This is a genomic window from Caminibacter pacificus, from assembly GCF_003752135.1.
Lineage (GTDB): Bacteria > Campylobacterota > Campylobacteria > Campylobacterales > Nautiliaceae > Caminibacter > Caminibacter pacificus.
Map to the genome: position 1 here is coordinate 1 of NZ_RJVK01000005.1, position 109,221 is coordinate 109,221.

The window sequence follows — 109,221 nt, forward strand, 5'->3', positions numbered from 1 at the left end:
GCAACTTATATCTAAGTTATCAATCATCTCAAACGCTCTCCCGCGTTTTGGGACTGAAAGTATATAATATTCCTACCCTCTTGTCAAGAGTTTTTTCCTCTTTTTTAGGAAATTTTATGAAATTTTTTTAAAAATTAATATTAAACGCCGAAATCTGGGAGTTTTTCTTTGAAGAAAATTTTTTATTTTTCTATGCCTTTTTTTATAGGAACAAATTCACAGGCTTCAAATTCTTCTTTTTTCCCATTTTTATAAAAGCGAGTAATTATTTGAACGCCACCTTTTTCTACAGGGGCAAGTATAAATCCGTTATCTTTTAATTGTGAAAACAAATCTTTTTCAATATTATCTATATAAGCTGATAATAAAATCCTATCATAAGGAGCATATTCTCTCCAACCTCTTCTTCCGTCATCACATTTTACATTAATATTATATAAACCTAACCTCTTAAATCTCTCTTTTGCAATTTCTACAAGTTTACAGATTCTATCTATTGTAAAAACTCTTCTAACTATTTTACTTAAAATAGCCGCTTGATATCCGCTACCGCATCCTATTTCCAAAACATTATCAACACCTTCAAGTTCTAAATACTTTGTCATTTTAGCAACTGTTAGAGGTGAACTTATCGTAGAATCATCGGCTAATGGAAGTGCTGATATTTCATATGCTTTTCTTTCAAATCCGGGTGGAACGAAGAATTTTCTATCGATTTCCAAAAAGGCTTTATATTCTTTAGGTCCCAAATCGACATAATCGGCTAATTTTTCCACTAATAATTGATTCATTGTATTCCTATATTCAGCTTTTTTCTTATTTTTTTGTTTTTATTAAAATCGACCTCAACCAAAACACTCTCAACACTCACCTCAACTCCATCACCCCAAGCGTCAAAAGAACATCCCCATGAAAATTCATTGGCACTATTTACAGCTATTACTTGAGACTGCGTAGATAGAGCCAATGCATTATTCAGTGTTTTAAAATGAGGCATTCTCTCTTTTCCCCACCTCGCCGGTACCAAAATCATATCAACACCTCTGAACTTTTCCCAATATTCTATAAATCTTAATTCAAAACAAATAAGACTTGCTATTTTTAACCCTCTCCATTCAAAAATTTCCGGCTTTTCTCCTATTTCAAAATATTCTTTTTCATTTCCGAAAAGATTATATTTCGCTCTTTTATATTTAAGCCCGTTATCGAATAAACAAAAATAGTTTTTATTATTATTTATTAATGTAAGCGCAAAAGCTTTTTTTAGTGAAGAAAGCTCTTGTATCGCTGTTTTTGCAAAACGATTAACATTATCCCAATTTTCATAATCAAATCCGGTTAAACAAACTTCCGGAAAAAGTAAAAAATCAGCGGGTGAATTTTTAATTATATTTATCACCCGCTTTAGATTGTATTCGTAATCTTTTGAAGTTTTAAAGTTTACAAGTTCTATTTTTTTCATTATTCCCCATAAACTCTTTTATAAATTTTATCTACGTTTCTCGTATAATATTCATAATCGAATAAATTTCTAATTTCCTCTTCGCTCATTACTTTGTTTAAATCTTCATCTTTTAGTAAATTTTCAAGGAATAAGCTCTCACCTTTTTCGTTAATCGGCGCTTTTCCTTTTTGTAATTCTTCCCAAACTTTCATTGCGTTTCTTTGAACGATTTTATATGCGTCTTCCCTACTGATTCCTCTTTTCGGAAGCTCAAGAAGCACTCTTTGAGAAAACACAAGTCCGCCTGTTAAATTTAAGTTTTTCATCATATTTTCTGGATAAACCACAAGATTTGAAATAATATTGTTCAATCTATGAAGCATAAAATCAGTTGTAATAAACGCATCCGGAAGCCAAAATCTCTCTACAGAGCTATGAGAAATATCTCTTTCATGCCAAAGAGCCACATTTTCCATTGCAGGATTTACATATGCTCTTATAACTCTTGCAAGTCCGGTGATATTTTCGCTAAGAACTGGGTTTCTTTTATGTGGCATAGCTGACGAACCTTTTTGACCTTTTGAGAAATACTCTTCCGCTTCATAAACTTCGGTTCTTTGAAAATGTCTTATGTTTACTGCGATTTTTTCAACCGTTGAAGCAAGCAATCCAAGTGCCGAAGCAAGTCTTGCGTATCTGTCTCTTTGGATAACTTGATTTGAAATAGGTGCGGGTTTAAGTCCTAAAAATTCGCAAGTTAATTCTTCAAGTTCAATCGGAGCGTGAGCGAAGTTACCCATAGCGCCGCTAACTTTTCCGACACTTATTACCTCGAGAGTTTCTTCAAGGTTTTTAAGATGTCTTTTCATTTCGTCATACCAGATTGACAAAACAAGCCCGAAAGTGATAGGCTCTCCGTGAATTCCGTGACTTCTTCCAACCATTAAAGTATATTTATGCTCCATAGCTCTTTTTTTAATCGATTCCATTACTATTTTAACGTCATCAATAATTATTTTTAAAGAGTCTCTCATTTGAAGAGCTACTGCCGTATCGATAGTATCGCTTGAAGTCATTCCGTAATGAACCCATCTGCTCTCTTCACCAAGACTCTCGGCTACACTTGTTAAAAATGCAATAACGTCGTGTTTTGTTTCTCTTTCTATTTCATCAATTCTTTTTATATCGAATTTAGCGTTTTTAATAATTTTTTCAGCATCTTCATCAGGAATAAGTCCTAATTTATTCCAAGCTTTCACAGCAGCTTTTTCCACTTCAAGCCATGCATTGAATTTAGCTTCTTGAGTCCAAAGGTTTTTCATCTCTTCACGTGCGTATCTTTCAACCATTATATACCCTTTTTATTGAAATTGTATCAAATCTTTACTTAAAGATGTTTTTAACTCTTTTGTGATATAATTGTCATAAAAAAGGCCGAGCATGCTTGATATAGGCTCAACTGAGTTTTTGTTTATTATTATTATCGCAATTATTGTTCTTGGTCCGGATAAGCTACCCGAAGCTCTAAAAACTACAGGTAAATTTATCGGAAAAGTAAAAAGAATGTGGAGAGACGCAACTGCGGATATCAGAAGAGAAATCGAACTTGAAGAGATGAAAGAAGAGATGAAAAAATATAAAGAAGAGCTCACAAAACTCCAACAAAAAATAGAACAAGACACAAGAGACATTAATAAAAACCTCACAAGTTTAGACGAACTCACCGCAATGGGAAACAGCAGAAATTTTAAAGATATGGTTAAATAAGGGTTTTTCTTGGGATTTGTTGAAAAAGAGTTTGAGATAAAAGATGAAAAAGTTCTTGATTTTTTAGTAAAAAAAGTCGGATTTAACCTAAGAGAAGCAAAAAGAGCTATTGATAGAGGAAGAGTTAGTGTTAATGGTAAAAGAGTTACTCAAAAATCACAAAAAGCGACCGGCAAACTTAAATGCATTATGTTCGAACCCAACGGCTACGGACTAAAACCTATTTTTGAAACTACTCATTTCGCTATTTTCGATAAACCCTCAGGTGTAGCAATACATCCCAAAAAACTTGCGAATACTAAAAGTTTACTTGACGATGTAAGGGCTTTATGGGGAAATGACGCAAATCTCGTCCATAGACTCGATAAAGAGACAAGCGGTCTTGTGATGGCCAGCAAAAATAAATTTGCCGAAAGTATTTTAAAAAGAGCATTTCAAGATAAGGATATCAAAAAAAGTTATTTGGCACTTGTAAAAGGTCGTTTGGATAAAGAGATGACGATAAAAAAACCGATTGCCGTTAATAAAGACGAAAACATAAAAGTAAAAGTAATTATTCACCCGGAAGGAAAAGAGTCGGTTACTATTGTAAAACCTATAAAAATTTTTGATAACTATACACTTGTAGAATGTGACCTGCTCACAGGAAGACAACACCAAATAAGAGTCCATTTATTCAGTATAGGTCATCCGATTGTAGGAGACCCTCTTTATGGAGTGGATAACGATTTTGCCGACAGATACTTAAACAAACTCGTAACCGAAAAAGAAAGAATTGCAAAAACGGGAGCAAATAGGCTAATGCTACACTCTTATAAGCTCGAGTTTGAATTTATGAATAATAAATATATCATCAAAAGCGACAGCTTTTTTGAGGTATTAAAAAATTTTATTAACTGAAAATTTAAGCGAAATTTAAGATTATTTTAATATAATTTCAACTGATTTCCCCTCCTTAAAAGTTTTTACCTCCTTAGTTCGGGCTTTTAAAGCCCTTGCTAATTTAACTCATCAAAGTGACTGACCCCTGTTATTCAATAATAGTTTTATTTATTTCTTATTTCTAATTTTATTTTTTTATTTTTGATTTGGTAATTTATGAGGATTTTTTGAGTTTTAGTGGCTCCGGCGGCAGGACTCGAACCTGCGACCCGACGGTTAACAGCCGTCTGCTCTACCGACTGAGCTACGCCGGATTGTGGATTGAAATTATAACAAATTTATGAAATTTTTCAACCGTTTTTTTCCAATTTTTTAAGATACCAATATATCGCTGGAAATCCGGCCAATATTTCGATAAAAATCGTAAGTATTCTACTAAAAATCGACCCTTTAAATATAACTGCTATCAATCCTATTATAGGAGTAACGATTATAAGAGCTCTCCATAAAATACTCCAATAAATTTTAAGATATTGCTTAATTCCTTGTACTTTAAATCCATGCAGATTAAAAAAATACCCTATCGCCCAAATACTGAAAAAAATAGTAATTATAAAAATCGAAATAAATATCTCTTTCATATAAAACCAAAAATTCGTATAAGTCATAATATCACTAAAAACGATAAATCCGGCAAAAATAACCAAAAACATAAAAATTGCAATATCAAGCCATAATAAAAACGCTTTTTTCATCATTTTAATTCCTTTCGCAATATTTTACTATCTAAAAATTAATTTTTTATTTACAATAAGAAAATTGATGAAGGAAAAAAGATGCTAAAAATCCAAAACGACATCTTTTTAATAACGAGCAAGTATCAAAACACCCAATTTAAACCCCATTTTCACGATACTTATTCATTCGCTTTAATAACTGACGGAGAATGCGTTGTTAATTTTAAAAACAAGACAATACATTATAAAAAAAACGATTTTAGAATAATAAATCCGTATGAAATTCATTATGTAAAAGGCGGTATTTGGGGCTATAAAAGCGTTGTCTTTGAAAAAAGCTTTGTTAATAGCATCACAAAAGAGATAATAAATAAAGAAAATATAATTTTTAAAAACAAAATAAATTCTACAAAATTAAACTCTCTTTTTTTAAAAATGTACGAAAAACAAGAGGAAAATATCTATTTCTTTTTTGAAGAGTTACTTAGTTTTTCAAAGGAGATAAAATTACCTAAAATCACTCTTAAAAAATCTATCGAATATATAGATGAAAACTTTACTCAAAAAATAAAATTGGAAAATTTAGCCTATTTGGAGCATATCAGTAAATATCACTTCTTGAGACTTTTTAAAAATCAAACGGGACTCACTCCTCATCAATATATTATTATCAAAAGACTTAATTTTGCTCTTGAACTTATGAAAAAAGAGAAAAACTTAGCCTATGTAGCCGTTAGAGCCGGATTTAGTGATCAAAGTCATTTTATAAAAGAATTTAAAAAAGTTTTCGGCTTTACTCCAAAAGAAAAATAATTTTGCAACTGAGTTGCATTTTGATATAATTTTATTATGAGTTGTGACAAAATAGAAAATCTCAAAAAAACGGAACTTCAAATAGCATTGTTGTTAAATGAAAAAGGAATAATGAGTGCAAAAGAGTTGCAAATAAAACTAAATGTAGATAAAGCGACTATTTATAGAAATTTAAAACATCTCTTAAAAAAACATACGATTAGAGAAATCAAAAATAGCGAAGGCATAGGGTTTTATGAACTAAACTGCAAAATTCACAACCCCATACACCCGCATTTCGAATGCAAAATTTGTAAAAAAATATATTGCTTAAAACCTTTCAATGCGGAAGATATTTTGAGTTTATCGAATTACAGCGAATACGATATAGAAGAAATCGAGGTTAAATTTAAAGGAATTTGTGATGAATGCAAAAAAATTAAAAGTAAAAAGTGAAAAATTAAAAATTTTATTAATAATGTTGTTTGTGACACCGCTTTTTGCCTTGAATATAAGTGTGACGATACTGCCGCAAAAAGGAGTTGTTAAAGCAATAGGAGGAGATAAGGTAAACGTTAACGTTATGGTACCTCCTGGAAATTCTCCGGCTACTTACGCACCTGATTTCAAACAATTAAAGGCTCTTAAAAATTCTCAAATCTATTTCACGATAGGAGTGCCTTTTGATAAAAAATATATTGAAAAAATTAAAGAAATAAACCCTCAAATCAAAATTATAGATTTCGGAAAACTTATAAAAAGAGATTCGAATCCTCATATTTGGCTAAGTCCGGCTCTTTTAATGCTCCAAGCAAAAACGGTCCTTGATACGCTTATTCAAAACGACCCGAAAAACAAAGCTTTTTACCTAAAAAACTACCAAACATTCGTATCAAAACTTTCAAATCTTGAAAAAAAAGGCTTTTTAACAATAAAACAAAAAGCATTTTTGACTTTTCATCCGTCATTTCACTATTTCGCAAAAGATTTTTTAATAAAAGAAATAGCTTTACAAAAAGAAGGAAAATCACCAAGCTTTGCATATTTGGCTAAGATTATCAAACTCGCAAAAAAAGAAAACATAAAAACGGTAATAATATCTCCGGAATTTCCGACTAAATACGCAAAAATAGTGGCAGGTAAAATCGGTGCCGATGTGGTAACTATTTCTCCTCTAAACGAAAACCCTCTAAAAACTATAAACTCTTTAATCGAGGCTCTTAAATGAGAGCCGTAGAAGTCAAAAATCTCTATTTCAAATATGAAAAAGAGTGGGTTTTGGAAGATATTAACTTTTCTCTTGAAGATAAAGAATTTATGGCGATAATAGGACCGAACGGAGGCGGAAAAACTACTCTTTTAAAAATTCTTTTGGGATTTTTAAAACCGAGCACGGGGGAAGTAAAAATTTATGGAAAACCTCCTAAAGACAACAGCCAAATAATAGGCTACGTACCTCAGCATACCAATTTTTCTCTTGATATTCCTATTACGGTTTTTGACATAGTACTTCAAGGAAGACTTAAAAAAGGCAAATTTTTCTACTCAAAAGAAGATAAAGAAAAAGCAAACGAAATACTAAACAAACTAAAAATTTATCAATTTAAAGATAGAAAAATAAAAGACCTCTCAGGAGGCCAAAGACAAAAAGTTTTAATTGCAAGAGCGCTTGTAAGCGAACCCAAAATAGTAATGATGGACGAGCCGACAAGCGCAATAGACCCTACAGGTCAAAAAGAGATACTCGATTTAATCGAATCGCTTGAAATTACCCGTCTTGTAGTAAGTCACGATATAAAAATACTATTAAGAGACGTAGATAAAATAGCATATATTCACAAAAAAGCAGTAATTCACGAAGGACCGAAACTAAATATTCCAAAAGATAAACATTTTTGTGAAGTGGAACTTATAGAATTTTTAAAGGATGAGAGTTGTGGGATTTAATTAACACATCAATTTATGCAAGCATACTTTTAAGTATAGCAATAGGCATAATAGGCTCTTTAATCGTAATAAATAAAGCAACCGCCATTACGGGAAGTATAGCTCACGGAAGTTTCGGAGGGATAGGAATCGGAATATTTTTAGGTACTTCGATTTTATTAACAACTACTATTTTTACCGTAATATTGGCTCTTATATTGGCTTTGATAACAATATTTTACAGACATAGAGCAGACAGCCTTATAGGTGTAATATGGGCCGTGGGTATGAGTATCGGTATTATATTTTTATCACTTGCACCTGGATACAATGCGGACGCATTGAGTTATCTATTCGGAAATATTTTACTTGTGGAAAATAAAGATTTGCTGTTAATGGGAATAGTGGATTTGATTTTGATAGTTTCCATTCTCGTTTTATATAACAGATTTCTTGCAATGAGCTATGATATGGAGTTTTTGAAAATAAGAGGTATAAATTCGAATCTTTTGTTTACTTACTTTTTGGTTTTAACATCTCTTACGATTGTCATAAGCGTTAGGGCTATAGGTATTATTTTGATTTTGGCGCTCTTTACGATTCCTCCACTTATTGCGGAAAAATTCACCAAAAGATTTTATCAAATGATTATTTTAAGCTCGATTTTGGCTTTTATATTTATGAGTGCGGGAATCATAATAAGCTATTTCTACGACCTCTCTCCTACTCCTATTATCGTCATAATCGCAGCAACGGGGCTATTTTTGTCGTTGTTTAAAAAAACTTAATTAATACTATAAACTCACCAAAAAGGCGAGTTTTTAATTATTTTTAATTTCTTTTTTCAAATTTTTAATTAAACTGTAATCAATCCCTTTTTTAGTCTCAAAAAATTTATAAATATCGTTCCAAATGAGCATAAACTGTTTTTGAGGATTATTTTTATTTTCGCACCAAATATAACCTTTTTTACTCACAGGAAACATTTTAAGCTCAATATTAGGATTTTCGTTTTTTTCTCCGAACTGTTTATAGAGTTTATCATACATCATAAAAAGATAATCTTTCATCGTCATTATTTTCATACCCGTCCCAACGTCGGTTGCAATATATTCAGTTCCTCCTAAATATTTACAAATAGGATATGTCGTAATTAAATAATAATTATCTCTTCCGTAATTTTTTATTCTGTCATAATCTTTTACGATTTTATCAACATTCGAGTAATTATTATGTGTTAAAAACGGCATGAAAGAGTCTAAAACATAGTCTTTTTTTAGAGGCATCGGATTTTCATACTCAATTTTAAAATATCTATGCCATTTTATTCTTACTCCTCCGCCTAAACTTGCCGCTATGTTTTGTAATTGCGTATCGAAAAGTCCAAGTTCATATAAATAAAAATTCTTTCCGTTATTTGTTTTACACATACCAAGTCCCGGTATTGTAGTGTTTTTGTTTTTTATTGCTCTATATTTATTTATTGGATTAAGCATACCAAAATTAAGATTTAAACTTACAAATTTTTTTCCATAAAACCATTTTCCACCAATCTTTTCACAATAATCAGCTAAATCAGTTACCGCTCTTTCAGCGTCGTTTGCATTAATGTTATCTATGCTTACCATATTCATAACTGTAAATAAAGTTTTCTTTTCGCTATCACCAAAAATCTTATAAACATATTTATTTTCATTCACAACATCTCTTGGCGTAAGGTTTTGTTTTTTAATCTGTTCCGGTGAAGCATTAAAAGTTTGAATTCCACAGCCTGTTAAAAGAAAAGTTCCCAATACCGTTACTGACACTAATAGTTTTTTCATTCTCTCTCCTTTATATTATCCTATAGGATAAAGACAAAAAAATTATATCTTCTTATTATTCTTATGTCAATTTATCCGATAGGATTATTATATTTATGAACAAAGAGATAGAGGATTTTTACAAAAAAATAGGATTTAATGTTAAGAAAAAAAGAATTCAAAAAGGATATTCCCAACTTGAACTTGCCTTAGAAATAGGTATAAAATCAGTAGCTTTTTATTCAAATTGTGAAAACGTAAGATACGGAAAACACTTCAATCTCGAACATCTTTATAAATTATCTAAAGTATTGAATATTGATATTTGCGAATTTTTTGAAGACATTAAAGATAAATAAAATTTTAATCAACTATCTTAGACAAAAACTCAACGGGAGTTAAAACTTTGACTTTTGAAGTTTTAAATCCTTTTTTATCTCTCGTTATAATAAAATCTATACCTTGCAAATAGGCACTTGAATATATTATACTATCCTCAAAATCATTAAATCCGGAATTAAGCGCTTCTAATAACACTTCTTTAGTAACGGGTGTAACATCAAAAAGTTTTAATAATTTATATACTACATCATCAGCCGTTTTTTTATTATATGCTTTTTGCACCAAATAATGAATCGTATCCATACTTGAAGCGCATAAGAAACCGTCAATTTTTCGTTTTTCAACAGCATTAAATATTTTTTTTATTTCTTTAAAATAGGGTTCTCTTTCCATAAAAAAATCAAGTACGATATTTATATCTAATAATACTTTCATAAATATTTTTCCTCAAGATGTTTTTCATAATCTTCTTTTGAAATATTTTTATTTTTCAATATTCCGCTAAGTGAATTAGTAATAGGAAAATCTTCTTCTTTTTCAAGTAATGATTTAAAAAATTCGTTCACTAAACTTGATACGCTCGTATTTTTTTCTTTTGCATATTTTTTTATTTTTTCTATCAATTCTTTTTCACTATACAAAGTAATTTTTGCATTCATGTTTCAACCTTGTAGTATAGTTTATTTAATATTATACGACAAATTGAGTATAATTTCAATTAAAAAAGGAGTGAGGTGTATTTAGTAAGCGAAGAGAGACTCAATAAAATGAAACGTATTTTAGAGACTCGCCAAGATACTTTGAGAGTTTTTATGGATTACGTATATTCCCCTCATAACCTATCGGCAATAGTTAGAACTTGTGATGCGGTAAATGTGGGAAAATTATATTATCGTCACCAAAAAAAAGTAAAACTCAACAACGAAATCACAATGGGCGCTCATAAATGGATTTTTCACGAGTATGTGGATGATATCGAAAAGTTTTATAAAGATATCAAATCTCAAGGTTATCAGGTAGTGGTTACTCTTCTTGATGAAGACACGGTTGATTTTAGAGAAGTGGATTATACAAAGCCTACTTTAATAGTCCTCGGAAATGAAGTGGACGGAGCAAGTGAAATTAGTATCAAATATGCTGATAAAAAAGTAATTATTCCGATGTACGGTATGAGCCAGAGTTTAAACGTATCGGTTGCAAATGCGGTAATCTTATATGAAGCACAACGTCAAAGAGCGGCAAAAGGCATGTATGACAAACCTCAACTTCCACAAGAAATTATAGAAAAAACCCTCAAAAAATGGGCTTATGACGATATAATCGAAGAAAATTTAAAAAGGCCGAGAAAAAAATAATCACTCTTTATCCAAATCTTTCCACGCTTTTTGAGCGTCTTGTTTTTGCATTTCAACACTCGGATTTTGTTTTTTTACAATAGTCTTCGAAGAACATCCTACGACAAAAATCGCTATCAAAGCCAATAGTATATATCTCATATTTTCTCCTTAAAATTCAATAATTCTTCCTACTCCTCCAGGGATGTAGTTTTCTGAGTATTCAGCTTTAAAAATCTCTATTGCCAAATCTCCGGAGCAGTGAGTAGGAGTTACGTACTCAACTCCCAAAGCTTTAAGTGCTTTTATAACTTCAATAATTTCACTCTCACCGCTTCTCATAAGATGAAACCCTCCAAGAGCGTATAAAACGGGCTTATTTAACATTTCTATAGCACGACGAACGATATTGACAATTCCCGGATGAGCACACCCTGTCACTACAATGCTAAAATCCCCCTCATCAATCACCAAAGACTGCTCCCCTATTGGCATCATAACGCCTGTAGAGTAAAATTTACCAAAAAGTTTAGTAGGATTTTCGTGGATTACTTTTACTTCTCGACTTAGTCTTTTTAAATCCCTGATATAGAGTTTTGAGAGACTATCCGGCAAAAAAAGAGTCATATAAGGATTAATATCCAAAACGCTATCAATCCCACCTATATGGTCCCAATGAGGATGTGAAATGAAAAGATACTTAAGCTCATTAATTTCAACTCCCATTTTTGCCATATTTCTTACAAGTGCACGTCCGTTGCTTCCCGTATCAAACAGAAAATAATCGTTTATTACACAGCTAAATCCCCAAAAACTCTCAAGCTTTTCATTTGCTACGTAATTGTCAAAAACTATTGAAAATTTCACTTTTTACCCCTTATAACTTTAAAAGCTCCGCCGTTGCAGTCGTTTATTTTAAATTTTAAATTATCCAAGCTATCACCGTATAGGTTTTCTTTGCATTCAAAATTTTTAAATCCTGCCTTTTTCATTAGATTAATTATATCGTCTTTACTGAAAAAAGTTGCCGGCGCGTAAAATTTTGAATTTTGCTTATTTTTTTCATATGTTTTCCCAAGAGGAGAGTTTTTATCCACAAAAGCTACAAGTAAAAATCCACCTTTTTTCAAAGCCTTATAACAATTTTGAATAGTTTTTAGAGGGTCTTTTACAAAGCAAATCGTCGTTACCATCAAAATAAAATCGAATTCTTCCTCAAAATCCATCTCTTCAGCCGTAATTTCAAGGACTTCAATGCCTCTATTTCTTGCAATCTCAGCCATTTTACGGCTTGGCTCTATACCGAATTTTATACCAAGAGGAGCGGCAAAACGTCCACTTCCGACTCCTATTTCCATTCCCCTGCCTTTTGGCAATAGGGTTTTCATTGTCTTTAGCTCTTCTTCGTAAATTTTAGGGTGTTTTTCAAACCACTTTTCATAATCTTCATAATACAAATCAAAAAGATTCATCTTTACTCCACAAGCATTATATTCAGAATTTTTTTAATTTCGGAAATAGTTTTTAAATCAATTTTTCCAAGCTGTTTAATAACTCTTTTTTTATCAATCGTTCTTATTTGATCTAACACAATGAAAGAATCATCTTTTATTTTAACTCTTGTGGGATATTCTTTTGATTTTGAAGTCATAGGAGCAATAATTAAGGTTTTTATATTAAAATTCATTTCATTCGGGGATATAATTACACAAGGTCTAGTTTTTTTTATTTCGCTTCCTATTGTTGGGTCTAAATTGACAAGAACGATTGAATATTGCTCATACATTAAAATCCCCATCAAGCATATCATCAATTAAAAGTTCATCATCTCCGTTTTTTCTCATTTCTTTAAAAGCTTCATTCCAACCTTTTCTCGGATTGAGCGGTTCAATAATCAATCTTTCACCTTCTTTTATGATTTTTACTTCATCACTATCTATTCTTAACTCTTTCGGGATTCTAATAGCTTGAGAATTACCGTTATAAAAAACTTTTGCAATCGCTTCCATATAAGCTCCTTTTTAAAAAGTATATACAAATACATACAAAAAGTCAAAAATTCCTAAATTCAATAGGAATTAAATCAAGAAGTTTTGAAGTATCAAGTTTTCTTTTTTGAGGTCCGATATTTCCGATAGTCTCTTTTTCGGTTTCGAAGTAGTTTTGAAGATAATAAGTTCCCTTGTAGCCTTTTTGGTGGAGTATTTTGATAATTTCATTGATATCGTTTTCATCTAAAAAGTCGGTATGAACGGTAGTGCGGACTTCAAAATCAACGTCACTTCCAATCAAAAAATCAAGCGTTTTTTCAAATTTTTCATAATGTCTGTTTTTGGTAATTAATTCAAACTTTTCAGGTGGCGCTTTAAAATCAAGAGCAATATAATCTACAAGATTTTTTTCAACCATATTCCTAATAACATCAAAATTTAACCCGTTGGTATCAAGTTTTATATCAAATCCCAAATCTTTAATTTTTTGACTAAAAGGAATCAAGTTTTTATATAAAGTAGCTTCCCCTCCCGTAAAACTAACCCCGTCAAGCAAACCTACTCTTTTTTTTAAAAAGTCCAAAATTTCATCTTCTTCTATTCTTTTTTCTCCGAAAACCACATCTTTATTGTAACAATAAGGACAGCGCATATTGCACCCGCTAAACCAAATAATAGCCGCAAGGCACCCGGGAAAATCAAGAGTCGAGAATTTTTGAAACGAAAAGATACCTAACATTCTTTAAAATACTTTCTCTCTTTATGCTCGGCTTTTTTACCGATATTGAAACTCTCTACCGGTCTATGGTATCCCATAACTCTTGTGTAAACCATACATTTTTGGCGTTTGTGTTCCACTTTTTTTAGTAATTCTTCTTTAGTTAATGTTTTTACTTCCATTTTTACTCCTTATTTTCAAGTTCTTCTAAAAGTTCTTCGTCGCAATACGGACAATATTCGTGCTCTCCTGCGATATATCCGTGTTTCGGACACACGGAAAATACCGGTGTTATCGAAATATACGGCAGTCTAAAATTAGTAATCGCTTTTTTTACCAAGTTTTTGGCAGCCTCAGGTGAGCTTAATTTTTCGCTCATATATAAATGAAGTACCGTACCTCCGGTATACATCGTTTGTAATTCATCTTGAAGCTCAAGCGCTTCAAAAGGGTCATCCGTATAATCCACCGGCAGCTGAGATGAGTTCGTATAATATGGAGTGTCTTCAAATCCGGCTTGAATGATATCAGGAAATCTCTTTTTGTCCTCTTTTGCGAATCTATATGTCGTACCCTCGGCAGGAGTCGCTTCAAGATTATAAAGATTACCCGTTTCTTCTTGATAAATTTTGAGTCTTTCTCTCATAAATTCAAGCACCTCTTTAGCAAACTCTATCCCTTTTTCAGTGGCAATATTTTCCCTATCACCTGTGAAATTTCTAATCATTTCATTCATTCCGTTTACGCCTATGGTTGAAAAGTGATTATTAAATCCCGGCAAATATCTTCTCGTATACGGATAAAGACCTCTATCATACATTTCTTGAACGAATTTGCGTTTTTTCTCAAGTGTCGATTTTGCCAAATCCATAAGCTCCGCAAGCCTTTCAAGCAAAGCTTCTTTATCACCCTTAAACAAATACCCAAGACGAGCCATATTAATAGTCACAACTCCTATACTTCCCGTCATCTCGGCACTTCCGAAAAGCCCACCGCCTCTTTTTAGAAGTTCTCTTAAATCAAGTTGAAGCCTACAGCACATACTTCTAACGGCTCCGGGTTCATAAGCGTTAGGATTTCTTACTTTGTTGCCGTTTTCATCGATAATGTACTGACTTCCAATGAAATTTTGAAAATAACTACTCCCTATTTTTGCCGTATTTTCCCATAAAGCCTTAGCCGCTTCACTATCCCAATCAAAATCTTCGGTAATATTTACCGTCGGTATCGGAAACGTAAAAGGCTGGCCTATTGCGTCACCTTCCGTCATCACCTGATAATACGCTTTTATAATCTCTTGCATTTCAGGTTCGAAATCTTTATAGGTCGCATCTGTTAGTTTTTTGATTTTAGGGTTTCTTTTTTTAAGTTTTGCCAAAAGCTCTTCATCTTCAATACCCTCAAAAAGATGTCTGTTATTGCGAGTTGGAATTTGGTCTTTCAAATCATCCGGTACTTTAAAATCAAGGGTAATATTCGTAAAAGGACTCTGCCCCCAGCGAGCCGGTACGTTCAGGTTATACACAAAACTCTCAATTGCTTCTTTTATTTCTTTAAATAATAGTTTGTCTTTAAAAACATAAGGAGCCAAATACGTATCAAAACTACTAAAAGCCTGAGCTCCCGCCCATTCGCTCTGAAGTATCCCCAAGAAATTCGCCATCTGTCCAAGAGCGCTTCTAAAGTGGCTCGGAGCTTTTGCCTCAACCCTACCTCTAACTCCGTTAAATCCTTCGTTTAAGAGATTTCTCAAACTCCACCCCGCACAATAAGGAGCCAAACAATCCAAGTCATGAATATGATAATCCCCTTCTCTATGAGCTTTTCCTTCTTCAGGAGAGTAGATTTTATCAAGCCAAAAGTTCGCTATAACTTTACCGGCCGTATTATTAATAAGTCCAGCGTGTGAATATCCGGTATTGGAGTTTGCATTAATTCTCCAATCGGCTTTATTTATATACTCTTCGATAGTAGTATTACAATTGATATAAGTAGCTTCTTTATCAAGCAAATTTTCGCGTTGCAATTTATGAAGATGTCTATAGAGCATAAAATTTTTCATTACGTCAAAATAGCCGTGCTTGTATAAAGACTTCTCTATCAAATCTTGAATAAATTCAACTTCCGGTGTTTCAATTTTTTGAAGCTGTTTTATCACCTCTTCAAAAACATTAAAATCATAACTAACACCGGTCGCTTCAAAAGCTTTTTTTATTGCGTCTTCGATTTTATAAGGATAGTAGTTTTGGTAACTTCCGTCCCTTTTGATTACTTTTTTCATTGTCTCTCCTGAACTCAAATTCAGAAAATTATACTCCCATAAACTTATTAAAACCTTAAAAAATACCGAGATTTAGGGACTCTTTTTATCTTAAATGAAGCCAAAACCACCACAAAAACGAAGAAAAGAAGAGGAAAAAATTTACAAAAATTTTACAAAACTTTATATCTAAACACTCTTCCAGCAAACATAGGTTTAACTTCTCCTACGATATAAGGAGCAGTCCACTCTTCTTCTATAATTTCAACTTTTTTTTCAGGAACGTTTAGATTGAAGTTTTCTCTTGCGTTATCGCTGATAAATTTTTGGAAAGTTTCGATATCTCCGTCAAAAAACTCCGCAAGAGCAGGTAAAATAACAGGAGCACTAAACAACCCCGCCGCTCCTTTTAATTTGTTTTTTATAGGATGAGGGGCACTGTCGCTTCCGAACATCACTTTTTTATGTCCCGATTTTACGAATTTTTGGATAGCGTCTCTATCTTTTGGAGTTTTAATTACGGGTTTGCAAAAATTATGAGGGTTTAAAGCGCCTCCGATTAAATCGTCAAGAGTCAATAATAGATGATGAAGAGTAACCGTCGCATAAAGATTATCGTATCTATCCAACAAATCAAGAAGTTCGGCACTTCCTACATGCTCCATAATTATTTTCAGCTTAGGAAAATCACGTGCGAGTTTTTCATAAACAACGGCAAATTCTCTTTCTCTATCAAGAACAAATCCGTTTGTTTCTCCGTGTACGGAAAGCGGAATATTAAGCTCTTGCATAATCTCAAGAACGGGATATACGTTTTCTATAGACTTTACCCCGCCTTCACTATTTGTAGTAATTCCCGCCGGATAAAGTTTAATTGCAAAAATATCTTCAGCCAAATCCAAAAGCTCATCTTCAGTATATTCTCTCATAAAAACATTCATTAAAGGCGTAAAATTCTCACTATTTGCCAAAATTTCTTCTTTATAAGATTCAAGTCTTTGTCTATTATCCACAGGAGGTACGAGGTTTGGCATAATAACCGCAGCTGCGAATTGCTTTGCGCTGTAAGGAATAACGTCTTTTAACATTTTTCCTTCTCTAAGATGCAAGTGCATATCAATAGGAGTATTCAAAATCATAGCAAACCTTTTTTATGTAATTTTATCTAAAATATAAACCTGAGTGACCCAATCGATTTTTCTATCAAGCGAATCGTTTGAAATATTCTCTTTTAACAATCTAAACCCGTTTTTTAAAAAGAGAAATTTTAAGTTTTTCGTATTTATGCTATCAAAGCCGTCTCTTTTTTTAGTAGAAAAACTCAAAATCAAAACGCCTTTTCTTTTTAATAAACTCTTTAAGTTTTCGATAGCTTTTACATAATAAAATTTTCTTAAATGCATCCAAACGCCTATTAAAGTAACAACATCATATTTTTTTGAAAGTTTTATATGAGGAAGCTTTTGATTGTAGATTTTGATTGAAGAATCTTTTTTGGAGCAAATTTTTCTAAATTCGATTGAAGGCTCGACACATTCTACATCAAACCCCAAACTTGTAAAAAAAGCAACGTCCCTACAACTCCCGCACCCTATATCAAGTAAGGTTTTTCCTTTTAAATAAGGAATAATAAATTCATAAAATTCCCGCATATCGGCACTATCGTACCTTTTAGCGAGAATTTCGGCATTTTTATCGTAATATTTTATAGAACGAATTTAATATCCTTATGATTTTGAAGTCTTTTGAAAAACTCGTTTCTCTCTTCTTCGCTTGTTACGTATGCTTCGAATTTTTGAGAATAATATTTCCCTTTTTGGTTATTATCTTCTATTTTACACTCCTGATTATCAATACACTCTTTAACCGCCGCTCTCATTTTTTCTTTATCTTCACCGATAATTCTAAATCCCCACATTCTAGGATATTCGATTTTATTTTCTTTTTTTTCCATATTCCCCTCCTTAAACTTTTAGTGTTATTATATCAAGTTTCTTTATTGCTGTAAAGATAATAAGGGAAAGTGTGTTTTGAAGAAATAAAAAAAGAGGTTTACATAAAGTAAACCATTGGTACGATTGTAGGATATTTTTTTGTTTTTCTAAATACGTGTTTTCTTATAACGTTTCTAAGCTCGTTTTCGAATATTCTATTTTTTTCATAAACATAATCTTTTGCATGGTCGATGTAGTTGATTAATAAATCTTCCATCTCTTTTGCGAAAGCTTTATCTTCTTTGTCGGCGATAATACCGAATGTCGTAACTCTCGGGCGTCCTATTAGTTTTTTGTTTTGTTTGTCAACTTGCGCAACTATCATTATGATACCTTCATTGGCAAGTTTTTGTCTGTCAATTACGACATCGGTTTCAATTTGCTCGTTGATTTGATTGTCAATATAGATTTTTCCTACTTTTACGTTTTTAACTTTTCTTACTTTTTTAGGTGTAATTTCCCACTGCTCTCCGTCTTCCATAACAAAAATATTTTTCTCGTCCATTCCGGTAGAAATAGCTGTTTCTCTATGTTTCATCAAGTGATTGTATTCTCCGTGTACCGGGAAGAAATATTTAGGTTTTACAAGTCTTAGCATTAATTTTTGCTCTTCTTGGCTTGCGTGCCCCGAGACGTGAATCTCACTAAATTCGTGATAAGCTACTTTTGCGCCTTTTTTCATCAAAAAGTTAATAAGCTGAGAAACGGTAGGCTCATTACCAGGAATCGCTTTTGCCGAAATAATGATTTGATCGCCCTCTTTAATTTTTACGTGTCTATGCTCATCAATCGCCATTCTATAAAGAGCACTCATACTCTCACCCTGGCTTCCAGTAGTAATAATCAAAATCTCTTCATCTTGATATTTTCCTATTTCATACGGGTCTATAAAAATATCTCTTGGCAATTTGATATATCCCAAATCCATAGCAACATTTAGGTTTTGTTCCATACTTCTACCGATAATACACACTTTTCTTCCGAACTTAATACCTTTTTCTATAGCCTGATATACCCTGTGAATGTTTGACGAGAAGGTAGACATAATAACTCTGCCTTTTGTCTTCATAAACAAATCTTCAAACGTCTTACCCACTACGCTTTCACTCGGAGTAACTCCCGGTTTATATGAATTTGTAGAGTCGCTAAACAGTGCCAATACACCTTTTTCTCCGTAATGTGCGAGTCTGTGTAAATCAGGTGGATATCCGTCAATCGGTGTATGGTCGATTTTGAAGTCTCCGGTATGAATAATCGTACCGATAGGTGTTTGAATAGCAAGAGAAGAGCTATCAACGATAGAGTGAGTCATATGAATCCACTCTACTTTAAAATCCCCGATTTGAATCGGATGACGTTTTTTTACGCTTCTAAAATAGCTTTTGTATTGAAGCATTTTGTGTTCTTTGAACTTATTTTCTATCATTGCAAGAGGTAAACTTGTCCCGTAAATAGGAAATTGCATCTCTTTAAATAAATAAGGCACCGCTCCGATATGGTCTTCGTGTCCGTGTGTGATAATTAAACCTTTAATTTTATGTCTTATCTCTCTAAGATAACTAAAATCAGGAATCAAAATATCCACACCATGCATATCTTCGCTTGGAAAACTCATACCGCAATCGATAATAATAGCGCTATCTTCCGTTTCTAAAACGGCACAGTTTCCACCGATTTCGTCAAGTCCGCCAAGAGGAGTAAATCTAACCCACCCTTTTTTATTGCTATCGATTTTATTAAAACAACTTAGTCTTGCTTGATGAATTTTTTCGTTTTCGTCAAAAGCTTTATTTAAGTCTTTAAACCAAACGAAATTTTTTTCATTTACGTTTTTTTGAGGTTGGAGAGATTTATAAGTCGTTCTTTTTTGGTTGTTTTTTTGATAATTATTTTTTTTATACTCTTTTTTCTCAGATTTTTCTTGATTTTGGTTTTGATTGTTATTTTGATTTTTTTCGGTATCGTTTTTAAGATTTTCTTCTATTGTATTTTTTATTGCTTCATCAAGAGTTATCTCTTTTTTTTCTTTTTCCATACTCACTCCTTTCTTTTAGCGCAGAAAAGAGCCGGAAAAAAGTAGAGCCGTCAACTTGGTGAGGTCTTATAGTATCGGCAAGCCCGAATTCTTTCGGATCGAAGTTTTTATATACTGCGGATAAATTTTTTTTGAGAGTTTTTCTCGGATTTGCAAAAGCTATTTTTAAAAACTTTGCAAACTCCTCGTCATAAGAATCTTTAAATTTTCTAAACTCTATGACACTACTTGTTACTTTCGGAGCCGGGACAAAAGCACCCGGCGGTATATCAAATAGTTTTTTAACATCAGCAACTTGACTTGCCAAAATAGCTAATGAGCTATAATTTTTCTCACCAAGTTTGGCTGAAAATTTATCCGCAACTTCTTTTTGAATTAAAACCAAAATGTTTTTACATTTAGGGTCTCTTAAGGCCCTTAAAATTATATTGGTAGCGACGTAATAAGGAAGATTCGCAATCAAATCATAATCTTCCTCTGCTAAACTACCTTTTTGCCAATACTCTAATACATCACCGCATTTAAGATTTAGGTTAGGAAATTTCTCTTTTAAAATTTCACATAAATCTTTATCTATTTCGTATGCCAGAACTCTTCTTTTTTCCAGCAACTTTTCTGTTAAATCGCCTAAGCCAGGCCCAATTTCAACAACTAAATTATCGGTATTGGGCATCGCTTCGGAGATTTTTTCTAAATAGTGCTTATCTTTAAGAAAATTTTGTCCGAATTTTTTCTTTGCCTTGATTATAGCATATCCTTTTTAAAAATGTAAATAGTTTGATAAAATTATAACAAAAAAGGCTATTTATGGAGTATTTTGCCAAACGTATCATTCCTTGTCTTGATGTAAAAGACGGCAGGGTTGTTAAGGGAGTAAATTTTGTAGGACTGCGTGATGCGGGAGACCCTGTAGAAGCAGCTATCAGATATAACGAAGAAGGTGCGGACGAGCTCACCTTTCTTGATATTACCGCAAGTCATGAAGGAAGAAAACCTATTGTCGATATCGTAAAAGAAGTTTCAAAAGAAGTATTTATTCCTCTAACCGTAGGAGGAGGTATTAGCGAATTAAATGATATTTACGATTTATTAAACGTCGGATGTGATAAAGTCTCTATAAATTCAGCCGCCGTCAAAAGACCGGAATTTATAAATGAAGCAAGTAAAAGATTCGGTTCTCAATGTATAGTAGTAGCGATTGACGTTAAAAAAGTCGCTCCCAATAAATGGAACGTTTTTATAAAAGGTGGTCGTGAAGATACCGGACTTGATGCTATAAAATGGGCTAAGGAAGTCGTAGATAGAGGAGCTGGTGAGATACTCCTAACTTCAATGGACGCAGACGGCACAAAAGCCGGATTTGATATCGAAATAACCGAAAAAATAAGCAAACTCGTAAACGTGCCCGTAATAGCAAGCGGTGGAGCAGGAAAAATGGAACATTTTAAAGAAGTTTTCGAACACTCTGCCGATGCTGCACTTGCGGCAAGTATTTTTCACTTTAAAGAAATTGATATTATCGATTTAAAAAATTACCTTAAAAATAACGGAATTTCCGTAAGAATTTAGGAGAAAAAATTGAAAAAACTTTTATTTTTACTTCTTGCGATTAAACTTTTCGCTTTTGATGTTGTTTTTACAAAAGTATATAAACAATATGTAGTCCCTAAAAAAGAAGCTATCTTAATCCAAACACACGATGATACGTTAACTTTTCCTTTTAAATATTTCAGAGTTCAAAACGGATATATTTTAGTCGGTGATATTGATCAAATCAATATGTGGCTTGATAATGAGTTTTATGCTCCAGAGGATGCGAAGTTTAAAAATATTAAAATTGCTGTTGTCGATAACGATAAAATTCAATACAAAATCATTAACAAAATAAAAAAAACATACAAAAATTGCAAAATAAAAGAAGTTATTTTTTTAACGCCTGATGAAACAAAAATCATTACAAAACCACAAACAATTGTTGAAAAATATAAAATTGTTTTAGATTGCAAATAAAGGTTTCACGTGAAACATATTAAAATCATAAGTAGTGGAAACGAAGAAATATTTCCTTTTGCATTGCCTATTGGAATTGGATTGATAGATAGCGCAATAAACCTAACAAAACTTTGTGAATTTGATAAACCTGATTTTTTAATTTTTATCGGTAGTGCCGGAAGTTATGGAAACCTAAGACCGTTTGACATTTTCGAAAGCAAAGCCGCAAGTAATATCGAACATTGCTTTTTCAAAAATGATTGTTATACTCCTATTGATAATATCATATCGTTAAGTGACGTTTCACGTGAAACAATTGTAAATTCTTCAAACTACATTACAACTAACGAGTTAATCTCAAAAGCATATCTTAAATTAAACATTCAAGCTGAAAATATGGAATTTTTTTCAGTATTAAAAGTTGCAAAAGAGTATAATATCCCGGCATTAGGCATTTTTGTAGTCACAAATTATTGTCATAAAGAAGCTCATAAAGAATATGTTTCAAATATAAAAAAAGCAAAAGAGAAGTTAATAGAATATTTACTTGAAAAACAAATTATAAAGGAAGTTAAATGAAAAAATGTTTTATGGACTATTTACCGGAAGAACTTCTTGAAATGGGAATCGAACCAAAATTTAGAGTTAAACAGCTATATAATTGGGTATATAGAAAATATGTGGATGATTTTGAAAAAATGAGTAATCTACCAAAAGATTTAAGAGCAAAATTAAAAGAAGAGTTTTATATTAATCCTCTTGAACTTGTAAATCACGAAGTGGCAAGTGACGGAACGGAAAAATTTTTATTCAAACTACATGACAATCATACGGTCGAAACCGTACTTATCAAAATGAAAGACGAAAGAATAGAAAACGGAAAGAAAAAAGAAGCGAAATGGACGGTATGTGTCTCTACACAAGTTGGATGTAAGGTAGGATGTGCTTTTTGTCTGACCGCAAAAGGAGGTTTTGTAAGAAACTTAAGTGCCGGCGAAATAGTAGCTCAAGTTTGGTTTATGAAAAAATTTAAAAACTTTGATGAAAACAAAGCTTTAAACGTCGTATATATGGGAATGGGAGAACCGCTTGATAATTACGATAATATGGTAAAAGCGATTAAAATAATAGCTCACCCTGACGGATTAAACATCTCGCCTAAAAGACAAACGATATCAACTTCCGGAATAGCACCGAAGATAAAAAGACTCGGAGAAGAAAACTTAGGAGTAAACCTTGCAATATCTCTACATGCCGTTGATGATAAATTAAGAGAAGAACTTATCCCTTTAAATAAAGCGTATAATATTCAAAGCGTTATTGATGCGGTAAGAGAATTTCCGATAGATAAAAGAAAAAAAGTGATGTTCGAATATCTCGTAATCAAAGATGTAAACGACGATATAGCAAGTGCAAAAAAACTCGTAAAACTATTAAACGGAATTCCAAGTAAAGTAAATTTAATTTATTTCAATCCTTATCCGGGCAGTCCGTATAAAAGACCTGATGAAGAGACAATGAAAAAATTTCAAAGATATTTGCTTGATAGAGGAATAACTTGTACTATTAGAGAAAGCAAAGGAATAGATATAAGTGCCGCTTGCGGACAATTAAGAGAAAAAGAGCTAAAAAGTTGTACTCCACCTGAATTTAAGGAATAAAAATGGCGGAATTAAAATATTTACCTGCAGGAATCAGACTGCATTTAAAAGAGATAGTATATAAAATTACTGATAATTTGGATGAATATTACTATTTTCATTTCAAAGATATCCCAACAGGTCTTAAAGTAGAAAAGTTGTTAAAAAACGAAAATATAAAATCAATCCCCGTACCCGATGAAATTTTCGAAGATTGCGGAGTGGCAATTTTGACAAAAGAAAAAGACAAAATTAAAGAAATTTTATTAAAAGAAAACATAGAGTTCGAAATATGGGTCAAAAAAGACGGCTTTAAAAAAATAGAGGGAGAAATTAAAAGCAAAAGCTGTAAAATTTAATTATTGAAAATTTTAATATCAGCTCTATTTTTAAGTTTTGAAAAATACTCTTTTAAAATTTGCTCTCTTCTTTGTTGTGCTATTTTTTGAGCTATTATATTTTGAACGCTACTTAGCGGAAGATACTCTTCTCCGTCTTTTCTGCTTATATAATATGTGATAAAATGAGTACCTTGATTAATAATTGGCGTGAATTGCCCTACTTTCGTTTGTTGAAATAAAAACAATAAATTTTTCGGTAAATCTTCAGGCGAATAAACTTCTGCTTTCATACTTACATTCGGAAGGTTTAATAATGTATTTTGTTGCAATTTTTTAAGAATCTCGGGATTATTCGCTACATATTTAGTAACCTGAACCGTTTTGAACGTTTTGAACTCATCTTTATGCGTTTGGTAATAGTTTTTTATATCTTGAGGTGTTATTTTAAGATTTGTATTTACGATTTGAGCAAAAAGTTTGTCTTTTAGTAGTTTTTCTTTTAACGCTTTTTTAAATTTTTGATACTCTCCTCTTTGTTCTAAAACGTTTTTAAACTCAAACAAACTCATTCCGTTTTGTTTTGCAATTTTTTCCATTGCATTTTCCAAATCGTAATCATCAACTGTTATACCTTGTTTTTTAATCTGTTCTTGAAGAATTTTTTGATCTATCAGATAATTCAAAGCTTGGTTAGGCTGTAAATTCATCTCTTTTGAAACTTTTGCAATTTCATAACTTGTAATCGGTTGATTATCCACAGTAGCAACGATTCTATCCACTATTTCCGCATGTAGCGAAAAAACAAGCAGTGCCGATAATAATATTTTTTTCATTAAAAACCTTTTCTTATTTTATTTAATATTTCCAAAAGCTTATGATACTCTTCATCAGTTATTATATCTCTGATTTTTTTATGAAAATCGATTGCCACTTCATCTGCGTTTTTAAATTGCTCATATCCTAACTTTGTCATTCTTATCTCAAAAGAACGATTGTCGATTCTGTCTTTAGTAATAAAACCCTTTTTTTCAAGAGAATTTATTATTCTTGTGATTGTAGCTTTATCTCTTTGTAAAATTTCGGAAATTTTAGTAGGTGTTAAAGCACCCATTTCATCGATTAATTTTAAAACTCCGTATTGCTCCGAGCTTAAATTAAAATGCATAATTCTTGCATTAAACTCTTTTCTTAATAAATTAAGCGTTGTGGATAATGCATATCCTATCGAATTATCAATGCTGATTTTCATTTAAATCCTTAACAACAAATTTTAATGAGTATTATACAAAAAAGAAGAGAAAAAAAGATTAATTATTTAGAAGCCGCTTCTTTAAGTGCCGCAAGCGCCGCTTCGTAGTTTGGCTCTTCTGTAATTTCAGGAACGATCTCTTTATATGTTACAGTACCTTCTTTATCAACTACGAAAATAACTCTCGCGCTTAATCCTCTAAGAGGTCCCTCAGCGATAAGCGTTCCGTATTGAGTTGAGAAACATTTTTCTCTGTAGTCGCTTAATACTTGAAGATTTTCGATTCCTTCAGTAGAACAGAATCTTTTTGCCGCAAACGGTAAGTCCATAGATACGACATAAACAGTCGCACCATCAACAGAAGCAGCTTGGTTGTTGAATTTTGTAGTTTCCATCGCACATACAGGAGTATCAAGACTCGGTACCGCTACGATTAGTTGTGCTACACCTTGAGCTCCACCTACTGTTACTTCTTCAAGAGCAGTGTTAGGAAGTGTTACAACAGGAGCTTTATCACCTACGTTTACTTGATTTCCGTAAAGTGCTACGTCGTTACCTTTTAATTTTGTTAATGTTGGCATAGTGCCTCCTTTTTTTTATTTAGTATAACAAGAAAAGAAAAAATAAAATAGGATATTTTTAGTCTTTTTTGTTAAATGTTACTTTTAGTTACAAAAAATCTCTCTCATCTTCTTCCAAAACGGCAGTAAAACTATTTTTTACCGCTCCTTTGAAATAAAGAGTATCGTTTTTTAACATTACTTCAAGTTCTTCACCGCTTTTAGGTCTTAATTTCACTCCTGAAGCAACCAATCCTTTGTCTCTTGCGACCAAAAAGCTCGCACACATTCCCGTCCCGCATGCCAACGTTTCGTCTTCTACACCTCTTTCATAGGTCCTGACATATAAGTTTCCGTCTTTCATTTGAGCGAAATTTACGTTTGCGTTATATTTTTCTCTCATTTTTCTTGCGAGATTTTTATCGAAATTTTCAATATCTGTAATAGTTACCAAATGAGGCACGCCCGTATCGTATATTTTCCACTCGAAGCCCGCTTCTTCGAAAGTATCTTTTATCAATTTATAAGGAGTAAGCTGTGATGTTACGATATTACCCTCAACCTCGGCTTCAATCACTCCGGCAAGAGTCAAAAATTTCATCTTTTTATCCGCAAGGTTATTTTTATACGCATAGTGCGCAGCCGCCCTGCTCCCGTTTCCGCACATTTCGGCAACGCTTCCGTCGGCGTTATAAAACTGCCATTCGAAATCGTATTTTTCATGAGGTAAAAGAACGATAAGCCCGTCCGCCCCTACTCCGTTGAATCTATCACAAAGCTTTTTTGCTATATTGCTTCTGTCTATTTTTTTAAAAACGTGATAAATTACAAAATCGTTACCGCTTGCACTGTATTTACTAACAACCATCAATTTCCTTTTAAAAATTTTTCTTCAAATTCTTCCGCATTAACAGGTGGAGAATAGACATATCCTTGAATAACATCTATTCCCAAAGATATTACGTATTTTTCTTGTTCTTTCGTTTCCACTCCCTCGGCTACCGTTTTTAAATTAAAGTTTTTAGCCAAATTTACAACGGTTTTGACAATTTTATCATTATCTTGATTTTGAGGCAAATCTTTTATAAATTCTCTATCGATTTTAAGCTCGCTAACCGGAAATTTATTCAAATAAGCAAGAGAAGAATAACCGGTACCGAAATCGTCAATCGCTATACCGATTCCCAAATCCGCAAGCTCTTTTACGTATTTGATAGCTTTATCAGGATTTTTCATAATATTATCTTCCGTAATTTCCATAATCAACTTTTCAGGGTCGAATTGTTCTTCTTTTATTATCTCTTTGATTTTTTCTATCAAGTTTCCTCTTTCGATATCGAACATCGTAAAGTTACAACTGATAATGCCTGGTTTATACCCGCTTGCTTCCCATTTTTTATATTGCCAAATAGCTTTTTGAAGTACGATTTCATCAATTTTATCAATCAACCCAAGCTCTGTTGCAACGGATATGAATTTATAAGGAGGTATCATACCTTTTTTAGGATGTATCCACCTAACAAGAGCTTCACTTCCGTAAAGATCGCCGTTTTTATCTATTTGAGGTTGAAAATAAACTACCAATTCGTCTTTTTTTATCGCTTCTTTTAAAGAGTTTTTAATTTCAAGTTTCTCTTTTGCTTTTTCTCCCATCTCTTTTTTATAAAATTCAAAACTGTTACCGGTTCTTTTTTTAGCTTCGTACATTGCGGTATCCGCATATGTAATTAGTTTATTAATATCTTCGCTATCATCAGGAAATACGCTCAAACCGATACTTGCCGTTGTAGAAACTTCTTTGTCGTTTAAAATAACTTTTTGTTTAATATTATTAAGAAGCCTTTGAATTAGAGAAATTATATTTTCCGGTTTTTCCACCTCATCCAAAATAAGAACGAACTCATCCCCTCCGAACCTGCTTACAATATCACTTTTTCTAACCGTTTTTTTAATTCTTTGAGCAATTTTGATAAGTAATAAATCTCCGTAGTCATGTCCTAAAGAGTCATTTATTTCTTTGAACTGATCCAAATCTATAAACGCGATAACCGCTTTTTTACCGTTTCTTTTTACTCTACTGGCTATTTCATTAAATGTATTTAAAACATAGCTTCTGTTATAAAGACCTGTTAGCGGGTCTCTTATGGAGCGCTCTTTGAATTTTTCTTTCTCTTCTTGTAACTCTTTTTCATATTTTTCATACATATCCCTAACTTGTTTTGAAATCAATAAAACTATTACTACAATAGCACCAGAAACTATAACTATAACGGCATAAATCATATCCAAAAGATTTTGAAAAACCTTTTCCCTTTCCTTATTTTTTTTAATAAGTCTTTTATCCAAATAATCCAAATAAACCCCGCTACCTATCAAAATATCGTAAGGTTTGAATACTTTAACGTACGAGACTTTCTCAGTAGGTTTACCTCCTGGATTGTATCCTTTATACGATACGTAAGTTCCGTTCGGATGTTCTTGGGCTTGATGAACCAATAATTGAAAAACTTTGACGCCGTTTCTTTCTAAATTCCAACGATTGATTTGCATTAATTTTTTATTAGGATGATAAAGTGTATTCCCTTTAAAATCCAAAACGAATACATACCCTTTATAAGGCCATTTTAATTGATCGAATATTTGCTGCATTTCGTGAATTACCATCTTATCGCACTCTTTTTTTGAAATATTATGAATCTTGCAATATTTCATTTTATTATGATAGATGTTATTTAAAATATTATATGCGATATCAACTCTTTGTTTAGTCGTTATTTTCAAATCGTCCATAAACTTTTGGGTGATTCTTTTATTCTCTTCTTGAAAATAGTTGTTTATGGCAAATATTACCGCTAAGGTTAAAAACAATGCCGTAATCAACACCCCGGCCAAGGGTACTAATACTATATATCTCGATATTTTATCTTTCTCAAATTTCATGGAAAATCCTTATTTTTGATATAATGTTAATAAAAAGGCTTAATATGGTTTTGATTGCCGGTCCTTGCGTAATTGAAAGCAAAGAACAGATATTTAAAATTGCCGATTATCTTCAAAAATATATCGGTAAATACGACTTTTACTTTAAAGCAAGTTTCGATAAAGCGAATAGAACTTCACTTGATAGTTACAGAGGTCCGGGACTTGAAAAAGGGCTTGAAATTTTAGCCGAAGTAAAAGAAAAATACGGATATAAACTTTTAACGGACGTTCACGAAACATGGCAGGTAAAACCCGCTGCCGAAGTGGTAGACGTACTTCAAATTCCGGCATTTTTATGCAGACAAACGGACCTTCTTGTAGAAGCGGCTAAAACGGACAAAATAGTAAATATCAAAAAAGGCCAATTTATGAACCCGGCCGATATGAAATATTCGGTTTTAAAAGTTTTAAAAACCAGAGGTTGCGATGAGGTAAGTTATGAAAATTCAAAAAAATACGGTGTTTGGCTAACCGAAAGAGGTACTACTTTCGGATACGGAAATTTAGTTGTGGATATGAGAAGTCTGGTAATTATGAGAGAATTCGCACCTGTGATTTTCGATGCGACTCATAGTGTGCAAATGCCGGGAGGAGCAGGTGGAAAAAGTAGCGGAAAAAGAGAATACGTACCGTACCTAAGCAAAGCGGCGGCGGCAGTTGGGATAGACGGATTTTTCTTTGAAACTCACTATAATCCGGACGAAGCTTTAAGCGACGGACCTAATATGATTACACCCGATATGCTTGATAATATCTTAAAAGATATAGATTGTATAAATAAATGCCAAGGAGAATAGATGAATAAAATTGAAGGTATTTTAAAGCTTGAAGGAAATGAGAAAGTAGCGATTATCGCAAGTAGATTTAATCACTTAATTACGGATAGATTAATAGAAGGCGCAAGAGACGCGTTTTTAAGAAACGGTGGCAACGACGATAATTTGGATTTGATTTTGGTACCGGGAGCTTTTGAACTTCCTTTTGCATTAAAAAGAGCGCTAAAAAGAGATATTTACGACGGAATAGTATGTCTTGGAGCTGTAATTAGAGGAGCAACTCCTCATTTTGATTATGTAGCGGCAGAAGCTACAAAAGGTATCGCAAATACTACACTACAACACGACACACCGGTAACGTTCGGCCTTTTAACCACCGATACGATAGAACAAGCAATAGAAAGAGCCGGAACAAAAGCCGGAAATAAAGGCTTTGAAGCAATGGTGGGTCTAATCGAAATGATTAATTTATATAAAGAGTTATGAAATTCGATTTAAAAAACAAACTTGACTTATCAATAGCAATAAGTGCCGGAATTTTAGTATTAACGGGAGCTTTTTTGAGATTTTTCAAATATTTTTTCACTCCCTTAGCTCTTGAAAGAGCTACATTGATTTTAATTCCGGAAACATTGATTTTGATAATTTTAATAACTATAAAACTTTGGAGGAAATAATGGCAACTATAACACACGCAAGAGAAGCTGTAGTACAAACTCTTTATGCAAAAGACCAAGGAAACGACAACGCATACGACCAATTCGAAGAGATTCTAAAAGACAAAAAAATAAAAGGCCCTAAGGCGGATTTCGCAAGAAAATTACTAAAAGGCGTTATAGAACATCTTGAAGAGATTGACAAAACAATAAAAGACCATTTAATAGATTGGGATTTTAACAGACTCGATAAAGTAGATAAACAAATCCTAAGAGTCGGAACGTATGAACTTTTATATACCGATACGCCTTTTCAAATAGTAATAGACGAAGCGGTAAAAATAGCCAAAAACTTCTCTGAAGACAAAGCTAAAAGCTTTATTAACGGAATTCTTGATAAGATAGCAAAAGAAGTCAGGGAAGACGCTAAAAAATAGCTCCCCTACTTCAAAATCTCCGGTTTAAACTCATCTATCAATTTATTTTTATCCGTTTTTAACAAATCTTTTTCAACGATTCTAAAAATTTTATCTCTATTTTTTATTAACGGAAGCACGTCGTTTACTATGGTTTTAGGCAGCGATAAAAATACTTTCGTTTTATTCTCTTCCTCAATTAACAAATCGATATCCTCAGCAACCGATTTTACGGCTTCTTTATAGATTTCGTCTTTTAAGGTATGTTTTTCTCCGCTTGCGGCTCTATTTAAAAATCCCGCTTTATTAACGGTTCCCGTAGTATCCGTAATCAAATCGGAAAGTTTTTTATGAGCTTCCACTACGTTTATACCTCTTATAAAATCAAGTTTCACTTCACTCGGTTTAAGTCCGGCCTCGGCTTCCGGAGTTCTCGGATTAGCTCTATAAGCTTTAATTTCTCCAAGACTTGCAACTATTACCAAATCACCTACTTTCATCATATCTCCTTTTTATTCAATTTATTAATTATATATTAAATTTTCGGTAATTGCCAATTTTTTTTGTAAGCTATGAGTCTGATTATCACTCCCATAATTAAAGTTAATATCAAAATCTCCACATTCGTTCCGAAAATATATAAAAAAACACCGATTAAAATAGATATAGTCGCATAAAATTTTTCTCTTAATATAAAAGGGATTTTATTTATAAGCATATCTCTAAGCATTCCTCCCCCAACAGCGGTAATAAGAGCCAAAAATACGACTCCGTATATGTTAAATCCGGCGTTTATACCGACAATAGCTCCCGAAATAGAAAAAGAACTAAGCCCTATCGCATCGCTAAGTACGAAAATAGTCTTATTTTCGACATCGAATTTATGGAGTTTAAAATAAAACCCTAAAACGAGCACTATCAAAACAAGCGTACCGGCCAAAAAATTACTAAAAGCAAAAATCGTCCTATCCGCCAAAACGTCTCTTATAATACCACCTCCAAGAGCCGTTAAAAAGGCACTCAAAATAACCCCTAACAAATCAAGCCTCTCTCTAACACCGATAATAAATCCGCTGATAGAAAAAGCGATAATCCCTATAATATCGGCTATTTCTAACATTTTACCCTCTGTGCGTGAGTAATTGCTATCGCTATTGCGTCGGTAATATCAAGAGGTTTGATATCTCCTTTTATTCCCAATATTCTTTTTACCATAAATGCGACCTGTTCTTTTTTGGCCTTTCCGTTTCCCGTGACGGCCTTTTTTACCTGAAGAGGCGTATATTCGGAAAAATTGCCGTGTTTTTGAAGAATCCTAAGAGACAAAGCACCTCTAAACTGAGCCAATTTCAAAACGGTTTTAGGATTGTAAGCATAAAAAATATCTTCGATAGCAACCTCATCGATTTTGTTTTGCAAGATAATATCAAGACCCTCTATGAGTTGAGTTAATTGATATTGAAGCTCTTTTTCCGTGATTTTTATAAACCCGGCGTCAATTAGTTGAAGTTTTGGTGTAGTTTCTATTATCGCATAACCGCATCTTATGGTTCCTGGGTCAATTCCTAATATTCTCATTCACACTTCTTTCAATTTTTATTCACACCTTATTCACTATGTGAAAAATCTTAATAGACATTTTATCTCCGATATGTTAAAATTAAATTCACATAACTTTTCACATCATATTCACTATGTGAAAAATTTTTCATTCACAAAGGAGCGCTTAATTGCTATTTGACAAAATAAAAAATTCACTAAAAAGTGAAAATCCTGTGAATTATAATAAATTTATCAAAAATTTGGAATTCGATGAAGAAAATAGCGATAGTGCGAGGCTTGTTATAAGAGCCCCTAATATTTTTATAGCCAATTTCATAAAAAGAAAATACGCAAATAAAATTGCCGAACTTTATAAACAAGAAACGGGAATAGAGCCGAGTATAGAAATCGTTACGAAAGAGATAAAACCGAAAAATTATTCGTATGAGGAGATAGCCTCCCCTACTACGCCTTCGATTTTGATACCGGAATACACATTTGAGAGTTTTATCGTCGGACCTTCGAACCAATTCGCATACACGGCCGCAAAAAGCGTTGCCGAAAATCCGGGGAAAAGTTATAACCCTTTATTTATTTACGGAGGGGTCGGACTTGGAAAAACCCACCTCTTGCAAGCTATAGGAAACTACCTAAAAAACCACAAAAAAGTCATATACATAACAAGCGAACAATTTATGAACGAATTCAAAGAACACGTAAGAAACCAAACAATGGACAGATTCCAAGAAAAATATCGAAATTGCGATGTTTTATTAATTGACGACATTCAATTTTTAGCCGGGAAAGACAGAACTCAAGAAGAGTTTTTCCACACTTTTAACGAGCTTTATAACAACAAAAAACAGATATGTCTCACTTCGGACAGACCTCCTAAAAAACTTCATGATTTGGTAGATAGACTAAGAAGTAGATTTGAAGCCGGTCTTATAGTTGACATTCAACCCCCAGAACTTGAAACGAAAATAGAAATTATCAGAAAAAAATGCGAAATCAACGGTATCTACCTCCCTAACGAAATTATAGAATTTATAGCTACCAAACTTGATGACAATATAAGAGAAATCGAAGGAATGATATTAAAACTAAACGCAATGGCAAAACTCTTGGGAATTACGGATATTACGCTTGATTTTGCAAAACAAGCTCTAAAAGAGTTTATAAAAGACAAAAAAGAAAACATAACACTTGAAGACATAATCGAGCTTATAGCAAAAGAATTTAACATAAAACCAAGCGAAATAACTTCAAAAAGCAGAAATCAAAACATTGTAGCGGCCAGAAGAACCGCTATCTTTTTAGCAAGAGAGTTTACAAAAGAATCGACTCCGGCAATTGCTAAGTATTTCGGTCTTAAAGACCACAGCGCAGTTAGCCACGCAATCAAAAGTTTTAACAAAAAACTAAAAGAAGATAACGACTTCAGAATTAAAATCGAAGAACTTAAAAATAAAATTCAAATCAAAAAAGGTGAATAGTGTGAATAAAAAAGTTATTCACATTCACGCGCTAAATTCACAAAATTCGGGAGTTTTTAGTACAATTCACTTATTCAAGTGCTTTTACTATTACCACTATAAGAATTTAAACATAAGGAGAAAGTTATGCACATCAAAATAGACAAGCCCGTAATAGAAAGTATAATCAACCAAGCTTTGCCTTTTACGGAAAAAAAAGACAACACACAAATCACCTCTCACATTTTACTAAAAGCGAACGACAAACTGACAATAAAAGCTACGGATAAAGAAATTGGTATCGAAATAAAAACTGATGCGAATATTCTAAATCCGGGAACGGTAACTATAAACGGAAAAAGATTTGCGGATATTATTAAAACCCTTCAAAACAAAGAAATCGAAATAAAAAACGAAGGTGATTCGATAATTATCACACAAGATACTTCAATTTATAAACTTTCATCTTTTAACGCTCAAGAATTCCCTGAATTTCCAAATCCTGACGATTTGATAAAACTTGAAATAAAACCTGAAGAATTTACGGACGCTATCAAAAAAATATTCCCCGTAATAGATACGAATAACCCGAAATACGAACTAAACGGAGCACTTTTCGATATAAGTGAAAATACGAATTTCGTATCTACGGACACAAGAAGACTTGCGGTATTTTATTCCGAAGCAAAATCAAAAGAAGCTCAAATAATAGTACCGAAAAGAGCGATTAGTGAAATCAAAAGAATCTATAAAGAAGATATGGAAATACTTTTTGATGAAGTTTATTTGATTTTAAAAGACGAAAATACGTTATTTTTCACAAAACTCATTAACGGAAAATTCCCTGCTTATAAAAAAATCATACCTCAAAGTTTTAAACACGAACTAAAAGTAAATAAAAGCGACTTTTTATCACATCTAAAACAAGTAAGTATTATTTCAAACGAAGTGAAAATCACTATTAAAAAAGACGCAATCGAATTTGAGAGTATAAGCGATGAAATGATGCAAGCAAAAACGTCTATGAACTTCTCAAGCGATATAGAAGAATTCACATTTGCCGTAAACAGCAGATACGTTTTTGATTTTCTAAACGTAATAAACAGTGAAAACTTCGATTTGTGTCTAAACGAACCGAATATTCCTTTCGTGTTGAGAGACGGAAATTTCATTACGATCGTGATGCCTCTTAACATTTGATATAATTAGACAATTTTAAATTTCAAAAGGATATTAATGGCTAATTACGGTGCAGAAAATATTAAGGTTCTAAAAGGACTTGAAGCTGTTAGAAAAAGACCCGGTATGTATATCGGAGATACCGGAGTTAAAGGGCTTCATCATTTAATTTACGAAGTAGTGGATAACTCGATAGATGAAGCGATGGCGGGATATGCCAATAAAATCAAAGTAACCGTAAAAAAAGACGGAAGCGTCGTAATCGAAGATAACGGAAGGGGAATTCCGGTAGACATTCATCCCGAAGAAAAAATTCCTGCCGCGACGGTAGTTTTGACGGTACTTCACGCAGGTGGAAAATTTGATAATAAAACTTATAAAGTATCAGGCGGTCTTCACGGAGTAGGGGTTTCTGTAGTAAACGCACTTTCTAAAAAGCTTATTATGACAATCAAAAGAGACGGTAAAATCTATCGTCAAGAGTTCGAAAGAGGAAAACCTGTAACGGACCTTGAAGTAATCGGAGAAACAAGAGCGACGGGTACTACTATTCAATTTTGGCCTGATGATGAGATTTTCGAAACGACCGAATTCAAAAGCGATATTTTAAGAAAAAGATTAAAAGAATTAGCCTATTTAAATCCGAATATTACAATCTATTTTGAAAACGAAAACGACGGGGTAAAAGAAAAATACCACTTTGAAGGCGGTATTAAGGATTTCGTTAAAACTTTAACGAATAAAGAGTGCATAACTGAAGTAATTTATTACAACGAACATTATAGCGACGAAGAAAAATCTCTTGATGTGGAAGTGGCTCTTTGCTATGACACGGGATATGATGAAAAAGTATTGAGCTTTGTTAATAACATCAGAACTCCTGAGGGAGGTACTCACGAAAGCGGTTTTAAAGCCGGGCTTAGTAAAGCTATTATCAATTACATCAACAAAAATATGAAACTAAAAGAAAATATCAAAATTACGGGCGATGACGTAAAAGAGGGACTTGATGCGATTGTCAGCGTAAAAATGAGCGAGCCTCAATTCGAAGGGCAAACAAAAGGTAAGCTTGGAAGCTCTTATGTAAAACCTATCGTTCAAAAAGTAACGTATGAGTATCTAACAAGATATTTCGAAGAAAATCCTAATACTGCAAAAACTATTGCGGAAAAAGCTATAGCGGCTGCAAAAAGTAGAATTGCCGCAAAAAGAGCAAGAGATTTGACAAGAAAACAAGCGAAAGTGGGAGTAGGTACGCTTCCCGGAAAACTTGCCGATTGTCAAACCAAAAATGCGGACGAAGCGGAACTTTATTTGGTTGAGGGTGATAGTGCGGGAGGTAGTGCGAAACAAGGAAGAGACAGATACTTCCAAGCTATTTTGCCTCTTAGAGGAAAAATTTTAAATACTCAAAAAAGTAGTGATGCAAAAGCTCTTAGCAGCGAAGAGATAAAAAACATAATCACGGCTCTTGGTACGGGAATAGGGGCCGATTTTGACGCGGATAAGGTAAGATATAAAAAAATCATTATTATGACCGACGCGGACGTTGACGGAAGCCATATTCAAACGCTTATTATGACGTTTTTCTTTAATCACTTAAGAGAGCTTATCGAAAGAGGGTATTTGTATATAGCCCAGCCTCCGCTTTATAGATACAAAAAAGGAAAAGTCGAAAAATATCTAAAAGACGACAAAGAACTAAATGAATTTTTAATAGAGCAGGGGATTAATTCTATCGAGATAGAAGGAGTAGGTAAGCCGGAATTAAAGGAGCTTTTAAAAAATGCGGCTTATTATAAATTATTGCTTGAAAAATTGACAAAAAGATTCAATATTCCTGAAGTTATCAGATTTTTAATCGAAAACGGAAACTTAGACGAGCTTGAAGAGCATTTGAAAAAATTCGGATTTAGTATTATCTCCAAACACGACAATCACTATTACATTCAAACAAATAGAGGGCTTGAAGAGATTACTATTGATGAAAAACTGTTAAATCACCCTCTATTTTTGGAAGCGAAAAAAGTGTATGAAAAACTAAAAGAGTATAAAGACTTGGTAAAAGGCGATTATTTAGAGCTTCTTGATGAGGTTATCAATAAAGCGAGAAAGGGAGCTCATATCCAAAGATACAAAGGTCTTGGGGAGATGAACCCGGATCAGTTATGGGATACTACAATGGACCCGGAAAACAGAGTGCTTATTCAAGTAACGCTTGAAGATGCCGAAAATGCGGCAAAACATTTCGAATTGTTTATGGGAAGTGACGTAGGACCAAGAAGAGAATATATTCAAGCAAATGCAAAAGAAGTCGAAAATATCGATGTATAACGGAGCTGAGAATGAATGAATTGAGATACGGGGAAAAAGAGATAGTTGAATTCGACCCTGAAAAAATGGAAATATGGCCGAATAAAAATAAAAAAAATTACAAAATAAAAATTACTTTGCCTGAATTTATGTGTAAGTGTCCGCGCTCGGGATATCCCGACTTTGCGACCGTTTACCTTGAATATATTCCCGATGAGTGGGTTGTGGAGCTAAAAGCTCTAAAACTTTACATCAACTCTTTTATGAACAGATATATCTCTCATGAAGACAGTGCAAACGAGATTTTCGATACTTTATATAATAAGCTGAAACCTAAATGGATGAAAATCGTTATGGATTTCAACCCCAGAGGTAACGTTCATACGGTAATAGAAATCGACTCTGATACCATAAGTAAAACTACAGAATAATTCTTCATCTTTTTTTTCACTTTTATTTTTTCTTTGTCACTATTTATGATAAAATTTTTTGATTGGGGATAATTTTAAAAATAAAAAGGGGAAAGGTATGAAAAAAATAACGGGTATGTCGGTTGTTGCCTCTAGTTTATTGTTTGCACTTCAGTTTTCAAGTGTAAATATTATAAAGCAAAATGATGAAAATATAATTAAAAAAATAACTCCTACTACTATTTTTCAAACAAAAAAACTTAGTTTTCAAGATATTAAACCTGCTTTTGAAAATGTAAATTATGATAAAAGCACTATTATCGTCGAATTTAGAAATAAAAATATTTCTTTGATTGGCAGCGAACTTAAATCGTTAGGCGTTAAAGTTAAATTTTTAAATTCTATAAACAAACACTCTTCTACGGCTTTTGGAATTTTAAAGTTAAATAGTACACAAAATGTTTTTAAAGTAATGAAAGAACTAAAAAGAAATCCTTTAGTAAAAGCGGTTTCTTTAAACTACGCAAGAAAACCTCAAGCGACTCCTAACGATCCTATGTTTACGAGTCAGTGGCATTTAGACGGAGCCGATAATAACGCAATTGATATTAACGTTCAAAACGTTTGGGATAAAAGTACCGGAAGTAGTGATGTAGTTGTGGCGATTTTCGATACGGGATTATCTCTTCAACACGAAGATTTAAAAGATAATATTTGGGTTAACGAACAAGAACTTAACGGAGACCCAGGAGTTGATGACGACGGCAACGGATACGTCGATGACGTATACGGGTATGATTTTGCGTATGACTTAGACGGAAACAATGCACCTTTAACCGGAGATATAGATTCTCACGGAACTCACGTTGCCGGAATTGTTGGTGCTGTCGGAGATAACGGAGTAGGTATTAGCGGTGTTAATTGGAATGTAAAGATTTTGTCTTTAAAAGTTTTCAGACCGAATTTGGGAGCGTATGACAGCGATATTTTAGAAGCGATAGATTATGTTTTGAAAATGAAAGACAATGGTGTAAATATCGTAGCTATCAACGCTTCTTACGGAGGATTCGGAGGAGATGCCGATAACTCTCCTATGAAAGATGCGATTGCTTCTCTTGGAGATAAAGGAATAGTATTTTTTGCGGCCGCAGGAAATAGCGGAGTGGATAACGACGCTCTTTATTACGATTTGCCGGCACTTCCTGCAAGTTATAACGTGGATAATTTAGTAGCCGTTGCAGCGACAGACGAAAATCAGCAATTGACTTATTTTTCTCAATACGGTAAAAAAACGGTTCAAGTTGGGGCTCCTGGAATTAATATCTTAAGTACGACCGATTTTATAGACGGAAATGATACTGGAAATCAAGATTTTGACGACGGATTTGAAAACGGGCTTGGCAATTGGACCGTAGATAGCGGGGATTGGAATACTACGGATTCGAAAGCTCATGAGGGGACTTATTCTCTTACGGATTCTCCAGGAGGAAATTACGACGATAGCGCAGGTGTAAAAGTTATTTATTCCGGAAATATAGATTTAAGTTCTGAAAAAGGAAATCCTATCGCGCTTGATTTTTGTATGAATAACGATTTGGCGGCGGGTGATTATTTGCTTGTAGGGTTTTATGATAAAAATAGCGGTGAAGTAAATGTTGTTTATTATACTACCGGTTCTACTAACGGGGATTGGAAATGTGTAGGTATTCCTATTCCTGAATATTATAAAACGGATGAATTTAAAATCGTATACGGGTTATCTACGAACGGAGACGGTAATAACGGAGACGGCGTATATATCGATGACGTTAGGATAGGTGATTTTAATAATACCAACACTTACGAAGCGTGGGCAGGTACCTCTATGGCGACGCCTGTAGTTACGGGTACTTATGCACTTCTTAGTTCTTTAAACAACGAAGATATGATTTCTAAGATTTCAAGAGTTATCGGTGATGGCGATAGAGTGGATTTACCTATTATGGGTACGGTTGATGATGTGGAAAATATCGTAAACGGACCTACACCGCCATTTATTTACGGAACTAAAAAAGTAATGAGCGTTACCGGAGATACTGCTACGATAAAAGTTGCAAATGCGGGTAGCGAGCCTAAAGTTTGGCTTGGAGATACTGAAGCTGAAGTTACTAATGTGGACGGGGAAAACATAACTTTCAAAGTGCCTGTAGATTCTCAAAGGGAAGTTATCGTTCAAAACGGAGATGTAAATTCTTCAAACACTTTATATATTTCTAAATGGCAAATGATTGCGAATATGCCGAATCAGCACGCTTATGGTGGAGTTGCTGGATTATATGACGGAAAAATTTACGTTGCCGGAGGAGGAGATTTTCTTTATACGGGAGATTATACGAAAATTGACGTTTATGACCCAAGCAATGATAGTTGGGATAGTATAACTCCTTCTACTACCGAAGATAAATTATATAACGGCGGAGCGGTTGTTGATGGTAAAATTTATTTAATAGGCGGTATAGATTTAAACGGAGATAATGAAACCGTAAAATATTATGATATTGCAAACGATCAATGGGTAAACGGAGCAGATTTACCGCAACAAATCAGTTTCCCGAAAACTGTAGTTTTAGGAAAATATATCGGTATTATAGGTGGTTTTGATAGTAATAATAACGTTTTAAGTAATGTGTATGCTTACGATACTTCAAATGATACGGTTACTCAGCTTGCAAGTATGAACGAGCCGAGAGTTAGACCGGCTGCTTGTGAGTTCGGTGGAAAAGTATATGTATTCGGAGGATATACTACAAACGGAGAAATTTCGGATACGGCGGAAGTTTATGACCCTGATAACGACACATGGACTAATATCGCTAATCTTCCTGGAAAATGGTATTTAGGAGAATGTGTAAACGTTGATGATAAATATATCTTGTTATTCGGTGGAGTTGATGAAAACGCACAATCTATTGATGCGGTAGTTAAATATTATCCGGATGAAAACAGATACGAAGTTATGGATAACTCTCAATTTGAAAATATTGTTAATAGATTCAGTATTGCCGGTAGTCATGTTGTAACTGACGGAAGTGACGTTTATTACATAGGCGGATACAATATGTATCTATACGGAACTTATACTTCTGAAAAATTCGATACAAAAACTCTATTTGAGAATACAACTGATGATACCGGTACTAATACGGGAGATGATAATACCGGTGATGACGGAAGCAATGATGGCGGAAGCGGAGGAGGTTCCGCTCCGTTATTCGATTTTGCGACACTTCTTGCACTTCTTGGAGGAGCGCTATTAATCTTCAGAAGAAAATAATAATCTCTCTTGGGCTTTTCGCCCTCTATTTTTTATTAAACCCTCTTTTTACAAAGCTGATGATATTGATTTTAAAGCTTTTATTGCCGTTTGAAAATATAAAAAATTACTTTGTTTTGGATAACGGCTTTAAAATTTATATTTTGGATTCTTGTAACGGATTTTTGGGAATTATTATATGGTTTTTGATATTGTTGTTTTTTGATATTAAAAGATTAAAATATTACTTTTTAGGGGCTTTGTTTTTGTATTTTGTAAATCTTTTGAGAGTTGTTTTTGTTGTTTTTCTTTCGAATATAAACGCTTCTTATTTTGATTTGGCTCATAATGTATTGGGGAGAATTTTATATGTGGTTTGTTTTTTGTGTGCTCTTTGGTATGTAAAAACTACCTCATCACATTCATACTGAATATCGGTAAAAGCATTGATATTACGATAAATCCTATAACTCCGCCCACTATCAAAATCATAATCGGTTCTAATAAAGAGAGCAGTATCGAAACTTTTGAGTGGTATTCTTGAAGATATATTTCTTTTAGATTTTGCATAATGTTTTTGCTTTCACCCGTTTCTTCTATCAAAGCTATCGCTTCAATAAAACTTATATCGGGAAAATTTTGTTTTTTAAGGGAAGTTGATAGTTTTTTACCTTCCAAAACTTCATTTAGGGCTTTTTGAAATTTCTCTTTTAATATTTCGTTATCTATCGTTTTCGAGGCTAAATTGACCGCATTCATAAAATGGATTCCTGAATTTGTCAGAGTATACGTTAGCGATGAAAATCTGCCTAAATTTTTTGAGATGGATAATCTTTTTAAAAGAGGAGTTTTAAGAATTAAAGAGTCGATTATTTTTCTAAAAAACAATACTTTTTTATATGCAAACGAAAAGGCTAAAAGAGCGATAATAAAACCTACGGATAGTAAAATGTAATTATTTTGCAAAAAATGAGAAATTGAGATTGTTATTTTCGTAACGTTAGGCAAATTTTGGTTGAGATTTTGGAATATTTTTATTATTTTAGGCACTACCGTATTCATCATAACTATTACGAGTATGAGGCTTATTATGATTATAAAGCTCGGATAGATTAAAGCTTGGGTCGATTTTGAGTTTATTTTATCTTCTTCTTGTAAAAATTTTGCGTTTTCAATAAGTATCAAATCCAAATTGGAGCTGTTTTGGGCTATTTGTATAGAGTGAATGATATATGGAGGTAGTTTTATGATTTTTTGGTTTTTAATCGCTTCACTTAACGTTTTTCCTTCTTTTATCTCATCTTCGATAAAAGATAGGAATTTTTGTAGTTTCTGATTTTGAGTTTGATTTTTTGCAAGATTAATCGCTTTTTTTAGAGGAATGGAAGCTTTTAAGTATAAGCCTATAACGTTTAAAATTTTAGCAAGCTCGCTTTTTTTTACGCTGCCAAAAGAGATATTAAAGCCTCTTTTTTGTTTGATATCTATAATTGCGATATTGCTTAGTTTTTGTTTGGCTTCTTGAATATCGGAAGCTTCTATTATGCCTTTTACTTTTTTACCCTCTTTATTAAATCCTACGTATTTAAACTTCAACTCAGTCCTTTAATCCTACTCTAATCGCTTCTTTTAAAGAGGTCGTGCCGTTTAGTACTTCTTCGAAAATCGCTTCTTTTAAAGTTTTCATTCCGTGTTTTATCATAGCGCTTTTGAGCTCTATATCGTTTGTGCCTTTTGCTATCATCTCTTTTATTTCATCATTCATTATAAAAAGCTCTCCTACCGCTTTTCTTCCGACATATCCTGTAAAATTACACTTAGCGCAGCCGTTTGGTTTATAGATTTTTGAAATTTCGTATTTTTGCAAAAGAGGCTCTTTTTTAACGATTTTTTCAATTTCTTCCAAGCTGTCTTCCGTTTTGCAATCGCAAAGTTTTCTAACGAGTCTTTGAGATAAAATACCTATCAGGCTTGATGAAATTAAAAAAGGCTCAATCCCTATATCCATAAGTCTCGTAATCGTAGCGGCTGCGTTATTGGTATGCAAAGTAGATAGCATCAGATGTCCGGTAAGTGCCGCTTGGATGGCTATTGTGGCCGTTTCTTTATCTCTTATTTCACCTACCATTATGATATCGGGGTCTTGGCGCAGAATACTTCTTAAGGCTTTTGCAAAAGTTAGTCCCACTTTGTTATTTACTTGAATTTGGTTGATATTGTCCGCTTTGTATTCTACAGGGTCTTCTACGGTTATAATATTTTTTTCCGGTGTCGAGATTGTCTGTAAGAAGCTATGAAGGGTGGTCGATTTTCCGCTTCCGGTAGGTCCCGTAACCAAAATCATTCCGTATGAATGCTCCAAAAGCTCTTTAAAACCTTGTGTTATTTCTTCGTTAAAGCCGAGCTCTTTTAGACTCGGAATATCCTCACTCTCCATCAAAATCCTCATAACGGCTTTTTCGCCGAAATAGGTAGGAATGATAGAGACCCTGATATCGGTCGTTTTATTTGCTATTTTTATCTGACATCTTCCGTCTTGGGGGACTCTTTTTTCCGAAATATCCAAGTTAGAAATAACTTTTATTCTGTTAATTACAAGTTCTGTCAGTTTTTTTTGGATTTTTGCCTGAGTTATAAGCACGCCGTCTATTCTGAATCTGATAAGTCCGAAAAGTTCGTGTGTTTCTATGTGTATGTCGCTCGCTCTTTTTTTGATGGCTTGAAAAAACATAGAGTTTACGAATTTTATAACAGGAGCTGAGTTTTCAGAGTTTAGAATATCAACACTCTCTTTTACGAAATCTTCAAGTGAGAGTTCTTCTTCTATCACTTCATCGATATTGTCTTCAAGGTCTTTTTTTGTTTTTACTTCTAAATATTGATTCAAAAGCCTATTAAAAGACTCTTCGTCAGTCATAATTATTTCAAAAGGAATGGAGAGTTTATTGTAGTAGTTTAGTGCATCTACATAGTCGTTTTCTTTTGTTACGAAAACTTTTTTATCTTCTAAGAGTGCGGGAAGAAGAGAAAATTTAATTCCCTCTTCCAAATTAAAATTCTCAAGCTCTATCGCTTTTGGGTTTATATTTTTAACGCTCTTCATAATCATATCCGTTTGCCGGGTCGTAAGTTATTTGTTTTTTTGGCTTTTTGATTGTTATTTTGTGTTTTTTGATGTACTCTTTTACGAATTTTTTCTCAAGTGCGTTTAGTTTTGATAGTGTCATTCTAAGCTTATCCAAATCGCTGCTTTTTTTGATGATATAAGGTGTTAGGATAATTGCAAGGGTCGTTTTGTCGTTGTTTACCTCTTTGTGTCTGAAAATAGCTCCGATAATCGGAATATCTCCAAGAAGCGGTACTTTTTTTATAGTGATGTCTTTGTTGTCTTTTACAAGTCCTCCGATAATTATGCTTTGGCCGTTGTTTACGATTGTAGTCGTTTTGATTTCTCTTTTGGAAGTGGTAGGAAGCCCTACGACGGAGCCCGGGAGTATATCTTCGATAACGGATTCGACTTTTAAAGATACTTTGTTATCGCTGTCGATTCTCGGGGTGATTTTTAAAGTAAGACCGATATCTTGTCTTGTATAGCTCTCGCTCGTAACTGTGGAAGTGGTTTTTCCGGTAAGTACCGATACCGTTTTTCCTACGTAAATGGTTGATGGTGTGTTGTTTATACATAAAATCGAAGGTTCGCTAAGTTTTTTAGCCGCACCTAAAGTTTCCAATAAATCAAGAGTGGCCCCAAGAGCAATACCTTGTTTTAGTGTCGGAATTGCAAGCCCTAAATCCGCTACGTTAAATGCGACGGCAGGACCTCCCAAATTCGCACTTAGAGTATATAATCCGTTTTCTCCGCTACCTGCGTAAATTCCGAATTTGGCTCCTATTTGAGAAGCTTTAGAGTTACTGATTTCTAAGATTTTAGCTTTAACGTAAACTTGTTGTTTTGGTATGTCAAGTGCGCTTATTACCATTTTTAGCATCTGTATCTGTTTTAAATCACCTACGATAATAAGAGAATTGGTCTCTTTTGCCGCCGTAATGGATGGCGGATTTTTTTTGAATTTTACTTTTATTATGTTTTGAAGTACTTTTGCCACGTTCGTGACGTCCGAATTTTTTAGAGTGATTACTTGAGTTATTTGGTTTGTAGGTTTAGGTCTGATGTCTAAGTTTTTTGCGATTGAGTAGAGTTTGTTTACGACTCTTTTTTCACCTACGATAATTAAGGTATTGGAATTTTCGTCGGCTATGATTTTGTATTGGTAGATTTTGTTATCGAATATTCCGTTTGCTATATCTTTGATTTTGCCGTAAATATTGGCGGCGTCGGTATATTTTAAGTGAATGAATTTGACGTCTTTTGCTTTTTGGTTGTCTATTTTTGCGATAATTTCTTTTATAAGTTTTATGTTTTTAGGATAGTCTGTTACGATTAAGAGGTTTTTTGGGATATTCAGGACTATTTTTCCGTATCTGCTTACCAAATAATTTACAAGAGTATAAGCGTCTCTTGCCGAGATGTTATGAAGAGGAATAATAGCCGTTTGTATTTCGTAAAATTTAGAATTTAGAGGAGGCGCTTCTTTTATAGCTTCGGAACTTCTTACCACTTTTAGGACGTTTCCGTCTTTGATAATCGTATATCCTTTGCTTTTTAATACGCTAAGCAAAATATCATAAACTTCGCTTTCGCTAACGGGTTTGACCGATACGAAATTGACCTTCCCGACAAGCGGTTGGGTTATGAGGATGTTTTTATCAGTTATTTTGGCAACCATTCTTATGAAGTCGTTGATATCCAAATTTTGAAAATTAAGATTGACTTTTGCAAACGTCAATACGAAAATCAGTGGTAAGAGTTTAATCAATTTCATAGTGTAATACCTTTATTTGATAGTTTCTTTTAATAGTCAAATCGATTTGATTAAAATTATCAATAGAATTATAAGCCCTCCAAGCATCAGCGTCGCTTTTTAGAGGAATATCGTTTATTTCGAGTATATAATCGCCTTTTTTCAATCCTAATTTATCGAAAATGCTTTTAGGTTTTACGTATGTGACCAAATATCCGTTTTTTGTTTTTATTATACCTATTTCTTTCCACACTTTAGCGAGGTTTCTTTTGTAGTTTTCAAGAGTCTCTTTTTTAATAGTTTTTACATCCGGGACGTTGTAAATTTTAGGGGTTTTTATTTTTTTGAATGTTAAGATGTATTTTTTGGAGTTTTTTTCGAAAACGGCCGAATTTTGGTTGATTTTTACGAGTTTGTAGCCGTTAATGGATTTGTTTAAATCCACAAAATAAGTTTTTTTGTTTTTTTCAAGCACTACAAATCCTCTGCCGTCGTTTTGATATACGGCTTTTAGCGTGAAATTTTGCAAAGTATCGTATCTATTTGTTACTATTTGAGGTTTTGTTTTTGAAAATATTCTTCTTAAGTCTATATCGAAATATAAAAACTCTTTTTTTATATTTACGAAAATTTTAGGAGCGTGAGGCAAAAATATCTCAACTACACTCCATAAAAAAAGAGCACCGACAAGACCTAAAACGAATAATAAAATATTTTTAATAGCGCTCATCTAAAACATATCCTTTTTCAGTTTTTTTGAGAAATCCTCTGATTGATGAAGGAGGATTTTTAAAGGTTATATGGATTTTTCTCTCTTTTAAATTTATAAAACCGTTTAAGTTGTCTCCGAAAATAAAAGCTTTTATAGGATAAAACGGAGTAAAAATTATTTTTATGTTTTTAAGAGTTAAATTTATCGATTTTACGTTTAAGTCGTAAATGTCGGCTTGGTTGTATAAAATAAAAGGAAAAATTTTCACTTTTTTTATATCGGCCGAATCTATTGAGGCATAAAAAATCTTTACGTTTTGTAAATTTAGAGAAATCGGGGTTTGTTTTGTTTGAGCCTCAATATTTATTTGCGGGATTAATTCCTGGATTTTATAAAAAATGGCTTTTTTAGGCATAAAAATTACAGCCCCGATATAAAACCCCAAAAGAAAAATTAAAATCTTTTTCATTTTTCAATCTCCAAAACCGCTTTTAGGGTTTTGTTTTTTTCTATGTTTAGTGAGATGATTTTGGAATTTTTAAGTACTCTATTTATTTCTCTAAGTTTATAAGAATTTAGGTTATCGCACGTTAGGGTTATTTTTCCGTCGTTTTGATTTGCTTTGCAGTATCTCGGGATTATAGGTTTGAATCTTGTTTTTAGATACTCTATCTCTTTTGCTGTTTTTATGATTTTTGTCGAATATTGGTATTCTTCTTTTAGTTGGTTTAGGGTTTTTAGGTACTCTTTAAATAAAAAAGCTGTTATCAAAACCGCCAAAATCCCAAGTAAAATCACTACTCTTTTATTCATTTCATACTCGCTTTATAAATTCCGTTTTGGTATGAGGAATTTAAAATCTCAAATCTTTTTTTAAAGTAACCGTCTAAATTTTTCGAAGTTTTGATTACCACTTCATACGTTTTATCAAACGATAGTTTTTTGAAAAAATCCCCTTTATTAAGAGGTGTTTTTGTTACGAATTCCAAATCTTTTTTTATTTTTACCTGTTTTTGATATTCGGTTTTTAGGTTTTGAAGAATTGAATTTAGCTCAAAAGATGTTTTTGGTAATTTGTATTCGCTTAAAATTTTATCTTTTTGGTTTTGTATGGAGGTTAGCTCTTTTTTTAGCGAAAAGATTTTTAAAATAATAGCCGAATTTAAAAGTATAAATATCAAAACCGAAGATATCAGTATCGATTTGTCTATTTCGAGGCGGTTTATGAGATTAAATTTTTTGTTTGAGAGTTTTATTTCTTTTAGAATTTCTTCCGCACTTTTGCAATTTCCGCTTTGAGGAAAACAAAAAAGCAAATCGTCAATTTTTCTAATCGAATGGTTTTGGTCTATTTTTACGCACTCATAATCAAAAAATTCCACTTGTGCTATTCTTATCGAATTTATGAATTTTTGAGGGATATTTAATTTGAGGTCTTTTTCAAAAGCGAGTGCGTAAAATTTTCCGTTTAGCTCTATCGCATCGAAGATATATTTTTTTTCGTCGAGTTTGAATTGGGTTTTTGCTATTTTTTTGGCGTCTTTTAGGGATTTTATCGGAATATCTATTTTTTTTATCCAATAAAATTCGGGCGAGAGGATAACATTTACGGGTTCTTTTATCTCTTCTTTGAAAAATTTAGTATATAGGATCGACCTCAACTCTTAAAACCTTTTTATTTTTTATATCGTAAATTATATTTATCTTTTGTTTGGAATGATAAGCATAATCTATTCCTATTTCGACGTAGAAATTTTTTGCTTTCTCAAAAGATATTATATTAAAATCGGTTTCGTTTTTTTCATTGAGAGTAATTATATCCTTTTGCGGATTATAAAGTTGCGAAATATAGAAATTAAAGTATTTTTTCCAAGGTACTTTTTTTACATTTTTATCAAGGGTCTGTTTTTGATAGTAGTTTAGTAGTTCTGAAAATTGTTTTTTGGTGTAAATTTTTCCGTTTTGAAAAAAAGGATTTTCGTTTATTATTTCGCTGTATGCGCTTCTTTCGATTTTATCTTTATCTATCGTATCCAAAATCAAATCTTTTAAATAAATAGGGTCTTTAATATCGTATTTTAAAGCCAAAAAATCGATTAATTTATCTATGTTTTTGTCTATTTTTTTGTTTTTGTAATAGTCGTTGATGTTTATCGTAGAAATAGCCGATATGGAAATAACACCTCTAAATTCGCCGTTTTTTGAAGTTATAGGAAATTCTCCCAAGATTTTATTTAAATCTTCGGATGAGTTGATATCCAAATTTTTCAAGGTATTTAGAGTATCGCTAATTATTACGCTGTTTTGAGAGATAAAAGTGTAATCTTTTGAGGTTATTTTTTGGTAGTTTTTTATTATCATACCGATAATTACAAAAGCGGCCGTTAAAAATATAAGTGTTAAAAAAAGAGCTATTGATTTTCTCATAAATACCTTTTTTGATAAAATTATACAAAAAGGTCAAAGATGAAAAAGGCTTTCAGTTTAATTGAGCTTATGATTGTTATAATTATTTTAGGATTAATTGCCGGACTTGTGATACCTAATATCATCGGACAAGGCGAGCAGGCAAAAGAGAAATTGGTATGCGTTCAGATGAAAAATCTAAAAAACGCGCTTGATAGTTTTAAAATTCAAGAAGGTACCTATCCTACGACTCAAGAAGGCCTAAAAGCTCTCATTCAAAATCCGAATCCCCAAAAATATAAAAACTATCCCGAAGGAGGATTTTTAAATTCAAACAAACTACCGCGCGACCCGTGGGGACATCCGTATATTTACGTAAATAACGGAGGAAAAATAGATATCATATCTCTTGGTGCCGACGGAAAAGAGGGCGGCAGCGGCGAGAATAAAGATATAAGACTCTCAGAGTGTCAGCAATAAAAAGAGCTTTTACTTTAATCGAGCTTATTTTAGTAATCTTTTTAATCTCTCTTGTCTCTTTTTTGGTGATAAAACTTCCGAGTTACTCGAAAACTTATACTTTCAAAGACATAAGGGCTCTTTTATACCCAGGCGGAGAGCTTTATATTGATAAAAATTCGGTTTATATAATAAAAAACGGCAAAAAAAAGAAAATAAACTTCAGATACTCCGAATTTCAAACTTACGATAACAATTTCAATCCTTTGAAATTTAAAAATCATCTTTTCGTTTATAAAATGAAAAACGGAGTAGGAGATTCTTTGATAGTAAAAGAGAAAAAAGTCTATTTTTTCAAACCTCTTTGGGTTAGGGAATTTTCTTCTTTAAAAGACGCTAAAGATTATATGAATTCTCTAAACGAGGCGTTAAAATGAGAGCTTTTACACTTATTGAGGTGCTTATATCCGTGATGATTTTGTTTTTTGCGGCGGCTGTTTTTTTGAATTTGAGTTCCGATTCTTTTAGTTTGTATGAAAAATTTAAAAAAAGAAACGATTTTTTGCTCGATTCGTCTCTTGTTTTTTGCGAAAAAAGAGGCGGAAGACTTGATGAGGTGGTGAGAGATTTTAATATTACGGACGATTTTACGCTTGATATTTTAAAAAGAAAAAAGATAAATTTCGAAAAAAGAATCGACTTAAAAACCCAAATCGAAAATAAAAACATCCAAATAAACAGACTCGTATCTTTTGATAAGGAAAACAGAGCCGAAGTGTTCGGAGTGGAGGTAAAATGAGAAAATCCTTTACGTTACTTGAAGTTTTGATATCCACTCTTCTTTTGGCTTTTGTGTTTGTGGCTATGAGCAATATCTTAACTTCTCTAAAAAGAACCGAGTCTATTTTGCAAAGCAAAAAAGAAGACAAAAGCGACTATCTTATAAAAACTCTCTATTACGACATAATAAACGCCGATGAAATAAACGTCTCAAAAACCGCAAACCCCAAAATCGATACCATAACGCTTAGAACTTTTAATTCGTTATATAAAATCCCGAAACCCTACGTAAAATGGGTGGTATATAAAGGTGCTTTGATAAGAGCTGAGAGTGTTGATAATTTCAAAGAAAATGTCGGTACTATAGATAAATTCGCAAAAAATGTTAAAATATTCAAAATTTATAAAAAAGACGGGAAATTTTTGATTTTTGTCAATAATAAATTTTTCGAATTTAAAGGGCGCTGATGAATATAAAAATACTTGATTTAAACTACAAACCAACGGATATTGCGGTAGGAAGTGCGAGGAGCTGTTATTTCGGAAAACATATCGTAACTCCGGAAGATGCTGCAAAGTGGGATAAGAAAAATGAGCTTTTAGATTCTATATTCAAAGCCGGACATCACACGACTCTTATGCATTATCATTTTACTATTTTGATTGAAGGGATGAGTAGGCTTTTGATTTGGAGAATGCTTCACTCTCATCCGTTTTACAATTCCGAGCAGGTAAGCCAAAGATATGCGAAAATGAAAATAGAAAACTTCACATATCCTAAAAATGCCGACAAAGAAAAGTGGAAAAAATACTATGAAAAGATGTTTTTTTATTATGAAGAGCTTATTGAAAAACTGACTCCCGAAATAGAAAAAGTACTTCCTAAATTCAAGAAAAAAGAGGCTAAAAAAAGAGCTCAGGAATTTGCGAGATACCTGCTGCCCCAAGGTATGAACGCACACCTTTATCATACGATAAACGTAATTACGGCACTTAGATACATAACAGCCGCAAAAGTTATGCCTGAAGCCAACGAAGAAGCAAAAGAGTTTGCAAAAAAACTTGAAATCGAGATGTTAAGAATAGATGAAAACTTAGCGCCTTTGATTGATTTTGCAAAAAACGAAAAAGTAGTTTTTCCGAAAATCGATATTGAAAAAATCAAAAAAGCCAAAAATATTGGCGATGAGAGAGTAAAAGTTTTTGATATCGTAGATTACGATTTCGAGCTAAACGAAAATTTTGCCGGAGTTATGAGGCTTAGCAGTATGCTTTTGGACGAATCGATTCTTGGCGGTTTTAATTCTTATATCAAGCTCTCACTAAGTGCCGACGCTCAAAATCAGCGCCACAGACGCTCTCCCGCCGTACGTCCCAAACTCGAAGATATCTACAAAAGAGACTATTATATTCCGCCTATCATTCAAGGCGAGAGTCTTGAAATTTATAAAAGGGCAGTGGAAGAGTCGTATGAGTTTTTCGAAAAAGAAAGAGACGTTTTGGGATTCGGTGAAGCCGCTTACGCGTTACTCAACGCTCACAATATCGAGATTGTAGAACATGACGATTTTAACGAGTTTGCGCATAAAGCTCAAATGAGGCTATGTTATAACGCTCAAGAGGAGATTTTCGATATCGTATACGAGCAGGTAAAACAGCTAAAAAAAGCCGGTGTAAAAGCTGCGGATAAATTCCTGCCGCCGTGCAGCATAAGATACGCTCAGGGAATCAGACCTGTATGTCCGGAGGGAGAGAGATTTTGCGGGGTTAAGGTGTGGAAACTCGGATTTGACGAATACGAAAGGGTTATTTGATGGAGAAGGTGTTTTTTGAGAGAATCGAAAAGATAAATCCAAAAATAATCGACGGATTAAAAGAAAAAAAAGAGTTTTCATTTCGTATAAACAGACACAAAGCGGATTTGGAGGCGATTGATGAGCTAAGAGAAGAGGGGTATAATCCTAAAAAGGTTGAGTGGAGCGATTACGTATATACGCTGCCTATCGAGGATAGAAAAAAGGTGACAAAATCAAAACCTTACACTTCAAATAAAATCTATATCCAAAACCTCTCTTCGATAATAGCCGCAAACTCTCTTGATATCGACGAAAATGACTGGGTATTGGACTTGGCAGCGGCACCGGGTGGGAAAAGTTTGATTTTTAGCGAAAAAGCAAGTAAAGTCAGCGCCGTAGAGCCCGATAAAAAGAGATTTTTCAGAATGAAAAGAAACTTTAAAGAACACGGCGCAAAAAATATCCAAACATACAACAAAGACGGAAGATTCGTCTATAAAGCGACGGGTCCTATTTTTGATAAGGTGTTTTTGGACGCGCCTTGTAGCAGCGAAGCTCATATAGATTTGGACGAAGGGATTACATGGTGGAACTTAAAAAGAGTAAGAAGATTTTCAAAACTCCAAAAAGAGCTTATTATTTCGGCGTTTGAGTGTTTAAAACCCGGAGGCGAGATGATATACGCCACTTGTACGTTTTCTCCCGAAGAAAACGAAGAAGTTATCGACTTTTTATTAAACAGATACGATAACGCCGAGGTTGTTAAAGTAGATTTGCCAATAGACAATATTCAAGAGGGAATGACAAAATGGGAAGATAAAGAGTATAATCCCGAAGTCAAAAAATGTATAAGAATCCTCCCAAAAGACGCTTACAGCGGATTTTTCTTTACGAAAATAAAGAAAAATTAATTTCCGAATTTCTCTTTTGCTTCTTGTAAAGCGGCAATTACGTCGTCTATGTTTTCATAAGGAATATGTGCTTTCCAATCCGGTTTGCTTTCGTCTCCGTCAAGTGAAATTCCGATACTAACTACCGGCTTGCTACCTTCGCCGTAAGGCTCTTCGATGTGAGAGATTGAGATGATACCTTCTTTTGTATTTGCAAGCGGTATTGATTTTACAGGGATTGTTTTTTTCATTTTCCCCTCCTTTTTTGGTTAATTATAACAAAAACTTATATTTTTTTAATAAACTCTTCGATTTCTTTTTGAAGATGTTTCAAATCTTTTGAATTATCAATAACGAAATCGGCTTTTTGTTTTTTTATTTCTATATCCGTTTGATTGTTTAAAACGGCTATTGCGTCTTCTTCGCTGACATTGTCTCTTTGGACTACTCTTTTGATTTGAAGCTCTTTTGGAGCATATACGACTAAAACTTTGTCAAATTCGGGATAGTTTTGTTTTTCGAAAAAAAGAGGCAAATCCACAAAATAGGCGACTCCGTCTTTTTCGTATTTTTTTGCCATCTCAAGCACTCTGTCTCTCACTTCCGGTAAGATAAGATTTTCTAATGTTTTTAGTTTTTCTTTGTCGTTAAAGACTATTTTTCTTAGCTCTTTTCTATCCGTTGTGCCGAAAATCTCTTTTATCGTCTCTTTTTTTTCTTCGAAAACTTTACGGCTTATTTCGTCCGCGTCTATTATTTTGTAGCCGTACATTTTTAAAAAAGAGGCCACGGTGCTTTTGCCCGTGCCTATGCCGCCCGTGAGGACTATTGCGTTTGAAAATTTAGTATTCATTTATAGTTTTATTACGTCTTTGATTTGTTCGAAAATATATTTCGGAAGAGTGAAAGCAGCGATATGAACGTCCGTTGTGTAATATTTCGTATTTTCCACGAAATCGCTTCTGTGTCTTATGATATCCGCTGTCGGGTGGAATTTTTTGCTTGCGAAAACAAGAGGTTTTGCGTTTAGGTTTTCGTCAAGGTAATAAAAAGGAAGCACTATCCAATAAAGTTTGCTAAGAGACGCGAACAAATCCCTATCCGTCAAACTTTTAGGAGTTGTGATATAGATACCTTTGTCGTTTAGTTTTTCATATCCTTTGATTAAATCCCCGGGTGTTTCTTCTATTATCAAATCATATCCGTTTGAGTCGTCTTGCGTGTGGATATCAAAAGTAGTAATCGTTATTTTTTTAAATTCGTCTTTTAGATTTTGTGGTACTAATATTTTGGTACCCTCGCTCGTACATCCGCCGACAAGCGCCGTCATTTCGTTTTTGATACTCATGGGTTTCCTTTTTTTTGGCTTAATATATCAAAAAAATTGTAATTTGCAAAAAAATTTGATATATTTCGGACAAATTTTATCTTAAAAGGAGCAAATATGTATAAAGTGGATATAGAAAAAAGATGCGGATGCGTAAAAAGAGCGGAGATGGAATTTCCGAAAACTTTCCAAACAAAAGAAGAAGCGGAGCTTGAAGCTCTAAAACTTGCAAACTATATGAACGGAAAATTTTGTAAAAAACACAGATTCGTAGTAAACGAAGAGGGTGATACGTTTTTGATTTACGTAGAAATAAGCTGTCCGGAGGTTAGCTAATCTCCTCTTTTTCTGCTATTATTCTTCAAACTTACACTCTTAAAGGCCGAAAATGATTGCTCATCTTTGTTGTAGTGTCGATGCCGGGTATTTTTTGAAAAGATTAAAAGAAGAGTATCCTAATGAAGAGATTGTAGGCTATTTTTACGACCCCAATATTCACCCTTACAGCGAATTTAAACTAAGAAGTCTCGATACCAAAAGAATTTGCGAAAAATTGGGAATTGAGTATGTTGAGGGAGAGTATGATTATTTGACCTGGTATCAAAAGACCAAAGGCTTGGAAAACGAGCCCGAAAAGGGTAGCAGGTGTAGTGTCTGTTTTGATTTGTCTTTGGAAGAAGCTGCGAGATTCGCAAAAGAAAAGGGTGATAATAAAGTGACTACTTCACTTCTTATGTCTCCTATGAAATCTCACGAACAGCTCGAAGCTATAGGCAAAGTGGTAAAAAGAAAATACGGAGTTGATTTTATAAACGTTGATTTTCGCAAAAAAGGCGGTACTCAAGCCCAGCAGCAATACGCCAGAGAAAATCAGATGTATAGGCAGGATTATTGCGGGTGTATTTACGGAATATGGCAGCAAAAATCACATCAGGAGATTATCGACGAGCTTATTTCGCCTTGGCCTTTTCAAATACTTCCGAGCAGTATAGAAGAAAAACTCGAAATTTACGAAAAGAGAATCGAACTTGAAGATAAAGGGAAAAAATATAAGATTATAAAAGAGAATTTTTTAAATTATAGACTTTTGAGTGCTAAAGTTGAGGTTAAAAAAAAGGTCATTGCAAATTATGTGCTTTTTTATTCGTATCTTGATAGACCCCAAAGAGTCCGAATAGAGTTTGAAAAAAACGGCATAGGATATGCCAACAGAGCTCAGGTAATTTTTGTAAAAGTTTCCAAAATTAACGAAATTTTAAATAAAAGATACGATAATGTTTCAGAAATTTATAAAAAACCTATAACTATTCAAGAAGAACTTGAAGTTAGAAAAAATATAACCGAAACGGAATTTAATCTCAGTCCGATAATAGTTTTGGACGAATTTGAGGAAGTGAGATACGATATCGATATAAATTCCAAAATCTACTCTGACAATAAAGAAATTTTGATAGAATTTTAATAAAAAAAGGGTTCATATGGTTTTCGATATCAATCAGATTCAAGAAATGCTTCCTCATAGATATCCGTTTTTATTAGTGGATAGAATTACTGATGTAAAAAATGGCGAATACGTTGAAGGGTATTTGAATATTTCGATTACTAATAGCGTATTTCAAGGACATTTTCCCGGACATCCGATATATCCGGGAGTATTGATAATCGAAGGGATGGCTCAAACTGGAGCGATTTTGCCTTTTACGGTAATGGATAAAGACGAATTAAGCGAAAAAGTCGTATATTTTATGAGTATCGACAAAGCGAAATTCAGAAAGCCGGTACTTCCGGGAGATAAACTCGTATATAAAGTATCGACTATCAAACACAGAGGTAAAATCTGGCATTTAAAAGGTGAAGCGTATGTTGACGGCGAGCTTGTAAGCGAAGCCGAGCTAAAAGCTATGATTATGGATAAATAGGGAGAGCAGGGGGAAATTAACAAAGGTATAAACATGAAAGCGATTATTAAAGGAAAAATAGGTAAAAACTGCAAAATAGGCGAAGGTGCAATAATCGACGAAAACGTTGTAATAGGAGACAATAATATTATCGAGCCGTATGCGGTTATTACGGGTTATACTACGATAGGAGACAATAACCATATCTATTCCCATGCGGTGCTTGGAAGCGAACCTCAGGATTTGAAATATCACGGGGAAAAAACCGAACTGATTATCGGAAACAACAATAAAATCAGAGAATTCACTCTTATAAATCCGGGTACCGAAGGTGGCGGCGGAGTTACTAAAATAGGAGATAACAATCTTTTAATGGGATACGTTCACGTAGCTCACGACGTAATTATCGGAAACAATTGTATTTTGGCAAACGCTGCGACACTTGCGGGGCACGTGGTGCTTGAAGATTATGTCGTAATAGGCGGAATGACACCTATTCATCAGTTCGTAAAAATAGGAGAACACGCAATGATAGGAGGAGCCAGCGCGGTAGCTCAGGATATTCCTCCTTATACTATCGCCGAAGGAAACAGAGCAAAACTCAGAGGTCTTAATTTTACGGGGCTTAGGAGAAGATTTCAAGATAGAAGCGATATAGACGAAATAAAAAGAGCTTATAAAGCGCTTTTTGAGAGCGGAAAGCCTATTAAAGAGGTGGCCGAGGAGCTTATGAAAAGCGAAAATCAGTATGTCAGACATTTGGCAGAGTTCGTATTAAATTCGAAAAGGGGAATACCATATGATAGAAAAGTGTAGTTTTTGCGGCAGTGTGGAAACCGAAGACAATCCGCTTTTAGCCGCGCCGGATAATAAAGCGTTTATTTGTAAAAATTGTGTGCTTCATGCGTACGATATTATTATGGGCGCCGTTAAAAAACAAAAAAAACATACCGGAGAGATTAAACTATTGACTCCAAAAGAGATAAAAGCTCATCTTGACGAATACGTAATAGGACAAGAAAGAGCGAAAAAAATTATTTCGGTTGCCGTTTATAACCATTATAAAAGAATTCTTTTCGGGGACACTCAAGACGTTGAGATTCAAAAATCGAATATCTTAATGATAGGACCGACAGGTAGCGGTAAAACGCTTATAGCAAGAACGCTTGCTAAAATGCTTGACGTACCTCTTGCGATAGCGGACGCTACATCTCTAACAGAAGCCGGATATGTAGGAGAAGACGTCGAAAACGTACTTTTGAAGCTTATCCAAGCGGCTGACGGAGATATTAAAAGAGCCGAAACGGGTATCGTATTTATCGATGAAATAGATAAAATCGCAAGAAAAAGTGAAAATCCTTCCATTACAAGAGACGTAAGCGGTGAGGGAGTGCAACAAGCTCTTTTGAAAATTATCGAGGGTTCTATCGTAAACGTACCGCCTCAAGGCGGAAGAAAACATCCTCACCAAGAGTTTATTCAAATAGATACGACCAATATTCTTTTTATCTGCGGCGGTGCTTTTGAGGGACTTGAAGAGATTATCCAAAGAAGACTTGAGGGTGCGACCGTCGGATTTTTGGGTAAAACGAAAGAAAAACTCTCAAAAGACGATATTTTCTCACTCGTAGAACCTGAAGACCTTGTAAAATACGGACTTATCCCTGAGCTTGTGGGAAGACTTCCGGTTATTGCCACTTTAAAAGAGCTTGATAGAGACGATTTGATAAGAGTTTTAACGGAACCGAAAGATGCGTTAATCAAACAATACCAAGCTCTTTTTGCGCTTGACGGAGTTGAGCTTGAGTTTGAAAGAGACGCTCTTGAAGCTATTGCCGATAAAGCTATCAAAAGAGGAACGGGTGCAAGAGGACTTAGAGCGATTTTGGAAGAAGCGATGGTTGATATTATGTTTAATCTGCCTGAATATAAAGGCTACAAAGTTGTAATTACAAGAGATGTTATCGAAAATAAAGCTGAGCCTATTTTGATTAAAAAGGAAGAGAATGCTAAATAAAATACTCGGTATGTTTAGTAACGACTTGGCTATCGACCTTGGGACCGCAAATACGCTTGTTAGCGTAAAAGGAAAAGGAATCGTAATAAACGAGCCAAGCGTGGTGGCTATTAAAGAAGGAAAACATAGAAAAAAAGTGTTGGCGGTTGGTAAAGAAGCAAAAGATATGATCGGAAAAACACCAAAAGACATCGTAGCGATTCGTCCGATGAAAAACGGGGTTATCGCCGATTTTAGCGTAACCGAAGAGATGATAAGATATTTCATTCAAAAAGTGCATAATAGAAAAACTTTAATCAGACCGAGAATCGTAATTTGCGTGCCGTACGGACTCACTCAAGTAGAGAGAAAAGCCGTAAAAGAATCGGCTATGAGTGCGGGGGCAAGAGAAGTTTATCTTATAGAAGAGCCTATGGCAGCGGCGATAGGAGCCGGACTTCTGGTAAAAGACCCTCAAGGTAGTATGGTTATCGATATCGGTGGAGGTACGACCGAAATCGGGGTTATTTCTCTTGGCGGGCTTGTCGTGAGTAAATCGATAAGAGTAGCTGGGGATAAATTCGATAGAAGTATAGTGGATTACGTAAATAAAAAATACAATCTCGTAATCGGTGAGAGAACTGCCGAAGAGATAAAAATAGAAATCGGAAGTGCCGTTAAGCTTGATAAAGAATTGAAAATGCTTGTAAAAGGTAAAAACAGAATCTCAGGACTTCTTGAGACTATCACCGTAACGAGCGAGGATGTTAGAGAAGCGTTAAAAGAGCCTGTAAAAGAGATAGGCGAGGCTGTAAAACAAGTACTTGAAGAGACACCTGCTGATTTGGCGGGAGATATCGTTGAAAACGGAATCGTTTTAACGGGTGGAGGAGCTCTTTTAAGAGGGCTTGATAAATACTTAAGCGACCTTGTGTCACTGCCTGTGTATATTGCCGAAGAGCCTCTTTTGGCGGTAGCCAAAGGGACCGGAAAAGCGCTCGACCAAATAGAGCTTTTAGCAAGTATAGATGAATAAACGCTACATCTTTCTTTTTTCCGTTCTTCTTATTTTGTTTTTTCAAATTCCGTTTGTAAAGAAAAACGTCATTATTGCATTTAACGTGATAAAAGAGACTTTTTTAAACCTCAAAAAAAACATAAACGACGAACTAAACGCAATTTCAAACAACAAAAAACTAATTAAAGAACTTGAAGAAAAAAACAAAAAACTCTCATTTGAACTTAGCAGACTAAATGCGATATTTTATACTTGCAAAGATTTAAAAAAATTCAAATTCATCCGAAAACCGGGGCTTGAATTTACTCAAGCGGTTTCATACGTAAAACTTCCCGATTTCACTTCCGTATATGTTACGTTTGATAAGCCCGTACCTCATCCGATAGGGCTTGTTTATAATAATTTCGCTGCCGGAATGATAGTAAAAAGAGTCGGTAATTACGGAGTGGCTCTTTTAAATTCAAACCCTAAAACTTCATATGCCGTTTATATCGGAAAAAACGAAATTCCGGGTATTTTTTACGGAAAAGAAAACATAATCAAATATATCCCGAAATTCAAACCTATAAAAGTCGGAGATTTGGTAATAACAAGCGGACTTGACAATATCTTTTATAAAGGTGCATTGGTTGGGAAAATTACGGAAATAAAAGAGAAAAAACTATACCAAGAAGCAAAAATAAAACTCTTTTACGATACGCTAAATCCTACATACTTTTATGCCGTGACAAATAAAGCTTTGATAGCTCCTGATACTAACGCAACTGATACCGATACTACTGAAGAAAATTTAACAAAACCCACTAAATAATTTGCTATAATAAAGTAGGTTAAAAAACTTTTAAGGAGAGGAAAATGGATATGCAAAGTATGGAAAATACACTTAAAAAAATGGGAATGGTGCTTGAAAAACTCGTTCAAAAAGTGGACGAGCTTGACAAAAGAGTCGCTAAAATAGAAGAAAAATTGGGAGAAGGCGAAAAAAAGTTCTCAAGCCAAGATTTGAAAGCGGCTCAACCTCAACAAAACCAGCCTCAGAATTCGACTTCAGGGAGTTTTGGAAGCGGCTTTGGAAGTAGCTTTTTAGGCTCTATGGCGGGAGCGATGGCCGGAATGGGGCTTTATAATCTGCTTTTTAACCATTCGGTATCACCTGCGCAGTTCGGACACGATATCGGTTTGGATGAGCAAGAAATTAATAACGTTTTGGATAACGAACTTAGCGAAATAGACTCTAAGCTTGACGAAATAGATTCCAAACTTGATGAGCTTGATACGAAAGTGGACGAGCTTTCGGATGAAGTTGCGAGTGACGATATAATGAATAGCGACTATTTTGAAAGCTACGAAGAAGATTTGGCAGATAACGATTTTGATAGCGGATTTGACGATTTCGGTGATTTCGGAGGAGATTTCGACGTTTAATCTTCTCCTTTTTTTCTTTTTAAAAATAGGTGTCTGAGAGATATTTTTGCAAAATAAAAAAGAGGAGAGAATTAAAGTTGAACGATAAAGAGTTGATTTTTTCTCTCCACTTCGATTAGAGCATCGCCTCTATCAAGCCCTTTTAGTAGATTTTTGAGCTCGTCTATTGATGTGACTTTTACCCATTTTCCTGTTTTGATTGTTTTTACTCTTACGATTTTGTCACCTTTTTGTAGTCCCATCATAGCTGCGTAGCTGTTAGGGTCCACTTTTTCGATGACAACGCTATTTTTTTCTTCTTTTAGAGTTAATCCTTTGAGTAATTTAACGTTTTGGATTGTCTCTTGTTTTGTTTTTAGAGCTTTTAGAGTCGCTTCGATTGTGATGAATTTTCCGTTTCTATATACTCTTAGTTTTACTTTCGCTCCAGCACCTTTAAATGCGATTTTGTTTCTAAGTTCTCCGGCGTTTGTTACTTTTTCGCCGTCAACCGCTACGATGATGTCTCCCGGTTTGAGTCCGGCTTTTGCCGCCGCGCTGTTAGGTTCTACTTTATTTATGAGTACTCCGTATCCGATTCCGTATAGTTTTGCTTTGCTTGAATCGATATTGCTTATTAATACTCCCAAATATCCTCTAACCACTTTTCCTTTTGTAATCAAAGATACCGCTACGAATTTAACCATATTACTCGGAATAGCAAATCCGATACCGTTGTTTCCGCCGCTTCTGCTGATAATTGCGGAATTGATACCGATAAGTCTTCCTTTTAAATCCACAAGTGCGCCGCCGCTATTTCCGGGATTGATTGCAGCGTCCGTTTGGATGTAATTTTCGTATGCGTTTAGACCGATTGAGTTTCTATTTAGCGCACTAACTATTCCGTGCGTTACGCTTTCGCTAAGTCCGAAAGGATTTCCTATCGCAAGTACCATATCTCCGACTTTTACCTTGCTTGAATCCGCAAAAGTGATAGGATGTAGGTTTTTTGCGTCGATTTTGATTACCGCAAGGTCTGTTTTAGGGTCGCTACCGATGAGTTTGGCTTTGTATTTTTTTCCGTCGTGTGTTTTGACGATGATTTTGGTAGCACCGCTGATTACGTGATAGTTTGTTACGATATATCCGTTTTTAGAGATAATAACACCGCTTCCGAGGGCAAACTCTTTTCTTTTTTGCGGTTGATTAGGAATATTTCCGAAAGGTCCGAAAAATCTTCTTAAAAACGGGTCTTCGAAAAATCTTCTGAATTGTTCCGGAATTCTTGTCTCAACCACTTTTTCGGTCGAGATATTTACTACGCTTGGAATTACTTTTTGCACTATAGGCGCAAAAGACATTACAAGCCCGTTTTGATTCGGCGCCACTCTTTTAATAGGCGTTTTATCTACGTTTAGGTGAATATTCGCCGCAAACAAAAACGCACTAAGTGCTGTTGCCAATGCTAATTTTTTCATTTCCACTCCTTAAAAGTTTAGTTTAGACATATAAGTATAAATCACATAAGTTAAAAAAAGGTTAAAACATTAAATTTCTTAAAGTTTGCTTAATTGTGTATAATTCCAAAAAAAAGAGGCACAATGGATTTGAGTAAATTTAGCGTTGAAGAGCTTCACGAGCTTATAGAAAAAGCAAAAGCCGAACTTCTAAAAAGAAGAGAAGGCAAATGGATACACTTTAAAACCGATGATTGTTTTACTCCCAAATTCGGTCCTGCTTATGTAGCGAAGCTTTTTTTGGTAGGAGATGAAATAGAGAGGGAATTTTACGCATCAAACGGCAAAGAGTGGTGCAAAAAAGGCAAATCCTACAAAGAAGATTGGGATATAGAGATTTTCGAAAACGACGTAATAGAAGCGAGGCTAACAACCGGTAAAAAAGTGGATAAAAGAGAGTGGTATTACGTAAAAAACGGAGAATTGATACCTCTTTTCGATTTGGATGAAGCCAAACAATTTTTGAAAAACCTTAAATAATCACCACCAAGCTAAAATTTTTTCGTTTATATCTTCGGGGGATTTTTTTAGCATATGATAGATGTATCTTGCAAACATATCCGTTTCGATATTTACTTTTTGGTGGATTTTGTAGTATTTAAAAAGCGTATTTTCAAACGTATGAGGGATAATAGTCAGACGAAATCTGTCGCTAAATACCTCGTTTATCGTAAGACTCACCCCGTCAATTGCAATACTGCCTTTTGGAGCGATATATTTCATAATTTTGGGGTCCGTTTTTATAATTACGTCGTATGAATTTTGTGTTTTTTTGATTTCAAGTATCTCTCCGATAGCATCGACGTGTCCTTGAATCAAATGTCCGTCAATCCTATCCCCGAATCTCAAAGCAGGTTCGATATGTACGTATTTTCCGGCTTGATAATTCTCAAGAGGTACTATTTTTTGAGTCTCGGGAGATAACTCCACCTCAAACCCGTCGGGATATATTTTCGTAGCCGTCAAACAAACCCCGTTTATTGCTATGCTATCCCCGATTTGAGGTTTATATTTTGCAATAACTCTCAGTTTATTGTTGCTAAAACTTTTAATTTTCGCCGTTTCTCTTATCAGTCCGTTAAACACTAAAAATACTCCTCAATAAGTTCTCTGGCTGTTTTGGCGTCTTTTACTTCGTTTATTTTGCTTCTGAATTCTGAGGCTTTTGCAATTCCTTTTGAGTAGGCGTGAGCGTGTTTTCTAAACAAAATCACTCCGTATTCGCCGTACCAATATATCATCTGGTCGAAATGTTCCAAAATCACCTCTTTTTTCTGCTGTGGAGTGATATCTCCTTGTTGTTTCATTTCAAGAAAAATCCAAGGTTTTCCGATAGCTCCTCTACCGATAGCAACTCCTACGGCTCCGGTATATTCAAGAACGAATTTCGCTTTTTCGTAGTCGGTAATGTCTCCGTTTGCGATTACGGGAATATTTACGGCTTCTACTACTTTTTTTATCTCTTCGTAGTTTGCTTGACCTTTATACATCTGTTTGACCGTTCTTCCGTGTACGGTTAGAAACTCTATTCCCAAATCTTCAAGCATTTTAGCTCTATCTACGGCGACTATCTCGTCAAATCCGAGTCTCATTTTGGCGCTTACGGGTTTTTTTGAGGTTTTTACGATAGCACTTACTATCTCTTTTAGTTTTTCTTTGTTTTCGTCTTTAAGAAGCACTCCTCCAAATCCGCTTCTTCTGGCTTTATTTACGGGACAGCCCAAATTTATATCTATTCCGTCGACTTCTTCCATTTCGTTTATGATTTCTACGGCTTTTATAGCGTTTTCGACGTTATTTGCGGCTACTTGAATGAAATAAGGGGTTTCAAGAGGAGATTTTTGCATCATTTTTTTCGTTTTTTCGTTGTTGTAAGCGATTGCGTTGACGTTTATCATTTCGCTAAACGTCATATCGCAGCCGAATTTTTTTACAACACTTCTAAAAGGTAGGTCGGTATATCCCGCAAGGGGAGCTAAGAAATATTTAGCAGATTTGTGAGTCGATGTACTCATCGATATCGTCTTTTTGAGGTAGGTTGAGGTAATATTCGAAAAATTTCAGGTTGTTTTCTTCTACTATTTGTCTTGCAAGATCAAAATGCGAATATTTTATAGCCATATAAGCGTATCCCCATTTTAGAGGTTTGATAGTCTCAAGCTCGCTATCGGGGTCTTTTTTCCCGTATAGTTCTTTTGCTATTTCTATTTCTTCTTTTGGAGAGAGTTTCGCTTTTTCAAGTAATTTTTCAAAACCTTCTTCGTTAATATGAGATTTTACGATATCAAAAGTAATATCGTAAGGATATTTCAAAATCTCATATACCGGAGCTTTTTGGGCGTAGATGTAAAAGGCTTCTTTTTTAAGCTCTTCGTTTTTGAATTTTTTAAGCACTTCTCTTGCGTAGTTAGGTTCTTTTTTAAGTCTGTTTTTTACGTTTAGAATAAACCACGGGTTTTCTGGTTTTAGTTTGTATTTGCTGATTTCTATCGTTTCGCCGTTTTTTAGTTTTTCTATATCTTCCAAAAACTCGAAACCTTCTATTTTTTTAGGCAGAATTTCAAGCCCGTTTATGTTGTTTTTTACGAATTGATTGATGTTTTTAAGGACTTTTACCTCTTTGGTTTGGTCGATAAAAAGGATTTTGTTTTTGATGTTGTTAATTAGGGTTTGAGTATCTTTTTTTATATTTTTTTGAAAAAGGGAGCCTTTTAGGTTGATAAATCCCAAGAAAATAATAGAAAAAAGAAAAAACACTCCCAAAAATACCGCAATCCACACGGCGTTCGGGAGCGAGATATTAACTCCTAATAACGAAAACGTAGTAAACGTATTGTTTTCGATATAAACGAAAAGCGTAATAAGCGCAATAAAAATAATTCCGAAAATAAAGTACTTTTTCATTTGCCTTCTTTCTCAATAATTTCTCTACATATTATACAATATTTTGCGTACGGCTTGATTTTTAGCCTCTCTTCTTGGATAGGCTCGTCGCACATTTCGCAAATACCGTATGTTCCTTCTTCGATTCTTTTTAATGCTTCTTCGATTTCGGCAAGTTCTTTTTTTTGGTTGAGATAAATTTGGTAGTCTCTACCGCTATCCATACTTGCAGCGGCGAAGTCTCCGTCGTCTTTAATGTCGCATTTGCTGATGTCGTTTATTTCGTTTGAGATATTATATAAAATTTTTTCAAGCTCCGCTTTTCTCATAAGCAAAATTTCTTTAAAATGGTTGATATTGATACTCATTCTCTCTCCTTTTTATTTATGGTAAGGATGATTGTGTTTTATGCTAAGCCCCCTGTAAATTTGTTCGAATAGCACTAATTTGGCAATTTTATGGCTCATGGTAAGGGGACTGAGCGAAATATTCACACCCTTTGATTTAAAATCTTCATCAAATCCGTAAGCCCCCGCAATAAAAAAATTAACCAAAGAGTGCTCAAAAAACTTTGAAAATTCATAGCTGTCTATAAGTTTACCTTCGGGAGTTAGGATAATATTAAAGCCGTTTTGGGTATATTTTTCAAAGATTTTTGAATACTCTTGTTGAGGATTGTTCGTTTTTGCGAGGTTTTTTGAGTAAAGCGTGATATTTTTGACGTTGGCGAATTGTTTTGATTTTTTTATAAACTCTTCAATTTCCTTTTTGAAATCTTCCTTTTTTTCGATCGAGAAGACGTTAATCTGCATATATCACTTCCTACAACTTTAAATTTTGACGGAATTTTATCATAAATTTTAACGCCTCCGATAACTGCAACCGGATGATAAGAATATTTTATGAGCTCTATAACTTTTTGCCCCAAAATATTGGAAGTGTCTTTTGTGGAGGTTGGTCTGTAGGCTCCTAAACCTATATAGCTTAGTGGAAGCTTGTTCGCTTCTAATATTTCTTCTTTGTTGTGGGTGGAGAGACCGACAATAAATTTATAATTGACAACGGATAATGGAAAATTTTTTTCATTCTTTATTATCCATGTTCCATGTTCTATTTTCCATTCTAATAGCTCGCCCGTTCTTAATTTTTCTATTATTTCGTATTTGCTGAGATTATATTTTTGAGAGAGATTTTCGAGGTCTTCTTGTCCGATGTGTATGCCGTCGCAATATGGTAAAAGCTCGATTATGTCGTTGATAATAAGAGTCTTTTTCCAATATTTTCTTATTTCTAAAAGTCGTTGCTTTTTTTCTTCAAGAGAGGAGTTTTTGTCTCTGTATTGGATGATTTTTGCTTTTAAGCCTTTTGCGGTTTTACAAAAGTCTTTTATACTTATATCGTATTTTTTGAGAGTATCGAAATCAAGAAGGGCATAAAGAGCCATTAAGATGCGCTCTTTAATGAAAATCTTAGTAAATCGGAGATTGTTTTTTTAAGTTCGTCTCTTTTTACGACCATATCGATAAGGCCGTGTTCGAGTAGGAATTCGGCTCTTTGGAAGCCTTCAGGCAAATCTTCACCGATTGTTTGTTTTATGACTCTCGGTCCCGCAAAACCTATCATAGCTCCCGGTTCTGCGATGATATAGTCTCCCAAAAAGGCGAAAGAAGCACTAACACCGCCGAAAGTAGGGTCTGTTAGTACTGAAATATAAGGAAGTTTGTTTTCCGCTAAACTTGCAAGTGCCGCAGAAGTTTTTGCCATTTGCATAAGACTAAAAGTACTCTCTTGCATTCTCGCACCGCCGCTTGTAGATACTATTACGAGTCCTTGTCTTTTTTCTATAGCTCTCATAACGGCTCTTGCGATTTTTTCGCCTTCTACGCTTCCTAAGCTTCCGCCCATAAACGCAAAATCAAATACGACGAGTTGGGTTGGGATTTCGTTTATTTTACATTCACCCGAGATAACCGAGCTTTTTCTACCGGTTTTTTTGTAGTTTTCTTCGATTCTTTTTTTGTAGCTTTTTTTGTCTACGAAGTTTAGAGGGTCGTTTGGTTCTAAGTTTTTGTCATACTCTACAAACGTTCCTTCGTCTGCGAGCATTTCGATTCTCTCTTGTGCACTCATCCTAAAATGATACCCGCACTTCGGACAAGTATTGTGTTGTTTTTGAACTTCTTTATAAAAACTAATAGCCCCGCACGCAGGACATTTTACCCATGTAGTCTGCTCTTGTTTGCTCGGCTGAGGTTTTTTAAATTTTTTCAAGAAATCTCCAAATCCCATTTTTATTCCTTTATTATACTTAAAACTTCTTCCAAATATTCTTTTTTAGGACTCATTACGATTAAGTCCTCTTCAAAGTGCCAATGGCAATCGCTATTATAAAATTTTGCCGCTGCGATGTCGAATTCTCTGATTTCGCCTTTATAAATTACGGCTTTGCTCGCTTCTCCGTATGATAAAGAGAGGCTAAGAGCTCCCGGAGCTCTGAATTTTAGGCTGTGTTTTGCGAGTTTGGCTACCATATCAGGGTTTTGATACGCTTTTTCGAATAGAATTACGTCATGTCTAAAATTTGCGTGAAACGGTTTTCTAAATAGGTTGTCAAATCTTTTACCTTTGTCATCTTTTACGAAATAATCCCCGTTGCTTAAGTTAACAACTACGCTTGCCGTATCTTCAAAATAAACACTACATCCGAAATAAGGAATATTGTTTGATACGTTATAGCTCCCGTCTATCGGGTCGATTACGATTTTTTTATCTTTTCCGTTATCGATAAATCCCGCTTCTTCGCTTAGAATATTTCCGAATTCGCTAAGTTTTTTAATAAAAATCTTTTCGGCGATAAGGTCGATGTTTAGGCTTCTGTCTCCTCCGAATCCTATCCCTTTTTCTTCAAAAAGATTGAGCTCTTCGTGAAGAGCTCTTATTACTTTTAGCGCACAGCAAAGAGTCGCATCTACGAAATTACTCGCAAGACTCATTTTTTATCTCCTAAAGTAGGCCAAGGAATAGGATTGAAATTTTTATCAAATACGCTCGGAGTTCCTCTTGCATCAAGCTCTTCCGCTGCTATTTGAGCGTTTTTAAGCTCTTCTTCGAATTTTTTGATTTGCTCTTTTGTTGGTTTGAATTTTTTCCAAGCGTCGCTGCCAGAGAGTACTTCTTTCATTCTTTTAGCTCTTTGGGCGTCCGTTTTACCTGCCAAGATATAATAACTCATAGGTCTTGCGTATTTATGAAACGGAAGAGGTAGTAATATTACGTGAACTTTGTAGTTTTTTTCCAAAATATCTTTTTTCATAGCTTCCATTTTTCTACAAAACGGACACTCAGGGTCTGTTACGAGATAAATCTCTTTTTTACCTTTACCGAAAGTAAACATAACGCCTTTATTGATGATGTTTGCGTTTTTTGCAATTTGGATAGGTTTTTTTGTTTTGTTGTCGATTGCGTTTCCTATAAACGTATATTTTTTATCGGCAGTCAGATAGATATAAATTACACCTCTTGGAGTCGTAAGTCTATATACGTAAAGTCCGTCGATTTTTTGAGCTTTTATCGGAAGTCCTTCTTTTTTAGCTTTTATAATCTGATTATAAAGCGGGCTTGCTTTTAGCGCTTCCATAGCTTCTTTTTGAGTGTTTTGGCTTGCAAAAAGCATAACCGCCGCACTTATTCCTATTAAAATTTTTTTCATTTAATCTCCTTTAATATCTTCTCAACTTTTTCTTTGGGATTTTGCGATTTATATATCGGTCTTCCCACTACTATAAAATCAACTGAATTTTCTTTTGCGGCTTTTATATCCGCCACTCTTTTTTGGTCTCCCGCATCTTCGCCAAAAGGTCTGATTCCGGGAGTTAGGGTTATAAAATCGTTTGAAGTCGCTTTTTTGATATCAAGACTCTCCCAAACACTGCAAACCACGCCGTCAAGTCCGGCTTTGTGCGCGTCGATTGCGAACTCTTCGGCTTTTTCGTTTATATCTTTGCCGTATATTCGCTTAAACTCTTCGTTATCGAAACTCGTAAGCGCCGTAACCGCAAGCACAAGAGGTCTTTTTTGGAATTTCGAAAGCCTTTGCATTACCGTTTGCATCGCTTTTATTCCCGCACTTGCGTGTACGTTAAACATATCAATATCAAGTTTTGCGATTTCTTCCGCGGCATCCGCCATAGTATTGGGAATATCGTATAGTTTCAAATCCAAAAAGATATTATAACCTAAATTTTTCAACTCTTCTAAAAATCGGTTATTATCTCTTATGTAGCTTCTAAATCCCACTTTCAGCCATAAATCGTTTGCGTACTCTTTTAGTTCGTTTGCGAGTTTTAGGTTTTCTTCTTTTGTCGGATTGTCAAGGGCGATACATAGTTTCATTTATCCACCTTAGGAAGCGTAATACCTTGCTGTCCGTGGTATTTTCCGCCTTTGTCCGCGTAGCTTATATCGCACATATCGTCATCCGCGCCTAAGAAAATAAGCTGAGCTATTCCTTCGTTTGCGTAGATTTTCGCCGGAAGTGGCGTAGTGTTTGAGATTTCTATAGTTATATGTCCTTCCCATTCGGGCTCGATTGGCGTTACGTTTACGATGATACCGCATCTTGCGTAAGTGCTTTTTCCTACGCATATCGCCAAAACGTCTCTTGGCATCCTGAAATATTCCACGCTTCTGCAAAGTGCGAAGGAATTCGGAGGAATAATACAATCGCCTTTGATTTTTACGACGTTTCTTTCATCGAAGTTTTTAGGGTCTACGACTGTGGAGTTGATATTCGTAAATACCATAAATTCGTCGCTGACTCTTATATCGTATCCGTAAGAGCTCACTCCGTAGCTTATGATTCCTTTTCTTACCTGCTTCTCTTCAAACGGCTCTATCATGCCGAAATTTTTAGCCATAGTCCTAATCCACTTATCAGACTTGACACCCATTCATATCCTTTAAAACCGGCTTACAATTGCTATATCAGCCATTTTTATATCATTTAAATTATTTAAAATTGTATCAAAATTATGTTATTATTTTATTAAACTCAGTAAAAAGGGGACTTATATGGATTTAAGAGAACTAAAAAAACTGCTTGAGGCATTTGATAAATCAAAAACGAATATTCTCGAGCTTGAAACCGAAGAATTCAGAATCTATCTTGATAAAACAGCTCCGAGTGCCGCTGCTACGGTAGCGCCGCAAGCAAGCGCACCGCAACAAATCACGTCGGTAGAAAACGCTCCTGTCGTACAAAAAGTAGAAGCGAAACCTGAGTGTGAAGTTGAGGGTGATTTGATAACATCTCCTATGGTAGGTACTTTTTATCAAGCGCCGAGCCCTGATTCTCCTCCGTACGTAAAAGTGGGAGACAAAGTAAAAAAAGGTCAAACTTTATGTATTATCGAAGCTATGAAAATTATGAACGAGCTTGAAGCGGAGTTTGACTGCGAGATTTTGGAAGTGTTGGTGGAAGACGGTCAGCCGGTGGAATTCGACACTCCATTATTTAGGGTAAAAAGGCTAAGCTAATGAAAAGAATCTTAATAGCAAACAGAGGCGAAATCGCACTAAGAGCGATAAGAGCCATCCACAAACTAAACAAAGAAGCCGTTTGCGTATATTCTACGGCCGATAAAGAAGCGATTTATCTTGAATTTGCTGACGGGGCGGTTTGTGTCGGTCCCGCACCGAGCAACCAAAGCTACCTAAACATCCCGGCAATCATTACGGCTGCCGAAATGACCGAATGTGACGCTATTTTTCCGGGATACGGGTTTTTGAGCGAAAATCAGACGTTTGTAGAGGTGTGTAAAGCTCACAATATCGCTTTTATAGGTCCTTCTTTGGAAGTAATGGAGCTTATGGCGGATAAATCTAAAGCTAAAGAAGTTATGAAAAAAGCCGGTGTTCCCGTAATTCCCGGAAGTGAAGGCGCTATAAAAGACGTAGAAGAAGCGAAAAAAGTAGCACGTGAAATCGGATATCCCGTAATCCTCAAAGCCGCAAGCGGAGGCGGGGGTAGAGGTATGAGAGTCGTCGAAGACGAAAGCTACCTTGAAAATGCGTTTTTAGCCGCAAGTAGCGAAGCCGAGAGTGCATTTGGCGACCCGACTATCTATATGGAAAAATATATCGAAAAACCTCGCCACGTAGAAGTGCAAATCTTGGGAGATAAACACGGAAACGTAATTCATTTGGGTGAGAGAGACTGCTCGCTTCAAAGAAGACACCAAAAGCTTATAGAAGAATCTCCGGCTACTATCCTTGATGAAGAAACAAGAAAAAAACTCCACGAAACAGCCGTAAAAGCGGCAAAAGCTATCGGGTATTATAGTGCCGGGACTATCGAATTTTTGGTAGATAAAGACTTGAACTTTTACTTTATGGAGATGAATACGAGACTTCAAGTGGAACATCCCGTAAGCGAAATGGTAACGGGTCTTGATTTGGTAGAGTGGATGATAAGAGTGGAAGAAGGCGAAAAAATCCCGAGCCAAGACGAAATCGAAATCAAAGGTCACGCAATAGAGTGCAGAATCTTAGCCGAAGACCCGGAAAAATTCATCCCAAGCCCCGGAAAAATCCAAAAACTATATATCCCTGGAGGAAAAGACGTAAGAGTCGATACTCATATTTACGCAGGATATATTATTCCTCAATATTACGACAGCTTGATAGCCAAAGTAATCACATGGGGAAGAGACAGAAACGAAGCTATCGAGATTATGAAAGAAGCTCTTAGAGAATTCAAAGTCAGCGGAATAAAAACGACTATTCCTTTCCACCTAAAAATGCTTGAAAACGAAGACTTCCTAAACAACAACTACGATACGAAATACTTGGAAACAAAAGGGATGGCATAATCCCTTTTTTCCAACCTCAATTATTGACAACTCTCTAAATTCTTCGATATAATCGGGTAATAAAAAGATGTTTGAGAATTTTTTGTTTTTTTGAAAAAAGATTGGAAAAACCCTAAAAAACGGGACGAAAGTATAAAACTTCCCCGAAAAATAATGCATAACACCGACACACCTGGAGTATTGAAATTATACAAATTATACAGCTAAATGCATAACAGTATATATAACACCGACACACCTGGAGTATTGAAATAAAGCAATCATCCACGCCGTAGCTTCTTTTACTTTATAACACCGACACACCTGGAGTATTGAAATAGGAATTCGGTGTTAGTTTTAGAACTATACAAAGAAATAACACCGACACACCTGGAGTATTGAAATCTTAATTCTTTTATTACTTTTTTCATTTTACTCTCCATAACACCGACACACCTGGAGTATTGAAATGCTAAAAAATTCGTAGACGGAATCGACTTTTCTAAAAATAACACCGACACACCTGGAGTATTGAAATTCGAGCCAATCAGGAGAAAAAATGCCGTCGCCTTCTATAACACCGACACACCTGGAGTATTGAAATAGCGTTGAAGTAATTGTTTTGAATATCGATAGCCCGATAACACCGACACACCTGGAGTATTGAAATTTTCCTTAACTTCCGAGCTTAATACTTTACCGACAATATAACACCGACACACCTGGAGTATTGAAATACGCTATTTTTGACGCAAAAAATGAGTATGAAAATGAATAACACCGACACACCTGGAGTATTGAAATCTGCTTTAATTAAGTTTTGAGCTTTTTTTAGCTTTTATAACACCGACACACCTGGAGTATTGAAATATAGCGATGATGAGAGAGTGGAGAAGAGAGAGGGTATAACACCGACACACCTGGAGTATTGAAATATAGCGATGATGAGAGAGTGGAGAAGAGAGAGGGTATAACACCGACACACCTGGAGTATTGAAATGCCCTGTTTCACGAAACGGTTATTTTCAAGCCCTTATAACACCGACACACCTGGAGTATTGAAATAAAGCGATATAATCTTAAATCTCTTATTCTTATACTCATAACACCGACACACCTGGAGTATTGAAATTCTGTTACGGGGTCGTTTTCGATGTTCGGAGTTGTTATAACACCGACACACCTGGAGTATTGAAACAAATCTATATCTCTGCTAAGAATAGGCGTTTTATAATAACACCGACACACCTGGAGTATTAAAATATTTTAAATCGCTTTTAAAGCTCACGCACATATGCATTACACCGACACATTTGGAGTATGAATTTGTGGAGTAATGTGTATAGCATAATACACATTAGGGGGTGAGGAGTGGTTTTTTGGAAGTGGATTTTAAGAGGATTTTAGTATCGAAATAGTAAAAATAGTTAAAAATATAATTTTTTATTAAAAAAATAATATTTACTATTAAAAAAATATAAAAGGATTATAAAAAATTATAGAAAAATTATATTTCTTATTAAGAAAATTATAAATAAATTATAAAATAATATAAAAAAATTATATTTATTATTGGATTTTTAATATTTTTGACGGAATGTTTTATATTTTTTGTAGTTGCAACCGATTATATTTTTGAATATAATATTTTTAGCACTAACAAGGAGAAACAATGTATGAAACAAACGAAATGAGTATGAAAATTTTAGAAAAATTGGATAGTTTAGTATCAGAAAATCAAAAAATCCTCCAAAAGCTCGATGAACTTGCAGAGGAAAACAAACAACTCAAAAGCGAACTTGAAGAGGTAAAAGAACAACAACAAAAAACAAAAGAGTTTGTAAAAGAGTTAGCCGAAGAAATGGTAATGCTGCTTGGTAAATTTATCAAAGAACAAAACAAAAAACTCGACGCCGAAGTTAAAAAAGCTCTTGATGAACTGCCAAAAAAAATTACAAGCGAAGAAAAATTCGAAGTGTTTAGAAATTGGTTTGAGAATACTATTACTAAAGTGGTAGAAAGAGAAGAAGCAGCATCAACAAAAGCACTTGCTGGTTCATCAGCAAGAGGGCATAAACTTATCTTAGACAGCATCACCGAACTTAACAAAAAACTCGACAAAGTGGAGTATGAGCTTAAAAATATCCAAGACCCTTTACACGATATGAGAGACAGAAACGGCGATTTTTCTCTATTTAATAGAGTTAGATAATTTTCTCTTCCCTTTCTCCTTAAAAACTTCTAAAATTTTTCAAAATTTTCCTTTACCACCTCATTGAACTTGGGGAAAAATTTGTAAAATATCCCTCAGAAAGACAAATATTTCATATAAGGGGGATATTATGGCAAGTTATTTTAAAGCACAAGAAATAAATAAAGTAGAAAAACAACAACTACCGGAATCAACCGTAGCGGTATATAGCAACATTACGCCTAAAAACAAAGAAGAGGCTAAAAAGTTGGAAGATGAAATTCTTTTTGCAATAAAAAGAGAACACCAACTTGATATGAATCGTTTAATAAGAGGAAAGGAGCTTCCTAAAAAGCTCCAAAAATATTTCCCGTCAGATTTTGGAGGTAGCGGGGTTATTTGTCTTCAATTTTAAGATAATCCATTTTTCCTTTTAAATCCCCGATTTTGAGTACGTTTTTTACCATTCCCGCAACGGTTACCCAGTTCGTCGGGTCTATTACGAGATATAAAACTCCCTTATCCCCTGCAAAAACTTTGTTGTAAAGGTTTGCTTTTAGGTATGTTCCGTTGACTTTGAAAGTTTTTTTGAGCTCTTTTAACTCTTCACCTTGCGGAAATGTAATTTCGACTTTTCCGTTTTTTTTGCTGCCGCCGACTGCGTGGAAGATGTATGTTTCTTTTTTGTCTTTTAAATAAAGAGGTAGGTTCCAATATAGAGTCAAAATATCATCGGGTGCATAGTAGTATTTGTACTCTTTCGTAAGTTTGCCGTTTTTGTATCTTTTTTTGATTACGCTTTTGTTTTTGTGGTCGAAAATATAGATTCTATAATAATCGTCTCCGTGTCTTTTGATATCTACGATGTAGTGTGTAGGGACGAGTCTGCCGTTTATTACTTTTCCTTCGCTAATGTATGTTTGGGTGAGGTGTCCCGAGATTGAAGCTGCGAAACCTTTTGTTTTGACGGTAGTCATAATTTTATAGTCCGTTTCGTTTCTTTCATATACGCCTTTTGCCGTTGCGATTGTACCGAACCAACCGTATTTTGCGCTGTATGTTGCGACGTATGTTTTTGAGTATGCAAAAATCGCTATCAAAAATAGTAAAATATATCTCATAAATATCCTTTTTTGTTTATTATACCTAAAAAATAAGGAGCGAAAATGACAATAGTTTTTTTGGATGCGTTGACTTTGGGAGATGTGGATTTTGATAGGTTTAGGAAATTCGGTGAAGTAAAAATCTATCAAACGACTCCAGCTGATAAAACCTTGGAGAGAGTAAAAGATGCCGATATCGTCGTAACGAATAAGGTAGTTATCGATAAAGAAATTATGGATAACAGCAATATAAAATTTATCCAAATAGCGGCTACGGGGATGAATAACGTGGATTTGGAATATGCGAAGAAAAAAGGAATACCCGTAAAAAACGTAGCCGGATATTCTACAAAAGCGGTTGTTCAGCAGACTTTTGCGTTGGTGCTCGGGCTTTTGAATAAAGTGTGTTATTTTGACGAATATACAAGAAACGAGTATCCAAATAGCGAGATTTTTACTCATATTAAAAATTGGTTTGAGATTGCAGGTAAAAGATGGGGGATTATCGGGCTTGGTACTATCGGAAAAGAGGTTGCGAAAATTGCCGAGGCTTTCGGGGCTGAGGTGGTGTATTATTCCACAAGCGGAAAAAACAATAACAGCGAATATAAAAGAGTGGAGCTTGAAGAGCTTATGAAAACAAGCGACATCATCTCAATTCACGCACCTCTAAACGAAAATACGAAAAACTTGATAAAAGAAAAAGAGCTTATGATGATGAAAGATAATGCGGTTATTGTCAATCTCGGAAGAGGCGGAATTATAAACGAAAAAGATTTGGCAAAAACGCTTGAGAAAAAAGATATTTTAGTAGGGCTTGACGTATTTGAAAAAGAGCCTGTTGAAAAAGATAATCCTATTTTGAAATTTAAAGATAAAACATTACTAAGCCCTCATATCGCTTGGACGAGTATCGAAGCCAGAAATAAACTGATGGACGGAATTTATAAGAATATCGAAGAGTATGTAAAACAAAGCGGAAATTAAGCCGCTTTGTTGTCTACGTGAACATCCATTTGAGGATAAGGGATGTTGATTCCTTTTTCGTCGAATGTTGTTTTGATGATTTCAAGAAGTTCGCTTCTTACACCCCAATAATCTTCACTTTTAACCCAAGGTCTTACGTTGAAGTTTACGCTGCTGTCCGCAAGTTCCGCAAGAGCTACCGCAGGTGCAGGGTCTTTTAGGACTTTCGGATGGTTAGCTAAGATTTCTTCAAGAGTAGATTTTACAAGTTTTAGGTCGTCTTCGTATCCTACTCCGATAACAAGGTCGATTCTTCTGATAGCTTCTCTTGAATAGTTTGTGATGTTTCCGCCGATGATGTTAGAGTTTGGTACGATAATCACTCTATTGTCACCCGTTTTGAATGTTGTATTGAAAATACCGATTTGATCTACAACACCTGTAGCTCCGCCAGCTTCTACGAAATCTCCAACTTTGAAAGGTCTTAGGAATAGTAGCACAACTCCAGCACCGAAGTTTGCGATATTTCCTTGAAGCGCAAGACCTACCGCTAAACCGGCAGCACCGATAATAGCTGCGAATGAAGTAGTATTAACTCCAAGAGTACCAAGAGCAGCGATAATTACAAGTACGATAAGACCGAAATATACAAGGTCTCCTAAGAATTTTACAAGAGTCACGTCAGTGTTTGAGCGCTCAAGCATTTTTCTAAACAGATTAGTTAATAACTTTGCAATCCATTTACCGATAATATAAATGGCGATCGCGCCGATAATTTTGATTCCCCATGTTAGGGCTAAATCGAGGTATTGGTTCATCCTCTCTCCTTTTAGGTTTTTAATTTGAAATTATATTCATTCAAAATGACAAAATTATGACTTATTTGTCATATTTCTCCCAATGATTGAGTTTTATCATTCTTTTTAGCATTTTTACGTACTCCTCTTTTTTTTGGGAGTAGTTTATCATCGTATTTGCGGCGATTATGCCTGTGAATTTTTTGTGTTCTTGTTCGTATTTGTATCTGAGGTTTCTGAAGTTTTTATATGCCGGGTTTCTGTTTAGGTTTCGCATATACGCTGCGATTGAAGCTTCAAGAGAAGGGAAAATTTTTATCGAATATGCTATTTTTATGTTTTCGTATCTGCTTTTCGGTTTTATACCTTTATTGGAATATTCCCAATGTCCGAATATATTATTCGCGACTCTAACAAATCTGCTTTTTCCCCATCCGCTTTCGATTGCCGCTTGAGCGAGTGCCAAAGACGGCGGAATGGTGTCTATTTTTTTTAGAAACTCTTTTTTGTCGGTTATGTTTTTTATTTTGTATATTTTTGCTATTTTTGCCAAAAAGGCGATTTTATACGGGTCCATTAAATAATACGGGTCGTTGAAAATTTCGATTATTTTTTCTCTTAGCGCTTTGATTTTTTTGTTTTCCGCTTGGATTAGCGGCAGCATAATCTCAACAAAAGCTTTTTTCTGTTTTTTTACGTCTTTTATGTTGTAATACCACGAGGGAAAAGCCGCATAAAGATTCAGCGCCAAGAGCATACTTCCTAAAAATCTTTTCATAATACTCCTTAAAATAGTGTCGGCTGTCTTAACTCTTTTAGCTTATAGCTTTTTCTGTGGATTTCGCAAAATCCGTATCGTTTAATCAGCTCGATGTGTTCTTTTGTTATGTAACCTTTGTGTTTTTTGAAATTGTATTCCGGATATTTTTTGTCAATAAAAACCATATATTCGTCTCTACTGACTTTTGCCAAAATACTTGCCGCACCTATCTCTTTTATTTTCAAATCACCTTTTATTATCGTCTCAATTCCGTCCACTCCGAAACTGCTGTTTCCGTCAAAGAGGTATTTTTTTGCTTTTATGGTGTTTTTTATCTCCGATAATGCCTCTTTTATACAGACGGATAAGCCTTTTTGGTCTATCTCTTCGGGCCATTTCCAGACGATATGGTGTTTTGATTTTTGTTTTATAATCTCAAAAAGCTCTTTTCTTTTTTTCGGCGTGAGCTTTTTTGAATCCGTAATCCCGTCTATATCCTCAAGCAAAACAACACCGGCAAATACCAAAGGACCGGCGATAGGACCGCGTCCCGCTTCGTCTATTCCGCAAATCTCCATCTCCAAAACGGCGTCACCTCCACTTCGAATTTGTCGTTTGTTATTTCAAATTCGTTTGATATTGTTATGATATCGACTTTTTCGACGTCGGTTACTTTTTTTAGTTTTTCTTGCGCTATCTCTTCGTTTGCAAATGGCAATACCAAAATCCCCCGTTTCTCTTCCGGGAGATAAAAACTCAAAGTGTCTTTGTAATAGACCTCTTTTTTGTTGAGTTCTAAAAATATAATATTTTCAAAAATATGTAAAGGGTTTTTTCGATTCGTCATAATCGATTTAAAAGCGAAATTATACGCAAAAAATTTTTTAGGGGACTTTGGAGATTCGAATTTGTTAACTTCGAAAATAATTTTGTTTTTTAATAGTTCGTTCGTCTCTTTATAAAAGCTGTCTTTGCTTAGTTTCATCTCTTTTTTTAGGATTTGATATATTTGATAAAGAGTAAATTTTTCTCCTAAATGTGCAAAAAAGAAAGCTAAGATTTTTTTGTTGTAGGGAAGCAGCTCGAAAGTCTCTTTTAAATATTCGTCTTTGAAGTATTCTTCGGAAAAAAGTTTGGGAAAGTTGCCGAGTCTTAGGAATCTGTCGAATGTTTGGTTTATGTTTGTGGTGTTGTCGAATGCAAAAAACTCTTCGAAATCAAGACCTCCGAGTTCTATTTTTTCGAAGTCTTCTATTTCTATGTTTTTGTTGCTGATGATAAAGGTCGTTTTGTCGGGGATTGGGATTTGAAAGTCGTAATTATCAAGCACCACTAAATCGACACCGCTAAAATCGAGGTCTTTTTCTCTGTGGTCGCTGAAATCTATATATTTGTATTTTCCTTTGAAATTCTTTAGAAAATTAAATACCAAAAACGTCTTTCCGACCCTTTTTGGTCCCGTAATCAGAGTGTTTTTAAAGGATAATTTTACTTTTCTATCAAGTATTTTTTTTGGTAATTGCAATAAGCCCCCTTTTTTGTGCTTTATGTATTATAACATAACCAAAAATCCTATCAAGGCAAAAAGGCTTTCGTACAAAAACAGATAATCCCCGTATAAAAATCCCGCAAGCATACTTCCCAAAAACGCGGCAAAGCCGTATGCTATTCCGGCGTAGAACTGCTGAGCTAAGGTTTTGTTTTCGTATTTTTTGTTTAGATACAAAAGTGCCGATGTGTGAAAAAGCGCAAAAGAAAAGGCGTGTATCGTTTGAGAGAGCGCTATTAGCAATAGGTTTGAAGGGAAAAGATATAATATGAACCAGCGAACGGATGTAAGGAAAATAGAGAGTTTTATCCAAAAAAGAGGAGGCTTTTTGTTTATAAAGAAGTGTTGGATTAAAAATACGATAATCTCGGCGCTAACGCCTATTGCAAAAAGCCAACCGACCCACTCTTTGCTTATTCCGTGGCTTGTGACGTAAATGGTAAAAAAACTATAAAACCCTCCGAAACTTATCTGCAAAAACACAACCGCCGCCCAAAACTTCCACTCTTTAAGCAAAGAGAATTTCGAAGAGCTTTTCGTAATCGTTTTGTCTTCCAAAAAGAAAAGAGAAAATAGATTCGTTAAAATCAAAAGGACTATAAATGCTATTAAAAGATTAATATTTACATATCCGGCTATTATCCCGAAAAGCATAAAGCCTATACTGCCAAAAAGCCTGCTTTTTCCGTATTTTTCTTTTAGCTTTTCTATCGCTACGGCTTCAATATACGGGAAAATAATCGAAAAAGAAGCACCCAAAATAAAGAAAAAGAGGCTGATTAAATAAAAGTTTTTGGTAAAAAGTAATACGGACGATAAGGAAGAGACGATAATCGCAAGTAAAAAGTCTCTTTTTGTAAGAGGTTTTTTTAGAAAAATAAATGGTGTTAAAAATCTGGCTATCGGCATCATCGCAAAAATTATCCCGATTTGTGCCGGAGTGAAAAAAGATGAGAAATATTTAGGTAAAAAGATAACGTAATCGCCTATAAGAGTAAAAAAGAGAAAGTAATAGACGCTTATAAGAATAAAAAACTTTTTATCCAAGGCTTTTTATAATTTCTTCTTTGATTTTTTCAAGGTCTATTTGAGGGTAGGTAAAATCCCTCGTTTTTTCACAAAACGTAGCACCCGGCCACCAAGGGTCGTTTTTGAATCTCGGAATAATATGAATATGAAGATGAGGTACCATATTCCCAAGAGATGCTATGTTTATTTTGTCGGCATTGGTGTGTTTTAGTAGGATTTTTTCTATTTTTTTAACGGCGAGAGTAATTTCTACGGCTTCTTGGTCGCTTAGGTCGCTGAATTCTTTAACGTGAGCGTTTGTTATGAGTCTGATGTATCCCGGGATATCATCTACGAAAATAAGAGAAAAAAGAGAGTTTTTGTAAAAATAATCTGTAACGTTACAAAGAGGGCAGGTCATTAATTCCCTCTGCTTCCCGGTTTTATAGGTGTACTTCCCGCTTTACACATCGGGCACTCTTGAGGTTCGTATACTTCGAATTCGAAATCGTCAAGCGCAAAAAGAGGTTTGTCAGCCGGTAATTTACACTCAGGTTTTCTTTCACTCTTTCCGTTTACTCTTTTGCAAACGCCTCTATTGGCAATAGCGGCAAACGCCACTACCTCAGCACCTCTTTTTTCAACTTCTCTTGCCGCTTCCATAGCGCTTCCGCCTGTTGTGATGATGTCTTCGCAAATAAGTACTTTTTCGCCTTCTTTTACTTCAAAACCTCTTCTTAGTGTCATTTCACCTTTTACTCTTTCGGTGAAAATAAATCTAACTCCAAGAGCTCTTGCAAGCTCGTATCCGGCAAGCAGTCCCCCGATAGCCGGAGAGCATACCGTATCTACTTTTATTCCCGCTTCTTGAATCTGTTTTGCAAGCTCTTTTGCGAGTTTTTCGGCAACTTCAGGATGTTCCAAAACTCTTGCGCTTTGGAGATAATATTCGCTGTGTTTGCCACTACTAAGTAAAAAATGCCCTTTTAAAAGAGCTCCGTATTTTTCGTAAATTTCTCTTACATTTTCCATTTTAATTTTTCCGTCAGTTGATTTTATACTTTCATTACGTCGTCGATTTTTTTATTTACGATTTCATCGACTTTCGCAACATAAGTATCGGTAATTTCTTGCACTTTATCAAGACCTCTTTTTTGATCGTCTTCAGTGATTTCTTTGTTTTTAAACATTTTTTTTATTTCGTCGTTAGCTTCTCTTCTTATGTTTCTGATTGCGATTTTTGCTTTTTCACCGAATTCTTTAGCTTTTTTCGCTTGTTTTTTTCTCTCTTCTTCCGTCATAGGCGGGAAGTATAGTTTGATAGTGTCTCCGTCGTTGTTCGGATTTGCACCGACATTTGCTTCTTGGATAGCTTTTTCGATGTCGTTAATAATACCTTTATCCCAAGGGCTTACTACGATAGTAGTAGCATCTACCGCGTTGATGTTCGCTACTTGATTAAGAGGTGTAGGCGCTCCGTAATACTCCACTTTTACTCCGTCAAGTACGTGAATAGAAACTCTACCAGTTCTTAACGTATTCAAATCTTTTTTTAGTACTTCGATACTCTTTTCCATATGTTCTTTTGCGAACTCAAATACTTCTTCCATAATTTACCTCCTTATTTTTTGTATTTTATTACCATTTTCGAAATTATTTTATAATTATATCTTATAATGACTCTGTTTCTGTATTTTTTAAGCTCGAAGTTAGGTGCGTAGCTAAAAGAGCCGTTTTTTACCGGGATTTTATAAACCCAGCCCATTTTCGTTATGTAGATATTGACGTATGGAATTTTATCAAAAACTTTTCCTTTTATGAGGGTTATTTTGTTGCCTTCTCTTTGTATCTTTATATCGGCGTGAAGTCTTTTGATTTTGAGTTTTTTAGCAATATCTACTTTGCCTGTTAGGGCTATTCTGTCAAGGTCGTTTATCGGTGTAGCGATATCTACGGCTCCTGGGTTTTGGTTGGCGATAATAGGGAAAAACGAATTAATTATTTTTTTGACTCTTTGGTCGTATTCCCCGTACGGATAAGCGTACATATCAGGCACGTATCCCATATGTTTTTTGAAAATTTCGATAGCTTTTTTAGTATCGTTTATTATTGCTTGGTTGCTAAGATTTGGCAAGTGAGGATGTGCGTAGCTGTGGATACCTAATTCTCCGTATTTTGCGGCATCTTTTACCTGTTGCCAGGTCATAAAATCGCCCCATTTTTCGTTTGTGGCTTTTACATATACGAAAAGTGTAAATGGAATGCCGTACTTTTTGAAAACGGGAAGTCCGTTTTTATAAAAGCTTTTGTAAGTGTCGTCTATCGTAAAAACGACGATATTATCGACGTTTTGTCTGTTTTTTATCATTTCGGCGAGTTTTGAGAGGGTGATGGCTTTGTAGTTGTGGGATTTTATATATTTGAAATATTTTTCGAGTTCTTTTGATGATGTGTTCGTATAAGGATGTCTGAAATCGTCAATTCTGTGAAGCACGAAAATATGCGCCTCGGCTAAAAGCCAAAGAGGCAATAAAAAGAGGATTAATTTTTTCATTTCGTAGGTACGGTAGGTACGCTCGGCACTTGTTTTGGAGTGATGTGTTTTACTTTTACTTCGTCAACTGCCGAAGTGTTTGCTTGTTTGTTGTATAGATATACGAGAGTTAGAGTGTTTAAAACAAGTAAAATTCCTACAACCATAGTCGCTTTTGTTAAGAAATTCATAGGTCCGCCGGCACCGAATACCGTATCGTTTGAGCTTGAATATGCGCCAAGACCCATACTTTCAGATTTTTGCAAAAGTGTCAAAATTACGATAACTATCGCCAAAATAATCTGGATAGTAAAGAAAATACCAGTCATTTATTTGCCTTTTTGGGTAGAATTATATCATAAAATAAAAATTCGGTCGGTAAGTTTAAAAATTAAAAACGAAAGTAAAAAATGCATAAAAGTTTGAGTAGTTTCGATAAATTCGCGCACACGTACGGAGAATATAACGTAATTCAAAAGAAAATCATTAAAAAATATCTCCCTTTTTTGAAAAAGAGAATTGTCGATTTGGGCTGTGGAAGTGAAGGGCTTTGTAAATATACTGATTTTGAATTTTATTTGGGAGTGGATAAGAGTGAAAAAATGCTTCAACTCAACCCTTGTAATACCTTAAAAGCCGATTTTAACACAAAAGAGTGTTTTGATTTGATAAAAAAATACGATTTTGAGCAAATAGTTTCGTTTTCCGCACTTCAGTGGGCGAGAGATTTGAAGTTTGTATTTGAGGAGATAAAAAAACTTGATAAAGAGTTTTTGTTAGCGATTTTTACTTCGAATACGTTTAAATCTTTACATAATTTTTTAGGAGTGAAATCTCCTATTTATTCTAAAGAAGAGATAGTCGAATATGCTAAAATTTTACAACCGAAAATTGAAATTCTTCGTTATGAAATGACGTTTGATAAACCGAAAAGCCTTCTTGATTATATTAAATTCTCGGGAGTAAAAGGGGATGTTAGCGCCGGTAGAGCTAAGATTAGGGAATTTATGAGAACTTTTCCCGTTAAAAAGCTAGAATTTGAGGTGGTGGTGCTAAAATAATCTAAAGGTTGGGGTTGTGAGAAAATTATTTTTTTTGTTAAGTAGTGTTTTTTTATTTGCTGAAAATAATCAAACAAAAAGTATAGAAGCGGCTAAAAAAATAGCTTTGGTTGCCTCTACGGAGTATTTAAAAGTTTTAAAAAATGCAATGAAATCTCATTTAATGGAAAAAGGGCCTAAAGGAGCAATCGACTATTGCAATAAAAACGCTTATCCTTTAACTATGAAAACAAGCGTGAAACTTAGTAGGAAGTTGCATGTAAGGCTAAAATTAAAAAGAATCTCTTTTAAAAACAGAAACGTAGCCGATTATCCTAATGCGACTGATGTACCTATATTAAAAGAGCTTTCAAAAACCGATCCTAAGCATCCTAAAATGTACGTAAAAGAATATCCGACAAGAATTGACGTATATCAGCCGATTTACGTTCAAAAAATTTGTTTAAGATGTCACGGAAAACATCTAAATAAAGACGTAGTAAAAGAACTCGACAAATATTACGAAAATGATAAAGCAAGAGGCTATAAAGTCGGAGACTTTAGAGGTGCCGTTGTTGTTACTATCGATAAAAAAAGCTTGGAGAAATACCTCCATAATCAGTGATTTTTAGGGTTTAAAATCGATTCTTTTTCTAATGAATAAATTGAAATCATCATCAAAACAATTCCGGCGCACTCAACCAAAACTCCCGCCGTTACTATTTGAAATGCTCCTAAAATAGTACCTACCGCACAAAGAAAAATTCCCGCTAAAAATATAGGATTGCTCCAATACTCTTTTACCGCATCCATCATAAAACCTTTTTTTTAAATTTTACTGAATAAGTATTCATAAGTCAAGTTTATATTGTCATTTTAATATAAGTTAAATCAGTAATAATTTTTAGTTATAAAAAAAGTAATTTTGTCGATTATTAGATGAGTGTGATATAATATTGAAAAGGATGAAAAATGTGGTTCGGTAACTTTTTTAAAAAAGAAGACCCTTTAATTACGGCATTAAAAAAACATCACAAAGAGCTTTTTAAAATCTACCTTAAAATTGCCGTTTTGGTAAACAAAAACAAATTCGACAAAATTCCTTCTAAATTGAATGATTTTTATTATAAGTATAAACAGCATATTATTTATGAAGATAATTATTTTTATGCAAAATTAAATGAAATGTATAAAAATGATACCGATAAAAAAATCTTCATTAGAAATAAAAGAGAAGATATGGATAAAATAACCGTAGATGTAGAGAAATTTATCAAAGATTATACTACTATCGAAAAAATCAGAGATAATTTAGGAGCTTTTAAACGAGAATTTCAAAGAATAGGTGCCGTTTTAAAAAGTAGAGTCGATTTTGAAGAGAGCGAATTATATGTTTTGTATAAGTAAGAGTATCTCTTTTTCTAAAGTATAGAGTTTATAGCGTGCGTTTTTGAACTCTTCTGAGGTTTTTATGTCGTCGAGTTTATAGACTTCTTCTAAAACTCTTGCGCTTTCTTGCGCTCTTTTTAGATTTGAAATTATTATATCTTCAAGTGATTTTCTTGTTTGTTCCGATTTTGTAGAGGGTTTTAAAATATCGTTTTGTGCGTCTCTTTGTTTTATAACTTCTAAGTAATTGGGGATTTTGATGTGTCTTAGGTTTTTTAGCTCTTTTGCAAGAGGAGAGTTAAGTTCGTAGCGAAGAATATCTTCGACTACTCTTATACCTTCTTTAAAACGATTAAAATTTGCATCGATAGTGCGAAGAGGAGGATTAGTCCTCATTGTTTAAAAATCCTAAAATTTGTAGAAGTGAAACGAATAGGTTTAGAAAATCTAAATAAAGCATAACAGCCGCTTCTATTTCGCTGCTAACGTTTCCTCTAATGATGTTTTGAGTGTCATATAAAATAAAGAAACTAAAAAGTACCGCAGAAACGCTTGCGATGATTAATTGAAGCATAGGCAAATGTAAGAAAATATTTAAAATAGATGCACCTATTACCACTAAAAGAGTTATAAAAAGTATTTTTCCCATTGTCGTAAAGTCTCTTTTTGTAGTCATAGCGAAGACGGTTAGTCCTCCAAAAGCGATTGCAGTGAGGAAAAACGCTTCACCGATTACATAACCCATATTTGCCGAGATAAAAAATGCAAGTGTTGGTGAGAGAGTAAATCCCGTCATAAATGTGAACGCAAAAAGCAATACCAAATTAAGAGGGGTTTTGTTTTTTGCCGCAAAAAGACCGAACAGCAAAATAAATTCTAAAATTACAGCTCCCCAATATGTAAATGTTAAAGAGCCGGTAGCCGATACCATATTGCCTACAAATCCCATTCCTACATAGGCGCCTACCGCTCCGGCTATTAGACTTCCCGCAAGAAGTTGATAAGTGCGTTTTACGAATTCGTTGATATCTTCAATAACATGAGTATGTTGATAGCTATTTTGATTCACCGTTTCTCTCATGGTATTGATGTTTGAGTTGGTTTTGAAATCGTTTGATGAAAATTTCATCTTTATCCTTTTTACTAAATTTTAATAAATTATACTCTAAAAAGGATTAAGAAAGTATTAAATTATAAGAAAAACTTAACGCTCGTCACTTATTTACACTTTTATTATTTTATAGGGTTTTTGATATTGAAATCGAAAAATTTTGAAGTGAATCCGTCTTTTATTTTAGCGTATTGAATTGAAGCTGCGTTTAGGTTATTCGCTTCTTGCCAAAGAAGTCCAAGACCGTATCTCGCTTCTAAATATTTAGGATTTTTGAGTTTAGCAAGTTCCATTAAAGCGACCGCGTTTGCGTGATGTCCAGCACCTATTGCTGCGACGGCCGCGTGATACATTGTGTGGGCGTCTTCTACGTTTTTGTTGTTGATTAGGTCGTTATATATTGTATAGCTCTCTTCGAAATGTTTTGTAAATAAATCCGCATAAGCGAGTCTTTTAAGTACCGGGATTATGTCAAACGTTTCGGTTTTCGCTTTTTGTAAAAGCTGTAATCTGACTCTATATAAAAGCCCTGAAATTTTGGCAAATTCGAAATACCAATCTCTTGCTATTTTCGCTCCGTAGTAAAAGTCGTTTAAATTTACTTTCATAGTCATAAAAAAACTTTGATAACTTTGGGCTAATTTTTGAATCGGCTCGTCTTTATTCGAAGCGTAAAAATATAAAAGATTGGCAATAAGGTCTTTTTCGAACATGCTTTTTAATTTTAAAGCTTCGTAGGTGAAATCTTTGTTGAATAACGCTTTAATAGTTAGTTTTGTTAAAATCCACATCGGAGTGGCTTTTTCTTCTTTTTCGGCGAACGCCGCCATTTTTACGGTGTCGTGAGAATAAATGGCGAGCATTGCGTCTTCAAGAGGATTGTTTATCAAATCTTCTTTTACCGAAGCTAAAAGGTATTTGTTTTGGATATTGCTTTTATCGGCTGCAAAAAGAGCGAAAATACCGCTTTTTAGGTCGTAAGGGTTTAGGTGGTAGGCTCTTAGGAAATGTTTATAAGCGTTTAGATAATCCCCGAGTTGTGCGTATGTTAGGGCTAAATTGTAATGAAGAATATATGAATCGGGGTTTGTTTTTATGAGTTTTTGAAATTCGTTGTTTGCGAGATAAATATGTCCGTTTATTGCGTATTTTATGGCTTTTGCTATTTTGATGTTAAGTGTAGAATATTTTGCCGTTTTTTTGAGGTAGTGAGTAGCTTCTTCTATCGAATTTAGCGGAATACCCGCAATACCTTTTTTTAGATAATCGATTGTCATATTGACATTGAATACTTTATATGGGGCGAAGTAGAAAAATAGGTCGTAATAGTCGTTTCTTTTTTTTAGGAATGTCTTTTGAAACTCTTTTTGAGCGGTTTTTACTTCAAAAAGGGAAGGTTTTAGGAAAACTTTTATAGGGTAGATGTTTTCGTTTGCGAATTTTTTAAATATTCTACTCGCTTCTTTGAAATAAGATAGTTTCAAATCCACAAGTCCAAGAGCGAATTCTCCGATTTTAGAATCGCTGTTTTTGAGATAACTTCTCGCACTTTCATACTCTCCGGCTCTTGCTAAATCAAGCCCTTTATAGAGACTTTTTTCTACGTATAAAGAGGCTTTTTTCGGGTCGTTGTAGTATTCGTAAATGTTTCCTAATAATCGTTTGCTTTTTTCTTCGAAATCGGTAGGTTGGATAAGTGCGGGGATAGATTCGTATTCGTATCCCATATAATACATCACAACCGCATAATAAAACGGATAGTTTTTGTTTTTTGCTATTTCCGGCAAGAACGTATATGCTAAGTTTCGGTAATAATCGAAAAGTTTGTAATCTTTAAGCATCAAAGCGCAGTATGCCGCGTTAATGGCGCTTAGGGTTCTGTTTTCTTTGTTTTGGATTGCTTTTTGGAAATATTTGAGGGCTTCTTTGTAGTTTTTTTCTTTTATTTTTATCACTCCCAAATTATACATTGAGAGACTTTTCGCAAAAGCCGAAAGTTTCGTGAGTATTTCAAGAGCTTTTTCTTTTTGACCGCTTTTATATAGTATGGTAGCTTTTTTTACGAGAATATTTATTTCGTTTTTCGGGATATGTTTTTTTTCAAGTTTTTTTACTATTTGATTAACGTTAAAATTATCTTTTTTTTGCTCTTTTTTCTTTGTAACGACAACGGCGAGAAGTATTAAAAGCATAATAATCACCAAAAGAAGAACGATAATGATTATTAATATAAGTTTGTTTTTTTTCTGTTTTTGTTCTTCTTCTGGCTCTATTACTATTACATTATCTTCTTGGGCCACTTAATTCCTTATAAATATTTTTTTAGAACTTCAGGTATTTCGATTTTTCCGTCTTTTGTTTGATAGTTTTCCATAATAGCCACAAGCGTTCTTCCGACAGCTAAGCTGCTCCCGTTTAAAGTATGTACGAGACGATTTTTTTTGCCGTCTTTATATCTGATTTTGGCACGTCTTGCTTGGAAATCTCTGGTATTTGAAACCGAGCTTATTTCTCTATATTTGTTTTGGCTTGGAATCCATACTTCCAAATCTATAGTTTTTGCCGCACTAAATCCCAAATCTCCGGTGCAAAGCATCACTTGTCTATATGGAAGTCCTAATTTTTCAAGAGCGTTGCTTGCACATTCGACCATCTCTTCAAACATCTTATCGCTATCTTCCGGACGCGTAACGGCTACGAGTTCGACTTTGTCGAATTGGTGCTGGCGGATGATACCTTTGGTGTCTTTTCCGTAGCTTCCGGCTTCTTTTCTAAAGCACGGAGTATAAGCCGTTAGTTTGATAGGTTTATCCAAATCTTGTATGATTTCGTCTCTAAAGAGATTTGTAAGTGGTACTTCTGCTGTCGGGATGAGGTATAGGTTTTCATCTTCGATTTTGAATAAATCCTCTTCGAATTTAGGAAGTTGTCCGGTTCCGGTCATTGTTTCTTTATTTACCATAAGAGGCACCCAAACTTCCTCAAACCCCCACTCTCTGTTGTGGTCCAAAAAAAAGTTTATTAAAGCTCTCTCGAGTCTTGCCGCTTCGTTTTTCATAACGGTAAAGCGGCTTTTTGCGAGTTTTACGCCTCTTTGGAAATCGAGCCAACCGAGTTTCTCCCCGAGTTCGTCGTGGCTTTTCGGTTCGAAATCGAATTGAGGAATTTCTCCTACTCTTTTAATTTCCACGTTGTCGTTTTCGTCTTTTCCTACGGGTACGTCGTTATCCGGAATATTAGGGATGATAAGGGCTTTTTGCATAAGGTTTTCGTCTATTTTTTTGAGTTTTTCATCAAGAAAATCTATTTCCTCTTTGATTTTCGCGACTTCTTGTTTTATTTTTTCGGCTTCTTCTTTTTTGCCTTCTTTCATTAATTTTCCAATCTCTTTTGAGAGAGTGTTTCTTTTGTTTTGGAGTGTTTGAATCTGCTCTAAGAGCTTTTTTTTGCTTTCAAAAAGGCTTTTTATTTCTTTTAATATATTTTCATCAACACCTTTTAGTTTCAGTCTCTCAGAAACGTTCTCGAAATCTTTTTCAAGAAGCTTTAAATCTATCATTTATATCCTTTTCGATGTTAATTTATGCTATTTTTTTAATTTTGGTATAATATATCGGTAATTTTAACATAAAAGGAGAGCTAAATGAAAAAAGGTTTATTGTTACTCGGTCTTAGTGCGTTCGCGGCAACTGCACTAATGGCTGCCGAAATTAAAGTTGGTATTTTACAACCTCTAACAGGTCCAATTGCATCATTCGGTCAAAAAACACTTGACGGAATTAAACTAGTACATGAAAAATACAACAAACTTCCAAACGGAGACACTATCAAATTGGTAATCGTTGATAACCAATTCGATAAAATCCAAACAGTAAACGGATACAACAGATTGGCAAGCGATGATAAAGTTGTTGCAATCGAAGGTCCTCTTGCGAGTTCTATGGCGCTATCAATCAAAAGATTCGCAAACGATACTAAAACACCTACCGTAACTCAAATCGCTACTAACCCGAGAGTTACAAAAAACACTAAATATATCACAAGGGCGTGTTTTACTGATGATTTCCAAGGTACCGTAGCTGCTAAATATGCATTAAAACATCATCTAAATAACGCTGTTGTAGTATTCGATATGAAACAAGATTATTCTGTAGGTCTTGCAAAAGCATTCCAAAAAGCTTATAAAAAAGGCGGAGGAAAAATCTTAAAAGTACTTTACATCAACTCAGGTGATAAAGACTTCAACGCTCAAGTAGCACAAATTAAAAGATTAAATCCAAAATTCATCTATACACCTATTTATGCACCTGAAGAAGGACTATTCCTAAGACAATTAAGAGCTGCCGGAGTAAAAGCTCCTGTAATGGGTGGAGACGGTATTGCAGACCCTGGACTACTTAAAAAACTTGCAGGAAGCGCTGCAAACGGTGTAATGTATACAGACCACTTCGACGCGGCTAAAGCTCCGACTCCATTATCAGCTCAATTCATTAAAGATTTCAAAGCTAAATACGGAAGACTTCCAAGTGCATTCGCAGCAACCGGAGCTGACGGATATCTATTGATTTACAACGCTGTAAAACAATGTGATACAAATGCTAATAAAGCGGATTTGGCTAAATTCAAAGCTTGTGTAAACAACGCTATAAGACATACTAAAAATCTTGAAGCGGTAACAGGATATTTGACAATTGATCCTAATACAGGAAACCCAATCAATAAACCTGCGGTTATCGAAAAAATCGTTGATGGAAAAACTGAGTTCGTAGAACTTGTAAAACCATAATTAATTATAATAATAACTTTTCCCCTTTCGGGGGATATATTTAAAAGACGCTAAGTAATGCGCTTTTAAATATATCCGATTATTATTGGATATAATAATCAAAAAACAAATTAAAGAGGACAACAAATGGGCTTTTCATTACCTGTAAAACTTAAAGACGGAATTTATTGGGTAGGTTGCGACAGCGCAAGACTTCTTAATTCCAATATGTATCTTATTAAAGATGAAGACGTAGGAGTTTTGGTAGATCCGGCATGGAGTCAGTCAGGGTGTTTTTATGACAAGCTTTCTACTCTTATGGATTTGGATAAAATCAAATACGTTATCGTTCAAAATTATGAACCGGATACCGTAAAAGCTCTTGAACTTCTTAAAAAAACGCTTAAAGATTTTCAAATCGTAACACATTGGAAAATTTCTATGTTTTTAAATAAATTCGATTTAAACGTACCAATGTATATTATTGACGAAAACGATTGGAAACTTAAACTTCCGACAAAAGATTTGGAATTTATTTTTACGCCGTTTAATTATTTTGCGGGAAGTTTTTGTACGTATGACAAAACCTCAAAAACAGTATTTAGCGGAGAGCTTTTTAGTGTCGTGAAAAACAAATTCGGTCTTTACGTGGATAAAGAACCGTTGTATTTGTATTCTTTAAAAACGTTTCATAAGCTATATTTACCTCTTGAATACGCAAAAAAAGCGGTAAAAAACATACCTGAAGAAGTAGAGCTTATAGCGCCTAAATACGGAAGCGTACTTGAAGACGAGTTTATTCCTAAAGCCAAAAAAGAGATTTTATCTATCGAAAAAGAGTTTGATTTCGATAGCGTAAGAGAAGAGATTATGAGTAATCTCTACAAAGATTTGGTATATCTTGATTTTAAAGATGCGTTTAAAAACTTATTTAAAAATCTCCAAAAAGCTATCGAATCGATTATTATGCTTGAATTAAAAGTCGAAAACGAAACTCTTCATCAAGGACTTAACAAGTCAAAAAGTATAATTAAAAAAGACGGAGAAATAGAAGGAATTAATGCCGAATTATCGGTAGGATTAAGCAACTCCGGATTAAATGAAGAGCTGACTCAGTTTCTTGAAAGTTTATTAGATAGACTTTTATATCCTCTTGTTAATTCATATAAAAGAGAACAAATTCTTAATAAAAACAAATATGAAAGAAATCCTATTTTAGATCCGTTAACAGGACTATTCAGTGTAGAATATTTAGAATTTTTAAAACCTAAACTTAAACAGTCTGTCAGATATAAGTTTCCTATTACAATGGGAGTTGTGAATATAGACTTTGACGAACAAACCGGAAAACTTTACAAAGAGTGTATTATTAGAGAAGCGGCTAAATATTTACAAAATCATTTTAGAAGTTCGGACGTTCTTTTGAGAATCGACGAAGGTAAGTTTTTAATTGTTATGCCGTTTACGTTTGAAAAAGACGCTAAGAAAAAATTAATGTCCGTAATTGACGGATTGAATCAAAAAGCGTTTTGCGGTACAAAAAATATGCATGTAAAAGCTGAAGCTTCAGTATTGGAATACGATAAAGAATCTACTTTAGAAGATTTTCTTAAAAAACTTGACAAATCAACTTTTGAACCGATTTTTATCACCCAATTATCATAAAAGAGTCTTAAAATACCTCCTTAGATGGATAATCTAAGGAGGTAAAAATGAATAAGCGCTATATAATCGATGAAGAAGTTAAATTTGAAGATGTTAATCCTACAAACAGACCGGTTGTAAGCAGAACCGATATCCACGGAAATATTTTGTATGTTAATTCGGTATTCGCAAATATGTGCGGATATAAAAAAGAAGAGATGCTTGGCCGTCCGCATAGAATCATCAGACACCCTGATATGCCGAAAAAAGTGTTTGAAGAGATGTGGGAAACGATAAAAGCGGGAAAAGAATGGCATGGATTTGTTAAAAATTTGAGAAAAGACGGCCGATATTATTGGGTGGACGCTCATATTTCGCCTGTAAAGAAAAATGGAAAAATAGTGGGCTATATCTCTGTAAGAAGAGCTGTAAATGACGATATTAAAAGGGAAATGGAGAGAGTGTATGCTGAGATGAGGGAGAATGAACGTTCATTTTGATTATTGGATGAAAAAGGGGGGTTAAGAATGAGCGATTTCAATATTACAAACGAAATGAAATTTTTGGATGAGTTTGAGTTTCTAAACAAACCGATTATAACAAGAACAGATAAAGAGGGGAATATAATTTTTGCCAATTCTTTATTTAGCAAAATGAGCGGTTTTTCAAGAGCCGAATATTTAGGGCGTCCTCACAATATCGTAAGACATCCCGATATGCCAAAAGCTATTTTCGAACAATTATGGGATATGATTTTGCTCGGGAAAGCTTGGAGCGGATATATTAAGAACAAAACAAAATGCGGAAAGTTTTATTGGGTTGAAGCGTTTATTCAACCTGAATATGAAAACGGAATTATTACGGGATTTGCTTCTTTGCAAAGAAGAGTTTCTATTAAAATCGTTAGACGTTACGAAAAAATTTATAAAGAAATGAGACTTAAGGAGCTAACAAGAGGATAAACCCTTTTAAACTTGATATAATAACCCTAAATTAAAACAAAAGGTTAGGGAAATGAGTATCGGGTTTATCCTGCAACAAATTATCAACGGCTTTTCTCTTGGAAGTATGTATGCCTTGATTGCTATCGGGTATACGCTTGTATACGGGGTGTTGAGACTTATTAACTTCGCACACGGCGATATTATGATGGTCGGTGCGTTTATGGCATTTATTTTCTTTAAGATTTTAGGGCTTAATTTTTACGTAGCTGTGTTGTTTTCTATTATTTTTACCGCAATTGTTGGTATTCTAACTTACGTGAGCGCCTATAAACCTCTACTTGACAAAGGCGCTCCTAAAATTTCTCTTTTAATTACCGCTATTGGTATTTCGTTTTTCTTGGAATCTTTATTTAACGTAATTGCAAACCAATATTTAGGCGGGACATATCAGGCTTTTTATTTTCCGAAATGGTTTTCTCATATTATCCATATCGGTAACGTAACTATTCCGGTACTTACGATTATCGTGCCTGTTTTGACTCTGTTGCTTTTAGGGGTTGTATTGTTTATTCTTTATAAAACGAAAGTGGGGATTGCTATTAGGGCTCTTGCGTTTGATATCACTACTGTAAAACTTATGGGTGCGAATTCGAATATGATTATCGCTTTTGTTTTTGCGTTAGGTAGTGCCCTTGCAGCGATAGGTGGTATTGCTTATGCTATGGCATATCCGAGTATCGACCCTTATATGGGGATGCTTGTAGGTCTAAAAGCGTTCGCAGCTGCTGTTGTTGGAGGAATCGGGAGTGTAACAGGAGCGGTAATCGGTGGATTTATTTTGGGATTTGCCGAAGTTGCTATTCCAGGATTTTTCCCTGAACTTGGGGGATGGAAAGACGCTTTTGCATTTATTTTCTTGATTTTCGTATTGTTATTCAAACCGACCGGAATTATGGGTATCGACTTTGAAAGACAAAGGTTTTAAAATGATGAGCGCAAAAAAATACTTTGCTTTAATAGCGGCTGTTACGGCTGTTTTTATAGCTTTTTTATACTTTTCACCGAAACTCTTTAACAGTTATACGTTAATTGTTCTTGGTAATATTTACATTTTTATTATTTTGGCTGTTAGTTACAACCTTATCAACGGTGTAACGGGACAATTCTCGCTCGAGCCGAACGGATTTGTCGCAATAGGTGCTTATGTTACGGCTATTTTGATGTTATCACCGGAAGTAAAAGAAGAACTCTATATGCTGGCGGAGCCGTTGCCGCTTATAAGAGACGTGTTTTTGCCTAATCCGTTTTTAACGCTTTTGATAAGCGGTATTGTTGCAGCGCTTGTGGCATTGACTTTAGCTTTTCCTGTTTTTAGGGTTAGAGGAGACTATCTTGCTATCGTAACGCTTGGATTCGGGTTTATTATCAGAATCTTTTTAATCAATAACCCTGAAATTTCAAACGGTTCTATGGGACTTGATTCAATTCCCGGGTTTGCGAGTTATTTTTGGATAGGTATTGCTTGTCTTTTGACGGTGATATTGATTTATAACGTCGTATATTCTAAGTACGGACGTGCGATGAAAGCCGTAAGAGACGACGAAGACGCGGCACTTGCCATGGGTGTTAATACATTCAAAATCAAAACTCTTGCGTTTATGACGAGTGCGTTTTTTGAGGGAGTAGGCGGAGGACTTCTTGCAAGTTCAATCGGTGCTATTAGTCCGGATCAATTTACTTTTATGCTTACGTTCCAATTATTGATTATTATCGTACTGGGCGGGCTTGGAAGTATGAGCGGTGCAATTTTGGGTACTATTTTGGTGCTCGGAGGAATGGAGCTTTTAAGACCGCTTGACGATGCGAACTGGCATTTAGGTTCTATTCACGGAATTCCTGGACTTAGAATGGTTATTTTCAGTCTATTATTGCTTTTGATTATGCTTTTTGCAAGAAGAGGACTTCTTGGAGACAAAGAGATTTGGGATTATTTCAAACTCAAAAAAAACGGTGTGAAGTAACAATACACGGCTGAAAAAAGCGTAGAAAAATTGATGAAAAAAATAGAAAAATATGATATAAAGAGTAAAAACTAAGGAGACTTAATGAGTGATATTTTAAAAATCGGAAAATACGAATTTACAAGCAGACTTATTGTAGGAAGCGGAAAATATCCTGATTTCAAAACAACACGCGACGCGACTCTTGCGAGCGGTGCGGAGATGATTACGGTAGCTGTTAGAAGAGTGAATATTTTAGACCCGAACGAAGAAAACTTAATGGACTATTTCAAAGACACCGACGTTCAAATTCTTCCGAATTCTGCCGGATGTACGACGGCGGAAGAAGCTATTACGCTTTTTAGACTTGTAAGGGAAGCTACGGGAATCGATATTATTAAACTCGAAGTTATCGGAGATACCGCAAAAACATTATATCCAGACGTACTTGAAACTCTAAAAGCTTGCGAAGTACTCGCAAAAGAAGATTTTACGGTTATGGCATACACAAACGACGATCCGATTATGGCAAAAAGACTCGAAAACGCAGGAGCTGCTGCGGTAATGCCTCTTGCTGCGCCTATCGGAAGCGGTCTTGGTGTTCAAAATAGATACAACGTAGTATTCGTAAAAGATGCCGTAAACGTACCGGTAATCGTAGATGCGGGGATTGGTACGGCAAGTGACGCGGCCGTAGCTATGGAGCTTGGGGCTGACGGAGTGCTTACGAATACGGCTATCGCTCAAGCAAAAAATCCTATTGCAATGGCAGAAGCAATGAAACACGCCGTAATTGCCGGAAGAATGGCGTATAAAGCCGGAAGAATTCCGAAAAAACCTTATGCTACGGCAAGTTCTCCTCTTGAGGGATTAATTGAATTCTAATGTTTTAGAGAAAATCTTTTTTCTCTTTTTATTTCTTCTTTTAGTTTATATCATCTCCGCTTTATATCTCTATTTGACGCAAAATTCAAAGGTTTTCCAAAGAAAATACGCAAAAGAATATACCCCGAAATACGCTAAAAAACTCTATTTTACAACAAGTGACGGGAAAAGACTTGAGGGAGCTTATCTTGAAAATAAAAAAGGTGCTCCTTTAGTATTATATTTTAGCGGAAACGCAAATAACGTTATCGAGTTTATAGATAATATTGCCGTAAATATTAAAGATTATAACTTTTTGGGCTTTAATTATCCGGGATACGCCGGAAGCGAGGGTGAGCCGTGTGAAGAGTGTATTTTAAAATACGCACTCGAAATATTCGACAAATACAAACCTCAAATATTAATAGGGCGAAGTTTAGGTACGGCAGTGGCAACTTACGTTGCTGCAAATAGAGATGTTGAAAAGCTCGTGCTTATAACTCCTTTTGATAGTATCGAGCATATTGCTCAAATAAGATATCCGATTCTTCCGATATCTTTGCTATTAAAACATAAATTTAAAGAAGTGGAATGGATAAAAAACGTTAAAGCTCCCGTAAGTGTTTTGTTTGTCAAAAATGATGACATTATTCCTCAAAAATCTATCGACAACCTCCTAAAACATATTCCAAACCTAAATAAAAAAATCGAAATAGAGGGCGTAACCCACGGCCGGATATACGAATATCCGAATATTTCAAAAGTGATAGAGGAACTACTAAAATAAGGATTTGAAATGATTGATTTCGATAAAAATAAAGCCTTAGAACTTGCCAAAAATCTCTCGGATAAATTTTCCGCCGAAGAGACTAAAGAATTTATTAAAAAGTTTTCCGACCTCTCTTTTATCGATGATTTGAAACTGCTTTTTGGGATGATTACGGACAAAGAATATAGCATCGATAAAAAAACATATCTTATAATCGCAGGAGCGATAGCATATGTCGTTTTGCCAACAGACATAATCCCCGATTTTATCCCCGGAGTAGGGTTTGTGGATGATGCTTTTGTTATCGGAATGGTAGTAAAACAACTAAAAGATGAAATTGAGAGTTATAAGAGGTTTAAAGAAAATTTATAATTTCATAAACTTTTCAATATATTGAATTATATAATTATCTACTTCTTTTTTTAACCATTTAGGACTTACTACTGCAAGATGTGGTATCCACATGAGAAGTTTATGAATTATTTCGTTTTTGTCGGTAATTTCAAGATAGATTGTAGAAGTTTCGTCACTGTTTTTGATAATTTTTTGAGTTTTTGATATCGGAATTCTTTGGAGATATTTAGTTGCAAATTCATCTGCAATTAGTTCCACTAAAAATGGTGTACCTTTAGGCTTAAACCAAATATTAACAGCTTTATCAACATCTTTTAAAATGTTTTCTTTTATATCAAAAGTGTGATTAGTTACCTGAAGCTCATGAATGCTTTTAATATGATATGTTCTGTATTCGTTTTTGTGATTTAATGCATTTACGTACCAATATCCGTCGAAATTTGAAATTTTAATAGGTTTTATTTCCATATTTATTAGTCTTTTATTCATTTTGTATTTCATTTTAATTATTTTTTTTTGTTTTATTGCTGTTTCTATTTTTTTTAAAATTTGAGGGTCTATTTTTTCTATATCAAATTTTGAATAAAAGACGTTTTCTTTACTTATAAGTTTTAACTTTGTAAGTAAGGGAGAGATTTTTTCTTCAATATCGGCATTTTTAGCAATTGATAAGATTGCCTCGAAAATAGTCTCTTTTTCATTATCAATAATTGTGTCAAGATAGTATTTTTTGCCTTTTTTTTGGATATTAAATCCCGCTTCTCTTAGATAATTTATATATCTTTGAGCCGTTCTTTTTGAAACACCGTATATTTTTTCAATATCTGATGTGCTTAGATTTTCACCTTGATAAAATTTATTAATCAATTGAAGCAAAATAGAAAGAGTTTTTGTATATTCTTTTGCTTTCATAAATAAGCCTTTTTTATTATTTTATCAAAAACGACACAATCTGAACATTTTGTTTTTTATAATTAACAAAATTAAACAAAAGGGTTTAAATGTTGAAAATAAAAGATAGGATATCGTTATGTAAAAAGTTAGGTTATACTAATTTAACTGCGTGTTTGGAAAAAATTGAATATTTGGAACAAAATGGGATAGAAGAGTTTTTAAAAAAAGATTTTCCTTATGACTTTGTGCTTGGTAATGAAGTCTTTTTAAAAAAGGTTATTGAAATTTGTGGTGATGAAAAAGATTTAAAATTTTTTGAAAAGTTGAGAGAAAAAATGAGTAAAAAACCGGGAAGTTTATTTGTTAATACGAAATTCAAAAAAATCTCACAGCCGATTTTTTCGTTAGCTGCAATGCAAGGGTTATTAAATATTTCTATTGATAGAAAAAATTTTGAAGATAAAAGCCAAGAACTTGAATATGTTAAGTTTTATGTAAATAGGCATTATTTGGAAAATAACGGTAAGTTGAAGCTGTGGGGGAAAATTCAAGGTTATATTTATAAAAGTGATAGTTTTGATAAATATATCGTTTTTGATGTCGATGGTAATATAATAGATGAATTAGAAAACTTTAATCCAAAAAAAATTTTTAAATAGGAGGAAGAATGAAAAATCAATATTTCGGAGATATTCATGATTTTAAAAAATATACGTTGTTAAATTGGTTTATGAAAGGATGTAATGATAAGTTAATGGTTGCTTGGTATCTAACTAATGATGACGATTCATCTGACGGAGGAAAGAAAAAGTATCTTGAGGAAAAGATTGATAAAGAAAATAAAGAATTTGAAAAAAACAAACATATAGGAATTTGTAATAGGGAGCTGTTTGAATTTTTAGTGAAAAATCATCAGAAAAAAAATATTGGGGTAATTATGGAAAAAACGAATAAGAAATATATTTGTGAAAATGGAAATATTTCGTTTTTTGATAAAAAATTAGATGATATGGATAGAAAGGAATGGTTTAATGAATTAAAACAAGAATTAAACAAAACACAATGCGATATAGTTTTTACGGATCCTGATAACGGTATAAAATTTAATAATGAAGAATCAAAAAAACATATAAAACTGTCTGAAATTAAAGAATTATGGAAAATGGGAAAATCTTTAATTGTTTATCAACATTTTTTAATGGTGGATCATCAAGTATTAATGGCGGGTTTGATTTATAGATTATATAATGAATTAAAAGCTATTAATAAACCTTTCGTGGCAATTGTATATTCCTCTAACGTAGCAATGATTTTTATTTTGCAGCAAAAACATAAAAAACAGTTTGAGAGTCTAAAAAAACAGCTTGAAAAATGTAAAGATTTGAAGTTTTTAGATATTTTTTCTTTTAACAGTGAAAATATTAAAATATAGTTGGCATGAAAAAGCATAGAGTCGGTGAGATATGTTTTTATGTAGAGATTGATAATATTATTACAAAAGCTATGGTGAATTTTCTAAAATATATGGAAAAAAACGATAGTTACGGTTTTTTATTCTATAGGATTTTAGATAGTAAAAAACTAAGATTTTATGGAAAGTTTGAAGAAATCAACGAATTATTAGACAAAAGCAAGTTTTATTTTTTCTTTTTAAATGATACTGAAGAGAGTTATTTTAATAAAATTTATTCTGATATTGAAAGTTTTGAAAATTATATTATGGGCTTTCATAAAATAGATAATGAAACATATGTGTTTGAAATAATCGATTAATTTTTATATTAAGGAACTTATAAGAGAACAATTAAAAAAATATCCAACCTAAAATACTTTCTATAAAAAGAGCAGATAGTGATGCAAATATTATAAATTTTATTTAGATTTATAAAAAATTCTCTATCAAAAAGCAAAAAAATATTTTATTATCTATTTTTTATTCGGATAGTAATGAATTTAATAGTGATAAAATAATCGCAGTTATGGGTAGGGCAAGCAATCCGAAAAATAAACTTCCTACAAGCGCTACACTAAAAGACGAGGATGTAGGAAGTGTAATCAAAAGAATTACAAAAAAACTTAACAAATATCCTAAAAATATATTATCCATAAATGTTTGAAGTATTTTTTTCATATGATAAGTATATCATTATTTGAAGTAAAAACGGATTGATGTTTTGTAGGCAAATTAGTCGGGCGATTTAAAAACGAGTTTTAAAAAAAGTTTTACAAAACAACGAACATTTTTGGGGGTAATAGTGGGGGTATGATTAACTATCTTTGTGAATTAGCGAAATTTAGGGATTTTTGAGACATTGAATGGCGGAGAGGGTGGGATTCGAACCCACGGTACGGTTGCCCGTACAACGGCTTTCAAGGCCGCCGCCTTCAACCACTCGGCCACCTCTCCACAAAAAATTGATAACTCAGATATAAGTTGCAGTGGTGCCCGGGGCCGGACTCGAACCGGCACGGGAAAAACTCCCGAGGGATTTTAAGTCCCTTGCGTCTACCAAATTCCGCCACCCGGGCATGGAAGTGAAAGTATATCAAAACATACTTAAAAATAACTTAATGGAGGCGCCACCCGGATTCGAACCGGGGATCAGGGCTTTGCAGGCCCCTGCCTTAGCCACTTGGCTATGGCGCCGATGTAAATTCAAAGCTTTGAATTTACTGGAGCGGGCTACGGGACTCGAACCCGCGACCTCCACCTTGGCAAGGTGGCGCTCTAGCCAACTGAGCTAAGCCCGCATTGTTATTGGACTGAAATTATATAAAAAAAAAGAAAAAAAAGCAATATTCCTAAGATTAAATTATAACTTAGGACCAGCTTTTTCGTATTCTTTTCCTTCAGGTACGTCTTCGTATCTTTTGAAGTTTTCGATAAACATTTCAGCAAGTTTTTTTAGTTGTTTGTCGTATGCTTCTTTGTCTTCCCAAGTGTTTCTTGGGTTTAGAACTTGTGTATTTACTCCAGGAAGTTCTTTCGGAATTGCTAAATTAAATACCGGAAGAGTTTCGAATTCTGCATTGTTAATGCTTCCGTCTAGAATAGCATTGATACACGCTCTTGTGTCTTTTATACTCATTCTATGACCCACACCGTAAGGTCCGCCTGTCCAACCAGTGTTTACAAGATAAACGTTTACGTTGTGTTCGTCGATTTTTTCACCGAGTAGTTTTGCGTAAACTGTCGGATGAAGTGGTAAAAACGGCTCACCGAAGCATGCACTGAAAGTCGCTACCGGTTCAGTAATTCCTCTCTCAGTTCCGGCTACTTTTGCAGTATATCCGCTTAGGAAGTAGTACATTGCTTGTTCTTTTGTGAGTTTTGAAACCGGTGGAAGTACTCCGAATGCGTCTGCTGTTAGGAATATGATATTTTTAGGATGTCCGCCTTGAAGAGTACATTCGTGATTTTCAATATGTTCAATAGGATATGAAACTCTTGTGTTTTCCGTTTTGCTTCCGTCTGTGTAATCCACTTCTCCGTTTTCTTTAATTACAACGTTTTCAAGTAATGCGCCTCTTTTGATTGCGTTGTAAATTTCAGGTTCGCTTTCTTTATCAAGATTAATTACTTTTGCGTAACATCCGCCCTCGAAGTTAAATACGCCTTTATCGTCCCAACCGTGTTCGTCATCACCTATAAGTTTTCTTTTAGGGTCGGTAGATAAAGTAGTTTTACCTGTTCCTGAAAGACCGAAGAATAGGGCAACATCACCTTCTTCACCTACGTTTGCAGAGCAGTGCATTGATAGTTTACCTTCAAGTGGCAGCCAGTAGTTCATCATAGTAAATATACCTTTTTTCATTTCGCCGCCGTACATTGTACCGCTCATTACCGCTAAATTTTCTTCGATGTTAAATGCAACGAAAATATCACTATTTAGATTTTCTTCTTTCCAGTTAGGATATCTTGCAGGTCCTGCTACTAAGAAAGTGAAGTCAGGTTTAAAGTTTTTAAGCTCTTCTTCCGTAGGTAAAATAAACATATTCATAACGAAATGCGCTTGCCATGCGATAGGAGTTACGAATCTGATAGCACGTCTGCTCTCTTTGCTCGCTCCTACAAAAACGTCAACTACATATAATTCGTCATATTTTGAAAGTTCTTCTTTTGTGAAAGCTTCTAATTTTTTGAAAGTTTCCGGAGAGATTGGTTGATTGATATTACCCCATGCAATGAAGTTTTCGCTTGGCGGTTGTTTTACGAAGTATTTGTCTTTAGGACTTCTTCCTGTGAATTCACCCGTATCTACAGCTGTCGCACCGCTTGCCGTTTCTACTACCTCGCCTCTTTTTAAGGCATCTGAGATTATTTTATCATAGCTTGGATTATGAATGATATTTTTTGCCTTAATCCCAATCTTGTCAAGTTCTTTTATCATAAATTTCTCCTAATAAATAAGTGTGGTTGTATGGAGTGTAATTATAACAAATTTTGCTTAATTGAAGTTGAATTTGGAGAAGTTTAAGGAAAAAAATTATTAATTAAGAAAAAAAGAAAAAGGGGAGATTAAACGTCAGGTTCTACACCTGATTTTCTTAATGTCCACTCTACGAATTTGTAGCTTACGATAATAAGAATCGGCCACATAAAGAATAGAATAACACCCCAAGTTGTATCGATTTTATGTACCTCAGGGTTAATTCCGTTTGGCATTAGCTTTTCCGAAGCGAAAAGGAATCCGCTGAAAAATACCATTAAAAGTGCTATTAATTTTTTCATTCCACGCTCCTTAATACGCATGAGATTCTGGGTCTTGGATTTCTTCTCTTGTAATAGGACCTTGTTTTTTCATTTGATACCATACCCAGATAATGTATCCAAGAACGAATGGTACCGCAACTGATACCCAAGCCATTACTTCAAGAGTATATTTAGAACCAGAACTGTTTTGAATTGTTAAGCTGCTTTGTAAATCAGCATAACTTGGATAGAAAGGTGTTCCAAAAAGTCCTGCGATAACGAATACGATGATACCGATTAATACGATACCAAGTCCGCTAAACCAGATACCTTTGTTTGAACCTTTGAACGCTGTAACAAAAACTCCCCATACGAATAGTACAAGACCTGCTAAGAATAAGATTAGAGGAATTGCACCGAATGATAATAGGTTGTGTAAATATTTACCTGGTTCAAGGTAAACTTTTCCAGTTGGGTCATGAATGTCGTATGCATAACCTTTTAAAGTTAAAAGACCGTAAAGTACAACAAGTAATGCAACTAATAGAATTACGAAACATCTTTTAACAACACCTCTTAATCTTTCGATTAGTTCAGGGAATTCGTTGTTATCGATGTCGTTGATTAGCCATAACGCACCAAGAATTCTTGCCGCTGCGAATACTAATACACCCATTGCAAGGTTGAACCATGCACCGTGTTTGAAGTCGATAGCAGCTTCAAGACCTCTTAAGTTGAAACCGTCTTTTGCTGTACCCCATTCAAGTACTCTTGTAACAGGATCGTATGTAAAGTTAGAACCTGTAAAGAATGTACCAACTGCCGCACCGATTAATACCATACCTACAACACCGTTGAAGTAAAGGAAGAATTTGTATGCACCTTTACCGATAAGGTTGTTAGGTTTATTCATATATTCATAAGATACCGCTTGAAGTACGAATGCGAAAAGAATCAACATCCATACCCAATATGCTCCACCGAATGATACTGAGTAAAATAGTGGGAATGCTGCGTATAACGCACCACCGAAAAGTACTAATGTTGTAAATGTCAACTCCCATTTTCTACCAAGAGAGTTAAGAATCGCTCTTTCTTCCATTTCTGTTTTAGAAGTATGGAATAGAGTTTGTCCACCTTGTACGAATGTCATAAGGAGGAAAAGACCTCCAAGTACTGCAACAATAATCCAGAAATATACTTGTAAATAAAAGTGTGTTGCGTCCACTGTTATTGGTGCCCAAGTCATCAGTGCGCTCCTTTTGGTCCGTTTTTAACGACCGTAAATAGGATTTTAAGTTCAGCAATACCAAGAATTACGAACGCTGTTAAGAACATAAAGAATGTTGCTTGAACGTTTTGTAATGCGATTGGTGTTACTGATTCCGCTGTTGGAAGTACTCCGAATACTGTCCAAGGTTGTCTTCCGATTTCAGCTGTCATCCAACCGAAACTTGTTGCAATCCATGGAAGCGGTACAGAGATAACAGCAAGTTTTTGAACAAGTCTGTTTTCAACAAACGTACCTTTCATAATTGATACGTAAGCTAAGATGAATAGTAAAATGAACCAGAATCCAAGTGCAACCATGATATGGAACGCATAGAATACTGGAGGTACCGGTGGATAAATTAGATTTGGATCAATATTTGGATTAGCAAAATATCCGTAACCGATTAAGTCAGCTTTTGTAAGTTTGATACCAGTTTTTGGGTCTTCCCAAATAACTTTGTAAAAGTCTGCTTTTGCAGCTTCCATTGCTGCTGTATCACCAGCTTTTTTAGCTTCATGATATTTTAATAAGTCGTTTTTAGCTTCTTTACCAACTGCTGCAAGTTTGCTTAGAGGCCAAATACCGTATTCAGAATTACCGTTAACTAAGTCTCTTAGACCAGGAACGAATGCGTTCGGATCTCTTTTTCCAAGTAGAGATAACATTTTTGGAAGTTCGATTTTAAATACGAAACCTTCGTCATTACTTGTAACTTCAGTAGCTTTTAGATTTTTAGGAATACCGAATGCTACGATCGGTGCTCCTCTTTCACCTACGTAAAGACCTTCTGCAGAAGCGATTTTTGTAGGTTGAGTATTTGCAACTTCATAAGCATGCTCGTCACCGATTACCGCTACGAAAATTGAAGAAATAAGTCCAAATGCTGCTGCAACTGTTGCTGATTTTTTAGCGAATTCTACGTGTTTACCTTTTAGTAGGTAAAGGCTTGAAATACCAAGTACGAAGATTGATGCAAGAGTATATCCCGCACTTACAACGTGTAAGAATTTAACTTGTGCTACCGGTTGCGTAATTAGCGCCCAGAAGTTTGTCATTTCAAGTCTTGAAGTGTCGATATTGAAGAAACCGAATTCATTACTTGGATGTTGCATAAATCCGTTTGCAATCAAAATCCAAAGTGCTGATAGGTTTGAACCGATTGCAAGTAGCCAAGTAGATGCTAAGTGAACACCTTTGCTAACTCTTTTCCATCCGAAGAATGAAATTGCTGCGAATGTTGCTTCCATAAAGAATGCAACGATACCTTCAACTGCAAGTGGTGCACCGAATAAGTCACCAACAACCCATGAGTAAGTTGACCAGTTAGTACCGAACTCGAACTCGTGAATAATACCAGTTGATAATCCAAGAGCGAAGTTGATACCGAAAATTAATTGCCAGAACTGAGTAATTTCTTTCCACTCTTGCTTACCGGTTTTTACATAGATAGTTTCGAAAAACGCTACGATGAAAGACATACCTAATGTAAACGGTACGAAAAAGAAGTGGAACAGTGCTGTCATTGCGAACTGAGCTCTCGCCCACTCAAGCATGGTTAAATCTACATGCATGCTATTCCTCCTTTTTTGTTGTGGTTGTAATTTTTGTCAGTTGTTGTATATACAGCTCTTGTTGAGCCGCTTTGCTTTGAATCTTCGAACTTAAAGTCGGAAAGAAAAAAGCTTTGATAACGACAAAAATTACAACCAATTTGATAATAATAATTACCCAAAGCTTTCGCCCAAGGTCCGACAGGTTTTTAAACCCGTCTATGTAAAAGAACAAAATTCGTTTAAACATAGAGCCCTCCTTCGAGGCTACCAAAAATTATATATCAATTTATTTTGGTAGTCAATAATAATTAATGGAAAATTAATTGATTTTGACGTTTAATTCACAATTGAATATTCATTTAGTTTTATATTTGACATAAATTTTACAAAAATTAAAAAACATTGATTTTTAGGGGAATTTGAAAAATAAAGAAAGAGAAGGAGAAAAAATTATTCGCTAACTTCCACAACTTTTTCTTCGCTCTCCCATAGACCGTGTTTAGTACAATAAGCCATTGCAGTAAGTTTAAGTTTTGATTTTTTAGGAATGATGTAAAAATCAACTTCAACTTGGCTTTTTTCGTTTCCGAGCGTACCAGGTGTGAAAGTAGCTTGACCAAGTAGCGTATCTCCGTCCCAAAGTTGAACGTATGCGATGTAATGGTCGAAATCGTCAGGGTGAGAGTATTCGTTACCAACTTTTACTTTTACTTTGAATTTTTCACCTTTTTTTGCAGTGTCTTCACAAATCACAAATGGTGAATGTCTGTCGATGTAATCTTTTTTTGCTTCTCTATCGATTTGAGAGATGTCTTCATATCTGTTGATTTTTGGCATATTTGCCTCCTTTTGATAAAATTTGTAATTAATTATAACACAAAAAAATAAAAAAGACAAAATTTATCTTTTATTTTTGGATAAAAATTATAAAAAAGGTAACAATTGAAAAAAGTCGAAATTTTTACCGACGGCAGTTCCCTTGGAAATCCGGGGCCCGGTGGTTGGTGCGCGATTCTTAGACATAAAGGCGTTGAGAAGACATTGAGCGGAGGAGAAAAGGAGACTACGAATAACAGAATGGAGTTAAAAGCTGTCATTGAGGGTCTGAGGGCTTTAAAATTTCCTTGCGAAGTCGATTTGTATAGTGATTCGACTTATGTGGTTAAAGGCATAAACGAATGGCTTGAAAATTGGGTGAAAAAAGATTTCAAAAAAGTAAAAAATCCCGATTTATGGCGTGAGTTTTTGGAAGTTAGCAAACCGCATAAGCTTAACGTTTTTTGGGTAAAAGCCCATAACGGACACAGAGAAAACGAAATTTGTGATAAAATAGCAAAAGAGGAAGCAAGGAGATTCAGTGTTAATAAGTAAAAGCGACATAATCAAATATCTAAAAGAGATTCCCCCGGTACCTGAAAGCGTCAAAGCGTGTCTTGATTATTTGAAACAAGGAGAGCTTAAAAAAGCGGCGCTTGAGGCGGATAAAGATATCGTTTTGAAAAAACAGATAGAATCGATAGTAAACTCGGCGGCTTTTTCACTTCCAAACAAAGTCGAAGATACGGTACAGCTTTTTTCTATGATCGGACTTGAAATGGCAAAAAGCCTCGTTTATTCATATTTGGTAAAATTACTCTCTCCGAAAGAATGGAAGATTTTTGATATTAATTTTGCCGATTTTCAGGCGGCTTTTATGAAAATGTACGAAGAAAATATGATTTTGGAATTCGGTGAAGATGTTTATAAAAAATATGCCGAAATAGGCGCTATAGTACCTGCTGCGGTTTGTGTTTGCGATTCGCTTTTGGGGGATAAAAAAGAAGATTTGGAGCTTATATTGGACGCCGCTCCTTTAGAATACGGCACTTTGCTAAAAAGAATGACCGGAGCGTCGCTTTTCGGACTTGCGGCTAAAATAGCCGAAATTTGGGGACTTGAAAAAGAAAAAACCGAAAGCTTGAAAAAAGCGGAGTGTGATGTTTGCGATAATGAAATCGCAGCGCTGATACATTTTATATTTTTCTATCTTAGCAGCAAAAAGCAGTTTTTGGATTTGAATTCTTTAATAGAATTTAAACCCGAATCGATAGAAAAAATACCAAAAACTTACGAAAGGATAATAAATGGTAGCTGAGGAACTGCAAAAGAGCTTGGGGTATCAGTTTAAAGATGAAAAATTGATAACCGAGGCTCTCACTCATAGAAGTTATACGAAAGATTTTAACAACGAAAGGCTCGAATATTTGGGAGATGCCGTACTTGATTTGATAGTCGGAGAGTATTTGTATCATCTTTTTCCGGATGCTGAGGAGGGAATGCTCTCAAAACTTAGAGCCGCTCTTGTTAATGAGGACTCTTTTGACAAACTCGCAAAAAAGCTTGATTTGGGAAAATATCTCTTTTTATCTCCTGCGGAAGAAAATAACAGAGGTCGCGAAAAACCCTCTATTCTCTCAAGTGCTTTTGAGGCGTTAATAGGCGCTATTTATCTTGAAGCGGGATTTGATAAGGCAAAAGAGATTGCATTAAGACTTATAAAAGAGGTGTTTCCTAAAATTACTCCCGAAGAGCTTTTAAAAGATTACAAAACGAATCTTCAAGAGATTACCCAAGCTCATTTCGGCGTCGTTCCGGAATATAGGCTAATAAGCGCAACGGGGCCCGATCATAGAAAAGAGTTTGAAATAGGTGTTTTTATCAACGATAAAGAGTATGCAAGAGCAAAAGGTAGAAGCAAAAAAGCGGCACAGCAAGAGGGGGCTCGTTTGACTATCGAAAAATTAAAAAAAGAGCTTAATTTAAAATAGGAGAGTTGATGTTTAATAGTTTCGGTGAGATTTTTAGATTTACGACATTCGGAGAATCACACGGCAAGGCTATCGGTGTGATAATCGACGGCGTACCGGCTGGGCTTAAATTTGACGAAGAGTTTTTGGTAAGCGAGCTTGATAGAAGAAGACCCGGAAAAAATCGTTTTGCCACTCAAAGAAAAGAGAGCGATACTCCGGAAGTTTTAAGCGGTGTGTTTGAGGGGATGACAACAGGTACTCCGATTTCGATTGTTATTTTTAATAAAGACCAAAAAAGCAAGGATTATTCGAATATAAAAGATATTTTCCGTCCGGGACATGCTGATTTTACTTATTGGCATAAATACGGCATAAGAGACTATAGAGGCGGTGGCAGAAGCTCTGCGAGGGAAACCGCAGCAAGAGTTGCGGCCGGAGCTGTAGCAAAGATGATTTTAAGAGAGCTTGATATCGAAATTGAAGCCGGAGTAGTGGAAATCGGAGGGATTAGAGCTGAAAATATAGATTATGAGTATGCAAAAAACTCGCCGATTTTCGCACTTGATAGCGAAGCGGAAAAAAAATGGAT

At 34.5% G+C, this 109,221-nt stretch carries 138 protein-coding genes, 5 tRNA genes and 1 CRISPR repeat array (1 of these 144 only partly in view); of the genes, 64 read left to right on the forward strand and 79 right to left on the reverse strand.

Going from position 1 to position 109,221, the window contains the following annotated elements:
* Positions 1–182: 182 nt before the first annotated feature.
* From EDC58_RS08480 to purB, 3 genes are read right to left on the reverse strand one after another with little or no spacing between them, the layout of a single operon-like run.
* Complete coding sequence (locus tag EDC58_RS08480; protein ID WP_123353087.1) at positions 183–791, reverse strand: protein-L-isoaspartate(D-aspartate) O-methyltransferase; 609 nt, start codon at positions 789–791, stop codon at positions 183–185.
* A complete protein-coding gene (locus EDC58_RS08485) occupies positions 788–1,462 on the reverse strand; it encodes a carbon-nitrogen hydrolase family protein (protein WP_123353088.1) in 675 nt (224 codons plus the stop codon). Before EDC58_RS08485 ends, EDC58_RS08480 begins: the two co-directional genes overlap by 4 nt.
* Complete coding sequence (purB, locus tag EDC58_RS08490) at positions 1,462–2,793, reverse strand: adenylosuccinate lyase (RefSeq protein WP_123353089.1); 1,332 nt, start codon at positions 2,791–2,793, stop codon at positions 1,462–1,464. Before purB ends, EDC58_RS08485 begins: the two co-directional genes overlap by 1 nt.
* 91 nt (positions 2,794–2,884) lie before the next feature.
* On the opposite strand from purB, the gene tatB reads away from it, so the two are divergent.
* A complete protein-coding gene (gene tatB, locus EDC58_RS08495) occupies positions 2,885–3,211 on the forward strand; it encodes a Sec-independent protein translocase protein TatB (protein ID WP_123353090.1) in 327 nt (108 codons plus the stop codon).
* A 9-nt stretch (positions 3,212–3,220) separates the two neighbouring features.
* Positions 3,221–4,111 carry an RluA family pseudouridine synthase gene (locus tag EDC58_RS08500; protein WP_123353091.1) on the forward strand — a complete coding sequence of 297 codons (891 nt, stop codon included), beginning with the start codon at positions 3,221–3,223 and terminating at the stop codon, positions 4,109–4,111.
* Between the two features lie 220 nt (positions 4,112–4,331).
* On the opposite strand, the gene EDC58_RS08505 is transcribed toward EDC58_RS08500, so the two are convergent.
* Positions 4,332–4,407 (reverse strand) — tRNA-Asn (locus EDC58_RS08505).
* 36 nt (positions 4,408–4,443) lie between these two features.
* Positions 4,444–4,851 (reverse strand): hypothetical protein, encoded by a 408-nt coding sequence (locus EDC58_RS08510; protein WP_123353092.1) that lies wholly within the window; start codon positions 4,849–4,851, stop codon positions 4,444–4,446.
* Between the two features lie 78 nt (positions 4,852–4,929).
* Here EDC58_RS08510 and EDC58_RS08515 point away from each other — a divergent pair, with 78 nt between their 5' ends.
* Genes EDC58_RS08515 through EDC58_RS08535 form a run of 5 tightly spaced genes read left to right on the forward strand, consistent with a single transcriptional unit; the run spans position 4,930 to position 8,336 of the window.
* Positions 4,930–5,643 (forward strand): AraC family transcriptional regulator, encoded by a 714-nt coding sequence (locus tag EDC58_RS08515; protein ID WP_123353093.1) that lies wholly within the window; start codon positions 4,930–4,932, stop codon positions 5,641–5,643.
* A gap of 36 nt (positions 5,644–5,679) precedes the next feature.
* Entirely contained in the window at positions 5,680–6,078 is a 399-nt protein-coding gene (locus EDC58_RS08520; protein WP_123353094.1) for a Fur family transcriptional regulator, read from the forward strand.
* Positions 6,047–6,850 carry a metal ABC transporter solute-binding protein, Zn/Mn family gene (locus EDC58_RS08525; RefSeq protein ID WP_123353095.1) on the forward strand — a complete coding sequence of 268 codons (804 nt, stop codon included), beginning with the start codon at positions 6,047–6,049 and terminating at the stop codon, positions 6,848–6,850. Before EDC58_RS08520 ends, EDC58_RS08525 begins: the two co-directional genes overlap by 32 nt.
* Positions 6,847–7,569 (forward strand): metal ABC transporter ATP-binding protein, encoded by a 723-nt coding sequence (locus EDC58_RS08530; protein WP_123353096.1) that lies wholly within the window; start codon positions 6,847–6,849, stop codon positions 7,567–7,569. The genes EDC58_RS08525 and EDC58_RS08530 overlap by 4 nt, the downstream gene beginning before the upstream one ends.
* The gene (locus EDC58_RS08535) at positions 7,557–8,336 is read left to right on the forward strand and encodes a metal ABC transporter permease (protein ID WP_123353097.1); all 780 of its coding nucleotides are present in this window, start codon (positions 7,557–7,559) and stop codon (positions 8,334–8,336) included. Before EDC58_RS08530 ends, EDC58_RS08535 begins: the two co-directional genes overlap by 13 nt.
* Positions 8,337–8,369: 33 nt before the next feature.
* On the opposite strand, the gene EDC58_RS08540 is transcribed toward EDC58_RS08535, so the two are convergent.
* Positions 8,370–9,371, reverse strand: coding sequence for a hypothetical protein (locus tag EDC58_RS08540; RefSeq protein ID WP_123353098.1), 1,002 nt, complete (start codon positions 9,369–9,371; stop codon positions 8,370–8,372).
* A gap of 95 nt (positions 9,372–9,466) precedes the next feature.
* Here EDC58_RS08540 and EDC58_RS08545 point away from each other — a divergent pair, with 95 nt between their 5' ends.
* Positions 9,467–9,709, forward strand: coding sequence for a helix-turn-helix domain-containing protein (locus EDC58_RS08545; RefSeq protein ID WP_123353099.1), 243 nt, complete (start codon positions 9,467–9,469; stop codon positions 9,707–9,709).
* Positions 9,710–9,713: 4 nt separating this feature from the next.
* Here the strand turns inward: EDC58_RS08545 and EDC58_RS08550 are convergent, their stop codons facing one another.
* Together EDC58_RS08550 and EDC58_RS08555 are read right to left on the reverse strand one after the other, a co-directional pair.
* The gene (locus tag EDC58_RS08550) at positions 9,714–10,127 is read right to left on the reverse strand and encodes a type II toxin-antitoxin system VapC family toxin (RefSeq protein WP_123353100.1); all 414 of its coding nucleotides are present in this window, start codon (positions 10,125–10,127) and stop codon (positions 9,714–9,716) included.
* Positions 10,124–10,351, reverse strand: coding sequence for a DUF6364 family protein (locus EDC58_RS08555; RefSeq protein WP_123353101.1), 228 nt, complete (start codon positions 10,349–10,351; stop codon positions 10,124–10,126). Before EDC58_RS08555 ends, EDC58_RS08550 begins: the two co-directional genes overlap by 4 nt.
* Before the next feature lie 75 nt (positions 10,352–10,426).
* Here EDC58_RS08555 and EDC58_RS08560 point away from each other — a divergent pair, with 75 nt between their 5' ends.
* The gene (locus EDC58_RS08560) at positions 10,427–11,047 is read left to right on the forward strand and encodes a TrmH family RNA methyltransferase (RefSeq protein WP_123353102.1); all 621 of its coding nucleotides are present in this window, start codon (positions 10,427–10,429) and stop codon (positions 11,045–11,047) included.
* Here the strand turns inward: EDC58_RS08560 and EDC58_RS10105 are convergent, their stop codons facing one another.
* The 13 genes from EDC58_RS10105 to rsmA form a co-directional block, all read right to left on the reverse strand.
* Positions 11,048–11,188 carry a hypothetical protein gene (locus tag EDC58_RS10105; RefSeq protein WP_170151139.1) on the reverse strand — a complete coding sequence of 47 codons (141 nt, stop codon included), beginning with the start codon at positions 11,186–11,188 and terminating at the stop codon, positions 11,048–11,050.
* A gap of 9 nt (positions 11,189–11,197) precedes the next feature.
* Positions 11,198–11,893, reverse strand: coding sequence for an MBL fold metallo-hydrolase (locus tag EDC58_RS08565; protein WP_123353103.1), 696 nt, complete (start codon positions 11,891–11,893; stop codon positions 11,198–11,200).
* Entirely contained in the window at positions 11,890–12,498 is a 609-nt protein-coding gene (locus tag EDC58_RS08570) for a methyltransferase domain-containing protein (protein ID WP_123353104.1), read from the reverse strand. Before EDC58_RS08570 ends, EDC58_RS08565 begins: the two co-directional genes overlap by 4 nt.
* A gap of 2 nt (positions 12,499–12,500) precedes the next feature.
* A complete protein-coding gene (locus EDC58_RS08575) occupies positions 12,501–12,812 on the reverse strand; it encodes a type II toxin-antitoxin system PemK/MazF family toxin (protein WP_123353105.1) in 312 nt (103 codons plus the stop codon).
* Positions 12,805–13,035, reverse strand: coding sequence for an antitoxin (locus EDC58_RS08580; protein WP_123353106.1), 231 nt, complete (start codon positions 13,033–13,035; stop codon positions 12,805–12,807). The genes EDC58_RS08575 and EDC58_RS08580 overlap by 8 nt, the downstream gene beginning before the upstream one ends.
* 43 nt (positions 13,036–13,078) lie before the next feature.
* Complete coding sequence (locus EDC58_RS08585) at positions 13,079–13,756, reverse strand: anaerobic ribonucleoside-triphosphate reductase activating protein (protein ID WP_123353107.1); 678 nt, start codon at positions 13,754–13,756, stop codon at positions 13,079–13,081.
* Entirely contained in the window at positions 13,750–13,917 is a 168-nt protein-coding gene (gene nrdD / locus EDC58_RS10320; protein ID WP_123353108.1) for an anaerobic ribonucleoside-triphosphate reductase, read from the reverse strand. The genes EDC58_RS08585 and nrdD overlap by 7 nt, the downstream gene beginning before the upstream one ends.
* A 2-nt stretch (positions 13,918–13,919) precedes the next feature.
* Positions 13,920–16,016: a ribonucleoside triphosphate reductase gene (locus EDC58_RS08595; RefSeq protein WP_123353109.1), complete on the reverse strand. Its 2,097-nt coding sequence runs from the start codon at positions 16,014–16,016 to the stop codon at positions 13,920–13,922.
* Positions 16,017–16,168: 152 nt separating this feature from the next.
* Positions 16,169–17,134: a dihydroorotase gene (gene pyrC / locus EDC58_RS08600; protein ID WP_123353110.1), complete on the reverse strand. Its 966-nt coding sequence runs from the start codon at positions 17,132–17,134 to the stop codon at positions 16,169–16,171.
* 12 nt (positions 17,135–17,146) lie between these two features.
* Positions 17,147–17,713, reverse strand: a complete 567-nt coding sequence (locus EDC58_RS08605; RefSeq protein ID WP_338025536.1) for a class I SAM-dependent methyltransferase — start codon at positions 17,711–17,713, stop codon at positions 17,147–17,149.
* A complete protein-coding gene (locus EDC58_RS08610; protein WP_123353112.1) occupies positions 17,701–17,949 on the reverse strand; it encodes an HP0495 family protein in 249 nt (82 codons plus the stop codon). The genes EDC58_RS08605 and EDC58_RS08610 overlap by 13 nt, the downstream gene beginning before the upstream one ends.
* 98 nt (positions 17,950–18,047) lie before the next feature.
* Positions 18,048–20,024 (reverse strand): ribonuclease J, encoded by a 1,977-nt coding sequence (locus tag EDC58_RS08615; RefSeq protein ID WP_123353113.1) that lies wholly within the window; start codon positions 20,022–20,024, stop codon positions 18,048–18,050.
* Entirely contained in the window at positions 19,993–20,772 is a 780-nt protein-coding gene (rsmA, locus tag EDC58_RS08620; protein ID WP_123353114.1) for a 16S rRNA (adenine(1518)-N(6)/adenine(1519)-N(6))-dimethyltransferase RsmA, read from the reverse strand. Before rsmA ends, EDC58_RS08615 begins: the two co-directional genes overlap by 32 nt.
* A 59-nt stretch (positions 20,773–20,831) precedes the next feature.
* On the opposite strand from rsmA, the gene hisF reads away from it, so the two are divergent.
* Genes hisF through EDC58_RS08645 form a run of 5 tightly spaced genes read left to right on the forward strand, consistent with a single transcriptional unit; the run spans position 20,832 to position 24,015 of the window.
* On the forward strand, positions 20,832–21,593 hold the full coding sequence (hisF, locus tag EDC58_RS08625) for an imidazole glycerol phosphate synthase subunit HisF (RefSeq protein WP_123353115.1): 762 nt from the start codon (positions 20,832–20,834) through the stop codon (positions 21,591–21,593).
* 9 nt (positions 21,594–21,602) lie between these two features.
* Positions 21,603–22,034, forward strand: a complete 432-nt coding sequence (locus EDC58_RS08630; RefSeq protein WP_123353116.1) for a hypothetical protein — start codon at positions 21,603–21,605, stop codon at positions 22,032–22,034.
* A 9-nt stretch (positions 22,035–22,043) separates the two neighbouring features.
* On the forward strand, positions 22,044–22,595 hold the full coding sequence (locus EDC58_RS08635; protein ID WP_123353117.1) for a phosphorylase family protein: 552 nt from the start codon (positions 22,044–22,046) through the stop codon (positions 22,593–22,595).
* Positions 22,592–23,677 carry a dual-specificity RNA methyltransferase RlmN gene (rlmN, locus tag EDC58_RS08640; protein ID WP_123353118.1) on the forward strand — a complete coding sequence of 362 codons (1,086 nt, stop codon included), beginning with the start codon at positions 22,592–22,594 and terminating at the stop codon, positions 23,675–23,677. The genes EDC58_RS08635 and rlmN overlap by 4 nt, the downstream gene beginning before the upstream one ends.
* A 2-nt stretch (positions 23,678–23,679) precedes the next feature.
* Positions 23,680–24,015: a putative Se/S carrier protein gene (locus EDC58_RS08645; protein WP_123353119.1), complete on the forward strand. Its 336-nt coding sequence runs from the start codon at positions 23,680–23,682 to the stop codon at positions 24,013–24,015.
* Here the strand turns inward: EDC58_RS08645 and EDC58_RS08650 are convergent.
* From EDC58_RS08650 to EDC58_RS08670, 5 genes are all read right to left on the reverse strand, one after another.
* Complete coding sequence (locus tag EDC58_RS08650; RefSeq protein ID WP_123353120.1) at positions 24,012–24,830, reverse strand: peptidyl-prolyl cis-trans isomerase; 819 nt, start codon at positions 24,828–24,830, stop codon at positions 24,012–24,014. The genes EDC58_RS08645 and EDC58_RS08650 overlap by 4 nt on opposite strands.
* On the reverse strand, positions 24,830–25,246 hold the full coding sequence (locus EDC58_RS08655; protein WP_123353121.1) for a MarR family winged helix-turn-helix transcriptional regulator: 417 nt from the start codon (positions 25,244–25,246) through the stop codon (positions 24,830–24,832). The genes EDC58_RS08650 and EDC58_RS08655 overlap by 1 nt, the downstream gene beginning before the upstream one ends.
* A gap of 62 nt (positions 25,247–25,308) precedes the next feature.
* Positions 25,309–25,827: a thiol peroxidase gene (tpx, locus tag EDC58_RS08660; protein ID WP_123353122.1), complete on the reverse strand. Its 519-nt coding sequence runs from the start codon at positions 25,825–25,827 to the stop codon at positions 25,309–25,311.
* Positions 25,828–25,915: 88 nt separating this feature from the next.
* Positions 25,916–26,674, reverse strand: a complete 759-nt coding sequence (gene dapF / locus EDC58_RS08665; RefSeq protein WP_123353123.1) for a diaminopimelate epimerase — start codon at positions 26,672–26,674, stop codon at positions 25,916–25,918.
* Positions 26,674–28,746, reverse strand: coding sequence for a sensor domain-containing phosphodiesterase (locus EDC58_RS08670; protein ID WP_123353124.1), 2,073 nt, complete (start codon positions 28,744–28,746; stop codon positions 26,674–26,676). Before EDC58_RS08670 ends, dapF begins: the two co-directional genes overlap by 1 nt.
* A gap of 23 nt (positions 28,747–28,769) precedes the next feature.
* On the opposite strand from EDC58_RS08670, the gene kdsA reads away from it, so the two are divergent.
* Genes kdsA through nusB form a run of 4 tightly spaced genes read left to right on the forward strand, consistent with a single transcriptional unit; the run spans position 28,770 to position 30,657 of the window.
* Positions 28,770–29,585, forward strand: a complete 816-nt coding sequence (gene kdsA / locus EDC58_RS08675) for a 3-deoxy-8-phosphooctulonate synthase (RefSeq protein WP_123353125.1) — start codon at positions 28,770–28,772, stop codon at positions 29,583–29,585.
* Entirely contained in the window at positions 29,586–30,050 is a 465-nt protein-coding gene (gene ribH / locus EDC58_RS08680; RefSeq protein WP_123353126.1) for a 6,7-dimethyl-8-ribityllumazine synthase, read from the forward strand.
* A complete protein-coding gene (locus tag EDC58_RS08685; protein WP_123353127.1) occupies positions 30,047–30,241 on the forward strand; it encodes a hypothetical protein in 195 nt (64 codons plus the stop codon). Before ribH ends, EDC58_RS08685 begins: the two co-directional genes overlap by 4 nt.
* Positions 30,241–30,657 carry a transcription antitermination factor NusB gene (gene nusB, locus EDC58_RS08690; protein ID WP_123353128.1) on the forward strand — a complete coding sequence of 139 codons (417 nt, stop codon included), beginning with the start codon at positions 30,241–30,243 and terminating at the stop codon, positions 30,655–30,657. Before EDC58_RS08685 ends, nusB begins: the two co-directional genes overlap by 1 nt.
* Before the next feature lie 5 nt (positions 30,658–30,662).
* Here nusB and EDC58_RS08695 read toward each other — a convergent pair whose 3' ends face one another.
* From EDC58_RS08695 to ruvC, 3 genes are read right to left on the reverse strand one after another with little or no spacing between them, the layout of a single operon-like run.
* Complete coding sequence (locus EDC58_RS08695) at positions 30,663–31,136, reverse strand: host attachment protein (RefSeq protein WP_123353129.1); 474 nt, start codon at positions 31,134–31,136, stop codon at positions 30,663–30,665.
* 35 nt (positions 31,137–31,171) lie between these two features.
* Positions 31,172–31,756 (reverse strand): trimeric intracellular cation channel family protein, encoded by a 585-nt coding sequence (locus EDC58_RS08700; protein ID WP_123353130.1) that lies wholly within the window; start codon positions 31,754–31,756, stop codon positions 31,172–31,174.
* Positions 31,750–32,214 carry a crossover junction endodeoxyribonuclease RuvC gene (gene ruvC / locus EDC58_RS08705; RefSeq protein WP_123353131.1) on the reverse strand — a complete coding sequence of 155 codons (465 nt, stop codon included), beginning with the start codon at positions 32,212–32,214 and terminating at the stop codon, positions 31,750–31,752. The genes EDC58_RS08700 and ruvC overlap by 7 nt, the downstream gene beginning before the upstream one ends.
* 152 nt (positions 32,215–32,366) lie before the next feature.
* Here ruvC and dnaA point away from each other — a divergent pair, with 152 nt between their 5' ends.
* The 6 genes from dnaA (at position 32,367) to EDC58_RS08735 (ending at position 41,278) form a co-directional block, all read left to right on the forward strand.
* Positions 32,367–33,674, forward strand: a complete 1,308-nt coding sequence (dnaA, locus tag EDC58_RS08710; protein ID WP_123353132.1) for a chromosomal replication initiator protein DnaA — start codon at positions 32,367–32,369, stop codon at positions 33,672–33,674.
* A 126-nt stretch (positions 33,675–33,800) separates the two neighbouring features.
* Positions 33,801–34,853 (forward strand): DNA polymerase III subunit beta, encoded by a 1,053-nt coding sequence (gene dnaN / locus EDC58_RS08715; protein WP_123353133.1) that lies wholly within the window; start codon positions 33,801–33,803, stop codon positions 34,851–34,853.
* A 36-nt stretch (positions 34,854–34,889) separates the two neighbouring features.
* Complete coding sequence (gyrB, locus tag EDC58_RS08720; RefSeq protein ID WP_123353134.1) at positions 34,890–37,166, forward strand: DNA topoisomerase (ATP-hydrolyzing) subunit B; 2,277 nt, start codon at positions 34,890–34,892, stop codon at positions 37,164–37,166.
* A 20-nt stretch (positions 37,167–37,186) separates the two neighbouring features.
* On the forward strand, positions 37,187–37,576 hold the full coding sequence (gene queF, locus EDC58_RS08725; RefSeq protein ID WP_123353268.1) for a preQ(1) synthase: 390 nt from the start codon (positions 37,187–37,189) through the stop codon (positions 37,574–37,576).
* Between the two features lie 97 nt (positions 37,577–37,673).
* On the forward strand, positions 37,674–40,868 hold the full coding sequence (locus EDC58_RS08730; protein ID WP_123353135.1) for a S8 family serine peptidase: 3,195 nt from the start codon (positions 37,674–37,676) through the stop codon (positions 40,866–40,868).
* A 59-nt stretch (positions 40,869–40,927) separates the two neighbouring features.
* Positions 40,928–41,278 carry an exosortase/archaeosortase family protein gene (locus EDC58_RS08735; RefSeq protein WP_123353136.1) on the forward strand — a complete coding sequence of 117 codons (351 nt, stop codon included), beginning with the start codon at positions 40,928–40,930 and terminating at the stop codon, positions 41,276–41,278.
* On the opposite strand, the gene EDC58_RS08740 is transcribed toward EDC58_RS08735, so the two are convergent.
* From EDC58_RS08740 to EDC58_RS08775, 8 genes are read right to left on the reverse strand one after another with little or no spacing between them, the layout of a single operon-like run.
* Positions 41,256–42,443 (reverse strand): type II secretion system F family protein, encoded by a 1,188-nt coding sequence (locus tag EDC58_RS08740; RefSeq protein WP_123353137.1) that lies wholly within the window; start codon positions 42,441–42,443, stop codon positions 41,256–41,258. The two genes, EDC58_RS08735 and EDC58_RS08740, sit on opposite strands and share 23 nt — an antisense overlap.
* A gap of 1 nt (position 42,444) precedes the next feature.
* Positions 42,445–43,950 (reverse strand): GspE/PulE family protein, encoded by a 1,506-nt coding sequence (locus tag EDC58_RS08745; protein WP_123353138.1) that lies wholly within the window; start codon positions 43,948–43,950, stop codon positions 42,445–42,447.
* On the reverse strand, positions 43,937–45,730 hold the full coding sequence (locus tag EDC58_RS08750) for a secretin N-terminal domain-containing protein (RefSeq protein WP_123353139.1): 1,794 nt from the start codon (positions 45,728–45,730) through the stop codon (positions 43,937–43,939). The genes EDC58_RS08745 and EDC58_RS08750 overlap by 14 nt, the downstream gene beginning before the upstream one ends.
* Entirely contained in the window at positions 45,717–46,439 is a 723-nt protein-coding gene (locus EDC58_RS08755; RefSeq protein ID WP_123353140.1) for a PDZ domain-containing protein, read from the reverse strand. Before EDC58_RS08755 ends, EDC58_RS08750 begins: the two co-directional genes overlap by 14 nt.
* Positions 46,426–46,890 (reverse strand): hypothetical protein, encoded by a 465-nt coding sequence (locus EDC58_RS08760; RefSeq protein ID WP_123353141.1) that lies wholly within the window; start codon positions 46,888–46,890, stop codon positions 46,426–46,428. The genes EDC58_RS08755 and EDC58_RS08760 overlap by 14 nt, the downstream gene beginning before the upstream one ends.
* Entirely contained in the window at positions 46,887–47,234 is a 348-nt protein-coding gene (locus tag EDC58_RS08765; protein WP_123353142.1) for a hypothetical protein, read from the reverse strand. Before EDC58_RS08765 ends, EDC58_RS08760 begins: the two co-directional genes overlap by 4 nt.
* On the reverse strand, positions 47,231–48,082 hold the full coding sequence (locus EDC58_RS08770; RefSeq protein WP_123353143.1) for a hypothetical protein: 852 nt from the start codon (positions 48,080–48,082) through the stop codon (positions 47,231–47,233). Before EDC58_RS08770 ends, EDC58_RS08765 begins: the two co-directional genes overlap by 4 nt.
* Positions 48,060–48,848: a hypothetical protein gene (locus EDC58_RS08775; RefSeq protein ID WP_123353144.1), complete on the reverse strand. Its 789-nt coding sequence runs from the start codon at positions 48,846–48,848 to the stop codon at positions 48,060–48,062. Before EDC58_RS08775 ends, EDC58_RS08770 begins: the two co-directional genes overlap by 23 nt.
* A 39-nt stretch (positions 48,849–48,887) precedes the next feature.
* On the opposite strand from EDC58_RS08775, the gene gspG reads away from it, so the two are divergent.
* From gspG to EDC58_RS08805, 6 genes are read left to right on the forward strand one after another with little or no spacing between them, the layout of a single operon-like run.
* Entirely contained in the window at positions 48,888–49,307 is a 420-nt protein-coding gene (gene gspG, locus EDC58_RS08780) for a type II secretion system major pseudopilin GspG (protein WP_123353145.1), read from the forward strand.
* Positions 49,295–49,723 (forward strand): type II secretion system protein, encoded by a 429-nt coding sequence (locus EDC58_RS08785; RefSeq protein ID WP_123353146.1) that lies wholly within the window; start codon positions 49,295–49,297, stop codon positions 49,721–49,723. Before gspG ends, EDC58_RS08785 begins: the two co-directional genes overlap by 13 nt.
* Positions 49,720–50,085 carry a type IV pilus modification PilV family protein gene (locus tag EDC58_RS08790; RefSeq protein ID WP_123353147.1) on the forward strand — a complete coding sequence of 122 codons (366 nt, stop codon included), beginning with the start codon at positions 49,720–49,722 and terminating at the stop codon, positions 50,083–50,085. Before EDC58_RS08785 ends, EDC58_RS08790 begins: the two co-directional genes overlap by 4 nt.
* Positions 50,082–50,534, forward strand: a complete 453-nt coding sequence (locus EDC58_RS08795; RefSeq protein ID WP_123353148.1) for a PulJ/GspJ family protein — start codon at positions 50,082–50,084, stop codon at positions 50,532–50,534. Before EDC58_RS08790 ends, EDC58_RS08795 begins: the two co-directional genes overlap by 4 nt.
* Positions 50,534–51,880, forward strand: a complete 1,347-nt coding sequence (locus tag EDC58_RS08800; RefSeq protein WP_123353149.1) for an FAD-dependent thymidylate synthase — start codon at positions 50,534–50,536, stop codon at positions 51,878–51,880. Before EDC58_RS08795 ends, EDC58_RS08800 begins: the two co-directional genes overlap by 1 nt.
* Entirely contained in the window at positions 51,880–52,773 is an 894-nt protein-coding gene (locus tag EDC58_RS08805) for an RsmB/NOP family class I SAM-dependent RNA methyltransferase (protein WP_123353150.1), read from the forward strand. The genes EDC58_RS08800 and EDC58_RS08805 overlap by 1 nt, the downstream gene beginning before the upstream one ends.
* Here EDC58_RS08805 and EDC58_RS08810 read toward each other — a convergent pair.
* The 3 genes from EDC58_RS08810 to EDC58_RS08820 are packed head-to-tail and all read right to left on the reverse strand — an operon-like array spanning position 52,770 to position 54,100.
* The gene (locus tag EDC58_RS08810) at positions 52,770–53,003 is read right to left on the reverse strand and encodes a hypothetical protein (protein ID WP_123353151.1); all 234 of its coding nucleotides are present in this window, start codon (positions 53,001–53,003) and stop codon (positions 52,770–52,772) included. The two genes, EDC58_RS08805 and EDC58_RS08810, sit on opposite strands and share 4 nt — an antisense overlap.
* Before the next feature lie 35 nt (positions 53,004–53,038).
* Complete coding sequence (coaE, locus tag EDC58_RS08815) at positions 53,039–53,605, reverse strand: dephospho-CoA kinase (protein WP_123353152.1); 567 nt, start codon at positions 53,603–53,605, stop codon at positions 53,039–53,041.
* Positions 53,606–54,100: a class I SAM-dependent methyltransferase gene (locus EDC58_RS08820; protein ID WP_123353153.1), complete on the reverse strand. Its 495-nt coding sequence runs from the start codon at positions 54,098–54,100 to the stop codon at positions 53,606–53,608. It abuts the gene before it with no gap.
* A gap of 96 nt (positions 54,101–54,196) precedes the next feature.
* On the opposite strand from EDC58_RS08820, the gene EDC58_RS08825 reads away from it, so the two are divergent.
* The 8 genes from EDC58_RS08825 to EDC58_RS08860 are packed head-to-tail and all read left to right on the forward strand — an operon-like array spanning position 54,197 to position 60,416.
* Positions 54,197–54,415 carry a hypothetical protein gene (locus EDC58_RS08825; protein WP_123353154.1) on the forward strand — a complete coding sequence of 73 codons (219 nt, stop codon included), beginning with the start codon at positions 54,197–54,199 and terminating at the stop codon, positions 54,413–54,415.
* 52 nt (positions 54,416–54,467) lie between these two features.
* Positions 54,468–55,541, forward strand: coding sequence for an epoxyqueuosine reductase QueH (locus tag EDC58_RS08830; RefSeq protein WP_123353155.1), 1,074 nt, complete (start codon positions 54,468–54,470; stop codon positions 55,539–55,541).
* 16 nt (positions 55,542–55,557) lie between these two features.
* Positions 55,558–55,998, forward strand: a complete 441-nt coding sequence (gene fabZ, locus EDC58_RS08835; protein ID WP_123353156.1) for a 3-hydroxyacyl-ACP dehydratase FabZ — start codon at positions 55,558–55,560, stop codon at positions 55,996–55,998.
* A 33-nt stretch (positions 55,999–56,031) separates the two neighbouring features.
* Positions 56,032–56,793: an acyl-ACP--UDP-N-acetylglucosamine O-acyltransferase gene (gene lpxA, locus EDC58_RS08840; RefSeq protein WP_123353157.1), complete on the forward strand. Its 762-nt coding sequence runs from the start codon at positions 56,032–56,034 to the stop codon at positions 56,791–56,793.
* On the forward strand, positions 56,777–57,994 hold the full coding sequence (gene clpX / locus EDC58_RS08845; RefSeq protein ID WP_123353158.1) for an ATP-dependent Clp protease ATP-binding subunit ClpX: 1,218 nt from the start codon (positions 56,777–56,779) through the stop codon (positions 57,992–57,994). The genes lpxA and clpX overlap by 17 nt, the downstream gene beginning before the upstream one ends.
* Complete coding sequence (locus tag EDC58_RS08850) at positions 57,984–59,009, forward strand: rod shape-determining protein (protein ID WP_123353159.1); 1,026 nt, start codon at positions 57,984–57,986, stop codon at positions 59,007–59,009. Before clpX ends, EDC58_RS08850 begins: the two co-directional genes overlap by 11 nt.
* The gene (locus EDC58_RS08855; RefSeq protein ID WP_123353160.1) at positions 59,002–59,802 is read left to right on the forward strand and encodes a rod shape-determining protein MreC; all 801 of its coding nucleotides are present in this window, start codon (positions 59,002–59,004) and stop codon (positions 59,800–59,802) included. Before EDC58_RS08850 ends, EDC58_RS08855 begins: the two co-directional genes overlap by 8 nt.
* Positions 59,803–59,846: 44 nt before the next feature.
* Positions 59,847–60,416 (forward strand): hypothetical protein, encoded by a 570-nt coding sequence (locus EDC58_RS08860; protein WP_123353161.1) that lies wholly within the window; start codon positions 59,847–59,849, stop codon positions 60,414–60,416.
* Between the two features lie 71 nt (positions 60,417–60,487).
* Here EDC58_RS08860 and EDC58_RS08865 read toward each other — a convergent pair whose 3' ends face one another.
* Positions 60,488–61,873, reverse strand: a complete 1,386-nt coding sequence (locus EDC58_RS08865; RefSeq protein WP_123353162.1) for a DegQ family serine endoprotease — start codon at positions 61,871–61,873, stop codon at positions 60,488–60,490.
* A 123-nt stretch (positions 61,874–61,996) separates the two neighbouring features.
* On the opposite strand from EDC58_RS08865, the gene EDC58_RS08870 reads away from it, so the two are divergent.
* A complete protein-coding gene (locus EDC58_RS08870; protein ID WP_123353163.1) occupies positions 61,997–62,392 on the forward strand; it encodes a hypothetical protein in 396 nt (131 codons plus the stop codon).
* On the opposite strand, the gene ribE is transcribed toward EDC58_RS08870, so the two are convergent.
* The 11 genes from ribE to dcd are packed head-to-tail and all read right to left on the reverse strand — an operon-like array spanning position 62,393 to position 69,744.
* Positions 62,393–62,998, reverse strand: a complete 606-nt coding sequence (ribE, locus tag EDC58_RS08875; RefSeq protein ID WP_123353164.1) for a riboflavin synthase — start codon at positions 62,996–62,998, stop codon at positions 62,393–62,395.
* Positions 62,998–63,927 carry a tRNA dihydrouridine synthase gene (locus tag EDC58_RS08880; RefSeq protein WP_123353165.1) on the reverse strand — a complete coding sequence of 310 codons (930 nt, stop codon included), beginning with the start codon at positions 63,925–63,927 and terminating at the stop codon, positions 62,998–63,000. The genes ribE and EDC58_RS08880 overlap by 1 nt, the downstream gene beginning before the upstream one ends.
* Positions 63,899–64,816: a hypothetical protein gene (locus EDC58_RS08885; RefSeq protein ID WP_123353166.1), complete on the reverse strand. Its 918-nt coding sequence runs from the start codon at positions 64,814–64,816 to the stop codon at positions 63,899–63,901. The genes EDC58_RS08880 and EDC58_RS08885 overlap by 29 nt, the downstream gene beginning before the upstream one ends.
* Complete coding sequence (gene dksA / locus EDC58_RS08890; RefSeq protein ID WP_123353167.1) at positions 64,813–65,163, reverse strand: RNA polymerase-binding protein DksA; 351 nt, start codon at positions 65,161–65,163, stop codon at positions 64,813–64,815. Before dksA ends, EDC58_RS08885 begins: the two co-directional genes overlap by 4 nt.
* A 12-nt stretch (positions 65,164–65,175) precedes the next feature.
* Positions 65,176–65,607, reverse strand: a complete 432-nt coding sequence (locus tag EDC58_RS08895) for a 23S rRNA (pseudouridine(1915)-N(3))-methyltransferase RlmH (protein WP_123353168.1) — start codon at positions 65,605–65,607, stop codon at positions 65,176–65,178.
* The gene (locus tag EDC58_RS08900; protein ID WP_123353169.1) at positions 65,541–66,239 is read right to left on the reverse strand and encodes a thiamine phosphate synthase; all 699 of its coding nucleotides are present in this window, start codon (positions 66,237–66,239) and stop codon (positions 65,541–65,543) included. The genes EDC58_RS08895 and EDC58_RS08900 overlap by 67 nt, the downstream gene beginning before the upstream one ends.
* A complete protein-coding gene (gene accD, locus EDC58_RS08905) occupies positions 66,239–67,084 on the reverse strand; it encodes an acetyl-CoA carboxylase, carboxyltransferase subunit beta (protein ID WP_123353170.1) in 846 nt (281 codons plus the stop codon). Before accD ends, EDC58_RS08900 begins: the two co-directional genes overlap by 1 nt.
* A gap of 2 nt (positions 67,085–67,086) precedes the next feature.
* The gene (locus EDC58_RS08910; RefSeq protein WP_123353171.1) at positions 67,087–67,788 is read right to left on the reverse strand and encodes an FIG domain-containing protein; all 702 of its coding nucleotides are present in this window, start codon (positions 67,786–67,788) and stop codon (positions 67,087–67,089) included.
* Positions 67,785–68,504: a thioredoxin domain-containing protein gene (locus EDC58_RS08915; RefSeq protein WP_123353172.1), complete on the reverse strand. Its 720-nt coding sequence runs from the start codon at positions 68,502–68,504 to the stop codon at positions 67,785–67,787. Before EDC58_RS08915 ends, EDC58_RS08910 begins: the two co-directional genes overlap by 4 nt.
* On the reverse strand, positions 68,501–69,187 hold the full coding sequence (gene pyrF, locus EDC58_RS08920) for an orotidine-5'-phosphate decarboxylase (protein WP_123353173.1): 687 nt from the start codon (positions 69,185–69,187) through the stop codon (positions 68,501–68,503). The genes EDC58_RS08915 and pyrF overlap by 4 nt, the downstream gene beginning before the upstream one ends.
* Positions 69,184–69,744, reverse strand: a complete 561-nt coding sequence (gene dcd / locus EDC58_RS08925) for a dCTP deaminase (RefSeq protein WP_123353174.1) — start codon at positions 69,742–69,744, stop codon at positions 69,184–69,186. The genes pyrF and dcd overlap by 4 nt, the downstream gene beginning before the upstream one ends.
* A gap of 121 nt (positions 69,745–69,865) precedes the next feature.
* On the opposite strand from dcd, the gene accB reads away from it, so the two are divergent.
* The 4 genes from accB (at position 69,866) to EDC58_RS08945 (ending at position 74,249) form a co-directional block, all read left to right on the forward strand.
* Positions 69,866–70,330: an acetyl-CoA carboxylase biotin carboxyl carrier protein gene (accB, locus tag EDC58_RS08930; RefSeq protein WP_123353175.1), complete on the forward strand. Its 465-nt coding sequence runs from the start codon at positions 69,866–69,868 to the stop codon at positions 70,328–70,330.
* Complete coding sequence (locus tag EDC58_RS08935; RefSeq protein WP_123353176.1) at positions 70,330–71,664, forward strand: acetyl-CoA carboxylase biotin carboxylase subunit; 1,335 nt, start codon at positions 70,330–70,332, stop codon at positions 71,662–71,664. The genes accB and EDC58_RS08935 overlap by 1 nt, the downstream gene beginning before the upstream one ends.
* A 157-nt stretch (positions 71,665–71,821) precedes the next feature.
* Positions 71,822–72,906: a CRISPR direct-repeat array (repeat unit 30 nt; unit sequence ATAACACCGACACACCTGGAGTATTGAAAT).
* A gap of 409 nt (positions 72,907–73,315) precedes the next feature.
* Positions 73,316–73,855: a hypothetical protein gene (locus EDC58_RS08940; RefSeq protein ID WP_123353177.1), complete on the forward strand. Its 540-nt coding sequence runs from the start codon at positions 73,316–73,318 to the stop codon at positions 73,853–73,855.
* A gap of 130 nt (positions 73,856–73,985) precedes the next feature.
* Positions 73,986–74,249 carry a hypothetical protein gene (locus EDC58_RS08945; protein ID WP_123353178.1) on the forward strand — a complete coding sequence of 88 codons (264 nt, stop codon included), beginning with the start codon at positions 73,986–73,988 and terminating at the stop codon, positions 74,247–74,249.
* On the opposite strand, the gene EDC58_RS08950 is transcribed toward EDC58_RS08945, so the two are convergent.
* On the reverse strand, positions 74,230–74,955 hold the full coding sequence (locus tag EDC58_RS08950; protein WP_123353179.1) for a DUF3108 domain-containing protein: 726 nt from the start codon (positions 74,953–74,955) through the stop codon (positions 74,230–74,232). The genes EDC58_RS08945 and EDC58_RS08950 overlap by 20 nt on opposite strands.
* A 45-nt stretch (positions 74,956–75,000) precedes the next feature.
* Here EDC58_RS08950 and EDC58_RS08955 point away from each other — a divergent pair, with 45 nt between their 5' ends.
* Positions 75,001–75,924 (forward strand): D-2-hydroxyacid dehydrogenase, encoded by a 924-nt coding sequence (locus EDC58_RS08955; protein ID WP_123353180.1) that lies wholly within the window; start codon positions 75,001–75,003, stop codon positions 75,922–75,924.
* On the opposite strand, the gene EDC58_RS08960 is transcribed toward EDC58_RS08955, so the two are convergent.
* From EDC58_RS08960 to secG, 10 genes are all read right to left on the reverse strand, one after another.
* The gene (locus EDC58_RS08960) at positions 75,921–76,721 is read right to left on the reverse strand and encodes a mechanosensitive ion channel family protein (RefSeq protein ID WP_123353181.1); all 801 of its coding nucleotides are present in this window, start codon (positions 76,719–76,721) and stop codon (positions 75,921–75,923) included. The genes EDC58_RS08955 and EDC58_RS08960 overlap by 4 nt on opposite strands.
* Positions 76,722–76,782: 61 nt before the next feature.
* Positions 76,783–77,478, reverse strand: coding sequence for a glucosaminidase domain-containing protein (locus tag EDC58_RS08965; RefSeq protein ID WP_123353182.1), 696 nt, complete (start codon positions 77,476–77,478; stop codon positions 76,783–76,785).
* An 8-nt stretch (positions 77,479–77,486) separates the two neighbouring features.
* Positions 77,487–78,038 carry a ribonuclease HII gene (locus EDC58_RS08970; RefSeq protein ID WP_123353183.1) on the reverse strand — a complete coding sequence of 184 codons (552 nt, stop codon included), beginning with the start codon at positions 78,036–78,038 and terminating at the stop codon, positions 77,487–77,489.
* Positions 78,020–78,985: an AAA family ATPase gene (locus EDC58_RS08975; protein ID WP_123353184.1), complete on the reverse strand. Its 966-nt coding sequence runs from the start codon at positions 78,983–78,985 to the stop codon at positions 78,020–78,022. The genes EDC58_RS08970 and EDC58_RS08975 overlap by 19 nt, the downstream gene beginning before the upstream one ends.
* A 27-nt stretch (positions 78,986–79,012) precedes the next feature.
* Entirely contained in the window at positions 79,013–80,056 is a 1,044-nt protein-coding gene (locus EDC58_RS08980; protein ID WP_123353185.1) for an MFS transporter, read from the reverse strand.
* Positions 80,049–80,438, reverse strand: coding sequence for an HIT family protein (locus tag EDC58_RS10325; protein ID WP_123353186.1), 390 nt, complete (start codon positions 80,436–80,438; stop codon positions 80,049–80,051). The genes EDC58_RS08980 and EDC58_RS10325 overlap by 8 nt, the downstream gene beginning before the upstream one ends.
* Positions 80,438–81,049, reverse strand: a complete 612-nt coding sequence (pyrE, locus tag EDC58_RS08990; RefSeq protein ID WP_123353187.1) for an orotate phosphoribosyltransferase — start codon at positions 81,047–81,049, stop codon at positions 80,438–80,440. The genes EDC58_RS10325 and pyrE overlap by 1 nt, the downstream gene beginning before the upstream one ends.
* A 23-nt stretch (positions 81,050–81,072) precedes the next feature.
* Positions 81,073–81,630 (reverse strand): ribosome recycling factor, encoded by a 558-nt coding sequence (gene frr / locus EDC58_RS08995; protein ID WP_180937090.1) that lies wholly within the window; start codon positions 81,628–81,630, stop codon positions 81,073–81,075.
* An 8-nt stretch (positions 81,631–81,638) separates the two neighbouring features.
* Positions 81,639–82,571, reverse strand: a complete 933-nt coding sequence (locus EDC58_RS09000; RefSeq protein ID WP_123353189.1) for a polysaccharide deacetylase family protein — start codon at positions 82,569–82,571, stop codon at positions 81,639–81,641.
* A complete protein-coding gene (secG, locus tag EDC58_RS09005) occupies positions 82,568–82,879 on the reverse strand; it encodes a preprotein translocase subunit SecG (RefSeq protein ID WP_123353190.1) in 312 nt (103 codons plus the stop codon). Before secG ends, EDC58_RS09000 begins: the two co-directional genes overlap by 4 nt.
* 81 nt (positions 82,880–82,960) lie before the next feature.
* Between secG and EDC58_RS09010 the strand changes: the two genes are divergently transcribed.
* Positions 82,961–83,611 carry a methyltransferase domain-containing protein gene (locus EDC58_RS09010; RefSeq protein WP_123353191.1) on the forward strand — a complete coding sequence of 217 codons (651 nt, stop codon included), beginning with the start codon at positions 82,961–82,963 and terminating at the stop codon, positions 83,609–83,611.
* 16 nt (positions 83,612–83,627) lie between these two features.
* Positions 83,628–84,215: a Tll0287-like domain-containing protein gene (locus EDC58_RS09015; RefSeq protein WP_123353192.1), complete on the forward strand. Its 588-nt coding sequence runs from the start codon at positions 83,628–83,630 to the stop codon at positions 84,213–84,215.
* Here the strand turns inward: EDC58_RS09015 and EDC58_RS09020 are convergent.
* Positions 84,209–84,403 carry a hypothetical protein gene (locus tag EDC58_RS09020; RefSeq protein ID WP_123353193.1) on the reverse strand — a complete coding sequence of 65 codons (195 nt, stop codon included), beginning with the start codon at positions 84,401–84,403 and terminating at the stop codon, positions 84,209–84,211. The two genes, EDC58_RS09015 and EDC58_RS09020, sit on opposite strands and share 7 nt — an antisense overlap.
* A 159-nt stretch (positions 84,404–84,562) precedes the next feature.
* Between EDC58_RS09020 and EDC58_RS09025 the strand changes: the two genes are divergently transcribed.
* A complete protein-coding gene (locus tag EDC58_RS09025) occupies positions 84,563–84,997 on the forward strand; it encodes a hemerythrin domain-containing protein (protein ID WP_123353194.1) in 435 nt (144 codons plus the stop codon).
* Here the strand turns inward: EDC58_RS09025 and EDC58_RS09030 are convergent.
* From EDC58_RS09030 to serS, 4 genes are all read right to left on the reverse strand, one after another.
* Positions 84,977–85,375 (reverse strand): thiamine-phosphate pyrophosphorylase, encoded by a 399-nt coding sequence (locus tag EDC58_RS09030; RefSeq protein ID WP_123353195.1) that lies wholly within the window; start codon positions 85,373–85,375, stop codon positions 84,977–84,979. The two genes, EDC58_RS09025 and EDC58_RS09030, sit on opposite strands and share 21 nt — an antisense overlap.
* Positions 85,365–86,108, reverse strand: a complete 744-nt coding sequence (locus EDC58_RS09035) for a Bax inhibitor-1/YccA family protein (RefSeq protein WP_123353196.1) — start codon at positions 86,106–86,108, stop codon at positions 85,365–85,367. The genes EDC58_RS09030 and EDC58_RS09035 overlap by 11 nt, the downstream gene beginning before the upstream one ends.
* A gap of 104 nt (positions 86,109–86,212) precedes the next feature.
* A complete protein-coding gene (locus tag EDC58_RS09040; protein WP_123353197.1) occupies positions 86,213–88,390 on the reverse strand; it encodes a tetratricopeptide repeat protein in 2,178 nt (725 codons plus the stop codon).
* A gap of 8 nt (positions 88,391–88,398) precedes the next feature.
* Positions 88,399–89,649, reverse strand: coding sequence for a serine--tRNA ligase (serS, locus tag EDC58_RS09045; RefSeq protein WP_123353198.1), 1,251 nt, complete (start codon positions 89,647–89,649; stop codon positions 88,399–88,401).
* Between the two features lie 84 nt (positions 89,650–89,733).
* On the opposite strand from serS, the gene EDC58_RS09050 reads away from it, so the two are divergent.
* The 9 genes from EDC58_RS09050 (at position 89,734) to EDC58_RS09090 (ending at position 97,448) form a co-directional block, all read left to right on the forward strand.
* Positions 89,734–90,876, forward strand: a complete 1,143-nt coding sequence (locus EDC58_RS09050; protein WP_123353199.1) for an ABC transporter substrate-binding protein — start codon at positions 89,734–89,736, stop codon at positions 90,874–90,876.
* A 126-nt stretch (positions 90,877–91,002) separates the two neighbouring features.
* Positions 91,003–92,520: an oxygen-binding di-iron domain-containing protein gene (locus EDC58_RS09055; protein ID WP_123353200.1), complete on the forward strand. Its 1,518-nt coding sequence runs from the start codon at positions 91,003–91,005 to the stop codon at positions 92,518–92,520.
* A gap of 47 nt (positions 92,521–92,567) precedes the next feature.
* Positions 92,568–92,999 carry a PAS domain-containing protein gene (locus tag EDC58_RS09060; protein WP_123353201.1) on the forward strand — a complete coding sequence of 144 codons (432 nt, stop codon included), beginning with the start codon at positions 92,568–92,570 and terminating at the stop codon, positions 92,997–92,999.
* A gap of 27 nt (positions 93,000–93,026) precedes the next feature.
* The gene (locus EDC58_RS09065) at positions 93,027–93,461 is read left to right on the forward strand and encodes a PAS domain-containing protein (RefSeq protein WP_170151140.1); all 435 of its coding nucleotides are present in this window, start codon (positions 93,027–93,029) and stop codon (positions 93,459–93,461) included.
* A 52-nt stretch (positions 93,462–93,513) separates the two neighbouring features.
* Positions 93,514–94,428, forward strand: coding sequence for a branched-chain amino acid ABC transporter permease (locus EDC58_RS09070; RefSeq protein ID WP_123353202.1), 915 nt, complete (start codon positions 93,514–93,516; stop codon positions 94,426–94,428).
* A 1-nt stretch (position 94,429) separates the two neighbouring features.
* Positions 94,430–95,464, forward strand: a complete 1,035-nt coding sequence (locus EDC58_RS09075) for a branched-chain amino acid ABC transporter permease (RefSeq protein ID WP_211325247.1) — start codon at positions 94,430–94,432, stop codon at positions 95,462–95,464.
* An 84-nt stretch (positions 95,465–95,548) separates the two neighbouring features.
* Entirely contained in the window at positions 95,549–96,328 is a 780-nt protein-coding gene (locus EDC58_RS09080) for a thiazole synthase (RefSeq protein ID WP_123353203.1), read from the forward strand.
* The gene (locus EDC58_RS09085) at positions 96,318–97,094 is read left to right on the forward strand and encodes an alpha/beta hydrolase (protein WP_123353204.1); all 777 of its coding nucleotides are present in this window, start codon (positions 96,318–96,320) and stop codon (positions 97,092–97,094) included. Before EDC58_RS09080 ends, EDC58_RS09085 begins: the two co-directional genes overlap by 11 nt.
* 9 nt (positions 97,095–97,103) lie before the next feature.
* Entirely contained in the window at positions 97,104–97,448 is a 345-nt protein-coding gene (locus EDC58_RS09090; protein WP_123353205.1) for a YkvA family protein, read from the forward strand.
* Here EDC58_RS09090 and EDC58_RS09095 read toward each other — a convergent pair.
* The gene (locus EDC58_RS09095) at positions 97,443–98,342 is read right to left on the reverse strand and encodes a helix-turn-helix transcriptional regulator (protein ID WP_123353206.1); all 900 of its coding nucleotides are present in this window, start codon (positions 98,340–98,342) and stop codon (positions 97,443–97,445) included. The two genes, EDC58_RS09090 and EDC58_RS09095, sit on opposite strands and share 6 nt — an antisense overlap.
* A gap of 92 nt (positions 98,343–98,434) precedes the next feature.
* Here EDC58_RS09095 and EDC58_RS09100 point away from each other — a divergent pair, with 92 nt between their 5' ends.
* From EDC58_RS09100 to EDC58_RS10110, 4 genes are all read left to right on the forward strand, one after another.
* A complete protein-coding gene (locus EDC58_RS09100; RefSeq protein ID WP_139932228.1) occupies positions 98,435–98,983 on the forward strand; it encodes a hypothetical protein in 549 nt (182 codons plus the stop codon).
* Positions 98,984–98,991: 8 nt separating this feature from the next.
* Positions 98,992–99,756: a hypothetical protein gene (locus tag EDC58_RS09105; protein WP_123353208.1), complete on the forward strand. Its 765-nt coding sequence runs from the start codon at positions 98,992–98,994 to the stop codon at positions 99,754–99,756.
* Positions 99,757–99,761: 5 nt separating this feature from the next.
* Positions 99,762–100,097: a hypothetical protein gene (locus EDC58_RS09110; RefSeq protein WP_123353209.1), complete on the forward strand. Its 336-nt coding sequence runs from the start codon at positions 99,762–99,764 to the stop codon at positions 100,095–100,097.
* 206 nt (positions 100,098–100,303) lie between these two features.
* Positions 100,304–100,441, forward strand: coding sequence for a hypothetical protein (locus tag EDC58_RS10110; RefSeq protein WP_170151141.1), 138 nt, complete (start codon positions 100,304–100,306; stop codon positions 100,439–100,441).
* Between the two features lie 200 nt (positions 100,442–100,641).
* On the opposite strand, the gene EDC58_RS09115 is transcribed toward EDC58_RS10110, so the two are convergent.
* The 10 genes from EDC58_RS09115 to EDC58_RS09160 all read right to left on the reverse strand — a co-directional run bounded on the left by EDC58_RS09115 (position 100,642) and on the right by EDC58_RS09160 (position 106,680).
* Positions 100,642–100,731 (reverse strand) — tRNA-Ser (locus EDC58_RS09115).
* Positions 100,732–100,764: 33 nt separating this feature from the next.
* Positions 100,765–100,853 (reverse strand) — tRNA-Leu (locus tag EDC58_RS09120).
* Between the two features lie 43 nt (positions 100,854–100,896).
* Positions 100,897–100,971: transfer RNA gene (locus EDC58_RS09125), tRNA-Cys, on the reverse strand.
* Positions 100,972–100,998: 27 nt separating this feature from the next.
* Positions 100,999–101,075, reverse strand: a tRNA-Gly gene (locus tag EDC58_RS09130).
* A gap of 62 nt (positions 101,076–101,137) precedes the next feature.
* Complete coding sequence (gene pckA, locus EDC58_RS09135) at positions 101,138–102,715, reverse strand: phosphoenolpyruvate carboxykinase (ATP) (RefSeq protein WP_123353210.1); 1,578 nt, start codon at positions 102,713–102,715, stop codon at positions 101,138–101,140.
* A 128-nt stretch (positions 102,716–102,843) separates the two neighbouring features.
* On the reverse strand, positions 102,844–103,056 hold the full coding sequence (locus EDC58_RS09140) for a hypothetical protein (protein WP_123353211.1): 213 nt from the start codon (positions 103,054–103,056) through the stop codon (positions 102,844–102,846).
* Positions 103,057–103,066: 10 nt separating this feature from the next.
* Positions 103,067–104,266 carry a cytochrome d ubiquinol oxidase subunit II gene (locus EDC58_RS09145; RefSeq protein ID WP_123353212.1) on the reverse strand — a complete coding sequence of 400 codons (1,200 nt, stop codon included), beginning with the start codon at positions 104,264–104,266 and terminating at the stop codon, positions 103,067–103,069.
* Positions 104,266–105,861, reverse strand: coding sequence for a cytochrome ubiquinol oxidase subunit I (locus tag EDC58_RS09150; protein ID WP_123353213.1), 1,596 nt, complete (start codon positions 105,859–105,861; stop codon positions 104,266–104,268). The genes EDC58_RS09145 and EDC58_RS09150 overlap by 1 nt, the downstream gene beginning before the upstream one ends.
* Position 105,862: 1 nt before the next feature.
* Positions 105,863–106,090, reverse strand: a complete 228-nt coding sequence (locus EDC58_RS09155) for a DUF4492 domain-containing protein (protein WP_123353214.1) — start codon at positions 106,088–106,090, stop codon at positions 105,863–105,865.
* 203 nt (positions 106,091–106,293) lie between these two features.
* Positions 106,294–106,680 (reverse strand): class II SORL domain-containing protein, encoded by a 387-nt coding sequence (locus EDC58_RS09160; RefSeq protein ID WP_123353215.1) that lies wholly within the window; start codon positions 106,678–106,680, stop codon positions 106,294–106,296.
* 105 nt (positions 106,681–106,785) lie between these two features.
* Between EDC58_RS09160 and rnhA the strand changes: the two genes are divergently transcribed.
* The 4 genes in view from rnhA to aroC are tightly spaced (at most 8 nt apart) and all read left to right on the forward strand, a layout consistent with a single transcriptional unit that may run on beyond the window.
* Positions 106,786–107,214, forward strand: a complete 429-nt coding sequence (rnhA, locus tag EDC58_RS09165) for a ribonuclease HI (RefSeq protein WP_123353216.1) — start codon at positions 106,786–106,788, stop codon at positions 107,212–107,214.
* On the forward strand, positions 107,201–107,977 hold the full coding sequence (locus EDC58_RS09170) for an HDOD domain-containing protein (protein ID WP_123353217.1): 777 nt from the start codon (positions 107,201–107,203) through the stop codon (positions 107,975–107,977). The genes rnhA and EDC58_RS09170 overlap by 14 nt, the downstream gene beginning before the upstream one ends.
* The gene (gene rnc, locus EDC58_RS09175) at positions 107,967–108,650 is read left to right on the forward strand and encodes a ribonuclease III (RefSeq protein ID WP_123353218.1); all 684 of its coding nucleotides are present in this window, start codon (positions 107,967–107,969) and stop codon (positions 108,648–108,650) included. The genes EDC58_RS09170 and rnc overlap by 11 nt, the downstream gene beginning before the upstream one ends.
* An 8-nt stretch (positions 108,651–108,658) precedes the next feature.
* On the forward strand, positions 108,659–109,221 hold the 5' portion of the coding sequence (gene aroC / locus EDC58_RS09180; RefSeq protein WP_123353219.1) for a chorismate synthase. It continues 511 nt past the right edge of the window; the window shows 563 of its 1,074 coding nt (coding positions 1–563); the start codon lies at positions 108,659–108,661; its stop codon lies off the right edge, out of view.

Excerpts from the sequence above, each read along its gene's own strand:
- EDC58_RS08480 (WP_123353087.1), bottom strand. The coding sequence starts at position 791 with ATGAATCAATTATTAGTGGAAAAATTAGCCGATTATGTCGATTTGGGA.
- EDC58_RS08485 (WP_123353088.1), bottom strand. The coding sequence starts at position 1,462 with ATGAAAAAAATAGAACTTGTAAACTTTAAAACTTCAAAAGATTACGAA.
- purB (WP_123353089.1), bottom strand. The coding sequence starts at position 2,793 with ATGGTTGAAAGATACGCACGTGAAGAGATGAAAAACCTTTGGACTCAA.
- tatB (WP_123353090.1), top strand. The coding sequence starts at position 2,885 with ATGCTTGATATAGGCTCAACTGAGTTTTTGTTTATTATTATTATCGCA.
- EDC58_RS08510 (WP_123353092.1), bottom strand. The coding sequence starts at position 4,851 with ATGATGAAAAAAGCGTTTTTATTATGGCTTGATATTGCAATTTTTATG.
- EDC58_RS08515 (WP_123353093.1), top strand. The coding sequence starts at position 4,930 with ATGCTAAAAATCCAAAACGACATCTTTTTAATAACGAGCAAGTATCAA.
- EDC58_RS08520 (WP_123353094.1), top strand. The coding sequence starts at position 5,680 with ATGAGTTGTGACAAAATAGAAAATCTCAAAAAAACGGAACTTCAAATA.
- EDC58_RS08525 (WP_123353095.1), top strand. The coding sequence starts at position 6,047 with ATGAATGCAAAAAAATTAAAAGTAAAAAGTGAAAAATTAAAAATTTTA.
- EDC58_RS08530 (WP_123353096.1), top strand. The coding sequence starts at position 6,847 with ATGAGAGCCGTAGAAGTCAAAAATCTCTATTTCAAATATGAAAAAGAG.
- EDC58_RS08540 (WP_123353098.1), bottom strand. The coding sequence starts at position 9,371 with ATGAAAAAACTATTAGTGTCAGTAACGGTATTGGGAACTTTTCTTTTA.
- EDC58_RS08545 (WP_123353099.1), top strand. The coding sequence starts at position 9,467 with ATGAACAAAGAGATAGAGGATTTTTACAAAAAAATAGGATTTAATGTT.
- EDC58_RS08550 (WP_123353100.1), bottom strand. The coding sequence starts at position 10,127 with ATGAAAGTATTATTAGATATAAATATCGTACTTGATTTTTTTATGGAA.
- EDC58_RS08555 (WP_123353101.1), bottom strand. The coding sequence starts at position 10,351 with ATGAATGCAAAAATTACTTTGTATAGTGAAAAAGAATTGATAGAAAAA.
- EDC58_RS10105 (WP_170151139.1), bottom strand. The coding sequence starts at position 11,188 with ATGAGATATATACTATTGGCTTTGATAGCGATTTTTGTCGTAGGATGT.
- EDC58_RS08570 (WP_123353104.1), bottom strand. The coding sequence starts at position 12,498 with ATGAATCTTTTTGATTTGTATTATGAAGATTATGAAAAGTGGTTTGAA.
- EDC58_RS08575 (WP_123353105.1), bottom strand. The coding sequence starts at position 12,812 with ATGTATGAGCAATATTCAATCGTTCTTGTCAATTTAGACCCAACAATA.
- EDC58_RS08580 (WP_123353106.1), bottom strand. The coding sequence starts at position 13,035 with ATGGAAGCGATTGCAAAAGTTTTTTATAACGGTAATTCTCAAGCTATT.
- EDC58_RS08585 (WP_123353107.1), bottom strand. The coding sequence starts at position 13,756 with ATGTTAGGTATCTTTTCGTTTCAAAAATTCTCGACTCTTGATTTTCCC.
- nrdD (WP_123353108.1), bottom strand. The coding sequence starts at position 13,917 with ATGGAAGTAAAAACATTAACTAAAGAAGAATTACTAAAAAAAGTGGAA.
- EDC58_RS08595 (WP_123353109.1), bottom strand. The coding sequence starts at position 16,016 with ATGAAAAAAGTAATCAAAAGGGACGGAAGTTACCAAAACTACTATCCT.
- pyrC (WP_123353110.1), bottom strand. The coding sequence starts at position 17,134 with ATGATTTTGAATACTCCTATTGATATGCACTTGCATCTTAGAGAAGGA.
- EDC58_RS08610 (WP_123353112.1), bottom strand. The coding sequence starts at position 17,949 with ATGGAAAAAAAAGAAAATAAAATCGAATATCCTAGAATGTGGGGATTT.
- EDC58_RS08615 (WP_123353113.1), bottom strand. The coding sequence starts at position 20,024 with ATGGAAAAAGAAAAAAAAGAGATAACTCTTGATGAAGCAATAAAAAAT.
- hisF (WP_123353115.1), top strand. The coding sequence starts at position 20,832 with ATGGAGTATTTTGCCAAACGTATCATTCCTTGTCTTGATGTAAAAGAC.
- rlmN (WP_123353118.1), top strand. The coding sequence starts at position 22,592 with ATGAAAAAATGTTTTATGGACTATTTACCGGAAGAACTTCTTGAAATG.
- EDC58_RS08645 (WP_123353119.1), top strand. The coding sequence starts at position 23,680 with ATGGCGGAATTAAAATATTTACCTGCAGGAATCAGACTGCATTTAAAA.
- EDC58_RS08650 (WP_123353120.1), bottom strand. The coding sequence starts at position 24,830 with ATGAAAAAAATATTATTATCGGCACTGCTTGTTTTTTCGCTACATGCG.
- EDC58_RS08655 (WP_123353121.1), bottom strand. The coding sequence starts at position 25,246 with ATGAAAATCAGCATTGATAATTCGATAGGATATGCATTATCCACAACG.
- tpx (WP_123353122.1), bottom strand. The coding sequence starts at position 25,827 with ATGCCAACATTAACAAAATTAAAAGGTAACGACGTAGCACTTTACGGA.
- dapF (WP_123353123.1), bottom strand. The coding sequence starts at position 26,674 with ATGGTTGTTAGTAAATACAGTGCAAGCGGTAACGATTTTGTAATTTAT.
- EDC58_RS08670 (WP_123353124.1), bottom strand. The coding sequence starts at position 28,746 with ATGAAATTTGAGAAAGATAAAATATCGAGATATATAGTATTAGTACCC.
- kdsA (WP_123353125.1), top strand. The coding sequence starts at position 28,770 with ATGTTAATAAAAAGGCTTAATATGGTTTTGATTGCCGGTCCTTGCGTA.
- ribH (WP_123353126.1), top strand. The coding sequence starts at position 29,586 with ATGAATAAAATTGAAGGTATTTTAAAGCTTGAAGGAAATGAGAAAGTA.
- EDC58_RS08685 (WP_123353127.1), top strand. The coding sequence starts at position 30,047 with ATGAAATTCGATTTAAAAAACAAACTTGACTTATCAATAGCAATAAGT.
- nusB (WP_123353128.1), top strand. The coding sequence starts at position 30,241 with ATGGCAACTATAACACACGCAAGAGAAGCTGTAGTACAAACTCTTTAT.
- EDC58_RS08695 (WP_123353129.1), bottom strand. The coding sequence starts at position 31,136 with ATGAAAGTAGGTGATTTGGTAATAGTTGCAAGTCTTGGAGAAATTAAA.
- EDC58_RS08700 (WP_123353130.1), bottom strand. The coding sequence starts at position 31,756 with ATGTTAGAAATAGCCGATATTATAGGGATTATCGCTTTTTCTATCAGC.
- ruvC (WP_123353131.1), bottom strand. The coding sequence starts at position 32,214 with ATGAGAATATTAGGAATTGACCCAGGAACCATAAGATGCGGTTATGCG.
- dnaN (WP_123353133.1), top strand. The coding sequence starts at position 33,801 with ATGCACATCAAAATAGACAAGCCCGTAATAGAAAGTATAATCAACCAA.
- gyrB (WP_123353134.1), top strand. The coding sequence starts at position 34,890 with ATGGCTAATTACGGTGCAGAAAATATTAAGGTTCTAAAAGGACTTGAA.
- EDC58_RS08730 (WP_123353135.1), top strand. The coding sequence starts at position 37,674 with ATGAAAAAAATAACGGGTATGTCGGTTGTTGCCTCTAGTTTATTGTTT.
- EDC58_RS08735 (WP_123353136.1), top strand. The coding sequence starts at position 40,928 with ATGATATTGATTTTAAAGCTTTTATTGCCGTTTGAAAATATAAAAAAT.
- EDC58_RS08745 (WP_123353138.1), bottom strand. The coding sequence starts at position 43,950 with ATGAAGAGCGTTAAAAATATAAACCCAAAAGCGATAGAGCTTGAGAAT.
- EDC58_RS08750 (WP_123353139.1), bottom strand. The coding sequence starts at position 45,730 with ATGAAATTGATTAAACTCTTACCACTGATTTTCGTATTGACGTTTGCA.
- EDC58_RS08755 (WP_123353140.1), bottom strand. The coding sequence starts at position 46,439 with ATGAGCGCTATTAAAAATATTTTATTATTCGTTTTAGGTCTTGTCGGT.
- EDC58_RS08760 (WP_123353141.1), bottom strand. The coding sequence starts at position 46,890 with ATGAAAAAGATTTTAATTTTTCTTTTGGGGTTTTATATCGGGGCTGTA.
- EDC58_RS08765 (WP_123353142.1), bottom strand. The coding sequence starts at position 47,234 with ATGAATAAAAGAGTAGTGATTTTACTTGGGATTTTGGCGGTTTTGATA.
- EDC58_RS08775 (WP_123353144.1), bottom strand. The coding sequence starts at position 48,848 with ATGAGAAAATCAATAGCTCTTTTTTTAACACTTATATTTTTAACGGCC.
- gspG (WP_123353145.1), top strand. The coding sequence starts at position 48,888 with ATGAAAAAGGCTTTCAGTTTAATTGAGCTTATGATTGTTATAATTATT.
- EDC58_RS08790 (WP_123353147.1), top strand. The coding sequence starts at position 49,720 with ATGAGAGCTTTTACACTTATTGAGGTGCTTATATCCGTGATGATTTTG.
- EDC58_RS08795 (WP_123353148.1), top strand. The coding sequence starts at position 50,082 with ATGAGAAAATCCTTTACGTTACTTGAAGTTTTGATATCCACTCTTCTT.
- EDC58_RS08800 (WP_123353149.1), top strand. The coding sequence starts at position 50,534 with ATGAATATAAAAATACTTGATTTAAACTACAAACCAACGGATATTGCG.
- EDC58_RS08805 (WP_123353150.1), top strand. The coding sequence starts at position 51,880 with ATGGAGAAGGTGTTTTTTGAGAGAATCGAAAAGATAAATCCAAAAATA.
- EDC58_RS08810 (WP_123353151.1), bottom strand. The coding sequence starts at position 53,003 with ATGAAAAAAACAATCCCTGTAAAATCAATACCGCTTGCAAATACAAAA.
- coaE (WP_123353152.1), bottom strand. The coding sequence starts at position 53,605 with ATGAATACTAAATTTTCAAACGCAATAGTCCTCACGGGCGGCATAGGC.
- EDC58_RS08820 (WP_123353153.1), bottom strand. The coding sequence starts at position 54,100 with ATGAGTATCAAAAACGAAATGACGGCGCTTGTCGGCGGATGTACGAGC.
- EDC58_RS08825 (WP_123353154.1), top strand. The coding sequence starts at position 54,197 with ATGTATAAAGTGGATATAGAAAAAAGATGCGGATGCGTAAAAAGAGCG.
- EDC58_RS08830 (WP_123353155.1), top strand. The coding sequence starts at position 54,468 with ATGATTGCTCATCTTTGTTGTAGTGTCGATGCCGGGTATTTTTTGAAA.
- fabZ (WP_123353156.1), top strand. The coding sequence starts at position 55,558 with ATGGTTTTCGATATCAATCAGATTCAAGAAATGCTTCCTCATAGATAT.
- lpxA (WP_123353157.1), top strand. The coding sequence starts at position 56,032 with ATGAAAGCGATTATTAAAGGAAAAATAGGTAAAAACTGCAAAATAGGC.
- clpX (WP_123353158.1), top strand. The coding sequence starts at position 56,777 with ATGATAGAAAAGTGTAGTTTTTGCGGCAGTGTGGAAACCGAAGACAAT.
- EDC58_RS08850 (WP_123353159.1), top strand. The coding sequence starts at position 57,984 with ATGCTAAATAAAATACTCGGTATGTTTAGTAACGACTTGGCTATCGAC.
- EDC58_RS08855 (WP_123353160.1), top strand. The coding sequence starts at position 59,002 with ATGAATAAACGCTACATCTTTCTTTTTTCCGTTCTTCTTATTTTGTTT.
- EDC58_RS08860 (WP_123353161.1), top strand. The coding sequence starts at position 59,847 with ATGGATATGCAAAGTATGGAAAATACACTTAAAAAAATGGGAATGGTG.
- EDC58_RS08865 (WP_123353162.1), bottom strand. The coding sequence starts at position 61,873 with ATGAAAAAATTAGCATTGGCAACAGCACTTAGTGCGTTTTTGTTTGCG.
- EDC58_RS08870 (WP_123353163.1), top strand. The coding sequence starts at position 61,997 with ATGGATTTGAGTAAATTTAGCGTTGAAGAGCTTCACGAGCTTATAGAA.
- EDC58_RS08880 (WP_123353165.1), bottom strand. The coding sequence starts at position 63,927 with ATGAGTACATCGACTCACAAATCTGCTAAATATTTCTTAGCTCCCCTT.
- EDC58_RS08885 (WP_123353166.1), bottom strand. The coding sequence starts at position 64,816 with ATGAAAAAGTACTTTATTTTCGGAATTATTTTTATTGCGCTTATTACG.
- dksA (WP_123353167.1), bottom strand. The coding sequence starts at position 65,163 with ATGAGTATCAATATCAACCATTTTAAAGAAATTTTGCTTATGAGAAAA.
- EDC58_RS08895 (WP_123353168.1), bottom strand. The coding sequence starts at position 65,607 with ATGCAGATTAACGTCTTCTCGATCGAAAAAAAGGAAGATTTCAAAAAG.
- EDC58_RS08900 (WP_123353169.1), bottom strand. The coding sequence starts at position 66,239 with ATGGCTCTTTATGCCCTTCTTGATTTCGATACTCTCAAAAAATACGAT.
- accD (WP_123353170.1), bottom strand. The coding sequence starts at position 67,084 with ATGGGATTTGGAGATTTCTTGAAAAAATTTAAAAAACCTCAGCCGAGC.
- EDC58_RS08910 (WP_123353171.1), bottom strand. The coding sequence starts at position 67,788 with ATGAGTCTTGCGAGTAATTTCGTAGATGCGACTCTTTGCTGTGCGCTA.
- EDC58_RS08915 (WP_123353172.1), bottom strand. The coding sequence starts at position 68,504 with ATGAAAAAAATTTTAATAGGAATAAGTGCGGCGGTTATGCTTTTTGCA.
- pyrF (WP_123353173.1), bottom strand. The coding sequence starts at position 69,187 with ATGAAACTATGTATCGCCCTTGACAATCCGACAAAAGAAGAAAACCTA.
- dcd (WP_123353174.1), bottom strand. The coding sequence starts at position 69,744 with ATGGGTGTCAAGTCTGATAAGTGGATTAGGACTATGGCTAAAAATTTC.
- accB (WP_123353175.1), top strand. The coding sequence starts at position 69,866 with ATGGATTTAAGAGAACTAAAAAAACTGCTTGAGGCATTTGATAAATCA.
- EDC58_RS08935 (WP_123353176.1), top strand. The coding sequence starts at position 70,330 with ATGAAAAGAATCTTAATAGCAAACAGAGGCGAAATCGCACTAAGAGCG.
- EDC58_RS08940 (WP_123353177.1), top strand. The coding sequence starts at position 73,316 with ATGTATGAAACAAACGAAATGAGTATGAAAATTTTAGAAAAATTGGAT.
- EDC58_RS08945 (WP_123353178.1), top strand. The coding sequence starts at position 73,986 with ATGGCAAGTTATTTTAAAGCACAAGAAATAAATAAAGTAGAAAAACAA.
- EDC58_RS08950 (WP_123353179.1), bottom strand. The coding sequence starts at position 74,955 with ATGAGATATATTTTACTATTTTTGATAGCGATTTTTGCATACTCAAAA.
- EDC58_RS08955 (WP_123353180.1), top strand. The coding sequence starts at position 75,001 with ATGACAATAGTTTTTTTGGATGCGTTGACTTTGGGAGATGTGGATTTT.
- EDC58_RS08960 (WP_123353181.1), bottom strand. The coding sequence starts at position 76,721 with ATGAACCAATACCTCGATTTAGCCCTAACATGGGGAATCAAAATTATC.
- EDC58_RS08965 (WP_123353182.1), bottom strand. The coding sequence starts at position 77,478 with ATGAAAAGATTTTTAGGAAGTATGCTCTTGGCGCTGAATCTTTATGCG.
- EDC58_RS08970 (WP_123353183.1), bottom strand. The coding sequence starts at position 78,038 with ATGGAGATTTGCGGAATAGACGAAGCGGGACGCGGTCCTATCGCCGGT.
- EDC58_RS10325 (WP_123353186.1), bottom strand. The coding sequence starts at position 80,438 with ATGACCTGCCCTCTTTGTAACGTTACAGATTATTTTTACAAAAACTCT.
- pyrE (WP_123353187.1), bottom strand. The coding sequence starts at position 81,049 with ATGGAAAATGTAAGAGAAATTTACGAAAAATACGGAGCTCTTTTAAAA.
- EDC58_RS09000 (WP_123353189.1), bottom strand. The coding sequence starts at position 82,571 with ATGAAAAAATTAATCCTCTTTTTATTGCCTCTTTGGCTTTTAGCCGAG.
- secG (WP_123353190.1), bottom strand. The coding sequence starts at position 82,879 with ATGACTGGTATTTTCTTTACTATCCAGATTATTTTGGCGATAGTTATC.
- EDC58_RS09010 (WP_123353191.1), top strand. The coding sequence starts at position 82,961 with ATGCATAAAAGTTTGAGTAGTTTCGATAAATTCGCGCACACGTACGGA.
- EDC58_RS09020 (WP_123353193.1), bottom strand. The coding sequence starts at position 84,403 with ATGGATGCGGTAAAAGAGTATTGGAGCAATCCTATATTTTTAGCGGGA.
- EDC58_RS09025 (WP_123353194.1), top strand. The coding sequence starts at position 84,563 with ATGTGGTTCGGTAACTTTTTTAAAAAAGAAGACCCTTTAATTACGGCA.
- EDC58_RS09030 (WP_123353195.1), bottom strand. The coding sequence starts at position 85,375 with ATGAGGACTAATCCTCCTCTTCGCACTATCGATGCAAATTTTAATCGT.
- EDC58_RS09035 (WP_123353196.1), bottom strand. The coding sequence starts at position 86,108 with ATGAAATTTTCATCAAACGATTTCAAAACCAACTCAAACATCAATACC.
- serS (WP_123353198.1), bottom strand. The coding sequence starts at position 89,649 with ATGATAGATTTAAAGCTTCTTGAAAAAGATTTCGAGAACGTTTCTGAG.
- EDC58_RS09050 (WP_123353199.1), top strand. The coding sequence starts at position 89,734 with ATGAAAAAAGGTTTATTGTTACTCGGTCTTAGTGCGTTCGCGGCAACT.
- EDC58_RS09055 (WP_123353200.1), top strand. The coding sequence starts at position 91,003 with ATGGGCTTTTCATTACCTGTAAAACTTAAAGACGGAATTTATTGGGTA.
- EDC58_RS09060 (WP_123353201.1), top strand. The coding sequence starts at position 92,568 with ATGAATAAGCGCTATATAATCGATGAAGAAGTTAAATTTGAAGATGTT.
- EDC58_RS09065 (WP_170151140.1), top strand. The coding sequence starts at position 93,027 with ATGAGCGATTTCAATATTACAAACGAAATGAAATTTTTGGATGAGTTT.
- EDC58_RS09070 (WP_123353202.1), top strand. The coding sequence starts at position 93,514 with ATGAGTATCGGGTTTATCCTGCAACAAATTATCAACGGCTTTTCTCTT.
- EDC58_RS09075 (WP_211325247.1), top strand. The coding sequence starts at position 94,430 with ATGATGAGCGCAAAAAAATACTTTGCTTTAATAGCGGCTGTTACGGCT.
- EDC58_RS09080 (WP_123353203.1), top strand. The coding sequence starts at position 95,549 with ATGAGTGATATTTTAAAAATCGGAAAATACGAATTTACAAGCAGACTT.
- EDC58_RS09090 (WP_123353205.1), top strand. The coding sequence starts at position 97,104 with ATGATTGATTTCGATAAAAATAAAGCCTTAGAACTTGCCAAAAATCTC.
- EDC58_RS09095 (WP_123353206.1), bottom strand. The coding sequence starts at position 98,342 with ATGAAAGCAAAAGAATATACAAAAACTCTTTCTATTTTGCTTCAATTG.
- EDC58_RS09105 (WP_123353208.1), top strand. The coding sequence starts at position 98,992 with ATGAAAAATCAATATTTCGGAGATATTCATGATTTTAAAAAATATACG.
- EDC58_RS09110 (WP_123353209.1), top strand. The coding sequence starts at position 99,762 with ATGAAAAAGCATAGAGTCGGTGAGATATGTTTTTATGTAGAGATTGAT.
- EDC58_RS10110 (WP_170151141.1), top strand. The coding sequence starts at position 100,304 with ATGGGTAGGGCAAGCAATCCGAAAAATAAACTTCCTACAAGCGCTACA.
- pckA (WP_123353210.1), bottom strand. The coding sequence starts at position 102,715 with ATGATAAAAGAACTTGACAAGATTGGGATTAAGGCAAAAAATATCATT.
- EDC58_RS09140 (WP_123353211.1), bottom strand. The coding sequence starts at position 103,056 with ATGAAAAAATTAATAGCACTTTTAATGGTATTTTTCAGCGGATTCCTT.
- EDC58_RS09145 (WP_123353212.1), bottom strand. The coding sequence starts at position 104,266 with ATGACTTGGGCACCAATAACAGTGGACGCAACACACTTTTATTTACAA.
- EDC58_RS09150 (WP_123353213.1), bottom strand. The coding sequence starts at position 105,861 with ATGCATGTAGATTTAACCATGCTTGAGTGGGCGAGAGCTCAGTTCGCA.
- EDC58_RS09155 (WP_123353214.1), bottom strand. The coding sequence starts at position 106,090 with ATGTTTAAACGAATTTTGTTCTTTTACATAGACGGGTTTAAAAACCTG.
- EDC58_RS09160 (WP_123353215.1), bottom strand. The coding sequence starts at position 106,680 with ATGCCAAAAATCAACAGATATGAAGACATCTCTCAAATCGATAGAGAA.
- rnc (WP_123353218.1), top strand. The coding sequence starts at position 107,967 with ATGGTAGCTGAGGAACTGCAAAAGAGCTTGGGGTATCAGTTTAAAGAT.